105 protein-coding genes and 1 pseudogene (2 of these 106 only partly in view) are annotated in these 114,917 nt (G+C 70.1%); 77 read left to right on the forward strand and 29 right to left on the reverse strand.

What is annotated here, in order from left to right:
* Positions 1–370 carry the 5' portion of a hypothetical protein gene (locus HOW07_RS15740; protein ID WP_079002750.1) on the reverse strand. The gene continues 8 nt to the left of window position 1, outside the view, so the window shows 370 of its 378 coding nt (coding positions 1–370); it begins with the start codon at positions 368–370; its stop codon lies beyond the left edge, outside the window.
* Positions 367–1,863 carry a glycosyltransferase family 2 protein gene (locus tag HOW07_RS15745; protein ID WP_175117788.1) on the reverse strand — a complete coding sequence of 499 codons (1,497 nt, stop codon included), beginning with the start codon at positions 1,861–1,863 and terminating at the stop codon, positions 367–369. Before HOW07_RS15745 ends, HOW07_RS15740 begins: the two co-directional genes overlap by 4 nt.
* Positions 1,864–2,062: 199 nt before the next feature.
* On the opposite strand from HOW07_RS15745, the gene HOW07_RS15750 reads away from it, so the two are divergent.
* Entirely contained in the window at positions 2,063–2,701 is a 639-nt protein-coding gene (locus HOW07_RS15750) for a hypothetical protein (RefSeq protein WP_254628423.1), read from the forward strand.
* Between the two features lie 19 nt (positions 2,702–2,720).
* On the opposite strand, the gene HOW07_RS15755 is transcribed toward HOW07_RS15750, so the two are convergent.
* From HOW07_RS15755 to HOW07_RS15765, 3 genes are all read right to left on the reverse strand, one after another.
* On the reverse strand, positions 2,721–3,893 hold the full coding sequence (locus tag HOW07_RS15755) for a diguanylate cyclase domain-containing protein (RefSeq protein ID WP_064295324.1): 1,173 nt from the start codon (positions 3,891–3,893) through the stop codon (positions 2,721–2,723).
* Positions 3,890–5,626 carry a cell wall metabolism sensor histidine kinase WalK gene (locus tag HOW07_RS15760; protein WP_121291802.1) on the reverse strand — a complete coding sequence of 579 codons (1,737 nt, stop codon included), beginning with the start codon at positions 5,624–5,626 and terminating at the stop codon, positions 3,890–3,892. The genes HOW07_RS15755 and HOW07_RS15760 overlap by 4 nt, the downstream gene beginning before the upstream one ends.
* Positions 5,627–5,702: 76 nt before the next feature.
* Positions 5,703–6,185: an Lrp/AsnC family transcriptional regulator gene (locus HOW07_RS15765; protein ID WP_064295326.1), complete on the reverse strand. Its 483-nt coding sequence runs from the start codon at positions 6,183–6,185 to the stop codon at positions 5,703–5,705.
* 193 nt (positions 6,186–6,378) lie between these two features.
* Between HOW07_RS15765 and HOW07_RS15770 the strand changes: the two genes are divergently transcribed.
* On the forward strand, positions 6,379–7,185 hold the full coding sequence (locus tag HOW07_RS15770) for a PP2C family serine/threonine-protein phosphatase (RefSeq protein ID WP_071262360.1): 807 nt from the start codon (positions 6,379–6,381) through the stop codon (positions 7,183–7,185).
* A 91-nt stretch (positions 7,186–7,276) separates the two neighbouring features.
* A complete protein-coding gene (locus HOW07_RS15775) occupies positions 7,277–10,330 on the forward strand; it encodes an FtsK/SpoIIIE domain-containing protein (RefSeq protein WP_175117789.1) in 3,054 nt (1,017 codons plus the stop codon).
* A gap of 31 nt (positions 10,331–10,361) precedes the next feature.
* Here the strand turns inward: HOW07_RS15775 and HOW07_RS15780 are convergent, their stop codons facing one another.
* Both HOW07_RS15780 and gabT read right to left on the reverse strand, forming a co-directional pair.
* Positions 10,362–11,366 carry an asparaginase gene (locus tag HOW07_RS15780; RefSeq protein ID WP_175117790.1) on the reverse strand — a complete coding sequence of 335 codons (1,005 nt, stop codon included), beginning with the start codon at positions 11,364–11,366 and terminating at the stop codon, positions 10,362–10,364.
* Positions 11,363–12,736: a 4-aminobutyrate--2-oxoglutarate transaminase gene (gene gabT, locus HOW07_RS15785; RefSeq protein ID WP_175117791.1), complete on the reverse strand. Its 1,374-nt coding sequence runs from the start codon at positions 12,734–12,736 to the stop codon at positions 11,363–11,365. The genes HOW07_RS15780 and gabT overlap by 4 nt, the downstream gene beginning before the upstream one ends.
* An 82-nt stretch (positions 12,737–12,818) precedes the next feature.
* On the opposite strand from gabT, the gene HOW07_RS15790 reads away from it, so the two are divergent.
* Entirely contained in the window at positions 12,819–13,301 is a 483-nt protein-coding gene (locus HOW07_RS15790; protein WP_086473942.1) for an OsmC family protein, read from the forward strand.
* Between the two features lie 21 nt (positions 13,302–13,322).
* Here the strand turns inward: HOW07_RS15790 and HOW07_RS15795 are convergent, their stop codons facing one another.
* Entirely contained in the window at positions 13,323–14,135 is an 813-nt protein-coding gene (locus HOW07_RS15795) for a 1-acyl-sn-glycerol-3-phosphate acyltransferase (protein ID WP_121291797.1), read from the reverse strand.
* 146 nt (positions 14,136–14,281) lie between these two features.
* Here HOW07_RS15795 and HOW07_RS19890 point away from each other — a divergent pair, with 146 nt between their 5' ends.
* From HOW07_RS19890 to ispG, 7 genes are all read left to right on the forward strand, one after another.
* The gene (locus tag HOW07_RS19890) at positions 14,282–15,280 is read left to right on the forward strand and encodes an FKBP-type peptidyl-prolyl cis-trans isomerase (RefSeq protein WP_175117792.1); all 999 of its coding nucleotides are present in this window, start codon (positions 14,282–14,284) and stop codon (positions 15,278–15,280) included.
* Between the two features lie 35 nt (positions 15,281–15,315).
* Positions 15,316–16,395 carry a 1-deoxy-D-xylulose-5-phosphate reductoisomerase gene (locus HOW07_RS15805; protein WP_175117793.1) on the forward strand — a complete coding sequence of 360 codons (1,080 nt, stop codon included), beginning with the start codon at positions 15,316–15,318 and terminating at the stop codon, positions 16,393–16,395.
* A gap of 85 nt (positions 16,396–16,480) precedes the next feature.
* Positions 16,481–17,815: a site-2 protease family protein gene (locus tag HOW07_RS15810; protein ID WP_175117794.1), complete on the forward strand. Its 1,335-nt coding sequence runs from the start codon at positions 16,481–16,483 to the stop codon at positions 17,813–17,815.
* A gap of 121 nt (positions 17,816–17,936) precedes the next feature.
* The gene (locus HOW07_RS15815; RefSeq protein WP_175117795.1) at positions 17,937–19,145 is read left to right on the forward strand and encodes a sensor histidine kinase; all 1,209 of its coding nucleotides are present in this window, start codon (positions 17,937–17,939) and stop codon (positions 19,143–19,145) included.
* Positions 19,142–19,801, forward strand: a complete 660-nt coding sequence (locus HOW07_RS15820) for a response regulator transcription factor (protein ID WP_175117796.1) — start codon at positions 19,142–19,144, stop codon at positions 19,799–19,801. The genes HOW07_RS15815 and HOW07_RS15820 overlap by 4 nt, the downstream gene beginning before the upstream one ends.
* 134 nt (positions 19,802–19,935) lie before the next feature.
* On the forward strand, positions 19,936–20,274 hold the full coding sequence (locus HOW07_RS15825) for an SHOCT domain-containing protein (protein WP_175117797.1): 339 nt from the start codon (positions 19,936–19,938) through the stop codon (positions 20,272–20,274).
* Between the two features lie 76 nt (positions 20,275–20,350).
* The gene (gene ispG, locus HOW07_RS15830) at positions 20,351–21,511 is read left to right on the forward strand and encodes a flavodoxin-dependent (E)-4-hydroxy-3-methylbut-2-enyl-diphosphate synthase (RefSeq protein WP_064295337.1); all 1,161 of its coding nucleotides are present in this window, start codon (positions 20,351–20,353) and stop codon (positions 21,509–21,511) included.
* A 44-nt stretch (positions 21,512–21,555) separates the two neighbouring features.
* Here ispG and HOW07_RS15835 read toward each other — a convergent pair whose 3' ends face one another.
* Genes HOW07_RS15835 through HOW07_RS15845 form a run of 3 tightly spaced genes read right to left on the reverse strand, consistent with a single transcriptional unit; the run spans position 21,556 to position 25,095 of the window.
* The gene (locus HOW07_RS15835; RefSeq protein ID WP_175117798.1) at positions 21,556–22,863 is read right to left on the reverse strand and encodes a DUF6716 putative glycosyltransferase; all 1,308 of its coding nucleotides are present in this window, start codon (positions 22,861–22,863) and stop codon (positions 21,556–21,558) included.
* 31 nt (positions 22,864–22,894) lie between these two features.
* Positions 22,895–23,824 (reverse strand): N-acetylneuraminate synthase family protein, encoded by a 930-nt coding sequence (locus HOW07_RS15840; protein WP_175117799.1) that lies wholly within the window; start codon positions 23,822–23,824, stop codon positions 22,895–22,897.
* Positions 23,821–25,095, reverse strand: coding sequence for an acylneuraminate cytidylyltransferase (locus tag HOW07_RS15845; RefSeq protein ID WP_175117800.1), 1,275 nt, complete (start codon positions 25,093–25,095; stop codon positions 23,821–23,823). Before HOW07_RS15845 ends, HOW07_RS15840 begins: the two co-directional genes overlap by 4 nt.
* Positions 25,096–25,293: 198 nt before the next feature.
* Between HOW07_RS15845 and HOW07_RS15850 the strand changes: the two genes are divergently transcribed.
* The 7 genes from HOW07_RS15850 to HOW07_RS15880 are packed head-to-tail and all read left to right on the forward strand — an operon-like array spanning position 25,294 to position 32,524.
* Positions 25,294–26,295, forward strand: coding sequence for a MoxR family ATPase (locus HOW07_RS15850; RefSeq protein WP_064295340.1), 1,002 nt, complete (start codon positions 25,294–25,296; stop codon positions 26,293–26,295).
* 4 nt (positions 26,296–26,299) lie between these two features.
* Positions 26,300–27,190, forward strand: coding sequence for a DUF58 domain-containing protein (locus tag HOW07_RS15855; RefSeq protein ID WP_240555483.1), 891 nt, complete (start codon positions 26,300–26,302; stop codon positions 27,188–27,190).
* Positions 27,177–27,644: a hypothetical protein gene (locus tag HOW07_RS15860; RefSeq protein WP_079002737.1), complete on the forward strand. Its 468-nt coding sequence runs from the start codon at positions 27,177–27,179 to the stop codon at positions 27,642–27,644. The genes HOW07_RS15855 and HOW07_RS15860 overlap by 14 nt, the downstream gene beginning before the upstream one ends.
* Positions 27,635–28,633 carry a VWA domain-containing protein gene (locus tag HOW07_RS15865; protein WP_121291789.1) on the forward strand — a complete coding sequence of 333 codons (999 nt, stop codon included), beginning with the start codon at positions 27,635–27,637 and terminating at the stop codon, positions 28,631–28,633. The genes HOW07_RS15860 and HOW07_RS15865 overlap by 10 nt, the downstream gene beginning before the upstream one ends.
* Positions 28,630–29,670, forward strand: coding sequence for a VWA domain-containing protein (locus tag HOW07_RS15870; RefSeq protein ID WP_175117801.1), 1,041 nt, complete (start codon positions 28,630–28,632; stop codon positions 29,668–29,670). The genes HOW07_RS15865 and HOW07_RS15870 overlap by 4 nt, the downstream gene beginning before the upstream one ends.
* Positions 29,667–30,725: a hypothetical protein gene (locus tag HOW07_RS15875; RefSeq protein WP_158596601.1), complete on the forward strand. Its 1,059-nt coding sequence runs from the start codon at positions 29,667–29,669 to the stop codon at positions 30,723–30,725. The genes HOW07_RS15870 and HOW07_RS15875 overlap by 4 nt, the downstream gene beginning before the upstream one ends.
* Before the next feature lie 41 nt (positions 30,726–30,766).
* Positions 30,767–32,524, forward strand: a complete 1,758-nt coding sequence (locus tag HOW07_RS15880; RefSeq protein WP_175117802.1) for a proline--tRNA ligase — start codon at positions 30,767–30,769, stop codon at positions 32,522–32,524.
* A 47-nt stretch (positions 32,525–32,571) separates the two neighbouring features.
* On the opposite strand, the gene HOW07_RS15885 is transcribed toward HOW07_RS15880, so the two are convergent.
* Positions 32,572–33,252: a response regulator transcription factor gene (locus HOW07_RS15885; RefSeq protein ID WP_064295346.1), complete on the reverse strand. Its 681-nt coding sequence runs from the start codon at positions 33,250–33,252 to the stop codon at positions 32,572–32,574.
* A complete protein-coding gene (locus HOW07_RS15890; protein ID WP_175117803.1) occupies positions 33,249–34,958 on the reverse strand; it encodes a HAMP domain-containing sensor histidine kinase in 1,710 nt (569 codons plus the stop codon). Before HOW07_RS15890 ends, HOW07_RS15885 begins: the two co-directional genes overlap by 4 nt.
* Positions 34,959–35,165: 207 nt before the next feature.
* On the opposite strand from HOW07_RS15890, the gene nusA reads away from it, so the two are divergent.
* The 4 genes from nusA (at position 35,166) to rbfA (ending at position 40,054) form a co-directional block, all read left to right on the forward strand.
* Positions 35,166–36,167: a transcription termination factor NusA gene (gene nusA, locus HOW07_RS15895; RefSeq protein WP_079707160.1), complete on the forward strand. Its 1,002-nt coding sequence runs from the start codon at positions 35,166–35,168 to the stop codon at positions 36,165–36,167.
* A 5-nt stretch (positions 36,168–36,172) separates the two neighbouring features.
* Complete coding sequence (locus tag HOW07_RS15900; RefSeq protein WP_175117804.1) at positions 36,173–36,442, forward strand: YlxR family protein; 270 nt, start codon at positions 36,173–36,175, stop codon at positions 36,440–36,442.
* A gap of 350 nt (positions 36,443–36,792) precedes the next feature.
* Positions 36,793–39,498 (forward strand): translation initiation factor IF-2, encoded by a 2,706-nt coding sequence (infB, locus tag HOW07_RS15905; protein ID WP_254628424.1) that lies wholly within the window; start codon positions 36,793–36,795, stop codon positions 39,496–39,498.
* A gap of 118 nt (positions 39,499–39,616) precedes the next feature.
* Positions 39,617–40,054: a 30S ribosome-binding factor RbfA gene (gene rbfA / locus HOW07_RS15910; RefSeq protein ID WP_079707157.1), complete on the forward strand. Its 438-nt coding sequence runs from the start codon at positions 39,617–39,619 to the stop codon at positions 40,052–40,054.
* Positions 40,055–40,209: 155 nt separating this feature from the next.
* Here rbfA and HOW07_RS15915 read toward each other — a convergent pair whose 3' ends face one another.
* Positions 40,210–41,094, reverse strand: a complete 885-nt coding sequence (locus HOW07_RS15915; RefSeq protein ID WP_285039554.1) for an A/G-specific adenine glycosylase — start codon at positions 41,092–41,094, stop codon at positions 40,210–40,212.
* A 38-nt stretch (positions 41,095–41,132) separates the two neighbouring features.
* On the opposite strand from HOW07_RS15915, the gene HOW07_RS15920 reads away from it, so the two are divergent.
* From HOW07_RS15920 to HOW07_RS16005, 18 genes are all read left to right on the forward strand, one after another.
* Entirely contained in the window at positions 41,133–41,807 is a 675-nt protein-coding gene (locus HOW07_RS15920) for a uridine kinase (protein WP_121291783.1), read from the forward strand.
* Positions 41,808–41,871: 64 nt separating this feature from the next.
* Positions 41,872–42,807: a tRNA pseudouridine(55) synthase TruB gene (gene truB, locus HOW07_RS15925; RefSeq protein WP_175117806.1), complete on the forward strand. Its 936-nt coding sequence runs from the start codon at positions 41,872–41,874 to the stop codon at positions 42,805–42,807.
* Entirely contained in the window at positions 42,804–43,172 is a 369-nt protein-coding gene (locus HOW07_RS15930) for a hypothetical protein (RefSeq protein WP_064294504.1), read from the forward strand. The genes truB and HOW07_RS15930 overlap by 4 nt, the downstream gene beginning before the upstream one ends.
* 102 nt (positions 43,173–43,274) lie before the next feature.
* Positions 43,275–43,694: a hypothetical protein gene (locus tag HOW07_RS15935; RefSeq protein WP_064294503.1), complete on the forward strand. Its 420-nt coding sequence runs from the start codon at positions 43,275–43,277 to the stop codon at positions 43,692–43,694.
* The gene (locus HOW07_RS15940; protein ID WP_064294502.1) at positions 43,691–44,623 is read left to right on the forward strand and encodes a bifunctional riboflavin kinase/FAD synthetase; all 933 of its coding nucleotides are present in this window, start codon (positions 43,691–43,693) and stop codon (positions 44,621–44,623) included. Before HOW07_RS15935 ends, HOW07_RS15940 begins: the two co-directional genes overlap by 4 nt.
* A complete protein-coding gene (locus HOW07_RS15945) occupies positions 44,623–45,852 on the forward strand; it encodes an MFS transporter (protein WP_175117807.1) in 1,230 nt (409 codons plus the stop codon). Before HOW07_RS15940 ends, HOW07_RS15945 begins: the two co-directional genes overlap by 1 nt.
* Before the next feature lie 141 nt (positions 45,853–45,993).
* A complete protein-coding gene (locus HOW07_RS15950; RefSeq protein WP_083397443.1) occupies positions 45,994–46,995 on the forward strand; it encodes a sugar-binding transcriptional regulator in 1,002 nt (333 codons plus the stop codon).
* Positions 46,992–48,014 carry a deoxyribose-phosphate aldolase gene (gene deoC / locus HOW07_RS15955; protein ID WP_121291779.1) on the forward strand — a complete coding sequence of 341 codons (1,023 nt, stop codon included), beginning with the start codon at positions 46,992–46,994 and terminating at the stop codon, positions 48,012–48,014. Before HOW07_RS15950 ends, deoC begins: the two co-directional genes overlap by 4 nt.
* 6 nt (positions 48,015–48,020) lie before the next feature.
* Positions 48,021–49,517: an aldehyde dehydrogenase family protein gene (locus HOW07_RS15960; protein ID WP_175117808.1), complete on the forward strand. Its 1,497-nt coding sequence runs from the start codon at positions 48,021–48,023 to the stop codon at positions 49,515–49,517.
* Entirely contained in the window at positions 49,514–50,374 is an 861-nt protein-coding gene (locus HOW07_RS15965; RefSeq protein ID WP_121291777.1) for an aldehyde dehydrogenase, read from the forward strand. Before HOW07_RS15960 ends, HOW07_RS15965 begins: the two co-directional genes overlap by 4 nt.
* A 90-nt stretch (positions 50,375–50,464) precedes the next feature.
* A complete protein-coding gene (locus tag HOW07_RS15970) occupies positions 50,465–52,063 on the forward strand; it encodes an SDR family oxidoreductase (RefSeq protein WP_175117809.1) in 1,599 nt (532 codons plus the stop codon).
* A 9-nt stretch (positions 52,064–52,072) separates the two neighbouring features.
* Positions 52,073–53,071: a malate dehydrogenase gene (locus HOW07_RS15975; RefSeq protein ID WP_175117810.1), complete on the forward strand. Its 999-nt coding sequence runs from the start codon at positions 52,073–52,075 to the stop codon at positions 53,069–53,071.
* An 82-nt stretch (positions 53,072–53,153) separates the two neighbouring features.
* A complete protein-coding gene (locus tag HOW07_RS15980) occupies positions 53,154–53,378 on the forward strand; it encodes a heavy-metal-associated domain-containing protein (RefSeq protein WP_064294496.1) in 225 nt (74 codons plus the stop codon).
* Positions 53,378–55,672 carry a cation-translocating P-type ATPase gene (locus HOW07_RS15985; protein WP_175117811.1) on the forward strand — a complete coding sequence of 765 codons (2,295 nt, stop codon included), beginning with the start codon at positions 53,378–53,380 and terminating at the stop codon, positions 55,670–55,672. The genes HOW07_RS15980 and HOW07_RS15985 overlap by 1 nt, the downstream gene beginning before the upstream one ends.
* Positions 55,673–55,747: 75 nt before the next feature.
* A complete protein-coding gene (locus tag HOW07_RS15990; RefSeq protein WP_175117812.1) occupies positions 55,748–57,028 on the forward strand; it encodes a GAF domain-containing protein in 1,281 nt (426 codons plus the stop codon).
* 114 nt (positions 57,029–57,142) lie between these two features.
* Positions 57,143–58,666, forward strand: a complete 1,524-nt coding sequence (locus tag HOW07_RS15995) for an aldehyde dehydrogenase family protein (protein WP_121291772.1) — start codon at positions 57,143–57,145, stop codon at positions 58,664–58,666.
* 121 nt (positions 58,667–58,787) lie between these two features.
* Positions 58,788–59,180 carry a DUF779 domain-containing protein gene (locus HOW07_RS16000; protein WP_079707135.1) on the forward strand — a complete coding sequence of 131 codons (393 nt, stop codon included), beginning with the start codon at positions 58,788–58,790 and terminating at the stop codon, positions 59,178–59,180.
* A gap of 165 nt (positions 59,181–59,345) precedes the next feature.
* Positions 59,346–61,529: a DEAD/DEAH box helicase gene (locus HOW07_RS16005; protein ID WP_079002717.1), complete on the forward strand. Its 2,184-nt coding sequence runs from the start codon at positions 59,346–59,348 to the stop codon at positions 61,527–61,529.
* Between the two features lie 57 nt (positions 61,530–61,586).
* Here the strand turns inward: HOW07_RS16005 and HOW07_RS16010 are convergent, their stop codons facing one another.
* Entirely contained in the window at positions 61,587–61,853 is a 267-nt protein-coding gene (locus HOW07_RS16010) for a mycoredoxin (RefSeq protein WP_064294490.1), read from the reverse strand.
* Between the two features lie 146 nt (positions 61,854–61,999).
* Between HOW07_RS16010 and HOW07_RS16015 the strand changes: the two genes are divergently transcribed.
* Positions 62,000–63,028, forward strand: coding sequence for a 6-phosphofructokinase (locus HOW07_RS16015; protein ID WP_064294489.1), 1,029 nt, complete (start codon positions 62,000–62,002; stop codon positions 63,026–63,028).
* A gap of 58 nt (positions 63,029–63,086) precedes the next feature.
* Here HOW07_RS16015 and HOW07_RS16020 read toward each other — a convergent pair whose 3' ends face one another.
* Positions 63,087–65,189 carry a S9 family peptidase gene (locus HOW07_RS16020; protein WP_175117813.1) on the reverse strand — a complete coding sequence of 701 codons (2,103 nt, stop codon included), beginning with the start codon at positions 65,187–65,189 and terminating at the stop codon, positions 63,087–63,089.
* A 76-nt stretch (positions 65,190–65,265) separates the two neighbouring features.
* On the opposite strand from HOW07_RS16020, the gene HOW07_RS16025 reads away from it, so the two are divergent.
* The 4 genes from HOW07_RS16025 (at position 65,266) to HOW07_RS16040 (ending at position 69,658) form a co-directional block, all read left to right on the forward strand.
* Entirely contained in the window at positions 65,266–66,105 is an 840-nt protein-coding gene (locus HOW07_RS16025) for an aldo/keto reductase (protein WP_064294487.1), read from the forward strand.
* Between the two features lie 53 nt (positions 66,106–66,158).
* A complete protein-coding gene (locus tag HOW07_RS16030; protein WP_175117814.1) occupies positions 66,159–68,003 on the forward strand; it encodes a DUF2207 domain-containing protein in 1,845 nt (614 codons plus the stop codon).
* 144 nt (positions 68,004–68,147) lie between these two features.
* A complete protein-coding gene (locus HOW07_RS16035; protein ID WP_064294486.1) occupies positions 68,148–69,326 on the forward strand; it encodes an inorganic phosphate transporter in 1,179 nt (392 codons plus the stop codon).
* Positions 69,323–69,658 (forward strand): peptidase, encoded by a 336-nt coding sequence (locus HOW07_RS16040; protein ID WP_079002713.1) that lies wholly within the window; start codon positions 69,323–69,325, stop codon positions 69,656–69,658. The genes HOW07_RS16035 and HOW07_RS16040 overlap by 4 nt, the downstream gene beginning before the upstream one ends.
* 219 nt (positions 69,659–69,877) lie before the next feature.
* Here the strand turns inward: HOW07_RS16040 and HOW07_RS16045 are convergent, their stop codons facing one another.
* The gene (locus HOW07_RS16045; RefSeq protein ID WP_079002712.1) at positions 69,878–71,155 is read right to left on the reverse strand and encodes a uracil-xanthine permease family protein; all 1,278 of its coding nucleotides are present in this window, start codon (positions 71,153–71,155) and stop codon (positions 69,878–69,880) included.
* 135 nt (positions 71,156–71,290) lie between these two features.
* On the opposite strand from HOW07_RS16045, the gene HOW07_RS16050 reads away from it, so the two are divergent.
* From HOW07_RS16050 to HOW07_RS16060, 3 genes are all read left to right on the forward strand, one after another.
* Entirely contained in the window at positions 71,291–72,742 is a 1,452-nt protein-coding gene (locus HOW07_RS16050; protein WP_064294483.1) for an NCS2 family permease, read from the forward strand.
* 64 nt (positions 72,743–72,806) lie between these two features.
* Entirely contained in the window at positions 72,807–73,709 is a 903-nt protein-coding gene (locus tag HOW07_RS16055; protein ID WP_121291769.1) for a phosphodiesterase, read from the forward strand.
* A 177-nt stretch (positions 73,710–73,886) separates the two neighbouring features.
* Complete coding sequence (locus HOW07_RS16060) at positions 73,887–75,365, forward strand: aspartate ammonia-lyase (RefSeq protein WP_079003955.1); 1,479 nt, start codon at positions 73,887–73,889, stop codon at positions 75,363–75,365.
* Positions 75,366–75,439: 74 nt separating this feature from the next.
* Here HOW07_RS16060 and HOW07_RS16065 read toward each other — a convergent pair whose 3' ends face one another.
* The gene (locus HOW07_RS16065) at positions 75,440–76,342 is read right to left on the reverse strand and encodes a fumarylacetoacetate hydrolase family protein (RefSeq protein WP_371743699.1); all 903 of its coding nucleotides are present in this window, start codon (positions 76,340–76,342) and stop codon (positions 75,440–75,442) included.
* Between the two features lie 329 nt (positions 76,343–76,671).
* Here HOW07_RS16065 and HOW07_RS16070 point away from each other — a divergent pair, with 329 nt between their 5' ends.
* Both HOW07_RS16070 and HOW07_RS16075 read left to right on the forward strand, forming a co-directional pair.
* Entirely contained in the window at positions 76,672–77,046 is a 375-nt protein-coding gene (locus tag HOW07_RS16070; protein WP_121291767.1) for an FKBP-type peptidyl-prolyl cis-trans isomerase, read from the forward strand.
* Positions 77,047–77,134: 88 nt separating this feature from the next.
* Positions 77,135–77,665, forward strand: a complete 531-nt coding sequence (locus tag HOW07_RS16075) for an adenine phosphoribosyltransferase (protein WP_086473902.1) — start codon at positions 77,135–77,137, stop codon at positions 77,663–77,665.
* 3 nt (positions 77,666–77,668) lie between these two features.
* On the opposite strand, the gene HOW07_RS16080 is transcribed toward HOW07_RS16075, so the two are convergent.
* On the reverse strand, positions 77,669–78,985 hold the full coding sequence (locus HOW07_RS16080) for an MFS transporter (RefSeq protein WP_175117815.1): 1,317 nt from the start codon (positions 78,983–78,985) through the stop codon (positions 77,669–77,671).
* A 151-nt stretch (positions 78,986–79,136) separates the two neighbouring features.
* Here HOW07_RS16080 and HOW07_RS16085 point away from each other — a divergent pair, with 151 nt between their 5' ends.
* Both HOW07_RS16085 and HOW07_RS16090 read left to right on the forward strand, forming a co-directional pair.
* The gene (locus HOW07_RS16085) at positions 79,137–79,568 is read left to right on the forward strand and encodes a pyrimidine dimer DNA glycosylase/endonuclease V (protein ID WP_064294478.1); all 432 of its coding nucleotides are present in this window, start codon (positions 79,137–79,139) and stop codon (positions 79,566–79,568) included.
* A gap of 84 nt (positions 79,569–79,652) precedes the next feature.
* Positions 79,653–79,934, forward strand: a complete 282-nt coding sequence (locus HOW07_RS16090) for a YdeI/OmpD-associated family protein (protein ID WP_137243255.1) — start codon at positions 79,653–79,655, stop codon at positions 79,932–79,934.
* A gap of 36 nt (positions 79,935–79,970) precedes the next feature.
* On the opposite strand, the gene HOW07_RS16095 is transcribed toward HOW07_RS16090, so the two are convergent.
* Positions 79,971–80,612 (reverse strand): hypothetical protein, encoded by a 642-nt coding sequence (locus tag HOW07_RS16095; RefSeq protein WP_175117816.1) that lies wholly within the window; start codon positions 80,610–80,612, stop codon positions 79,971–79,973.
* A 168-nt stretch (positions 80,613–80,780) separates the two neighbouring features.
* Between HOW07_RS16095 and HOW07_RS16100 the strand changes: the two genes are divergently transcribed.
* The gene (locus HOW07_RS16100) at positions 80,781–81,821 is read left to right on the forward strand and encodes an LLM class flavin-dependent oxidoreductase (RefSeq protein ID WP_079002707.1); all 1,041 of its coding nucleotides are present in this window, start codon (positions 80,781–80,783) and stop codon (positions 81,819–81,821) included.
* Between the two features lie 33 nt (positions 81,822–81,854).
* Here the strand turns inward: HOW07_RS16100 and HOW07_RS16105 are convergent, their stop codons facing one another.
* Both HOW07_RS16105 and HOW07_RS16110 read right to left on the reverse strand, forming a co-directional pair.
* Entirely contained in the window at positions 81,855–82,127 is a 273-nt protein-coding gene (locus HOW07_RS16105) for a protealysin inhibitor emfourin (protein ID WP_064294474.1), read from the reverse strand.
* A 41-nt stretch (positions 82,128–82,168) separates the two neighbouring features.
* Positions 82,169–83,278 carry a M4 family metallopeptidase gene (locus tag HOW07_RS16110; RefSeq protein WP_175117817.1) on the reverse strand — a complete coding sequence of 370 codons (1,110 nt, stop codon included), beginning with the start codon at positions 83,276–83,278 and terminating at the stop codon, positions 82,169–82,171.
* Positions 83,279–83,429: 151 nt separating this feature from the next.
* On the opposite strand from HOW07_RS16110, the gene HOW07_RS16115 reads away from it, so the two are divergent.
* The 5 genes from HOW07_RS16115 (at position 83,430) to HOW07_RS16135 (ending at position 88,266) form a co-directional block, all read left to right on the forward strand.
* The gene (locus HOW07_RS16115) at positions 83,430–84,593 is read left to right on the forward strand and encodes an LLM class flavin-dependent oxidoreductase (RefSeq protein ID WP_175117874.1); all 1,164 of its coding nucleotides are present in this window, start codon (positions 83,430–83,432) and stop codon (positions 84,591–84,593) included.
* Positions 84,590–85,219, forward strand: coding sequence for an FMN reductase (locus HOW07_RS16120; protein WP_079002705.1), 630 nt, complete (start codon positions 84,590–84,592; stop codon positions 85,217–85,219). Before HOW07_RS16115 ends, HOW07_RS16120 begins: the two co-directional genes overlap by 4 nt.
* A gap of 148 nt (positions 85,220–85,367) precedes the next feature.
* Complete coding sequence (locus tag HOW07_RS16125) at positions 85,368–86,156, forward strand: hypothetical protein (protein WP_139205493.1); 789 nt, start codon at positions 85,368–85,370, stop codon at positions 86,154–86,156.
* A 102-nt stretch (positions 86,157–86,258) separates the two neighbouring features.
* Entirely contained in the window at positions 86,259–86,528 is a 270-nt protein-coding gene (gene rpsO, locus HOW07_RS16130; RefSeq protein WP_056012204.1) for a 30S ribosomal protein S15, read from the forward strand.
* 250 nt (positions 86,529–86,778) lie between these two features.
* The gene (locus HOW07_RS16135; RefSeq protein ID WP_175117818.1) at positions 86,779–88,266 is read left to right on the forward strand and encodes an amino acid permease; all 1,488 of its coding nucleotides are present in this window, start codon (positions 86,779–86,781) and stop codon (positions 88,264–88,266) included.
* 144 nt (positions 88,267–88,410) lie between these two features.
* Here the strand turns inward: HOW07_RS16135 and HOW07_RS16140 are convergent.
* Positions 88,411–88,896 (reverse strand): annotated as a pseudogene (locus HOW07_RS16140) (DedA family protein); the annotation flags it as partial.
* A 117-nt stretch (positions 88,897–89,013) separates the two neighbouring features.
* Here HOW07_RS16140 and HOW07_RS16145 point away from each other — a divergent pair.
* Positions 89,014–89,934 (forward strand): NADP-dependent oxidoreductase, encoded by a 921-nt coding sequence (locus HOW07_RS16145; RefSeq protein ID WP_175117819.1) that lies wholly within the window; start codon positions 89,014–89,016, stop codon positions 89,932–89,934.
* Here HOW07_RS16145 and HOW07_RS16150 read toward each other — a convergent pair.
* Positions 89,924–91,036, reverse strand: coding sequence for an acyltransferase family protein (locus tag HOW07_RS16150; protein WP_071262385.1), 1,113 nt, complete (start codon positions 91,034–91,036; stop codon positions 89,924–89,926). The genes HOW07_RS16145 and HOW07_RS16150 overlap by 11 nt on opposite strands.
* Before the next feature lie 117 nt (positions 91,037–91,153).
* Between HOW07_RS16150 and HOW07_RS16155 the strand changes: the two genes are divergently transcribed.
* From HOW07_RS16155 to HOW07_RS16180, 6 genes are all read left to right on the forward strand, one after another.
* Positions 91,154–92,236 carry an FUSC family protein gene (locus HOW07_RS16155; protein WP_079002701.1) on the forward strand — a complete coding sequence of 361 codons (1,083 nt, stop codon included), beginning with the start codon at positions 91,154–91,156 and terminating at the stop codon, positions 92,234–92,236.
* Positions 92,237–92,537: 301 nt separating this feature from the next.
* Entirely contained in the window at positions 92,538–94,829 is a 2,292-nt protein-coding gene (locus tag HOW07_RS16160) for a polyribonucleotide nucleotidyltransferase (RefSeq protein WP_079002700.1), read from the forward strand.
* A 255-nt stretch (positions 94,830–95,084) separates the two neighbouring features.
* The gene (pdhA, locus tag HOW07_RS16165) at positions 95,085–96,233 is read left to right on the forward strand and encodes a pyruvate dehydrogenase (acetyl-transferring) E1 component subunit alpha (RefSeq protein ID WP_175117820.1); all 1,149 of its coding nucleotides are present in this window, start codon (positions 95,085–95,087) and stop codon (positions 96,231–96,233) included.
* A complete protein-coding gene (locus HOW07_RS16170; protein ID WP_175117821.1) occupies positions 96,230–97,276 on the forward strand; it encodes an alpha-ketoacid dehydrogenase subunit beta in 1,047 nt (348 codons plus the stop codon). The genes pdhA and HOW07_RS16170 overlap by 4 nt, the downstream gene beginning before the upstream one ends.
* Positions 97,273–98,640 (forward strand): dihydrolipoamide acetyltransferase family protein, encoded by a 1,368-nt coding sequence (locus HOW07_RS16175; RefSeq protein ID WP_175117822.1) that lies wholly within the window; start codon positions 97,273–97,275, stop codon positions 98,638–98,640. The genes HOW07_RS16170 and HOW07_RS16175 overlap by 4 nt, the downstream gene beginning before the upstream one ends.
* Before the next feature lie 118 nt (positions 98,641–98,758).
* The gene (locus HOW07_RS16180; protein WP_064294462.1) at positions 98,759–99,136 is read left to right on the forward strand and encodes a VOC family protein; all 378 of its coding nucleotides are present in this window, start codon (positions 98,759–98,761) and stop codon (positions 99,134–99,136) included.
* A gap of 15 nt (positions 99,137–99,151) precedes the next feature.
* Here the strand turns inward: HOW07_RS16180 and HOW07_RS16185 are convergent, their stop codons facing one another.
* Positions 99,152–99,784 (reverse strand): TetR/AcrR family transcriptional regulator, encoded by a 633-nt coding sequence (locus HOW07_RS16185; protein WP_175117823.1) that lies wholly within the window; start codon positions 99,782–99,784, stop codon positions 99,152–99,154.
* A 72-nt stretch (positions 99,785–99,856) separates the two neighbouring features.
* Between HOW07_RS16185 and HOW07_RS16190 the strand changes: the two genes are divergently transcribed.
* The 10 genes from HOW07_RS16190 (at position 99,857) to HOW07_RS16235 (ending at position 110,714) form a co-directional block, all read left to right on the forward strand.
* Positions 99,857–101,497: a carboxyl transferase domain-containing protein gene (locus tag HOW07_RS16190; protein ID WP_079002695.1), complete on the forward strand. Its 1,641-nt coding sequence runs from the start codon at positions 99,857–99,859 to the stop codon at positions 101,495–101,497.
* Positions 101,498–101,501: 4 nt separating this feature from the next.
* The gene (locus HOW07_RS16195; protein ID WP_175117824.1) at positions 101,502–103,613 is read left to right on the forward strand and encodes a biotin carboxylase N-terminal domain-containing protein; all 2,112 of its coding nucleotides are present in this window, start codon (positions 101,502–101,504) and stop codon (positions 103,611–103,613) included.
* Entirely contained in the window at positions 103,610–104,776 is a 1,167-nt protein-coding gene (locus HOW07_RS16200) for an acyl-CoA dehydrogenase family protein (protein ID WP_064294458.1), read from the forward strand. The genes HOW07_RS16195 and HOW07_RS16200 overlap by 4 nt, the downstream gene beginning before the upstream one ends.
* 7 nt (positions 104,777–104,783) lie before the next feature.
* Positions 104,784–105,281, forward strand: a complete 498-nt coding sequence (locus HOW07_RS16205; protein WP_071262384.1) for a MaoC family dehydratase — start codon at positions 104,784–104,786, stop codon at positions 105,279–105,281.
* On the forward strand, positions 105,263–106,123 hold the full coding sequence (locus HOW07_RS16210; RefSeq protein WP_371743700.1) for a CoA ester lyase: 861 nt from the start codon (positions 105,263–105,265) through the stop codon (positions 106,121–106,123). Before HOW07_RS16205 ends, HOW07_RS16210 begins: the two co-directional genes overlap by 19 nt.
* A gap of 171 nt (positions 106,124–106,294) precedes the next feature.
* Positions 106,295–107,374: an aldo/keto reductase gene (locus HOW07_RS16215; RefSeq protein WP_079002693.1), complete on the forward strand. Its 1,080-nt coding sequence runs from the start codon at positions 106,295–106,297 to the stop codon at positions 107,372–107,374.
* Positions 107,375–107,444: 70 nt separating this feature from the next.
* On the forward strand, positions 107,445–108,812 hold the full coding sequence (locus HOW07_RS16220; protein WP_175117825.1) for a pitrilysin family protein: 1,368 nt from the start codon (positions 107,445–107,447) through the stop codon (positions 108,810–108,812).
* Entirely contained in the window at positions 108,813–109,415 is a 603-nt protein-coding gene (locus HOW07_RS16225; RefSeq protein WP_071262315.1) for a histidine phosphatase family protein, read from the forward strand.
* Positions 109,416–109,461: 46 nt separating this feature from the next.
* Positions 109,462–110,280, forward strand: coding sequence for a 4-hydroxy-tetrahydrodipicolinate reductase (dapB, locus tag HOW07_RS16230; RefSeq protein ID WP_175117826.1), 819 nt, complete (start codon positions 109,462–109,464; stop codon positions 110,278–110,280).
* Positions 110,281–110,291: 11 nt separating this feature from the next.
* Positions 110,292–110,714, forward strand: coding sequence for a hypothetical protein (locus tag HOW07_RS16235; RefSeq protein ID WP_217485360.1), 423 nt, complete (start codon positions 110,292–110,294; stop codon positions 110,712–110,714).
* 23 nt (positions 110,715–110,737) lie between these two features.
* Here the strand turns inward: HOW07_RS16235 and HOW07_RS16240 are convergent, their stop codons facing one another.
* The 4 genes from HOW07_RS16240 to HOW07_RS16255 form a co-directional block, all read right to left on the reverse strand.
* A complete protein-coding gene (locus HOW07_RS16240) occupies positions 110,738–111,628 on the reverse strand; it encodes a TIGR01777 family oxidoreductase (protein ID WP_071262312.1) in 891 nt (296 codons plus the stop codon).
* 39 nt (positions 111,629–111,667) lie between these two features.
* On the reverse strand, positions 111,668–112,093 hold the full coding sequence (locus tag HOW07_RS16245) for an OsmC family peroxiredoxin (protein ID WP_064294452.1): 426 nt from the start codon (positions 112,091–112,093) through the stop codon (positions 111,668–111,670).
* A 128-nt stretch (positions 112,094–112,221) separates the two neighbouring features.
* Positions 112,222–112,722, reverse strand: coding sequence for a DUF4395 domain-containing protein (locus HOW07_RS16250; protein WP_121291752.1), 501 nt, complete (start codon positions 112,720–112,722; stop codon positions 112,222–112,224).
* The gene (locus tag HOW07_RS16255; protein WP_254628425.1) at positions 112,719–113,168 is read right to left on the reverse strand and encodes a thioredoxin family protein; all 450 of its coding nucleotides are present in this window, start codon (positions 113,166–113,168) and stop codon (positions 112,719–112,721) included. Before HOW07_RS16255 ends, HOW07_RS16250 begins: the two co-directional genes overlap by 4 nt.
* Positions 113,169–113,261: 93 nt before the next feature.
* On the opposite strand from HOW07_RS16255, the gene dapA reads away from it, so the two are divergent.
* Positions 113,262–114,239, forward strand: a complete 978-nt coding sequence (dapA, locus tag HOW07_RS16260; protein WP_064294450.1) for a 4-hydroxy-tetrahydrodipicolinate synthase — start codon at positions 113,262–113,264, stop codon at positions 114,237–114,239.
* A gap of 20 nt (positions 114,240–114,259) precedes the next feature.
* On the forward strand, positions 114,260–114,917 hold the beginning of the coding sequence (locus tag HOW07_RS16265; protein WP_121291751.1) for a ribonuclease J. 1,019 nt of this gene lie beyond the right edge of the window; 658 of the gene's 1,677 nt are visible here — the first part of the coding sequence; the start codon lies at positions 114,260–114,262; its stop codon lies beyond the right edge, outside the window.

The following is a 114,917-nucleotide window of genomic DNA, read 5'->3' on the forward strand; positions in this document are numbered from 1 at the left end:
CCGCCGCGTCCGCCGCGTCGAGTTCGAGCAGCCGGTCGCAGCTCCGACGGCCGACCTCGTCGAGGGCGCCGTGGATCTCGCGCGCGCGTTCGAACTGCCCCAGCTCGATCGCCCGGAGCCCGGCACTCGCGAGTCCGGACACCCCGATCACGCCGAGCATGACGCTGGAGGAGCGGATGCTCAGGAGCACGACCTTGGCCTCGTCGGCGTCGTCGGCGTCGAGAGCCGCTCGCAGACGCGCCAGACGGACGGGCCACATCTCGACGTAGGTCTGGACGAAGCGACGACGACTGCGCAGGTCGCCCGAGAGTTCTCGGAGCAACCTGCGCAGTTCGTCGGCGTCGACCGTGCCCGGGTCGGGGGAGGTCACACCCGGTAGCCGCGCTGACGACGGATGAGCTTGCCGAACATGCTGAGCGTCTGGAGCACGGTGATGACGCCGAGGACCGGCCAGCCCGCCCAGAGGATCGTGGACTGGACGACGGGGGAGAGCTGGGTCCAGGCGGCGACGATGGCGATGATGGCGGCGAGGACGAACAGGAGCGGCGCGAGGTGCGCGTTGCCCGAGCCTCGCTCGGCCTTCGCCTGCTCGGCCCAGTTGTCGACCTTCTTGTTCGACGCGAACTTCGACCAGGCTCGGATGAAGTGCCCCATGCGGATCCACATGTAGAACTCGGCCGGGAAGACGAGGACCGCGAAGAGGATGTCGCGCACGTTCCGCTTCTTCATCGAGAGCGCGATACGCAGGTTGAGGAGGATCGCGATCAGCGGTGGGATGAGCCACACCGGGCTGAACACGAAGGCGTGGATCGACAGCGAGCCGGCGAGCAGCACGACGAAGAGGATGCGCGTGACCATGTTGAGGAGCATCTCCGCGTTCTCGAGCCACCGCAGTCGGAGGTTCGGGTGGAACGGCTGTCCCTTGGTGTCGCCGCGCTGGCCGGGCCACATGAGCTCGATCGCGCCGTAGTTCCACTTGACCTGCTGGGCGTCGAGCGAGCGGACGGTGGTCATGCCACCGACGTCGGCACGGGCGCGGGCGCTGATCTTCGTGAGGTAGCCCGCGCTCTTGATCTGCAGCGACAGGAGCGAGTCCTCCACCTCGGAGTCCTTGACCCACGGGGTGGACTGGTGGTTCTGCTCCATGGCGTCGCGCAGCGCCTGGACGGAGAAGATCGAGTACTGTCCGCCGAGCACGGCCATGTTGCGGCCCCGGAGCATGTTCTGCATGTTGAACGCGGCGAACTGCGTGCGCTGGCCGGCGATGAGGAACGCCGGGACGATCTGCTTCTTGAACGGCTCGTCGTCGATCGAGAAGATCGCGGAGATGCCGCCGATGCGACTGTCCGAGACGATCTCGGCTTCGAGCGACTCGATCGCGGTCGGGTCGGCGACCGTGTCACCGTCGACGCCGAGCAGGTAGTCGTAGCCCTCGACGAGCGTGAAGCCGTAGTTGAGCGCGCCCACCTTCTTGTCGGGGTTCTTCCCGATGTCGTGGATGAACACCTCGGTGAACTGCTCGTAGCCGTCCTCGTCGACGCGGGAGTGCGGGCCGGCGTAGGGCGCGGCGACGTCGACCGACCGGTCCGTGGTGTTGTTGATGACCACGTGGATCACATCGGGCATCCGCGTCTGCTCGAGGAGGGACGCGAGCACGGCCGGCAGCGACTCCTCCTCGTTGTAGGCGGGGATGATGCACCCGATGGTCGCGCGGTACTCGGGGAGCGAGTTGACCGAGTCGATGAACTCGTTGGCATACGCTTCAAGTTCGGGTGCGAGAAGCGGCTGCGTCTGAATGTACCGAGGGTCAGGCTGCTGGACGTTGGGCCGAGCGTTGTCCGGTCGCGCTTCGAGATCTGACATCAGGGGTCCTGTTCCGAGAGGGTCGAGTGCAGCGGGTCGCGCTGCAGTTGCAACTCTGCCGCGTTCGGCGCGGCTTTCGCGCGTGAATGCGATAGCGTCGCCTCAGGATTTCCTCAAGATTCGCCCTGGCCCCAGTTCGTGGGTCATGCGGACCCGCGAGGACCACTCGATCATCCCTCCGAAACCCGTCAGGAGTCTCATGTCGATCCACCCCAGCCCGGCCCGGAACCGGCGCGTGCAGCACGTGCTCCAGGCTGCGACCGCCGCCGTGCTCGCCCTCGGTCTGAGCGCGTGCGGTACGCCGCCCTGGGAGGAACCGGGTGCGCAGCCCACGACCTCGCCGAGCGCCTCGAAGACGCCGAGGCCCACGGTCAGCGCCATCACGAACGAGCTCGCGAGCGGCAGCGCCAAGCACACGCTGACCGCCGGAGCGGCGACCCTCACGGTCGACTACTGGTCCACCCTGTCGATGGACGCGTGGACCGCCGACGTCAACAAGCCCGTGAGCTTCTCGCTCAGCGGCGTGCTCAACCCCGACGACCTCCAGGCGCTCTACCTGTCGCGTGTGACGCTGACCACGACGGTCCACGGGCCGAAGGGGCAGCTGGAGTCGCCTGCGCCGTTCACCGACCAGTCGACGGTGGCGCCGGGATATCTCATCAAGGCGCCGTACAGCTACAGCCAGACGTTCGTCCTGCCCGAGGTGGACAGCGCGGCGACCGGCGTCACCTTGACGATCACCTACGAGCTGCTGGTGCAGGCGACGCCGACGTCCGCCGAGTATGCGAAGCAGACTGCGGTGGACACCCTCACGATCGCGATCGCCCCGCGCGCCTGACCGAAGTCCCGCGGAGCCGTCAGCGGCCCGTCGGCGACGATGAGGCGAGGACCGTGCGGTTCCCGCCGGCTGCCGCGGCACGCAGGCTGGCGTCGCCGGCGGCGCGCGTGAGGACGGCGACGTCGTATCCGAGGTAGTCGGTCAACGCGATCCCGATGCTCGCCGTCGGGCGCAGGCGCGGTGTGGTCTCGACGGGGTGGTCGAGCAGACCGTCCTGGATGCTCTTGGCCGCCTGGAGCGCGACGTCGGCATCCACCGCGGGGGTCGCGATCAGGAGACACCCGGCGCCGTCCTCGCCGATGTCGGAGAGCGTCGGACCGTATCGACGGACCGAGGAGATGAACCCCTCGGCGACCTCACTGCTGAACGCCGCTCCGAACGCCGTCGTCATCTCATCGAGGTCGTCGAGTCGGACGTGGAGGATCGCGAGCTGCTCGTCGTGGAAGTTGGCCCGCTCCAGCCAGTCCTCGACGATGCGGACGAAGGACTCCTGGAGGAGGACGTCGTCACCCGTGTACGCGACGATGCTCCCGTGCCGTCGGCTCGCCGGCGCGGCCCGCTCCGCACGCAGTACGGAGAGCACCACGGTCGCGACGATCAGGAGCGCGATCAGCAGCAGCGAGGCGGCCACGGTCCCGAAGAGCGTCGTGAACAACGCACCGTCCGGCCCCTCCACGAGGAGTGTGATCAGCCGGGCTGCGAAGAACAGGGACGCGATGCCGAGCACGATGGTGAAGCCACGGGTGGTCGGGTTGTCCCGCATCGCGCCGACGAGCGTCTCCGCGGTGCCGAGGCCCGCGAACAGGGCGATGCACAGGAACGTCGCAGGCGCGCCCGCCCAGGGGCCTCCCGAGGGCCCGGCAGCGAGCGCGGCGACGATCGTGACCGCCGTTCCGACGAGCGAGACCCAGAGCAGACTCGATTTGCCGTTGAAGAGCCGTGCGCCGGACCACAGGGCGGCGATGCTCAGCACGTAGCCACCGTTCCCGGCGGCGGTCGCCCACCAGGCCTCCTGGCTGAGCGCGCTGACGACGTAGGAGAAGCTGGTGAACATCCCGGCCATGTAGGACACGGACCACACCCGCCCGCTCGCGTCGTCCTTCCGCATGAAGGTGTTGACGATGAACGTGGCGCCGCAGACGAAGATCACGAGCGCGTTGATCACCGCGACGGTCTCGCTGTCGAAGGTCATTCGGTGCCGCCTCTCGGAATACGGACGACCGCGGTCGTGCCCTCACCGAGCACGCTGTGGACGGTGAGGTCGCCGCCGTGCAAGCGGACGATGTCCCGACTGATCGCGAGGCCGAGACCGCTGCCGTGCACCGTGGAGTTGCGGACGAGGTCGGAGCGGAAGAACCGCTCGAAGAGCTTCGGCTGATCCTCCTCGGAGATGCCGATGCCGGTGTCGCGCACGATGACCCAGGCGGTGTCGCCCTCCGCGGTGACGCCGACGCTCAGCTCCCCGCCGTCGCGGTTGTACTTGATGCCGTTCGAGAGCAGATTGTCGACGACCTGCCGGAGGCGGAACGGGTCGGCGAAGAGCGGCACGGTCTCCTCGTCGTGGCGCACGATGCTGATGCTCCGTTCTGCGGCCAGGTGCGCCAACGACTCGACCGACCGGTCGACGATCTCCCGGAGCTCGCACTCGGAGCGTTCGAGCACCATGGTCCGGTTCACGTCGCGCGAGGCGGCGAGGATGTCCGCGATGAGTTCGAGGAGTCGATCGCCGTTCGTCTGGGCGATCGTGAGCTGCTTCGCGACCCGCGGGGGGAGCCCGGGGTCGTCGAGGGCGAGGTCGAGGTAGCCGAGGATGGACGTCAGCGGCGTCCGGAGTTCGTGCGAGACGGAGGCGACCAGGTCGTCCCTGGCGCGGATCGCATTGATCTCGCTCGTGACGTTGCGCGAGACGAGCACCGTGCCGTCGTATCCGCCTTCGTGGTCGTAGAGGCGGCGGGAGGTGAGGGCGAGGGCGATCCGCTCGGTGCCGGGGGCGCCGAGCCACACCGTGAGGTTCTCGAACTCCTCACCACGACGTGCGCGGATGTACGGCTTGTCCTGCGGCTGGAGGAGGGTCAGTCCGTCCTCGGCCCACACCGGGAGTGCAGGATTGACGTCGGACAGCTCGCCGACCTCGTCCTGCAGCCGCGTCTGGAACCGGTTCACCATCGCTCTGGCTCCGATGCGGTCGAAGCGGACGACGCCGAAGTTCACGGCGTTCAGGATCTCCGCGAGGCGGCTCTCCTGGTCTTGCGCGCGACCCAGGGCGGTCTCGAGCTGGCCGGCCTGCTTGTTCAGCAGCACGCGCTGCGCCTCCGTCCGCTTCGCCGTCATCGCGGTGGAGACGGCGACGAACGCGAGGACCGTCGGCAGGATGACGAGCGCCGGCAGGTTGGCGATCGTGATCTGCCCCGGTGTCATCGCCAGGGTGGACCAGCTCGACGTGCACACGAGCACGATGGCGGTGACGGCGCCGGCGAGGCCGAAGGCCGTCGCCATCCAGATGGTCGGGAAGACCCAGAGGAGGCCCGCACCGATCAGTGGCTCGCCCTGCCGGATGAGTGCGATGGCGATGATGTCGAGGATAGGAAGCACGATGAGCAGGCGCGGTGCCTGGTGCCAGGGCACGATCGGTGCGAGTGCCGTGGCGATGAACGCCAGGATCACGCCGACGTAGAACAGGACCGAGTTCTCGTCGACGCCTTGGAACAGGAGCGTGGCGAACAGGATCGCGACGACCGCGAGGCCGAAGAGCAGCTGTGGGAAGGCACTGTAGCCGGTCATCCGGCCGACGCGTCGGGGGACCTCGACCGCGTGCGGGCCCGTTCTCGTGGGGCCGGTGTCCGAGCGACCCGGTGCCGAGGCGGTGTCACCCGACGTCGACGGGCCGGACGGGGGAGTCCGTTCTCCGGTCGGCTTCGCGGGCATGGGTCGAGCGTACCTCTGTCGGGGGGTGGCGGAGCGTGATACGAAGGACGGCTTGTGCTGGCGCGGGAGAATCCCCCTAGCGGGTGCCCCAATCGTAGAGCTGCTTGTGCAGGCGCAGATAGACGAAGGTCTCGGTTCCGGAGACGCCGTCGACGGTGCGGATCTCGTCGTTGAGCAGCGCGATCAGTTCCTCGTCGTCCTCGCAGACCACTTCGACCAGCAGATCGAAGGAGCCGGCGGTCAGGACGACGTAGTCGACGGCGGACAACGCGGACAGGCGGTCCGCGACCACTCGCGTATCACCGGTCACACGGACACCGATCATCGCCTGCCGGGTGAAGCCCAGCTGCATCGGGTCGGTCACCGCGACGATCTGGATGACGCCGGACTCCGTGAGTTTCTGCACCCGTTGCCGTACGGCGGCCTCACTGAGCCCGACGGCCTTCCCGATCTCGGCGTAGGAGCGACGTCCGTCGGTCTGGAGCTGCTCGATGATCGCCTTCGACGTGTCGTCGGGCGGCGCCGCCTTCGCCGGTGCATCGGAGCTCGCTCGTGTCATGCGTCGATCATGACAGCGCAGACGGGTCGCGGCAAGCGGATCCGCAGGGCCGACCGATCCCGGCGTCCGGATCCGTCGTCGCCGATCTCCGGACGGAATCCGCCGAGCCGGGTGGGGCGGTCCTGCGGTCGGCCGGTACCGTACTATCGTCGAGGGTGCATCAGCCACCGCCAGCCGTATTAGAGGAGCAGACGTGACCGAGCACGGGCAACGGACCGTCACGCTGCCCGGCGGGCGTCGAGTCTCACTCGCGTGGGCCGGCATGACCGATGTCGGCAAGCGGCGCGAATTGAACGAGGACGCCTTCGTGGCGCTCCCTCCCGTGTTCGCCGTGGCCGACGGCATGGGTGGGCACTCCGCCGGCGAGGTCGCGAGTGCGGCGGTCGCGCACCGCCTGACCAAGGCCACCGAGGGAGCCGAGATCCTCACCGTCGACGGCCTCGTCGACGCGCTGCGCATGGCCGTCGCGGACATGATCGACACCGCGGAGGAGGGCGAACTCGGCATGGGTACGACCGTCACCGGTGTCGTGTTGACGGCGGACGAGGGCGAGGGTCGCGTCGCGGTGTTCAACATCGGCGACTCCCGGGTGTACCGCCTGCAGGAGGGCGAGCTGGTCCAGGTCACCGAGGACCACTCGATCGTCCAGGAGCTGATCCGCGCAGGGGCGATCAGCCCGGAGGAGGCGGAGTTCCACCCGAACAGCAACATGATCACCCGGGCCGTCGGTCCGTCGGACGACCCCGTACCTGACGTCGAGCTCTTCCCGATCGAGACCGGTGCCCGATGGCTCGTCTGCTCGGACGGGCTCACGAAGGAACTCACCGATCACGGGATCTGGTACTTCCTGACGGAGGGGGCCACGCCGGTCGACGCGGCCGAACTCCTCCTACGTGCCGCCCTCGACAACGGCGGACGCGACAACGTCTCGGTCATCGTGCTCGATATCGCGGCGGTCGACGAGGCCGTGGACGAGAGCGTCGAGCAGCCCGCCTCCTGAGCCCGCTCCACAGCCGCTGCTCGCGCGGGCTTCGCGCCCGGTCGGACCGTCCCGTCAGCCGGTCAGGGCCGCTGGGTGCTCCACTGGAGCCATGAGCCCTTCGGACGTGACGCCCTCCGCGACCAACTCGCACCGGCCCGCGACGACGTCGGCCCGCCTCCGTGCCCCCAGCCCGCCGGCAGAGCCGCCCACCGGGTCGCTCCCGATCCTCGCAAGTCTCGCCCCGGTCGTCGGGTCGGTCGCCCTGTTCGCGATCACCGGCTCACCCGTGACCCTCGTCTTCGCCGCGCTCGGGCCCCTCATCGCCGTCGCCGGCTACATCGACGCACGCTGGACCAGACGGCGGCGCGGACGACGGGCGCGTGCGGCGTACGACGCTGCGACGCAGGAGCTGGAACAGGACGTCGCGCGAGCGCATGCCGAGGAACGCGAGGAACTGCGAGCACTCCACCCTGCCGGTCGGCTCCTCGACGTCCTCGACGGACCTGATCGCGCCAGGTGGCGGGTGCCGGAGGCCCGCCGCACGCTCGTCTGCATCGGGCGAGGGGAGACGAAGAGTGCCGTCCGGGTGGATGCCGGGGCCGACGACGACCGGTGGGCGTGGGCGGCACGGCTGTCCGAGGCGCCGGTCGTGGTCGACGCGGTCGAGGGGATCGGCATCGTCGGTGGCAAGGTGTTCGCGCGCGCGGTGGCCCGCAGCATCCTCCTGCAGCTCGCCCGACAGTTTCCGCCGCAGGCAGCGCAGTTCTCCGGGGACCCCGCGGCTCCCGACGACCGCACCTGGGCGTTCCTGGAGGACCTCCCGCACCGCGCGGTCTCGGACCCGGTGGAGCCGGTGCGCGACGGGGGTGCGGCGGACCCGACGACCCTCGTCTCGGTCGTCGAGCGTTGGGAAGCGGTCGGGGCCGCCGCGGGGCGCTCGGGAGGACGCCCACCGACCGGCGGTGTGCTCGTCGCCCTGTCCGACACCGTCGAGCTCATCCCCACCCGCTGCCGACACCTGCTCGTGCTCGGCTCCGACGGGCAGACCGTCCTCGCCGACGGGACCGGCGCCTCTTCGTCCGTGTCGGTGTCGCCGACCCTGCTCGCGGAAGCCGAGGCGGAGCACGTCGTCGGGGCGCTCACCGCAGCCGCACTCACGACGGGGGAGTCCCCGGCCCTCTCGAGTCTGCCGACCGACGTCGCCTTCGCGCAGGTGCATCCGGTGCGGGGCCGTCGCCCGCCGGCGGGATCCGACTGGCGGCCGGATGCGCTCCGGGTCGCCGTCGGCACCGGCGTCGAGGGCGTGCAGCTGCTGGACCTCGGGGCGGACGGGCCCCATGCGCTGGTCGGCGGCACGACCGGGAGCGGGAAGAGCGAGCTGCTCATCACCTGGATCACGGCTCTCGCCGCGCAGTGCTCGCCGCAGGAGCTCTCCCTGCTCCTCGTCGACTGCAAGGGCGGCGCCTCCTTCCAAGCGGTGGAAGCCCTGCCACACGTGGTCGGGATGGTGACCGACCTCGAACCGGGAGCGGCGGACCGGGTCGTGTCGAGTCTGCGTGCCGAGCTCCGCCACCGCGAGCGTGTGCTCGCCGGACACGGGGCGCGGCACCTGCTCGACCCCGTGCTTCTGCCGGAGCATCGCCCGGCACGGCTCGTCGTCGTCGTCGACGAGTTCCAGGCGCTGCTCGACGCCAGCCCGCACCTCCATCAGGTGTTCGCAGACCTCGCGGCCCGCGGGAGATCGCTCGGCCTGCACCTGATCCTCTGCAGTCAGCGTCCGGCGGCGGTCGCCGCCGATGCCATCCTCGCGAACTGCACGCTCCGTCTCTCGCTCCGGGTCACCTCGCGCCCCGACAGCGCCGCGATCCTCGGTGTGCCCGATGCAGCTGCGATCCCGGCCGGAACACCGGGCCGCTGCATCGTCTGGAACGGCGACCGACGACTCGTGTTCCAATCCGCGGTCACGTCGTCCGACGACGTCCTCGCGGTGCGTGAGCGGTGGCGCGAGGCGCCTGCACCTCGGCGACCATGGCTCGACCCCCTGCCGGCACGCCTGGCCTTGGGTGCCGTCTCGGCGATCGAGGCGGGACGTGCCGGAGGGTCGGAGAGCACCGGTGTCGACTGTCCTCCCGGGGAGGGCATCGTGTTCGGCCTCGCGGACCTCCCCGAGGAGCAGGCGCAACGCCCCGCGGTGTGGTGTCCGGAGCACGACGGCTCGCTGCTGGTGCTCGGCACCGGACGTTCCGGTCGAACGACCCTGCTGGACACGCTCGAGGTCGGCGCGCGCGATCGCTTCCGCGTGGAGCGCGTCGGCCAGGATGCCGAGCAGGCCTGGGACACCGTCATGGCGCTGTCGGATCCGCTCCGCCCGACCGAGCGCACCCTCCTCCTCGTCGACGACGTGGAGTCGCTCCTCGCCACCGCCGGGGACGAGCACGCCGCCGCCCTCCGCGACGCACTGCTGGGCCTGCTTCGAGACGGCGGCCGCCGCGGGATCAGCGTCGTCCTCGCCGCCTCCCGGCTCGGCGGTGTGGTCCACCGGTTCTCGGCTCAGCTGAGCAGCACGCTCGTCCTCCGCCTCGCCGATCGGCAGGATCATCTCGTCGCCGGGGCACCCGCCTCCTGCTTCGATCCACGCCGACCCGCCGGCCGCGCGCACTGGCACGACTCGGAGGTGCAGATCGCGCTCGCTCCACCGTCTCCGGCGTCTCCGTCCTCGGCGCCCGGGGTCCACCGCTGGCGGCCGAGCCCGGCACGCGCGACCGTCATCGTCACGCGTGCGACCGGAGCGGTCCGGGCGATGCTGCAGCGCTCGACCGGTACGGAGCAACGCGTGCGGCTCATCGAACCGGCGGCGCACCTGTTCCCGTCCGCACCGCTCGCGGGCGTCGCGGGCATCGAGAGCGACGTCCTGGAGGACGACGCCGCGATCGTCGTCCTCGTCGACCCCGAGACGTGGCTGTCGGGCCGGTTGGTCGTCGGGCGAGACCTTCCGCCGAGCACCGCCGGTGCCGACCTGGTGGTCCACGGCTGCTCCGCCGCCGACTTCCGACAGGTGACCAGGAGCCGTGAACTCCCACCGCTCCTCGGCTACGCGAGCGGCCGTGCCTGGTGGTGGCGAGCCGGACAGGAGGCGATGCGTGTGGACCTGCTCGGTTCCTGACCCGAAGGCACTGAGGCTGTCGGCCGGGTGGTCAGACCGCGGTGACGGCGATCCGCCCGACGACGGCGGCTCCACCGTGGATGGCCAGGTCGAGTTCCGGTTCGAGGGCGTCGACGGCGGCCGCATCGAGCGCTCCGACCGAGACGAGCAGCCGGAGGGCGACGATCGTCGAGGCCCGGAGCGAGCCGTCGAGGACCTTCAGCGCGACGGTCGCGCCGCCGGGTGCCGACATGACCATCACGCCTTCCGCCCCGAGCTTCGCGAACAGGCCGAGGCGCTCGATGACGAGCGTGTTCGCCCGCCCTGGTCCGTCGAGTGCCCAGCCGTTGGCGAGCACCGCCGCCGTGAGCAGGCCGGCATTCCGGTACAGGGCGAACGGCGAGGCGGGGGAGGAGTTGACGACGCGTCCGATGCCGCGTGCGAGTCCGGTCAGGGAGATCGCGTAGACCGGCGCCCCGCAGCCGTCGACCCCGCTGGCGGCGGGCTTCTCGCCGGTGAAGCGCTCGACGGTGTCGCGGACCGCGAGCTGCAGCGGATGGTCGGGCTCGAGGTATGTCGCCTGGTCCCACCCGTTCTGCGCGCAGGCGAGCAGCATGGCCGCGTGCTTCCCGGAGCAGTTCATGTACAGGGGGCTCGTGCCGAGTCCGTCCCGGACCAGCTCGTCGCGGGATGCGCGATCACCGGGCCAATCGGCCGGGCACTGCAACGCCGAGTCTTCGATCCGGGCCCGGCCGAGCATGCTGCGGACGACCTGGACGTGCTTCCGGGTCCCCGCATGGCTCGCGGTGGCGAGCACGGCCTGAGCGCCCTCGAGGGACACCCCGGCGTTCATGATCGTGATGGCCTGGAAGGGCTTGAGGCACGAACGGGGGAAGACCGGTGCGTCCGGTGCTCCGAGACTCGCGAGCACTTCGCCCTCCGGCCCGAGGACGATCGCCGAACCGGCGTGTCGTGACTCGATGAAGCCGCTGCGCTCGACGACGGCCAGCTCCACCGCGTCCGAGACACCGAAGGTCTGGGGGACCGCCGTGCTCACAGTGCTGCGAGCGCCTGATCGATGACCGTCATCGCGTCGGCGATGAGCTCGTCGGAGACCGCGAGGCTCGGGAGGAAGCGGAGGACGTTGCCGTAGGTGCCGGCGGTGAGGACGAGCACGCCCTGCTGCGCGGCGGCCGCGGCGATGGCGCTGACGGCGGCCGGGTTGGGCTCCTTCGTCGTCGAGGCGGTACCCGGCTGGACGAGTTCCATCGCGATCATCGCACCGATGCCGCGGACGTCGCCGATGATGTCGTACTTGCCCTGGAGTTCGAGCAGCGCCGCCGTCAGGGTGGAGCCGATGCGATCCGCTTCGGCCAGCAGGCCACGGGACTCGATCGACTCGAAGACCGCGACCGACGCGGCACACGCGACGGGGTTGCCACCGAAGGTGCCGCCGAGGCCGCCGGGCTGGCTCGCGTCCATGATCTCGGCACGCCCCGTGACCGCCGCGAGCGGCAGACCGCCGGCGATGCCCTTCGCGCTCAGCACGAGGTCGGGGACGAGGGCGAAGTGCGAGCTCGCGAAGTACTCGCCGGTGCGCGCCATGCCGCTCTGGATCTCGTCGGCGATGAACACGACGCCGTTGGCCGTGCACCACTCCTGGAGCGCGGGGAGGTAGCCCTCCGCGGGGACGACGAAGCCGCCCTCGCCCTGGATCGGCTCGACCACGAGGCACGCGAGGTCGGTGGCGCCGATGCGCTTCTCGAGGTAGGCGATGGTGCGGGCAGCAGCCGCCGCTCCGGACAGGCCGTCGTGGTAGGGGTAGGAGTTGGGGGCGTGGTAGACGTCGCCGGCGAACGGGCCGTAGCCGGTCGCGTACGGGGCGGCCTTGTAGTTCATCGCCATGGTCAGGTTGGTGCGACCGTGGTAGCCGTGGTCGAGCACCGCGACAGCCCGCCGACCGGTGTACTTGCGGGCGATCTTCACGCCGTTCTCGACCGCCTCGGCGCCCGAGTTCACGAGCACCGACTTCTTCGCGAAGTCGCCCGGAGTGTGCTCGGCGAGGAGCTCCGCGACGCGCACGTACTCCTCGTAGGGGGTGATCGTGAACAGGGTGTGCAGGACGTCGGCCGCCTGGTCCTGGACGGCGCCGACCACGGAGGACTCCGTGTGGCCGATGGTGGTGACGCCGATGCCGGCACCGAGGTCGATGAACTGGTTGCCGTCGACGTCGACGACGATGGCGCCGTGCGCGCGCTCGATGTACACCGGGAGGACACTCGACACGCCATCGGACACGACTGCGGTCCGGCGGGCGTGCAGCGCCTGTGAGCGCGGGCCCGGGACGGCCGTCACGATGCGACGCTCCTGCGTCACGCTGGGGGCGGAGGCGGTCGTCTGGTCCGTGGTGTCGAGCGTGTCAGTCATAGTCCTCCAGCGTAGCGCGACCTCCCGACAGCGGGGCCGCGAACGCGGGCCGCGGTGGAGAGGCCAGTGGGATACTGGTGGCATGATCACGGGCCACCACGACTACACCATCGGCGTCCGCTGGGACGGGGACCTCGGGACGGGCACGAGCGGGTACCGGGACTACTCCCGGGAGCTCACGGTGACGGCCGCCGGGAAGCACGACCTCGAGGGCTCGGCCGACAAACCGTTCCGCGGCGACCCGGGTCGGTGGAACCCTGAGGAGCTGCTCCTGGCGGCCCTCGCGCAGTGCCATCTGCTGTCCTACCTGCACGTCGCCGTGACCCTCGGTGTCGTGGTGACGGCCTACACGGACGACGCCGTCGGGACCATGGTCGAGGACGGCGCGGGGAGCGGTGCGTTCACGGAGGTGGTCCTGCGTCCGCAGGTCACGGTCGCCGATGCATCGATGGTCGAGGCGGCGCGAGCCGGGCACGCCCGCGCGAACGAGCTGTGCTTCATCGCCAATTCGGTGAACTTCCCGGTCCGTCATGAGCCGACGATCGTGGTCGCGACGACCACCTGAGGAGTGGACCGACGCCGCGGCTCAGAGGCGCTCGGGGCGCAAGGCGCGCTTGATGCGCTCGACGGTGTCGGCGGGCGGCGACTCGTTGTAGGCGTTCGCGAGCTCCTGGCCGGTGAGGGCGTGGATCGCCGCCATGATCTCGTCCGTCGCCTTGCGTCTGGCGCGTCCTGAGGTCGCAGGTCCATGGTGGCTCACGTCGATGGGTTCACCGAAGATCACCGTGACCGGTTTGAACTTCGGGATCGTCGTGCCCACCGGCATGAGGTCGTCGGTGCCGATGAGGCCGACCGGGACGACCCTCGCACCCGTGGTGAGTGCCAGCCAGGCGACACCGGTCCTGCCGCGGTACAACCGTCCGTCGAGCGACCGGGTGCCCTCGGGGTAGATGGCGAAGGCCTCCCCGCTCTCGAGGATCCGGCGTCCCTGGTCGAGGGCTTCCTGCGCTGCCTGCCCGACACCACGTTCGACCCCGACAGCGCCGATCGAGGTGAAGAACGTGCGCGAGACCCAGCCCTTCAGGCCGCGTCCGGTGAAGTAGTCGGACTTCGCCAGGAACTGCACCCGGCGTGGGGCGCTGATGGGGATCGCGATGCTGTCGATGAACGAGAGGTGGTTGCTCGCCAGGATGACCGGCCCACGCTTCGGGACGTTCTTCCGGCCGATGATCTTCGGGCGGTAGAGCAGCTTCGCCGTCGTGTTCAGGACGGCTCGTCCGAAGTAGTAGACGACACCGGGTTTCGAGGGCGTGGCCACCGTGTCGTCCGTCGTCGGCTCGACGGTGGCCTGGTCGGAGGGTTCCTGGGCGCGTCGCTGCGTCTGCTCCTCATCGGCCATGCGCACGACTGTACCCGCCGACGCATGCGCGACCCGGCATACTGACGCGCGCCGGTGCACCGAGGATGTTCGGCGCGCTGTCAGCCAGCATGGAGCCTGGTGGGTGAGACTGGACCGACCCCTCAGCAACGACCGAAAGTTCCCCTGTGCGCAAGAGCCTCTGCCTTCTGGCCGTCATCGCGTCCCTCGTGTCGCTGACCGCGTGCAGTTCGGCGACGTCGCAGTCGCAGGCGCTGGCCAGCCCGGGGGAGTGCGCCGACACGAGCGCAGGCAAGGCGTCCAAGGCGATCAACGTGAGCGGTGACTTCGGCTCGATCCCCGAGGTCACCTTCGCCAAGGGCACGCTCTCCGCGGACACCACAGAACGCACGATCGTGGCGAAGGGCGACGGCGAGCGGGTCGATCCCGGCGACACGACGTTCGTCGAGATGTCCATCTACAACGCCGTGACCGGGTCGATCGTCGCGCAGACCGCCTACGGCGCCAGCCCGGCCACGGCGATCGTCGTCAATGATCAGAAGTACCTGAAGGGCCTCGTGCGAGCCGTCGAGTGCACGACGGTCGGATCCCGCGTCGCGGCCTTCGTCACGGCGGGCGACGGGTTCGGATCCGCGGGGTCGAGCGACGGCACGGTCCAGGCCGACCAGCCGCTCGTCGTCGTGGCCGACGTCCTCAGCACGGTGCACAGCGACGCCAAAGCGGACGGCGTCCCGCAGGAGCCCGTCGCCGGGATGCCTGCGGTCGAGCTCGACACCGCCGGACGACCCACGGTCACCATCCCCGAGGAGCCCGCTCCGGCCGATCTCCAGGTCGCGGTGCTCAAGCAGGGCGACGGCGCGGTGGTGCAGCCCGACGCCGAGGTCATCATCAACTACCAGGGTGTGAACTGGCGGACCGGCGAGGTCTTCGACGAGAGCTGGGGCAACGGGCCGACCAACTTCCAGCTGTCCGCCGTGGTGAAGGGCTTCTCGAGCGCCATCGCCGGCCAGCACATTGGTTCGCAGGTCATCGCCGTCATCCCGCCCGACCTCGGGTACGGGCCGAGTGGCGGCAACAGCCAGGCGGGTATCGAGGCCGACGACACCATCGTGTTCGTCATCGACATCCTCGATGCGAGCAGCACCACGGCTCCCGCCGCGGGCTGAGCGGCCGACTCGGTCGCCGACGTAGACTGACCGCCGTGAGACGCGTCATCATCCTCGGATCAACCGGCTCGATCGGCACGCAGGCACTCGACGTCATCCGGGGTGACCGCGACCGCTTCGAGATCGTCGGCCTGACGGCCGGCTCGAACGCCGAGCTGCTCGCCGAGCAGGCCGCCGCCTTCCACGTCGACGACACGGCCCTGGGCGCGACCGACGCCGAGCGGCTCATCCGCAGTGTCGACGCCGATGTGGTGCTGAACGGCATCACAGGCTCCATCGGGCTCGGCCCGACCCTCGCGGCGCTCGAGACGGGCCGGACGCTCGCGCTCGCGAACAAGGAGTCGCTCATCGTCGGTGGCGACCTCGTGCGGCGGATCGCGGCGCCCGGCCAGATCGTGCCAGTCGACTCCGAGCATTCCGCGATCGCCCAGGCCCTCCGTTCCGGCACCGCGACCGAGGTGCGGCGGCTCGTCCTGACCGCCTCGGGAGGACCGTTCCGCGGACGGGACCGCGCATCGCTCGTCGGCGTCACGCCGGCTGAGGCGCTCGCCCACCCCACCTGGGACATGGGTCTCGTCGTCACGACGAACTCGGCGACCCTCGTCAACAAGGGGCTCGAGGTGATCGAGGCGCACCTGCTGTTCGACGTCCCGTACGACCGCATCGAGGTGACGGTCCACCCGCAGTCGATCGTCCACTCGATGGTCGAGTTCATCGACGGTTCCACCATCGCCCAGGCATCGCCGCCAGACATGCGGCTCCCCATCTCCCTCGGGCTCGACTGGCCCAACCGGGTCGGAGGCGTCGGCGTCCCGCTCGATTGGACCTCGCCCCAGCAGTGGACGTTCGAGCCCCTCGATCACGAGGCCTTCCCGGCCGTGCGACTGGCCAAACTCGTGGGCGGACAGGGGCGCACCTATCCGGCCGTGTTCAACGCCGCGAACGAGGAGGCCGTTGCGGCCTTCCACGCGGGTCGGCTGGGATACCTGGGCATCCTCGACACCGTCCGCGCGGTCGTGGACGACCACGAGGCGCCCGAGGGCGAGCTCACCCGGGAGGCGCTCGCGGAGGCGGAGCGCTGGGCGAGGGCTCGCGCGCAGCAGCGCATCGGCTGACCTGCCCGTTCATCGTCGGAAGCTTCCGAGCGGCCGTACAGCCGGCGTGCAGCCGGTGACCCGACCGCGCGAGTAGGGTTACGCCGTGGAATCCGTCCTCCTCTACCTCCTCGGCATCGTGATCGTGCTCGTGGGCCTCATCGTGTCCATCGGGCTGCACGAGGTCGGTCACCTCGTGCCCGCGAAGCTGTTCGGCGTGCGGGTCACCCAGTACATGATCGGCTTCGGTCGCACCATCTGGTCGCGTCGCAAGGGGGAGACCGAGTACGGCGTCAAGATGATCCCGCTCGGCGGCTACATCTCGATGATCGGCATGTTCCCGCCCAAGCAGCCCGGCGGTGCCGCCCGGAACGCCAGCACCGGCTTCTTCGACACGCTGGTCCAGGACGCGCGTGAGGCGAGTGCCGACACGATCGGCGCCGGCGACGAGGAGCGCACCTTCTACCGGCTGCCCGTCTGGAAACGGATCGTCGTCATGCTCGGCGGCCCGTTCATGAACCTCGTCCTCGCCGTCCTGTTCATCGGTATCGCCGTGTCGGGGTTCGGCGTCCCCCAGCAGAGCAGCACGCTGACCTCGGTGTACGAGTGCGTGTTGCCGTCCACGAGCGACCGTCAGAGCTGTGCAGCGGGGGATCCGCAGGGTCCGGCGGCCGCCGCAGGGCTGAAGCCGGGTGACACGATCCTCTCGATCGACGGAACCCCGATCTCCACCTTCGCCGAGATCTCCGCGGCCGTGCAGGATTCGCCGGGCAAGCCGTTGGCCCTCGAGGTCGCCCGCGGTGAGCAGCGACTCGACCTCACCCTGACGCCGTTGCTGCTCGAACGGGACGTCGTCGACGCCAAGACCGGCAAGATCGAGACGAACGCGGACGGCTCGGCGAAGACCCACGAGGTCGGTTTCGTCGGCATCACCCCGCAGCAGCAGATGGTGGCGCAGCCCGTCACCACGATCCTGCCGACCGTCGGCGACACGATCGCCCGAACCGCCAACATCATCCTGAACCTGCCCCAGCGACTCATCGACGTCGGGCAGGCAGCATTCGGATCCGGTGAGCGCGATCCCAACGGGCCGATGAGCGTCGTGGGCGTCGGACGGGTCGTCGGCGAGGTGGTCAGCCTCGACGAGATCCCCGTCGCGTCGAAGGCGGCGACCGTGTTCGGCATCCTCGGGTCGCTCAACGTCGCGCTCTTCGTCTTCAACCTCATCCCCTTGCTGCCCCTCGACGGCGGGCACGTCGCAGCAGCGCTCTGGGAGGCGATCCGTCGCCGCTTCGCAAAGGTCTTCCGACGTCGCGATCCTGGGCCGGTGGACGCGGCGAAACTCATCCCGCTCACCTTCGGCGTGGTGATCGTCCTCGGCGGCATGAGCGCGCTCCTCGTGTACGCCGACATCGTCAAGCCGGTCAACCTCTTCGGCTAGGCCGACGCCGACAGGGCCCGCGGGAGCCTCCCATCCCGGTACGGTCGTACTCCTCGGGGAGTACGGCGCGAGGCTCCGTGCGGGCGACGCGGCGGCTCCGACCCGCGAGTAGCATGCAGGGATGGCATCGGTCGAGACGGGTTCGGCACCCTGGATGACGCCGGGCGATCGCCGACCCGGGCGCCCCGTCTGGCGCCTCTGGGCACCGGTGGTGGTGTCCTTCCTCGTCCAGGTGCCCGCGACAGCGGTGCTCGCCCTCCACGGTTCCTTCGGCCCGGGTGCCGGTGCCTCGGGGTGGTCACGTACCTCGGCCGTCCTCCTGGCACTCGCCGGCGTGCTCTGCCTGCTCGCCGCCAGGCGGTCGCCCGGGCCGACGGTCGCGGCGGTCGCCGTGTTGTCGAGCGCCTCGATGCTGACGGGTCCCACCTGGGGCCCTCCCGCCGTGGCGCTCGCGTTCGCCGCGGGGTCCGGCATCGTCCGTGGGGCTCGCGGCTGGACCTATCCGTCGCTGGGACTCGGGTGGGCGCTCGCCCTGACCATCGCGCTCGCCGTCGGTTGGAGGGTGTCGGGCTTCCGCGTCGGGGCCACGACCGCCCTCGTCATCGTCGCCGTCCTCCTCGCCGAGGGACTCCGCACCCGGCGCGAACAGCTCGACGCGGATCGCCGGCGTCAAGGCGAACGTCGGGCGTCCGCCGCTCAGGAGGAGCGCGTGCGCATCGCCCGTGAGCTGCACGACGTGGTCGCCCACTCGCTCGCGCAGATCACCGTCCAGGCCGGTATGGGGCTGCACCTCATGGACACCCAGCCCGAACGTGCCAGGGAGGCGCTGACGAACATCAAGGGGTCGAGCAAGGCGTCGCTCGACGAGGTCCGCGGCCTCCTCGACGTCCTCCGTGGTGCCGATGCGGCCCAGGATCCCACGACCGGCGCGCCGAGGCGCCCGGGGCCGGATCTCGAGGCACTGCCCGTCCTCGTCCAGTCCCTCCGAGACCAGGGCGTCGACGCGGTCCTCGAGCAGCGGCTCGTCTCCACGCCCGGCGCGGCCGTGCAGCAGGCGCTGTACCGGATCGCGCAGGAGAGCGTCACGAACGTCCTCCGGCACGCGCAGGCCGGACGGGTCTCCGTCGAGCTCGTCGAGGTCGACGGCACCTACCGCCTGCTCGTGGAGGACGACGGAGTCGGTGCCCCACCCGGACCCGCGGAGCACGGCAACGGCCTCCTCGGCATGACCGAGCGCGCCGAACTCCTCGGCGGCACCCTCGAGACCGGGCGGAGTCCGCTCGGTGGCTTCCGTGTCACGGCCCGGGTGCCGGTCCGAGGCGTCGCATGATCCGCGTGGTCGTCGCCGACGACCAGGCACTCATCCGCGGCGGGTTCCGCGCCCTCCTCGACGCGGAGCCCGACATCGCGGTCGTGGGTGAGGCGGCCGGTGGGGACGAGGCGCTCGTGGTCGTCCGTCGGGAGCAGCCGGACGTGGTCCTCATGGACATCAGGATGCCCGAAGGCGACGGTCTGGCCGCCACCGAAGCCATCGTCGCGGATCCGACGCTCGAGGCCACCCGCATCATCGTCGTCACCACCTTCGAACTCGACGAGTACGTCGCGCAGGCGATCCGGGCGGGCGCGAGCGGCTTCCTCGTCAAGGACACCGAGCCGGCCGAGCTCATCCGGGCCGTCCGCGTGGTCGCGTCGGGTGACGCCCTGCTGTCGCCCGGGGTCACGAGGCGGCTGCTCACCCAGGTCGCCGGAGCGATCGCCGCGCCGCTCGACGACGCCGCGATCGCCGGGCTCACCGAGCGCGAACGCGAGGTGCTGGGTCTCGTCGGACGCGGACTCACCAACGAGGAGATCGGAGCGGCGCTGTTCCTCAGCCCGCTCACCGCGAAGACCCACGTGTCGCGCATCATGTCGAAGCTCGCGGCGCGCGACCGGGTCCGACTCGTCGTCATCGCCTACGAGACGGGGCTCGTCAGTCCCGGCGTCTGAGCGCCGGGTGGTCGTACTCCCGGGGGAGTCCGGTGATCCGTCCCATCGTCGGATGCCCTCGGCCGCCATCCGGAGGAGGCTCGGGGTCGTGATGCGGACGACGGTCGTCGTCCGCCCGACGAACGGAGTCCTCCATGTCCACCTCCCTGATCGTGCTCGCCGCGACCGCCGTGCATCCCGGCGGTCCCGGGCCGGGCTTCCACCTCCTCTGGCTGCTGCTCATCCCCGCGTTCTGGATCGCCGTGATCGTCCTCGTCGTCGCGCTGGTCGGTCGGCGGTGGCGTCGCCGAGCCTGGTCCGGGGCGTCCCCGGACGGCCACCAGGGCCCGCCGTGGGCCTGGCGTCAGGACGGGTCCCGGAGCGCCGAGCAGACGCTCGCCGAGCGCTTCGCCCAGGGCGACATCGACGAGGTCGAGTACCGGGAACGGCTCGGCGTCCTGCGTGCGAATCGCGAGGCACCACCCGCCCGTTGACCGCGGATCGCGACGTCCCAGCAGGCATTCAGCTCACGGGGAGCCTGCGGGGCGTCGCGCGCGTAAGCTGAGGCTCGTGGTAGCTATCAATCTGGGTCTTCCGTCGGTTCCCGAGACGCTCAGCCCGCGGCGCAAGTCGCGACAGATCAAGGTCGGCAAGGTGCTCGTCGGCGGCGACGCCCCGGTGAGCGTCCAGTCGATGACGACGACCCAGACGACCAACATCAACGCGACCCTCCAGCAGATCGCCGAACTCACGGCCTCCGGCTGCGACATCGTCCGCGTGGCCGTCCCGACCCGCGACGACGCCGAGGTGCTGCCGATCATCGCGAAGAAGAGTCAGATCCCGGTGATCGCCGACATCCACTTCCAGCCCGCCTACGTCTACGCCGCGATCGACGCGGGGTGCGCGGCCGTCCGGGTCAATCCCGGCAACATCCGGAAGTTCGACGACCAGGTCGGCGAGATCGCCCGGCGCGCGAAAGCCGCCGGCGTCTCCCTCCGCATCGGCGTCAACGCCGGGTCCCTCGACCCGCGGTTGCTGCAGAAGTACGGCAAGGCGACCCCCGAAGCGCTCGTCGAGAGCGCCGTCTGGGAGGCGAGCCTCTTCGAGGAGCACGACTTCCACGACTTCAAGATCTCCGTCAAGCACAACGACCCGGTCGTCATGGTGAAGGCCTACCGGCTGCTCGCCGAGCGCGGTGACTGGCCCCTGCACCTCGGCGTGACGGAGGCAGGTCCTTCCTTCCAGGGAACCATCAAGAGCGCGACCGCGTTCGGCATCCTGCTCTCCGAGGGCATCGGCGACACCATCCGTGTCTCGCTCTCCGCGCCGCCGGCGGAGGAGATCAAGGTCGGGCTCCAGATCCTGCAGTCGTTGAACCTCCGCGAGCGCAAGCTCGAGATCGTCTCCTGCCCGAGCTGCGGGCGCGCCCAGGTGGACGTCTACAAGCTCGCGAACGACGTGACCGACGGCCTCGAGGGGATGAGCGTCCCCCTGCGCGTCGCCGTCATGGGCTGCGTCGTGAACGGCCCCGGAGAGGCTCGCGAGGCCGACCTCGGCGTCGCGAGCGGCAACGGCAAGGGCCAGATCTTCGTCAAGGGCGAGGTCATCAAGACGGTTCCGGAGTCGGAGATCGTCGCGACGCTCATCCAGGAGGCCAACCGTCTGGCCGCCGAGATGCCCGCGGACGACACCTCCACGGGCGCACCGGTGGTGACGGTCGGCTCCAACTGAGCCGGATCACCGCCCGACCGGTCTCCGGTCGAGCGGTGATCCCGTCAGCGGGCTGTGCGGTGACGAGCCCCGTGCGGCGCGCGCACCGGCGTCTCCGTCTCGATCGGTGCGAGCCGACGGGAGGCGATCGGTTGCCGCTCGGCCGGCTGGACGCCCCGAGCGCGACGGACCAGACGGCGAGCGATCTGCAGTGGCCGCCCGATGACGAAGGCGACCGTGCCCAGCGCGCTCGTGTCGGCCCGCCCGAACGCCCGACGACGCTCCCAACCGGTGCGGAGCATGCCGCCGCGACTCTGTCGTGCACGAGGACGGACCGGCAGGGTCCCGAGGTCGCGCGCGGCGAACGCCTCCTCCGACCGCAGGATCCAGTCGTCCTCCGGGGCGGGGTGGAAGTAGTTCTGCTGCAGCCAATCCGGGTTCGGGAACCGGAAGCGGGCGGCCATGAGGTCATCCTTGGAGGCGAGCAGCCCGCTGCCCTCGAAGACGGTGTTGATGAGCGCCGGGTCAACACCGAAGTCGTCGAGCAGGATGACCGGCACACCGGCGGCGATGGCCTCGATCGCAGCCGTGGAACTCACGGTGACGAGCCCGGCCGCGTGGCCGAGGTGGACCGCCATCGACCCGGTGGCGACCCGGAGGTTGTCGGGTGTGGGACCGGTCAGGAGGGTGTCGAAGGGGTAGTGCTCGTGATGGGTCTGCGGGTCGCCGGCGAGGCCGCGCACCTTGATCACGACGTCGAGGTCGCGGTGCCGGATCGCGAGGGTCCGCAGCCAGGAGAGGATCCGGAGCCGGTCGCCGCGGTCGGCCGGGACGGTGGCCTGGGCGGCGAAGACGACCCGGGTGCGCGGGGCGGGCTCGGCCGGTGGCTCGGTCGCCGGGTCCGTCAGGAACGGCAGGGTCGCGAGCGCGAACGCCGGCTCGACCCCGTGCGTCAGCGCGAGTTCACGGTAGGCGGCGACTTCGCGGTGGCTGTGCAGGACGAAGACGTCTGCCTGCGCACGGAGGAAGATCCCCTTCCACTTCGCCGGGATGGAGATGCCGGGGAGACCGGTGAGGAGGACCGGGCGGGTGGCGCGGCCGAGCGCGAGGAGTTCCGAGATGACGACCTCGGCGACCGGCCCCCGCGTGGAGACGAACACGCCGTCCGGCTGCTCGGTCCGGATGAGGTCGACGAGTCGTCGGAGCGACAGGCGACGGACGGTCCGACCCTCGAACGCCGTGTGGAGCAGGGCGATGTCCACCTGCCGGTCCGTGGCGGACACGTCGCTCTCGATGAGGACGAGGTCGACGTCCCAGCCGGTCGCGCGGGAGAGGGTGGCGGCGCCCCACTTCACGAAGGAGTCGGAGTCCACCACCCCGATCACCCGACGTCGGGGCCCATGATCAGGCATCGACCCTGCGCAGCTTCGCGAGTGGGGCGAGTTCGCCGGGGAAGATGCGCTTGACGCCGTCACCCATGGCGGTCTCGATGACCCGGATGTCGCGGACGAGGTTCGAGAAACCGTGCGGTTCGAGCGACGCGGCGTGGTCCGAGCCCCACATGGCACGGTCGAGCGTGAGGTGGCGCTCCACCATCGTGGCTCCGAGGGCGACCGCGGCGAGGGAGATCTGCAGACCGGTCTCGTGGCCGGAGTACCCGATGGGCACACCGGGGTACCGGGCGGCGAGGCTGTCGATCATCCGGAGGTTCGCCTCTTCGGCGGGCAAGGGGTAGGTGGAGGTCGCGTGGAGGATCACCAGCGGCGAGCCCCGGAGGATCTCGACGGCGCGATCGATCTGCTCGAGCGTCGACATGCCGGTCGAGAGGATGATCGGCTTCCCGGTCGCGGCGAGACGGGTGAGGAGGCCCGAGTCGGTCACCGAGGCGGACGCGACCTTGTGGGCGCTGACGCCCAGGTCCTCGAGGAAGTCGACCGACGGTTCGTCCCACGGGGAGGCGAACCAGCTGAGGCCGCGCAGGGTGGCGTGGTCGCCGATCTCGATGTACTGCTCACGGTCGAACTCGACCCGGTAGCGGTAGTCGAGGTAGCTCATCTCACCCCACGGCGTCTGCCGCGGGACGTCGCGCATGTGCGTCGGCGTCGAGATCTCCGGCGTGCGCTTCTGGAACTTGACGGCTTGTGCGCCGGCGTCGGCGGCCACGTCGATGAGTCGCTTCGCGAGCTCCACGTCGCCGTTGTGGTTGAGACCGATCTCCCCGATGACGTACGCGGGAGCGCCGCCGCCGACGGGGATGCCGTCGATGCGCACGGGAGACGGCTGCGTCCGGCCGTCGAGGTCGGTGGTGTCGTTCGCGTCCTGGTGGATGCTCATGGTCGTGCTCCGTTCGATTGCAGCGTGGACAGCTTCAGGGGGTCGAGGGCCGCGCGTGCGCGTGCGGCGAGGACGAGGTCGGCGAGTTCGCGGACGGCGCCGTCGCCGCCTCGGCGTTCCAGGACGAGCCGGGAGACGGCACGCGCCTCCGGGTGCGCATCGGCGACGACGACCGGCCAGCCGACGATCTCGAGTGCCGGGATGTCGTTGACGTCGTTGCCGAGGTAGGCGATGCGGTCGAGTGGGACGCCCTTCGCCGCGGCCCAGTCGCGGAGCGCGGTCGCCTTGTCGGCGGAGCCGTACACGACGTCGACGCCGAGTTTGGCCGCGCGTGCGGCGACGATCGGGACCCGCTCGGTCGACAGGATCAGGAACGGCAGTCCGGCCTCGCGCAGCAGACGGACGCCGAGGCCGTCACCGCGATGGACGCTCACCCGTTCGACCCCGTCGGCGTCGATACTGGCGCGGTCGTCGGTGTGGACCCCGTCGAAGTCGGTGACGACGGCGTCGACGTCGAGGTGGTGCTCGGAACGCTCCGAGCCCGACGGGATGCCCAGCTGGCGTTCGGCGAGTCCGGCGATCGCCTCGGCGACGAGCAGATCCTCCGGTTCGTCGATGTCGAGCGCGGCGAAGGACCTGGTGACGGCCGGCGCGATCCGGCCGAAGAAGCGGTGCCCGGCTTCGAGGAAGCCGTCCGTGTCGAAGACGTAGAACGAGCCGGTCTCGCGGTACTGCGGGGCGCGGTCCTGCCGCCGGGGACGCTCGCGGTGGTCGTGGCCGATCCCTCGGGCACCCTTCGTCTTCTCCGTCCAGAGGAATCCGTGGTCGAGTACCGCGGCGAAGACGGAGTCCGCCCGCCCGGAGGAGACCAGCGCGACGGCGTCGTCGAGCGCTTCCACGTCGAGGAAGGGCGACGTCGCCTGCGCGAACACCGTCACGGGGGTCAGCTCACCGCGCTCCGCGAGGACACCGAGCGCGTGGAGGAGCGCGGCCTCGGAGGAGGTGCTGTCCTCGGCGAGTTCGGCCGGCCGGTCGATGACCTCGGCACCGGCGGCGACGGCGGCGGCGGCGAGGTCCGGGTGATCGGTCGTGACGACCACGCGCGAGACGCCACCCGACCGCAGCAGTCCTTCGACCGACCGTGCGATGAGGGTGCTCCCGCGGACCGTCCTGAGGTTCTTGCGGTGGATCCCCTTCGAACCGCCCCTGACCGGGACGATCGCCGTCGCGCCGTCGGTCTCCGGGTGCCTCCCGTGCGCTGCAGATGTCATCGATCCACGGTAGGAAGCGGCGGTGGACGCGAGGGGGACGGTGGGCGAACGGCTTCCGACGCCCTGGTGGCCATCCGGTGGCCGAGGAGCCCGGGCTCCGGATCTTCACACGTAGACTGTTCGGACCGCCGGGTTCCACCAGGCGGATCCGCGTTCGACGGTCATCCGTCCGGACCGCCAGCCTCGCCAGGGAGACCAGTGACCGTGACGCCGAGCACCCCCATCGCGCCAGCCGAGCTGCAACGGGCCCGCAGCATCCTCTCCGAGATCGTCGGTGCATACGACGCGAAGGTGGTCGGTCAGCAGGGCCTGCGCACCACCCTGCTCGCGGCACTCGTCTCGGGCGGACACGTCCTGCTCGAGAGTGTCCCAGGACTCGCGAAGACGACCGCGGCGGAATCGATCGCCCAAGCGGTGAACGCGTCGTTCAAACGCATCCAGTGCACCCCCGACCTGTTGCCGAGCGACATCATCGGCACGCAGATCTACGACGCCCGCACCGGTGCGTTCCAGACCCAGCTCGGTCCCGTGCACGCGAACTTCGTGCTCCTCGACGAGGTCAACCGGTCGAGCGCGAAGACCCAGAGCGCGATGCTCGAGGCGATGCAGGAACGCCAGACCTCCATCGGCGGCACGCACTATCCGTTGCCGAAGCCGTTCTTCGTGCTCGCCACGCAGAACCCCATCGAGCAGGAGGGCACGTACCACCTGCCCGAGGCGCAGCTCGACCGCTTCCTCCTCAAGGAGGTGCTCGACTACCCGACGATCGGCGAGGAGGCCGAGATCGTCCGTCGGGTGAACTCCGGGCTCTACGAGACCGACCAGGATCGCCCGGGGGTGAGCCTCGAGGACGTCCTGTTCCTGCAGTCCCTCGCCAAGCGGGTCTACCTCGATGCGTCGATCCTCAACTACATCGTCCAGACGGTCTACGTGACCCGCCATGCGAGCGACTACCTGCCGCCGAAGCTCGCGAGCTACATCGAGTACGGGGCGAGCCCGCGTGCCAGCATCGCGTTCAGCACCGTCGCGCGGGCGCTCGCGATCCTCGCCGGTCGGGACCACGTCATCCCCGAGGACGTCAAGGGCTACCGCCACCAGGTGCTGCGGCACCGCATCATCCTGAACTTCGAAGCCGCGGCCGACGACGTCTCGCCCGAGACGATCATCGACGCCGTCTTCGGAGCGGTCCAGGCACCGTAGGCCCGTGTCAGCCCCGCTGCTCCACCGGGTGAAGTCCAAACTCTTCATCCACGCCCACCGCCGCGTGCGGGGGATGCTCGACGGCGAGTACCGCTCGGTGTTCCAGGGCAGGAGCCTCGACTTCGACGACCTCCGCGAGTACACGCCGGGCGACGAGATCAAGGACATCGACTGGAAGGCGACGGCCCGACACGGCGCTCCACTCGTGAAGCGCTACATCGCCACGCGGAAACACCAGGTGCTGTTCGTCGTCGACACGGGTCGTGATCTCGCGGCGCTCGCCGAGGGCGGGAGCACCAAACGCGAGGTCGCCATCCTCGCGGTCGGCATCCTGGGGTACCTCGCGATCCGGCACGGCGACCTCGTCGGTCTCGTCGCCGGTGACGCCGCCGCACCGGAACTCGTCCGACCCGCCGGCACCGAATCGGCACTCGAGCGCCTGCTGCAGCACATCGACCGGCGTGCATCGCTCGCGGCACCCCAGAGCGATCTCGACGAGCTGCTCGGCTATGCGGCACGGTCCGTCAAGCAGCGCTGTCTGCTCGTGATCGTCTCGGACGACGAGGAGATCACGCCGAAGCGGTCGGAGATCCTCCGTCGACTGCACGTCCAGCACGAGGTGCTCTGGATCTCGGTCGGGGACGCCGACCTCATGCGCGCGGAGTACACCGGTCGGGCGATGGTCGACGTCGCCGACGAGCGGTCCCTGCCGGCCTTCATCCGGTCGGACGTCGCGCTCCGTCGCGAGTTCATCGAGGCCGTCACCAGCGCGACCGCCCGACACCTCGACCAGCTCGAGGAACTCGGCATCAGCGGTCAGCGCGTGACCGGGGCCGACGACGTCGTGCCCGTCCTCTTCCACCTCCTCGAGGCCCACCGACATGCCCGGCGATAACGGCTACTACGCTCCGGTCCAGTACACGCTGCTCTGGCCGGTGCTCGGACTCGTGCTCATCGCGCTCGTGATCGGGTGGTACGTCTGGATGCTCGCCCACGTGCGCCGTCGCGCGCGCGGGAGCGCTCCGCGTCCTGCTCCGCAGCCGTCTCCGACCGTCCTGCGCGATCGCTACCTCGCGCTCATCGGCGAGATCGAGCGCGAGCACGGGGACGGCGCCCTGAGCACGCGGCGCGCCCACCAACGGCTCGGCGCGATCCTCCGGATGTACGCGCACGAGTCCAGCGGCGTCCGTGCCCAGGTCATGACGCTCGCAGACCTCGATCGCGCCGGACTCGCGCCACTCAGTCGTGCCGTTTCGGCCTATTATCCGGTCGAGTTCCGCGAGGCCGAGACGGGCAGTGTCGCCGAGGCCGCCACGCTCGCCCGCCAGGTGGTGACGACGTGGAGCTGATCTACTGGTGGATGCCGCTCGTCTGGCTCCTCGCCGTGGCCGCGGTGGTCGCCGTCGTCGTCCTCGTGGCCCGCACCGGGCGGCGCCGGAAGGCGAACGCCGAGCCGCTGTGGGTCGCGCACTCCGAACGGCTCACCGCGCTCCCCGGATACCGCCGCGCACTGTCGCGGTACCGGCGCCTCATCATCGCGACGCTCGCCGCTCTCGGGGTGCTGCTGCTCGCCGGCACGGCTCTCGGATCCCGCGTGGTGAGCACGACGGTGTTCCAGCCCGAACTGCGCAACCGCGACATCGTGCTCTGCCTCGACGTGTCCGGGTCGATGACGGAGTACGACGCCGCGCTGGTCGGGGTGTTCGAGAAGCTCGTACAGCGGTTCGACGGTGAGCGGATCGCCCTGGTGCTGTTCAACGCGTCCGCGACCACGTACTTCCCGCTGACGAGCGACTACGACTACGTGGCCGCGCAGCTCGACCACCTCGTCGAGGACCTCACCTCGCCGGAGAGCGACTACGAGTACTGGAACGGCACGGATCTCGGGAACGGGTCGTCCCTCATCGGCGACGGTCTCGGGTCCTGCGTCATGCGGTTCGACCAGGTCGGCGAGGAACGGTCGCGCTCGATCGTGCTCGCGACCGACAACTACGTCGCCGGCGAGCCGATCCTCACGCTCAAGGAGGCCGGCGCCTATGCGAAGGCGCAGGACGTGACGGTGTACGGGATCAACCCCGGCGACGTCTCCAGCAAGGACTACCTCGACGACCTCGCCGCGGAGATGGACGAGGTCGTGACGTCCACCGGCGGGGACTACTACGCGCTCGCCGACCCCGGCGCGGTCGGCGGCATCGTCCAGCAGATCACGGCGGAGCAGACGAAGACGCTGAAGGGCGCCAAACAGCTCGTGCAGGTCGACGAGCCGTTCGTGTTCGTGCTGGTGGCGTTCGGCGGCCTCGCGGCGCTCATGCTGCTCGCCTGGAGGTTGCGCCGATGACCATCAACCCCGTTCTGCCGATCTGGGCCATCGCCGTGCTCGGCACCGTCCTCGCGGTCTTCGCCGTCTGGCAGTTCCTCGCCGGGGTGCGGCGGCCAGGAGCCTGGCACTGGATCGCCCGACTGGCCATGGTCGTCGTGCTCGTGATCATCGCCCTCCGACCGACCATTCCCGGCAACCATCGCCCGCCGTCCGCGATGGGCGACCTCGACGTCTACTTCGTCGTGGACACGACGAGCTCGATGGCCGCCGAGGACTGGCCGGACGGGACCGCGTCGGGGACGGACGAGAACGGGGCCCCGAAACCGCCGACCCGACTCGACGGGGCGAAGGCCGACATCACCGGCATCGCCGACCGGCTGGCCGGTGCGCGCTACGCGCTCGTGACGTTCGACGCCGTGGCCGTCCAGCGCATGCCCCTCACGACGGACGCGACGGCGCTCCGGTCGGCCGCGGAGGCGATGACGCAGGAGATCACCACCTACTCCCGCGGCAGCAGCATCGACGCGCCGGTGGAGTTCATGACCACGCTGCTGACCCAGGCCGAGGAGCAGGAACCGGGTCGGAACCGGATCATGTTCTACCTCGGTGACGGCGAGCAGACGAGTGGCGCGGCGCCCGGGTCGTTCGAGAGCATCGCACCGCTCATCGGCGGCGGTGGCGTGCTCGGCTACGGGACCGAGGCCGGCGGGACCATGCGCGAGTTCTCGGGATACCAGGACGGCAGCGTCCGTTACATCCAGGACTACTCGACCGGTGAGCCCGCCGTGTCCCGGCTGGATCCGGGCGCGCTCGAGACGATCGCGTCGCAGCTCGGCGTCGAAGCGGAGATCAGGACCCCGGGTGCGTCGCTCGACGACGCGCTCGACGGCCTCGCCGTCGGCGGCGTCACCGTCGAGGACGAGGTGGACATCCGGCGTACCGATGAGCTGTACTGGGTGTTCGCGCTCGGGTTCGGTGTGCTGCTCCTCACCGAGCTCCCCGGCCTGGTCGGCGCGCTGGGCGAGCTCCGACGGACGAAGGGTGGGCAGGCATGACCCTCTTCGACGACCGGACCCGGACCGACCGGCCCGACGACGCGCCGCGCAGCCCGGAGCCACGGCCACGGTTCGAGGAACCGCGGCGTCCGCCGCTGGCCCCTGCCGAGGTCAGCCGGTTGCGCCGTCGGCTGTTCTGGTGGTCCCTTCCGCTGGTCCTCGTCGCCCTCGTCGTCGGGGTCAAGTTCGTGAGTCTGCCGGTCGTCGCGCAGTCGGCGATCGCCGGGTACCGCGCCGAGGACTACTCCGGGGCGCAGTTGAGCGCGGGGCACCTCTTCACGGCGAACGTCGTCGAGCCGTGGATCGCCTGGTTCGACCGGGGCACCGCAGCCGCGGCCGGACAGGACTGGGTGCAGGGGACCGACGACCTCGGGAAGGCGCTCGAGCTCGCGCCGACGGAGGAGACCGCCTGCATCGTGCGGGTCAACCTGGCGCGCGCGTATGAGACCCAGGCCGACGAGTACGTGAAGGGCCAGTTCTTCCAGGGCGCCATCAACCTCTACGACACCGCGAAGCGCATCGTCGACGAGGGCGAGGGCTGCTTCGAGGGGGAGTCCCAGGAGCAGAACGAGGACCAGCAGGACCAGCAGGACCAGGGTGGCCAGGGGGATGAGGGCGATCAAGGTGGTCAGGACGACCAGGGTGAGCAAGGGGACCAAGGCGGTCAGGGCGACCAGGGCGACCAAGGGGACCAGGGTGACCAAGGCGGCCAGGGCGATCAGGGCGGAACCGGGCAGCAGCCCGACGTGATCGATCCGAAGGGCACGCCCGGAGAGAACCTGCAGGACACCGGCGATCGCATCGACCGCAAACGTCAGGATGCGACCGACCAGCGCGACCGGTCCGGCGGGCAGGGCCAGCAGGATCCTTCGAACGGGGGACAGGGCGACGGCGACTCGAGCGGCTCGAGCGGTACCGGTGACAGCGAGGTCGACGGGAAGGTCGACAAGTTGAAGGACGCCGGCCAGGACGCCCAGCAGGACAAGTCGACCGAGGACGCCAAGAACCGCGGTCGGAACAACGACAACGGGAACTTCGCCGATCGCCCCTGGTAGCGGTTCCGGGCTGCCTGCGTGTGACGGACTAGCATGGACAGGTGGTTACGCGCCTTTCGAATTACTTCCTCCGTACGCTCCGTGAAGACCCTTCCGACGCGGAGGTGACGAGTCACCGCCTGCTGGTGCGGGCGGGGTACATCCGACGCCAGGCGCCGGGTGTCTTCGCCTGGTTGCCGCTCGGGTTGCGGGTGAAGAACAAGATCGAGGCCATCGTCCGCGAGGAGATGGCGAACGCCGGCGCGTTCGAGGTGCACTTCCCCGCGCTCCTGCCGCGCGAGCCCTACGAGGTCACCGGCCGGTGGGAGGAGTACGGCGACGCCCTCTTCCGCCTGCACGACCGCAAGGGTGCCGACTACCTGCTGGCGCCGACACACGAGGAGGTCTTCACCCTGCTCGTGAAAGACCTGTACTCCTCCTACAAGGACCTGCCCCTGTCGATCTACCAGATCCAGGACAAGTACCGCGACGAGGCCCGGCCCCGGGCAGGTCTCCTGCGCGGTCGTGAGTTCACGATGAAGGACGCCTACTCGTTCGACGTGTCCGACGCCGGGCTCGACGCGAGCTACCAGGCGCAGCGCGACGCCTATGAGCGCATCTTCACGCGGCTCGGCCTGGAGTACGAGATCGTGCAGGCCGACGCCGGCGCGATGGGCGGTTCGCGCAGCGAGGAGTTCCTGCACCCCACCGCGGTCGGTGAGGACACCTTCGTGCGTTCGGCCGGCGGGTACGCCGCCAATGTCGAGGCCTACACCACCGAGGTCCCGGAGGCCCGCCCCATCGAGGGTCTGGCACCCGCGACGGTCTTCGATTCGCCGAACACCCCGACGATCTCGACGCTCGTCGACCTCGCCAACGAGCGGCACCCGCGCGACGACGGACGGGCCTGGACGGCCGCCGACACCCTCAAGAACGTCGTGCTGGCGCTGCGGCACCTCGACGGCACGCGCGAGATGGTCGTCATCGGCCTGCCGGGCGACCGCGACGTCGACCTCAAGCGCGTCGAGGTGGCCTTCAGCCCCGCGGAGGTGGAGGCCGCGACCGAAGCGGACTTCGCCGCGAACGCCGGGCTCGTCAAGGGCTACATCGGACCGTGGTCCCCGCAGGGGCCCGTCCTCGGTGAGGAGTCGGCGACGGAGATCCGGTACTTCCTCGACCCCCGGGTCGTCGACGGCACCGAGTGGATCACCGGCGCGAACGTCGATCAGCAGCACGTCTTCGGCCTCGTCGCCGGGCGGGACTTCACCGCCGACGGCTTCGTCGAGGCGGCGGAGGTCCGCGCCGGCGACCCCGCGCCCGACGGCTCCGGACCGGTCGAGCTCGCTCGGGGCATGGAGATCGGGCACGTCTTCCAGCTCGGGCGCAAGTACGCCGAGGCGCTCGGACTGAAGGTGCTCGACGAGAACGGCAAACTCGTCACGGTGACCATGGGCTCCTACGGCATCGGGATCACGCGCATCCTCGCGATCATCGCCGAGGGCAACAACGACGAGCGCGGTCTCATCTGGCCGAAGGCCGTCGCCCCGTTCGATGTGCACGTCGTCGCAGCAGGACGCGACGCGGCGATCTTCGAGGTGGCCGAGGAACTCGTGGCCTCGCTCGAGGCCCGAGGCAAGGACGTCCTCTACGACGACCGCACCGGCAAGGTGTCCCCGGGTGTCAAGTTCGGCGACGCCGAGCTGATCGGCGTGCCCGTCGTGGTGGTCGTCGGTCGCGAGGCCACCGAGGGCTTCGTCGAGCTCTGGGACCGGGCCGCCGGCACGAAGGACCGGGTCGCGATCGCCGACCTCGCCCTCTGAGCCACGAGAGCGCAGTAGCGGTCGTCATCCGGACGGGATGACGACCGTTACTGCGCTCTCGTGCTGAGGCGGTAGCCGGCCCCGCGGACCGTCGCGATGGCGTCCTTGCCGATCTTGTTCCGGAGATACCGCACGTAGACGTCGACGACGTTCGAACCGGGATCGAAGTCGTAGCCCCAGACCCGGCTGAGGAGTTCCTCACGGCTGAGGATCTGGTCCGGGTGGCGGAAGAACTCCTCGGCGAGGGCGAACTCGCGGGTGGACAGCTCGACCGGCACCCCGTCGACGAGGACGCGTCGTTCGCGCAGCTCGAGCTCCAGATGACCGACCGACAACCGTTCCTGGACGGCGGTGGTCGACGCCGGAGCCCGCTCGGCCAGGCGCCGGCGGATCCTGGCCAGGAGCTCCTCGAACCGGAAGGGCTTCGACATGTAGTCGTTCGCTCCGCCGTCGAGGCCCGCCACGAGGTCTCGCGCGGAATCACGGGCGGTCAGGATGATGACGGGGAGCTCGCTGCCGTCGTCGCGGAGCCGTCTGAGCACCTCGAAGCCGTCGACGCCGGGGAGTCCGATGTCGAGGACGAGCAGGTCGAAGTCGCCGCTCTCCGCCAGCTCGACGACCTGCGAGCCGTCGACCGTCACGTCCGCCGTGTGTCCGGCGGCACGCAGGCCCTTGCTCACGAAGGCGGAGATCCGCGTCTCGTCCTCGGCGACCAGGATCCGGCTCATGCGTGGTCCTCCGGCGCACTCCGCCGAGCCGAGGTGTCGACGAGGTCCGGGAAGTCGTCCTCAGGGGACGGTGCTCGCGAGCGTGACGGTTCGTCGTTCGCGGGGCGTGCAACGCCGGGTGTCGGTCCGGCCTGCATCGCCGCGGTCGTCTGTGCCTCAGCGGCATCCTGAGCAGCCTGCGCCTCTCGCAGCGCGATCGCCTGGGCCATCGCGCTGCGGGGGATCGCCGCAGTCTCGTCCGGGTCGAGGTCGAGGTCAGCGTCGGACCCCTCGTCGTCGTCCGCCACCGCGAGCGGCAGTCGGATGCTGAAGAGCGAGCCGGCCTGCTGCGTGTCCTCGACCTCGGCCCATCCGCCGTGTGCCGCGGCGATCGCCTGCACGATCGACAGGCCGAGGCCGGAGCCGGCGACACCCCGTCCACCGCTCACCCGGGTGAACCGGTCGAAGATGCGTTCGCGGAGCGCCTCCGGCACCCCGGGCCCGTCGTCGGCGACGGAGAGCACGAGCGCCGGGTCGTCCGACTCGTCGAACCGGCTCGAGATCACGATCGTCGACCCGGCCGGGGAGTACTTCGCGGCGTTGTCCGCGAGCTGCAGCCAGGCCTGGGCCAGGCGCCCGGCGTCGACGTCCGCGGTGAGTGCGGCCTGCTCGCCCAGGGTCCACTCGTGTTCGGGCGAGATCGCCGTGGCCTTCTCATGGACCGAGGCGGTGAACGCCTCGATGTCGACCGGCTCCCGGTCGAGGGTCGACGCGAGTCCGGCCGTCGAGAGCTCCGTGATGTCGGCGACGAGGGAGCTCATCCGGTCGAGTTCGTCGAGGGCGAGGTCCCGGGTGGCGGCCACCTCCGCAGGGTCGGACGGATCGAGGAGCTCGAGGTGTCCTCGCACGATGGTCAACGGCGTCTTCAGCTCGTGGCCGACGTCGTCGAGCAGCTGGCGTTGACTGGTGAAGGCCTCGTCGAGCCGGTCCAGCATGCCGTTCACGGTCGTGGTGAGCTCCGAGACGTCGTCGCGACCGACGACCGGGATCCGCTCGTCGAGGTCCGACTCGGTGATGCGGGCCGCAGCGTCCCGTAGCAGCCGGATGGGGTGGAGCAGTCCGCCCGCGAGCTGCCAGCCGACGAGGCCGAGCAGGAGCAGGCACACCACGGCGACCACGATCTCGACGGCGAGGATGCCTCGGGACTCCGCGAGTGCCGCGTGCACGTCCGTGGCGATGACGACGTGGGCCGTACTCGGGTCGCCGACGACCTGCACCGGGATGATCGCGTACCGCACGGTGCGGTCACCGGTGGCCTCACCCGTGACGACGCCGCGGGACGCGCGGGCCGTGATGGTGTCGAGCAGCCGCGGGTCGTCGTCCAGCCGGAAGGCGGACGGGGCGCTGGGCGCGACCGTCGAGCCGTCGGTGCGCACGCCGACGGCGGTCTCGTCCTCGGCGAAGATCCAGCGTCGCATCACGGCGTCGACGGCCGCGTCGCTCGTCGCCGGGGCGTCGGCGGAGTCGCCCGAACCGACCACCATGAAGGCGATGAGCTCGGCGCTGTGCTCCAGGCGGGCGTCGATGGTCGCGAGGGTCTGCTGCCGGCCGAGCGTGTAGGTGGAGACGCCCACGAGCGTCATCGCGAGCGTCGTCGCGAGCAGGATCGCGACGAGGATCCTCACCCTCGTGCTCCGCATGACGTTCCGCAGCTCGCCCAAGACCATTGGCCAATCATGTCACCCGCTCCGAGACGCGGTCGAGCCGGGGCGGCACCCCTCGAGGACGCGCGGCCGCTTCCCAGCTGAGTGGATGACGTACCCCTCGGCATCCGGTACCGTAGACAGACGGGTTCGGCAGCACGGCAGCAGCATGCCCGTCGTGCCGCTGCACGTCTTGCCGCGGCACCACCAGTTGAATAGAGGAGGCCATCGATGGACATCGATCTCGGTTTGTTGAAGTCGATCGAACGCGAGAAGGAGATCCCGTTCGAGGAGCTCGTCGTGATCATCGAGCAGGCCATCCTGAGTGCGTACCTGAAGAGCACCGAGGGTACCGACACCACCGCGCGCGGCGACGTCCCGGCGGCCCGCGTCCAGCTCGACCGCAAGACCGGCCACGTCGGGGTGTTCGTGCCCGAGTTCGACGACGAGGGTGTCCTGATCGGGGAGGCTGAGAGCACGCCGGACGACTTCGGTCGCATCGCCGCCTTCGCTGCGAAGCAGGTCATCTTCCAGCGGCTCCGCGACATCCAGGACGACGCCGTCCTCGGTGAGTTCAAGGGCCGCGAGGGCGACATCATCGCGGGCGTCATCCAGCAGGGCCCGAACCCGCGCATGATCCACGTCGACCTCGGCACCATCGAGGCGATCCTTCCGCCCGAGGAGCAGGTGGCCGGTGAGGAGTACCCGCACGGTGCACGCATCCGCGTGTACGTGACGAGCGTGACGAAGGGCCTCAAGGGTCCGCAGATCACCGTCTCGCGCACCCACCCCGGACTCGTACGGAAGCTGTTCGCGTTGGAGGTCCCGGAGATCGCATCCGGCATCGTCGAGATCGTCTCGCTCGCACGCGAGGCCGGACACCGGACCAAGATCGCGGTGAAGGCGAACGACCCGAGCATCAACGCCAAGGGTGCCTGCATCGGTGAGCTCGGGCGTCGTGTGCGCGCGGTCACCGACGAGCTGGGTGCCGAGAAGATCGACATCGTCGACTACTCGCCCGACCTGCCGACGTTCGTCGCGAACGCGCTTTCCCCGGCCAAGGTCACGAGCTCGTACGTCATCGACCAGTCGCTCAAGGCCGTCCGGGCGCTCGTGCCGGACTACCAGCTGTCGCTCGCGATCGGCAAGGAGGGGCAGAACGCCCGTCTCGCCGCCAAGCTCACCGGCGCCAAGATCGACATCCAGCCGGACTCGATCCTCGAATCGGACTGAGCCGGATGGAACCGGTGCGGACCTGCGTCGGCTGTCGCCGTCGCGAGCCGCGCTCGGCACTGCTGCGCGTCGTCGCGGTCGAAGGGGCGCTCGTCCCCGACGCCGCGGCGCGCCTGCCGGGTCGCGGATCCTGGGTGCACCCGACGTCGGCGTGCGTCGACCAGGCGGTGCAGCGTCGGGCGTTCACGAGGGCGCTCAGGTTGTATGCGGGACCCGACGCGTCGGCGGTCCAGGCCTTCGTGTCGACGGAACCGGCCGCGCCGACGGCTGAATGACGTCGTCGGGCTCGAACGACCCGCTCACGACCCGGTGGTGAGCCCGCACCCAGGGTCGGGGTGTACGATGGTGAGTGCACGCGAGAGCGCTCCGGCGCACACCGTGCTTCCCACCGCAGGTATCAGGCCCGGATCCCGGGCCTCCATCCTGCTGCCGCCCCACCCGGGTGCGGCATTCCGAGAGAACAGGCTGAACGGCTAATGGACAACTCATGAGCGGCTCGAAATGAGCACCGTCCACCACTAACGCTTGCCCCTGCCTGGGTGCAAGCTCAGACAGGAGAATTGTGGCTGCAAAACCACGTGTACACGAGATCGCATCCGAACTCGGAGTAGACAGCAAGATCGCCATGGCGAAGCTCAAGGAATTGGGCGAGTTCGTCAAGGGACCGTCTTCCAGTATCGAACCACCGGTGGCCCGCAAGCTGCGCGCCGCCCTCGAGGCCGAGGGCGCGAAGGCGTCAGCCGCCCCCGCCGCCCCCGCGAAGCGTCCGGCCACGCCCGGCGCTCCGACCCCGGGCCCAGCAGCGCCCAAGGCTCCGGCCCCCGCGGCACCCGCCCCCAAGGCTGAGGCGCCCGCTGCGCCTGCGCCGAAGCAGGCATCCCCAGGCCCGAAGGCTCCGGCCGCTCCCGCCCCCGCGGCGGAGGCACCAGCTGCCGCTGCTCCGGCGGCACCGTCCGCACCCGCGGCTCCGGCCGCCGGCGACTCGCCCTCCGGCGACGCCGCGAAGCCGGGCGGCCCCCGTCCCGGTGCTCCGCGTCCGGGGAACAACCCGTTCGCGTCCTCGCAGGGCATGGGCCAACGCCCCACCGGCACGCCGCGTCCGGGGAACAACCCGTTCGCAGCGGCTCAGGGCATGGGTCAGCGTCCGAACCCCAGCAACATCCCGCGTCCGCAGGCTCCGCGCCCCGGCTCGCCCCGTCCGGGCGTCGGCCAGGGTCAGCGTCCCGGTGGCCCCGGTCGTCCGGGTGGCGCAGGTCGTCCCGCCGGCGGCGGCGGCTTCCGTCCCGGTGGTGCCGGTGGTGGCTTCCGTCCCGGCGGTGCCCCCGGTGGTGCACCCGCCGGTGGATTCGCCGGTCGCCCTGGTGGTGGCGGCGGTCGTGGTCGCGGACCCGGCGGTGGTACCGCAGGTGCCTTCGGTCGCGGTGGCGGCAAGAGCAAGGCACGCAAGTCGAAGCGGACGAAGAGGGCCGAATTCGAGCTGCGGGAAGCCCCGTCGCTCGGCGGCGTGAGCGTCCCCCGCGGCGATGGCAACACCATTATCCGTCTGCGTCGTGGCGCGTCCATCTCGGACTTCGCCGACAAGATCGACGCCAGCCCCGGCAACCTCGTCACCGTGCTGTTCCACCTCGGTGAGATGGCGACGGCGACGGAGTCGCTCGACGAGGCGACCTTCGACGTGCTCGGTTCCGAGCTCGGCTACAAGATCCAGATGGTCTCGCCCGAGGACGAGGACCGGGAGCTCCTCGAGGGCTTCGACATCGACCTCGACCAGGAGCTGGAGGACGAGTCCGACGAGGACCTCGCCATCCGTCCTCCCGTGGTCACCGTCATGGGTCACGTCGACCACGGTAAGACGCGCCTCCTCGACGCCATCCGCAACGCGAACGTCGTCGCCGGCGAGGCCGGTGGCATCACGCAGCACATCGGTGCGTACCAGGTCGTCGCGGAGCACGAGGGCGTCGAGCGTCCGATCACCTTCATCGACACCCCGGGTCACGAGGCGTTCACCGCCATGCGTGCTCGTGGTGCGCAGGTCACCGACATCGCGATCCTCGTGGTCGCGGCGGACGACGGCATCATGCCGCAGACGGTCGAGGCCTTGAACCACGCGCAGGCGGCCAACGTGCCGATCGTCGTCGCGGTCAACAAGGTGGACAAGCCCGATGCCAACCCGGCCAAGGTGCGCCAGCAGCTGACCGAGTACGGCCTCGTCGCCGAGGAGTACGGCGGAGACGTCATGTTCGTCGACGTCTCGGCTCGTGCCGGCACCGGCATCAAGGACCTCCTCGACGCCGTGCTGCTCACTGCGGACGCCGGTCTCGACCTGCGAGCCAACCCGAACAAGGACGCACGCGGTGTGGCCATCGAGGCCAAGCTCGACAAGGGCCGCGGTTCCGTCGCGACCGTCCTCATCCAGTCGGGTACCCTCCGCGTCGGTGACGCGATCGTCGCCGGTACGGCGTACGGCCGCGTCCGTGCGATGGTCGACGAGAACGGCGACACCGTCGCCGAGGCGGGTCCCTCGCGTCCCGTCCAGGTGCAGGGCCTCTCGAGCGTTCCTCGGGCAGGCGACACCTTCCTCGTCACCGAGGAGGACCGCACCGCGCGTCAGATCGCCGAGAAGCGTGAAGCCGCGGAGCGCAACGCCGCTCTGGCCAAGGCCCGCAAGCGCATCTCGCTCGAGGACTTCACCCGTGCACTCGAAGAGGGCAAGGTCGAGGCGCTCAACCTCATCATCAAGGGTGACGTCTCCGGTGCCGTCGAGGCACTCGAGGAGTCGCTGCTCAAGATCGACGTCGACGACAGCGTCCAGCTGCGGATCATCCACCGCGGTGTCGGTGCGGTCACCGAGTCCGACGTCAACCTCGCCACGATCGACAACGCGATCATCATCGGGTTCAACGTGCGCCCCGACCCGAAGGCCCGCGAGCGCGCGGCCCGTGAGGGTGTGGACGTCCGCTTCTACTCGGTCATCTACAACGCACTCGAGGACGTCGAGCAGAGCCTCACCGGCATGCTCAAGCCCGAGTACGAAGAGGTCCAGTCCGGTGTCGCCGAGATCCGCGAGGTGTTCCGTTCCTCCAAGTTCGGCAACATCGCGGGTGTCATCGTCCGCTCGGGAACGATCACGAGGAACGCCAAGGCGCGGGTCATCCGCGACGGCGTCGTGGTCGGCGACAGCCTGGCGATCGAATCGCTGCGTCGGTTCAAGGACGACGTCACCGAGGTGCGTACGGACTTCGAGGCCGGTATCGGTCTCGGCAAGTTCAACGACATCCAGATCGGCGACGAGATCGAGACGATCGAAATGAAGGAGAAGCCGCGCGGCTAGTCCGCCCGGCCGGTCCCCGTCGTCCTCCTCAGGGAGGGCGGCGGGGATTCCTGCTTGTATTGTGTGTGCAGCATCCGTCGGGCGGCCCTCCGCCCGGCGGTCATCAGAGGAGGACGAGATGGCAGAGAACCCCAGGGCCCGCAAGTTGGCGGACCGCATCAAGGAAGTCATCGCCAAACGGCTCGACAAGGGCATCCGCGACCCGCGGCTCGGCTTCGTGACGATCACCGACGTACAGGTGACCGGCGACCTCCAACACGCGAACGTGTTCTACACGGTGTACGGCTCCGACGAGGAACGCGCCGACACCTCGGCCGCGCTCGAGTCCGCCAAGGGCCTGTTGCGTGCCGAGATCGGGCGCAACATCAACACCCGGCTGACCCCGAGCCTCGACTTCTTCCTGGACGCGATCCCGGAGAACGCGCAGCACATCGAAGACCTGCTGCGTGAGGCGAAGAACCGCGACACCGAGGTGGCCGGGCTTGCCGCCGGTGCCGCCTACGCCGGCGACGAGGATCCCTACGTCAAGCCGCGCGACGTCGACGCCGAGGACTAGACACCTCGCACGACCCTTCGACAGGCTCAGGGACCGGGTTGCTTCGTCCGGTCGCTGAGCCTGTCGTCGTGCGCCCTTCGACAAGCTCAGGGACCGCAAGTGGGCCCCAGGGCCCGCAGGCGGGGCTCGGGGACCGGGTAGGGCTCAGGGACCGGTCAGTCGTGGGGGAGCGCGTATCCGCCGTCGACGCGCACCGCGAGGCGGTCGGCGACCAGTCCGGCGAGTGCGCGGTCGAACTGCTCGCCGTCGGGCCAGAGCGTCCGGAGTTCCTCGTCCGTCAGGGAGCGGTGGGTCGAGCGGAGCTCGGCCATGATGATGCCCCGGACCTGTCGGTCGCTGCCCGCGAACTGCTTCTGCTTCGTCTTGACCGGTCCGTCGTAGGCCGGGTATCCCGCTGCGCGCCAGGCGCACACCTCGCGGAGCGGACACTCCTCGCACCGAGGTGCCCGAGCGGTGCAGACCACCGCGCCGATCTCCATCATCCCGGCGTTGAAGACGGCTGCCTCCGAGCGGGACTCCGGTAGGAGCGCCTCCATCGCTGGGAGGTCCGCCTTGGCGTTCGGCGGACCGGGTTCGCCTTGGCCGCGGACGGCTCGGGCGATGACCCGTCGGGTGTTCGTGTCCACCACCGGGTGCCGGTCCCCGTAGGCGAAGACGGCGACGGCGCGGGCGGTGTAGTCGCCGATGCCGGTGAGCGCCAGGAGCTGATCCACGTCCGACGGGACGATGCCGTCGTGCCGTTCGGCGATCTGGGTGGCCGCCGCATGGAGCCAGAGCGCTCGGCGCGGATAGCCGAGCCGGCCCCAGGCGCGGACGGCTTCCGCCGGTGGTTCGGCCGCCAGGTCGGCTGGCGTCGGCCAGCGCCCGAGCCACTCCTCGAGCCGCGGGATCACGCGGCTGACCTGCGTCTGCTGGAGCATGAACTCCGACACGAGCGTGCCCCAGGCGGGGAACCCCGGGCGTCGCCATGGGAGGTCGCGCGCATCGGTGCGGAACCAGGCCGTCACGAGCGGGGCGAGGTCGGAGGGTTCGGGCGGCACCGCACCAGCCTACGATCCGCGCGGGTAGGCTCGGCGCCATGAAGCTCGTCACGACACCACGGATCGCGTTGCTCCGGCAGCTGCGAGACCAGTTCCAGCGGGACTACCCACGAGGCCGCACCCTCATCGCGGTGGACGGCGTCAGCGGCTCCGGCACGGCGGCGTTCGCCGACGGACTGGCCGAGGTGTTCGACGAGGCCGGACGCGCGGTGTTCCGTGCCTCGATCGACGACTTCCACCGTCCTCGCGAGGAACGGTACGCGCGGGGGCGGGACTCGGCCGAGGGCTACTGGCTCGACTCGTTCGACTATCCGCTGTTCCGCAGGGTGCTCGTCGAGCCCTTCCGCCTGGCGGGCAGCGCCGGCTTCCAACTCGTCGGGTTCGACGAGCAGCGCGACGTCGGCGCTCCCTTGCGTTGGACGACCGGCCCGCAGGACGCCGTCCTCATCGTCGACGGCGTCTTCCTGAACCGTCCCGAGCTCCGCGGCCTCTGGCATGCGTCGGTCTGGCTCGACGTCCCGATGGCGACGGCCTACGAGCGGCTGCACGAGCGCCTTGGCGTCGACGCCGACCCGACGGCGCCGTCCAACGCACGCTACGTGGGCGGGCAGGCGCTCTACCGCAAGGACGACGACCCGACCGCGCGGGCGACCGCCCTCGTGGACAACACGGACGAGCGGCACCCACGGCGGATCTTCGCCGACTTCTGCTGAGCGCCGCCGCCCAGGGGTGATCCGGCCGCCAGGCGGTGCCGACCGCCGCTGATACCGTTGCAAGGTGGTCGAGAACAGCACAGCAGCACCCGGGTCGGCGTCCGCCCGTCCCGGTATCCTCCTCATCGACAAGCCGCAGGGACACACCTCCCACGATGCGGTCGCCCGGGTGCGACGGCTCGCCGGCACGCGCAAGGTGGGGCATGCGGGAACGCTCGACCCCATGGCCACCGGGCTGCTCGTGCTGGGTACGCGCTCGTCGACCCGTCTGCTGACCTTCATCGTCGGTCTCGACAAGGAGTACACGGCGACCATCCGCCTCGGCGAGGCGACCTCCACCGACGACGCCGAAGGCGAGGTCACCGAGCGCGCCGACCAGGCCGCAGTGGCTGCCGTGGACGACGACGCGATCATCGCCGCGATCCGTCCGCTGACGGGCGACATCGAGCAGGTGCCGAGCACGGTGAGCGCCATCAAGGTGGGCGGGAAGCGCGCCTACGCCCTGGCCCGCGAGGGGATCGAGGTGGTGCTGAAGTCCCGTGCGGTCACGGTCAGCGCGTTCGACGTGCTGGCCATCCGTCGGGATGGCGCGGCGATCGACGTCGACGTCCGGGTCGTCTGCTCCTCCGGCACCTACATCCGCGCCCTCGCCCGCGACCTGGGGGCGGCCCTCGGCGTCGGCGGCCATCTCACCGCGCTTCGCCGGACCCGGATCGGACCCTTCGACGTCACGGACGCATCGACGATCGACGACGTCGACGTTGAGACGGCGCTGTTGCACCCGGCCGACGTTGCGAAGCGCCTGTTCGGTGCCCTCGAGCTCACGGAGCAGGAGGCGGTCGACCTCGGCCACGGGAAGCGGCTCGACCGCGACCTGCCGGCCGGCCACACCGGTCCGATCGCCGCCGTCGCGCCGGACGGCCGACTGGTGGGGCTCGTCGAGCGCCGTGGCGGCTCGCTCAAGTCGGTCGTGAACTTCCCGGCGGAGGAACCGGCATGATCGAGTGGTTCACCCTCGCCCAGATCGCGGTCGCGGTCGTGGCCGGGCTCCTCTGCATCGTGCTCGGGTTCGCCGGGCGCGCGCCGAACGACCTGACGATGGGGGCGACGGCACTCGTCGAGGTCCTCCTCATCGCGCAGCTGGTGGTGGCGATCGCCGCGCCCGCGTTCGGGAACACCGCCACGGGGAGTGTGCCCGAGTTCTACACCTACCTCGTCTCCGCGATGATCCTGCCGATCGCCGGCGGATTCTGGGCGCTCGTCGAACGCACCCGATGGTCGACGGTCGTCCTCGGCGTCGTCTGTCTCGCGATCGCGGTGATGCTCTACCGCATGGAGCAGATCTGGACCGTCCAGCTCGGCTGACCGTCGGCGCACCGACGGCGGTGGAGGACGACGGCACCGCAGCTCGCGTGACGGTCGTGAAGTGCCGGGGCGAGGGCCCGCGTCGCATAGAATCGTCGGGTCATGCCTCTCCCCACCACCGCTCCAGCCCGTCCACGCGTCCGTGGTGTCGGGGTCGTCCTCGTCGCCGTCTACGGCATCCTGGCGCTCGCCGCCACCGGCCGGTCCGTGGTGCAGATCACGACCAAGTTCGACGAGGCGCCCCTGGCCTATCTGCTCTCGGCCGTCGCCGCGGTGGTGTACATCCTGGCGACCGTCTCGCTCGTCGCTCCAGGCGCCGTCTGGCGGCGGATCGCATGGGCCACGATCTCCTTCGAACTCGCCGGGGTCCTGATCGTCGGCTTGCTGAGCCTGCTCGACCCCGAACTCTTCCCCCACGACACGGTCTGGTCCGGTTTCGGCCGCGGTTATGTCTACATCCCGCTCGTCCTCCCGGTCCTCGGACTGTGGTGGTTGGCCGGACATCGGCGTACCGGCAAATGATCACGTTCACCGAGCTCGACCAGGTCCCTGACGCCTTCGGACCGTCGGCCGTCACCATCGGCAAGTTCGACGGCGTCCACACGGGTCACCGCGCGGTCGTCGCCGCGCTCCTCGAGGAGGCCGCGGCAGCCGGTCTCAGCTCCGTCGCCGTCACCTTCGACCGCAACCCGCTGAGCCTCATCAACCCAGACCGCTGCCCGGCGTCGCTCGTGAGCAACGAGCAGAAGCTCGGTCTCCTGGCGGACGCCGGGGTCGACGCGGCCCTGCTGCTGCGCTTCGACCAGACACTGGCCCAGCTCACGCCAGAGGAGTTCGTCACCTCGATCCTCGTCGGAGCGTTGCATGCCAAGACGGTCCTCGTCGGCGAGGACTTCCGCTTCGGCCATCGCGGCCTCGGAACGGTCGCCACGCTGGAGTCGTTCGGTGAGGTCTACGGCTTCTCCGTGCGCGTCGTGGACGACGTCCGTCCCGGCGGCGGGCGTCGGGTGTCGTCCACCTGGATCCGCGAACTCCTCGAGGAGGGTGACGTCCGCGAGGCGTCGCGGCTCCTCGGTCGTCCGCCCGGCGTGCGGGGTGTCGTCGTCCACGGCGCCAAGCGTGGCCGGGAACTCGGCTTCCCGACCGCCAACCTGTCTCCCGATTCGCAGGGGCTCATCCCCGCGGACGGCGTGTATGCAGGGTGGCTGTTCTGGCGAGGACGTCGGTATCCGGCGGCGATCTCGGTCGGGAACAACCCGACCTTCGACGGTGTCCCGCAGAAGCAGGTCGAGGCCTACGTCCTCGACGAGACCGATCTCGACCTCTACGACGACGAGGTCGAGGTGCAGTTCGTCGAGCGCATCCGCGGCATGGTCGCGTTCACCGGGATCGAGCCGCTCATCGTGCAGATGACCGACGACGTCGAGCGCGCGCGCCGGATGCTGTCCTAGTGGGTCCGCGTCCCCTGTGGCGGGGGAGGGCCCTCGCGCTCGTCGGTATCGTGCTCGTCGCGGCGAACCTCCGCACGGCCGTCACCTCACTCTCACCGATCTTCGCCGAGATCGACGGCGACATCGGCGTGGGTGCGGTCGGCTTGGGGCTCCTCGGGATGCTGCCGCCCCTCTGCTTCGCGCTCTTCGGCGTCTTCACCCCGCGGCTCGTGCGTCGGCTGCACCTCGAGCCGGTGCTGCTCATCGCGCTCGGGGCGATCGTGGCCGGACACCTGCTGCGTTCGCTCGCCCCCGACTTCGCCGTCCTCGCGATCGGCAGTGCGCTCTGCTTCGCCGGCATCGGCATCGGCAACGTCGTGCTCCCACCGCTCGTCAAGAAGTACTTCCCTGACCGCATCGGCCTCGTCACCTCGCTCTACGCGACGGTCCTGTCGGTCAGCACGTTCATCCCGCCACTGATCGCCGTGCCGGTCGCCGACGCCGCCGGGTGGCACGTGTCACTCGGCGTGTGGTCCATCGTCGCCATGCTCGCGGTCCTGCCTTGGATCACGCTCATCGTGCGGGAGCGTCGGGACGCCCGGGCCGCCGCAGCGACCGACCCCGAGATCGAGGAGGTGCCCCGCACCGGGCGCGTCCTCGTCCACCGCTCACCGATCGCGTGGGCCATCGCGGCGGTGTTCGCCACCTCCTCACTGAACGCCTACGCGATGTTCACCTGGCTTCCCGCGATCGTCGGTGACGTCGCCGGCGTCACCCCGGCCCAGGGCGGCCTGCTGCTCTCGCTCTTCTCCGCGATGGGCGTCCCGGCGAGCCTGATCGTCCCGATGCTCGTCGCGAGGCTGCGGAACGTCGCCGTCCTCGTCTACGTCGCGAGCGGGTGTTTCGTGCTCGGCTATCTCGGGCTGCTCCTGTGGCCGGCGACGCTGACGTGGCTGTGGGTGTTGCTGGCCGGCCTCGGCCCGCTGCTGTTCCCGCTCGCCCTCGTCCTCATCAACCTGCGGACGGCGACCCACGAGGGCGCGGTCGCCCTGAGCGGTTTCGTGCAGAGTGTCGGCTACACCCTCGGCGCACTCGGCCCCCTGGTCGTGAGCCTGGTGCACGCCGTGACCGGATCGTGGACCGTCCCGTTGCTGCTCCTGCTGGCCACGGGCGCGCTGTGCGCCATCGCCGGCCGCATCACCGGCCGACCGACGACGATCGAGGCGGACCTCGCAGCTCGCGGTCGCTGACCGGTCTGGTCCTCCCGACGGCGCCCCGGCGGCGATGCGCATCCGCGCACCGGCCGCTGCTCATCTGAGCATGGGTACCAACAGGCGTTGTCCGGGTGGTGGTGGCGTCCTAGGCTGGAGACGATCCGGAGGAGGCCCGAGGTGATCGAAAGCGACGAGCTGCTCGCGGTGCGCGCCGCGGAGCTGTACTACGACGAGACGAAGACCCAGGACGAGATCGGCGCGCTGCTCGGCATCACGCGGTGGAAGGTCGGTCGGCTCCTCGCCCAGGCCCGTGAACTCGGCTACATCCGCATCGAGATCGTGCACCCGCGCGCACGCCGCCTCCCGCTCGAACGGGCGCTCCGCGAGCGCTTCGGACTCGCGGACGCGGTCGTCGTGCCGAGCCCGAGCGACAGTGCCGACCTCCATGAACGCGTCGCGCGCGCGGCGGCCGACTACCTCGGCGCCATGCGACCGGTGCCGCGGACGCTCGGTGTGAGCTGGGGGAGGACGCTGCGTGACATCGCCGACCACCTGTCCGACGGCTGGGCGACGGGGCTCTCCGTCGTGCAGATCAACGGCGGCGTGAGTCTCAACCAGCGTGTCGGCACTGCGGCCGCCACGGCTGCACGGATCGCCGAGAAGGGCCGTGGTGACGTCACCCTGCTCCCGAGCCCGGCGATCTTCGAGCGCCTGGAGACGAAGCTGAGCATCGAGTCGGACCGCACGGTCGCGGAGGTGCTCCGCACGGCCGCAGCGGCCGACACCTACCTGTACGGCGCCGGAGTGGCCGGGCCGGACTCCGCTCTCGTCCACAGCGGGTACCTCACGGCCGCAGACGTCGACGTCCTGGTCGCACGCGGTGCCGTCGGCGACGTCGTCGGGCGCTACATCGACGCCGAGGGCATGATCGTCGACCCCACACTCGACGAGCGCACGGTCGGGCTCGGACTCGAAGCGCTCCGACGTGCCGGTCGCAGCATCGCGGTCATCGCCGGAGCCCAGAAGCACGCCGTCGCGAGGGCCGTCGTCAGCAGCGGCCTCTGCACCGTGCTCGTCACCGACGAGGCGACCGCGACGGCACTCCTCGCCGACCACGAACCATCATCCGCGAAGCAGCACACCCCGGAGCAGGAACTGCTCGGAAGGAACGCACCATGACCACTCCACCAGGCGACCTCGTGGCGAAGCCGACGGCGCTCGAACTCGTCGACGGCCCCGTCACCGACGCCAGCCTCAGACGCTACCTCGACGGCCTCGCGGGCGTCGACGCCGTCGGGCTCGAACAGCGCGCAGCGGACCTCGGTACGCGCTCGATCAAGACGACGTCGAAGGCCTGGGCCCTCGACCGCATCATCGAACTCATCGACCTCACCACCCTCGAGGGCGCCGACACCCCCGGCAAGGTGCGCTCCCTCGTGGCCAAGGCCATCACCCCGGACGCCGGGGATCCGTCCACTCCGCGCGTCGCCGCGGTCTGCGTGTACGGCGACATGGTGCCGTACGCCGTCGAGGCGCTCGGCGCGGCGCACACCCAGCCGGGTGCGGGACCAGACGCCGGCGGGATCAACGTCGCGGCGGTCGCCACGGCCTTCCCGAGCGGACGCGCCTCCCTCGCGGTCAAGCTGGCGGACACGGCCGACGCCGTCGACGCCGGAGCGGACGAGATCGACATGGTCATCGACCGGGGTGCGTTCCTCTCCGGCCGGTACGGCCAGGTCTTCGACGAGATCGTCGCGGTCAAGGAGGCCTGCCGACGCAGCGACGGCTCCTCGGCCCACCTCAAGGTCATCCTCGAGACCGGCGAGCTGAACACTTACGACAACGTGAAGCGCGCCTCGTGGCTCGCCATCCTCGCGGGCGGCGACTTCATCAAGACGTCCACCGGCAAGGTCGCGCCCGCCGCGACCCTCCCGGTCACCCTCCTCATGCTCGAGGTCGTCCGGGACTGGTACCGCCTCACCGGAGAGCAGATCGGTGTGAAGCCCGCCGGCGGCATCCGTTCCTCGAAGGACGCGATCAAGTACCTCGTGACCGTCGCCGAGACGGTCGGCGAGGAGTGGCTCCAGCCGCACCTGTTCCGCTTCGGTGCCTCGAGCCTCCTCAACGACGTGCTCCTGCAGCGTCAGAAACTCACCACCGGCCACTACTCCGGCCCCGACTACGTCACCATTGACTAGGACATCATGAGCTTCCTCGAATACGCACCAGCCCCGGAGTCGACCTCCGTCCTCCACCTCCGTTCCGAATACGGCCTCTTCATCGACGGCGAGTTCACCGAGGGCACGGGTGGCTCCTTCCAGACGATCTCGCCGAGCACCGAGCAGTCGATCGCGACGATCTCCGCGGCGAGTGACGCCGACGTCGATCGCGCCGTCACCGCCGCGCGGCGTGCCTACGACCGGGTGTGGTCGAAGCTGTCGGGCGCCGACCGCGGCAAGTACCTCTTCCGCATCGCGCGCCTCGTGCAGGAGCGCGCCCGCGAGCTCGCCGTGGCGGAGAGCCTCGACAACGGCAAGCCGATCAAGGAGTCCCGCGACGTCGACGTCCCACTCGTCGCCGCCTGGTTCTTCTACTACGCGGGTTGGGCCGACAAGCTCGACTACGCGGGCCTCGGTGCGAACCCGCGCGCCCTCGGCGTGGCCGGGCAGGTCATCCCGTGGAACTTCCCGCTCCTCATGCTCGCGTGGAAGGTCGCACCGGCGCTCGCCGCCGGCAACACGGTCGTCATCAAGCCGGCCGAGACCACGCCGCTCACGGCGCTCATCTTCGCCGAGATCCTCCAGCAGGCCGAGCTGCCGGCCGGTGTCGTGAACATCGTCACGGGTGCCGGAGCGACCGGGGCGGCGATCGTGCGCCACCCCGACGTCGACAAGGTCGCCTTCACCGGGTCGACCGCCGTCGGGCGCGAGATCGCGAAGACCATCGCCGGCAGCGATAAGCGCCTGACACTCGAGCTCGGTGGCAAGGCCGCGAACATCGTGTTCGACGACGCCCCGATCGACCAGGCCATCGAAGGCATCGTCAACGGCATCTTCTTCAACCAGGGTCACGTCTGCTGCGCCGGATCCCGGCTCCTCGTCCAGGAGAGCATCCACGACGAGGTCATCGACCGCTTGAAGAGCCGTCTGCAGACGCTGCGCGTCGGCGACCCGCTCGACAAGAACACGGACGTCGGCGCGATCAACTCGGCCGAGCAGCTCGCCCGCATCCGCGAACTCTCGGACATCGGCGAGCTCGAAGGCGCCGAACGGTGGAGCCCGGACTGCGAGCTGCCCGAGAACGGGTTCTGGTTCGCGCCGACGATCTTCACGAACGTGTCCACCAGTCACCGGATCGCCCGCGAGGAGATCTTCGGTCCGGTCCTCTCGGTCATGTCCTTCCGGACACCCGCGGAGGCCATCGCGAAGGCGAACAACACCCCGTACGGACTCTCCGCGGGTATCTGGAGCGACAAGGGCAGCCGGATCCTCGCGGTTGCGGACAAGCTCCGCGCCGGCGTCATCTGGGCGAACACCTTCAACCGGTTCGATCCGGCCAGCCCGTTCGGCGGGTACCAGGAGTCGGGGTACGGCCGCGAGGGTGGTCGCCACGGGCTCGGTGCCTACCTCGCGCCGGCCGGATCATCGGCCGCCGCCACCGTCGCGCCGTCCACGAGCACCACGAAGGAGGAGCAGCGATGAGCCGGCTCACCATCCCGAAGACCTACAAGCTCGCCATCGGCGGCAAGTTCCCACGCAGCGAATCCGGAAGGACGTACGAGGTGACGAACGCCAAGGGGGAGTTCCTCGCGAACGCATCGCTCGCCTCGCGGAAGGACGCCCGCGACGCGGTCGTCGCCGCACGATCGGCACTCGCCGGTTGGTCGGGTGCCACCGCCTACAACCGCGGCCAGGTGCTCTACCGCATCGCCGAGCTGCTCGAGGGTCGGCGGGCGCAGTTCATCGAAGAGATCGTCCAGGCCGAAGGCGTCTCGCAGGCGAAGGCCGCGGCACAGGTCGACGAGGCCATCGACCTCTGGGTCTGGTACGCGGGCTGGGCGGACAAGTACGTCCAGGTGGTCGGGGGAGCGAACCCCGTCTCGGGTCCGTACTTCAACCTCTCGGTTCCGGAGCCGACGGGCGTCGTCGCGCTCATCGCGCCGCAGGACTCGTCGCTCCTCGGATTCGTGAGCGTCGTCGCTCCAGCGCTGGTCGCGGGGAACACGGTCGTCGTGATCGCGAGCGAGCGCCTGCCGCTCTCGTCGATCAGCCTCGCCGAGGTGCTCGCCACGAGTGACGTCCCCGGCGGCGTCGTGAACGTGCTGACCGGATCGCCGGCCGAGATGGCTCCATGGCTCGCCTCGCACGCCGACGTCAACGCGATCGACCTCGCCGGCGCCGGAGCACTCGACTGGGTCGAGCTCGAGGTCCTCGCGGCCGAGACGCTCAAGCGCGTGGTCCGTCCGAGCGGTGCCAGCGGTCCGGTTCCGGCGAGCCTCGACCGTATCACCGCGTTCACCGAGGTGAAGACCGTCTGGCACACGAAAGCGCTCCTCTAGCGGCCTGCAGCACCCGCGTGGTGCTTGCACAGCGGCGCCCGGCTGTACAGCCGGGCGCCGCTGTCGTCGACGGGTCGTAACGTTGCATCCATGACCGAATCATCGACTCCGAAGCGCGTACTCGTCACGGGTGCCACCGGCTACATCGGCGGGCGGCTCGTGCCGCGGTTGCTGGAGGCCGGGTACACGGTGCGGGTGCTCGTGCGCTCGCCGCAGAAGCTCACCGACGTACCCTGGCGCGAGCAGGTGGAGGTCGTCGAGGGTGATCTCGGGGACGCCGCGCGGGTCGCGTCGGCCTGCGTGGACGTCGACGTCGTCTACTACCTCGTGCACTCCATGGGCGGCAAGGGCGACTTCGAGCAGACGGAGCTCGCCGCCGCCGAGCACGTCGCCGCCTGCGCTGCGGCGGCCGGGGTCTCGCGCATCGTCTACCTCGGTGGCCTGCACCCCGAGGACGTCGAACTGTCGAAGCACCTGCGGTCCCGAACCGAGGTCGGGCGGATCCTGCTCGCCTCGGGCGTTCCGACGATCGTCCTGCAGGCCGGTGTGGTCATCGGCTCCGGATCGACCTCCTTCGAGATGATCCGCCATCTCACGGACATCCTGCCGTACATGCCGGCGCCGCGCTGGGTCCGGAACTTCATCCAGCCGATCGCGGTCCGCGACGTCCTGCACTACCTGCTCGCGGGCGCCGAGGTCGACCGCGACGTGAACCGTGCCTTCGACATCGGTGGCCCCGACGTCCTCCGATACGGACAGATGATGAACGGCTACGCGGTCGAGGCGGGCCTCCCGCAGCGCCCGATCGCGCCGCTCCCGGTCCTCACCCCGTGGTTGGCCTCGCAGTGGGTGAACCTCGTGACGCCGATCCCGCGCCGGCTCGCGTCGCCGATCATCGAGTCGCTGCTCGTCGACTGCGTCATGAGCGACCACGACATCGATGCGGTCATCCCGCCGCCGGAGGGCGGTCTGACGGGGTACCGACGCGCGGTGCGCCTCGCACTGCAGCGCATGCGGGACGGTGAGGTCGAGACCTCCTGGCGGAACGCGACCGTCGACGGCGCGCCGAGCGACCCGCTGCCGAGCGACCCCGACTGGGCCGGACACACCGTCTACATCGATCTCAAGGAACGGAAGACCTCCGCGAGCGCCGACCGCCTCTTCTCGGTGATCGAGTCCATCGGCGGCGAGAACGGGTGGTACTCCTTCCCGCTCGCGTGGGCGATCCGCGGCTGGATGGACAAGCTCGTCGGTGGTGTCGGCCTCCGACGTGGTCGCGACGATCCGCAGCACCTCAGCGTGGGGGACGCCCTCGACTTCTGGCGGGTGGAGTACCTCGAACGCGGTCGGATGCTTCGCCTGCGCGCCGAGATGCGCGTGCCCGGTCTCGCCTGGCTGGAGATGAGCGCGACCCCGGTCGGCGACGGCTCGGTGTACCGGCAGCGCGCGGTCTTCTTCCCGAAGGGGCTCGGCGGACGCCTCTACTGGTTCGCGATCCTGCCGTTCCACGGGATCATCTTCAACGGGATGGCGAACCGTATCACGGAGGCGGCGGTCGCGTTGCCGTCCGAGACCTCGGCGCAGCGGAAGAGCCGGGTGGGGCCGGTCTCCCCGGAGGAGCACGAGGCGGTCGACTCCGCCGAGGCGGACATGCAGGCCTCACGACCCACGCCGGAGGTCGCGGAGTAGCGTGGCCGTATGAGCGAACCCACCGTCGTCACCGTCACCGGAGCCGGAGGCCAGATCGGCTACTCCCTGCTCTTCCGCATCGCGTCAGGTCAGCTGCTGGGGCCCGACCGGCCCGTCGTCCTGCGCCTGCTCGAGATCCCGCAGGGTCTCGGAGCGGCCGAGGGGACGGCATTGGAACTGCAGGACTGCGCGTTCCCGCTCCTGGCCGGGGTGGAGGCGACGACCGAGCTGTCGCGCGCCTTCGACGGGGTGGACGTCGCCCTGCTCGTCGGTGCCCGTCCCCGTGGTCCGGGCATGGAGCGAGCCGACCTCCTCGCGGCCAACGGCGGGATCTTCGCACCGCAGGGCGCGGCGATCGGAGCCGGTGCGTCCGACGACGTGCGCGTGCTGGTGGTCGGCAACCCGGCCAACACGAACGCACTCATCGCGCAGTCGGCCGCCGCCGGGGTGCCGGCCGAACGGTTCACCGCCCTGACCCGACTCGACCACAACCGCGCCGTCGCGCAGTTGGCCGCCAAGACCGGCGCGCCCGTGTCCGAGATCGACGGCGTCGTGATCTGGGGCAACCACTCGGCGACCCAGGTGCCGGACCTCTCCCACGCGACGGTCGGTGGTCGTCCGGCCCTCGAACTCGTCGGGGAGGAGTGGATCGCCGACGAGTTCATCCCACGGGTGGCGAAGCGCGGAGCGGAGATCATCGCGGTCCGGGGCTCGTCATCCGCCGCCTCGGCCGCTGCCGCCGCCATCGACCACCTGCGCGACTGGGTGGACGGCACGGCGGCCCCGGGCCGGCCGGAGCGCTGGACCTCCGTGGCGCTCCCATCGGAGGGCTGGTACGGCGTACCGGAGGGGCTCGTGAGTTCGTTCCCGGCCCGCTCGGTCGACGGACGCTGGGAGGTGGTCGAGGGGCTCGACATCGCGCCCGTCTGGCAGCGGCGCATCGACGCTTCCGTGGTGGAACTCGAGGAGGAACGGGCGGCGGTGCGCGCGCTCGGCCTGCTCGGCTGATCAGGCGATCGCGTCCCGCGGACGGTTGCAGGGGGTACCCCCTGGGGGTATTGTGAAGGCTCCGATCCACTGAGGAGGACGCATGTCCGAGACCACCGCAACCACCACCTACCGCGTCGACGGCATGACCTGCGCGCACTGCGTGTCCGCTGTCACGACCGAGCTCTCCGCGCTCTCCGGCGTGGACGGGGTCGCCGTGGATCTCGACGCGGGGACGGTCACGGTCTCGGGTGCCTCCTCGACGGACGAGGCCGCCATCGGTGCCGGCGTCCAGGAAGCCGGCTACACGCTCGTGGGTCGTCGCTGATGAGCGCGCCATTCATCCAGCTCGACCTCGACATCGAGGGCATGACCTGCGCGAGTTGCGTGGCACGCGTCGAGAAGCGGCTGACCGCGCTCGACGGTGTCGAGGCGCAGGTCAACCTCGCGACCGAACGGGCGACGGTGACCGCACCCTCCACCGTCACCGCGGACGAGCTGATCGCGGCCGTCTCGAAGGCCGGCTACACGGCGACGGTGCGTCCGCCCGCTGACGAACGCGCCGCAGTGAACCGGGAGCAGACTCCGACGTCGGGAACGACGCCCGACCCCTCGGCGACCATGACGACGCTCCGCACCCGCCTCGTCGTCAGCGCGGTGCTGGCGGTGCCCGTCGTGCTGCTCGCGATGATCCCCGCCTGGCAGTTCGACCACTGGCAGTGGCTCTCGCTGACCCTCGCGACGCCGGTCGTCTTCTGGGGCGGGTACCCGTTCCACCGGGCGACGTTCGCGACGCTGCGACACGGCTCGGTGACGATGGACACCCTCATCACGCTCGGGACGGGGGCCGCGTACCTGTGGTCCGTCTGGGCGCTCTTCTTCGGCATGGCCGGGATGACGGGCATGCGGCACGAGTTCACCTTCTTCGCACCCGACGCCGACCCGTCGAGCGCGCTGTACCTCGAGGTGGCCGCCGGCGTGACCGTCTTCCTGCTCGCCGGTCGCCTCATCGAGCAGCGGTCGAAGCGTGCCGCCGGCGAGGCACTCCGCGACCTCATGACGCTGGGCGCCTCGGAGGTCTCCGTGCTCCGGCACCGTGCGCCGGACCCCACCGACCTCATGGCGCCCACCCGTACCGAGGAACGGATCCCGATCGGGCAGCTGCTCGTCGGAGACCACTTCCTCGTGCGTCCCGGTGAGTCCGTCGCCACCGACGGGGTCGTCGTCGAGGGGGCGGCGAGTGTCGACGAGAGTCTCGTGACGGGGGAGTCCGTCCCGGTCGAGCTCGTAGCCGGCTCGCGGGTCATCGGTGGCACGATCGCGCGCGGCGGCAGTCTCGTGGTGCGGGCGACGGCCGTCGGCGCCGAGACGCAGCTGGCGCGTATGGCTCAGGCGGTCGAGGCGGCGCAGCTCGGGAAGAGCCGGGTCCAACGGCTCGCCGACCGCGTCTCGAGCGTGTTCGTCCCGGTCGTGCTGGTGATCGCCCTCGGCACCGCCATCGTGTGGGCGCTCACCGGCTCGACCATGGAAGCGGCGTTCACCGCCGCGGTCGCCGTCCTCATCATCGCCTGCCCGTGCGCGCTGGGGCTCGCGACCCCGGTGGCCCTCCTCGTCGGGACGGGACGCGGTGCGCAGCTCGGCATCCTCATCGCCGGACCGGAGGCGCTCGAGCGGGCGAGCGGGATCGACCGCATCCTGCTCGACAAGACGGGGACCGTCACGTCCGGGCGGATGAGCGTCACGGAGGTCTGGGCGGCCGGTGCGACGGACGAGGTGCTCGCCCTCGGCGCGGCGCTCGAGGCGGCCTCCGAGCACCCCATCGCCGAGGCGATCGTCGCGGAAGCGACCCGCCGCGACGCACCGCGTCCGGTGGTCTCGGACTTCGCGAGCCTCGAGGGTCTCGGCGTCACCGGCACGATCGACGGCGGAACCGTGCTGGCCGGACGTCCCGCCTTCGCGGAGGACCAGGGCTTCCGCATCGGACCGGACGCGGCGAGCGCCCTGGCTGCAGCCGCGGAGCGTGCGAGTACCGTGGTGGTCGTCGCCTGGGACGGCGAGGTCCGCGGCGTCGTCGAGGTCGCCGACACGGTGAAGCCGGAGGCCCGCGCCGCCATCGGACGCGCCGTGTCCCTGGGTATGACACCCGTGCTCCTCACCGGCGACAACGCGGCCGTCGCAGCGCGGGTCGCGGCCGAGGTCGGGATCGCCGAGGTGATCGCCGACGCGAGCCCCGCCGACAAGGTCGCCGCCGTCGAACGGCTCCAGGCGGCCGGTCACCGCGTCGCCATGGTCGGCGACGGGGTGAACGACGCCGCGGCGATCGCCACGGCCGATCTCGGGATCGCCATGGGGACGGGCACGGATGCGGCCAAGGGTGCAGCCGACCTCAGCATCGTCTCCGGTTCCCTCGCCACGGCGATCGACGCCGTGCGGCTCTCCCGACGGACGCTCGGGATCATCCGCGGCAATCTGTTCTGGGCGTTCGCGTACAACGTGGCGGCGATCCCGCTCGCCGCCCTCGGCCTCCTCAACCCGATGATCGCGGGTGCGGCGATGGCGTTCTCCAGCGTGTTCGTCGTGCTCAACAGCCTGCGTCTCCGCCGGTTCCGTCCGGCCGCCTGAGGTTACCCGTCGACCGACGGGCTGCGGCGGATACACTGTCCGCAGAACCGGTCGACGTGGATGGGTGGTGGTGAGGTGTCCAGTCCGTGGCTGGCGGCCCCGGCGCGTGCCGAAGCGCAGCGCGGACTCGTCCGACGGCTCGTCCGCGAGTCGTGGGAACGGTCGATGGGCCGTCACCTCGACCCGGACAACCTCATGCCGGAGCTCGCCTTCGACGAGGACGAGTTGCGCGACCACCGGCTCGGGCACCCGCTCGCCGGCGTCCTCCCGGTCATCACCAAGCTGCTGGTCAACGACGCGGACGACGACTCCGGCATGCTCGTCGCGGTGGGCGACGCCATGGGCAGACTGCTCTGGGTGGACGGCGACCGTCATCTGCGGCGACGGGCGGAGGGCATGCTCTTCGTCGAGGGTGCCGGATGGTCCGAGCGGGAGGTGGGGACGAGCGCGCCGGGCACCGCACTCGAACTCGACCACGGCATCCAGATCCACGCGGCCGAGCACTTCAACCGGCTCGTGCACCCGTGGAGCTGCACGGCGGTCCCGGTGCACGATCCCGAGACCCGGCAGATCATCGGTGTGATCGACATCACCGGTGGCCCGCAGGCGGTCGCCTCGCATGCGCTGCCACTGATGGAGGCCACCGCGGCCGCCGTCGAGTCCGAGATCATGGTGCAGCGGCTTCGCGCGATCGCCGACCGTCGGTTCGCCGGTCGCGCACACACGGACACACCCCGCCGGACGACCGCGGTGCGGCCCGGCCTGCAGGTGCTCGGTCGTGACACCGGCCTGCTGATCGGACACGGGGCGAGCCGCCCGACCGAGCTCAGCCGACGGCACGCCGAGATCCTGACGCTGCTGGCCTGGCACCACCAGGGCCTCAGCGCCGACGCGCTCGCCGGGCTGCTCTACGACGGGGACGAGGCGGCGGTCACCCTCCGGGCGGAGCTCGTCCGGCTGCGGAAGGTGCTCGGCGGGACCGCGCCGACACTCGTGCCGGTCTCGCGGCCGTACCGGCTCACCACCCCGCTCCAGCTCGACGCCCACCAGGTGTTGTCCCTCCTCGACCGCGGCGCCCACCGCGCAGCACTCGCCGCGTACCCGGGTCCGCTCCTGCCGGACTCCACCGCCCCCGGTGTCGTCGACCTCCGCGAGCGGGTCGCGACGCGCCTTCGCGAGGCGATGCTGACCGACGCCTCGGCGGACCTGCTGCACGACTACATCCGGACCGCGGCCGCGCCCGACGACGTCGAGGTCCTGCACGCCTGCCTCCGACTGCTGCCGCCGCGGTCACCGAAGCGCGCCGGCCTCGTCGCCCGCATCGAGGCGATCGACGCCGAGCTCTCGGCGTCCTGACGGCCGATCCGGTCCACGGACCTCGTCGCAACCTCCTGCAACCTCCCGCCGACTAGCGTCGACGGCACGCACCTGAGCGGTGCGACACCGACAACGTCGTCGACAAGGAGTGACATGACCGTCTACGCCAACCCGGGTACCGAAGGTGCCGTGTTCAGCTACGCCCCCCGCTACGACCACTTCATCGGGGGCGAGTACGTCCCGCCCGCGAACGGCCAGTACTTCGAGAACCCGACCCCGGTCACCGGTGCCGTGTTCACCGAGATCGCCCGAGGCACCGCGGCCGACGTGGACCGAGCGGTCGAGGCGGGATGGAAGGCGTTCCCCGCCTGGTCGAAGACGAGCGTCGCCGAGCGCGCGGTGATCCTGGGCCGCATCGCCGACCGCATGGAGGAACACCTCGAGGAGATCGCCGTCGCCGAGAGCTGGGAGAACGGCAAGCCGGTCCGCGAGACCCTGGCCGCCGACATCCCCTTGGCCATCGATCACTTCCGCTACTTCGCGGGGGCGATCCGCGCCCAGGAGGGCGGCATCTCGGAACTCGACCACGACACCGTCGCCTATCACTTCCACGAACCGCTCGGCGTCGTCGGACAGATCATCCCCTGGAACTTCCCGATCCTCATGGCCGTGTGGAAGCTCGCACCGGCGCTCGCCGCAGGCAACTGCGTCGTGCTGAAGCCGGCCGAGCAGACCCCGGCGTCGATCCACCTCATCGTCGACCTCGTGAAGGATCTGCTGCCGGCCGGCGTGCTCAACGTCGTCAACGGCTTCGGCATCGAGGCCGGGGCCCCACTGGCCTCCCACCCGCGGATCCGGAAGATCGCGTTCACCGGCGAGACGACGACCGGGCGCCTGATCATGCAGTACGCGAGCGAGAACCTCATCCCGGTGACGTTGGAGCTCGGCGGCAAGAGCCCGAACGTGTTCTTCGAGGATGTGGCGCGCGAGCACGACCAGTACTACGAGAAGGCGCAGGAGGGATTCAGCATGTTCGCCCTGAACCAGGGCGAGGTCTGCACCTGCCCGAGTCGGGCGCTCGTCCAACGGTCCATCTACGACGGCTTCGTGGGCGACGCGCTGACCCGCATCGGCAGGATCAAGCAGGGCAACCCGCTCGACACGGACACGATGATCGGTGCCCAGGCGTCGAACGACCAGCTCGAGAAGATCCTCTCCTACATGGACATCGGCAGACAGGGCGGAGCGAAGCTGCTCATCGGCGGCGAGCGCGCCGACCTCGGCGGTGAGTTGAGCGGCGGGTTCTACGTCCAGCCGACCGTCTTCGAGGGGACGAACGACATGCGGATCTTCCAGGAGGAGATCTTCGGGCCCGTGCTCGCGCTCACGAGCTTCGCGGACTACGACGAGGCGATCTCCATCGCGAACGACACCCTCTACGGTCTCGGCGCCGGGGTGTGGAGCCGTGAGGCGACGACGCTGTACCGGGCCGGGCGGGCGATCGAGGCGGGACGCGTCTGGTCGAACACCTACCACCAGTACCCGGCGCACGCGGCGTTCGGCGGGTACAAGCAGTCGGGCATCGGCCGGGAGAACCACAAGATGATGCTCGACCACTACCAGCAGACGAAGAACCTGCTCGTGAGCTACGCGGAGGGGCCGATGGGCTTCTTCTGATCGACGTCCCCGGTCCCTGAGCCCCATCCGGTCCCTGAGCTTGTCGAAGGGCGCCCATCGACAGGCTCGGGGACCGGCGGAGGGGCAGGGCCGGGCACACGACACGACGAAGGAGGACACCATGACCGGACGGGTCGACGTCACCGACGCTGCGGCCGCACTGGTGCGGGAGATGACCGCGCTGCACGGACCGCTCATGTTCCATCAGTCCGGCGGCTGCTGCGACGGGAGTTCGCCCATGTGCTACCCCGTCGGGATGTTCCGTACGGGCGCGGTCGACGTCCTGCTCGACACGCTCGACGTGCCCGGGCTCGACGCGCCCGTCGAGGTCTACATGTCGCGTTCCCAGTTCGAGTACTGGAAGTACACGCACCTGACGATCGACGTCGTCCAGGGGCGGGGGAGCGGGTTCAGCGTCGAAGCCCCGACGGGACAGCGCTTCCTCATCCGCTCGCGCATGCTCGACGACGCCGAACTGGAGCGGTTCGGGCTCGTCGACAGCGCGCCGGACTGAGCGCTCGCGACCGAAGCGGCCGATGGCGTAGACTGGGCACACGCCCGTCGGGCGCCCGTGTCCGTCTCGTGCAACGCTCTGTTGCTCCACGACGACCAGTCGGGCCCGGCGCCCGTCTCTTCCGGCCCCTCGGCCGATGAGGCTCTTCGACTGCTCAGGAGGAGCATGCCGCACACCGGCCAGCAACGCCGTTCCCAGGGGCGTTCCAGCACCCGTTCATCTGGCCGCTCGAACCCCAGAGGATCCTCGTCGCGTCACGACGACGACGCGCCGATCATCCCCATCCTCGCCCGCAAGGTGCGCGAGGTCGAGGCGAAGGCGCAGAAGGGCAAGGTCGGGCCGACCAACCGGACCAAGTACCAGGTCATCGCCTTCCTCGTCCGCGAGGAACGTGCCAGGGTCAAAGCCGACACGACCTACAGTGACGCCACGCGGGCCGAGCTCCTGAAGCGCCTCGACGGTGTGGCGACCATCCTCGCCAAGACGGCGGCGCGCGACACCTCGCTCATCCAGCTCCTCGAGGCCGACGCAGCGACGAGCCCTGTCGCGCAGCGGCTCCGACGCGACTGGCTCCTCGAGTCGGGCGCCGAACTCAGCGCCGACGAACTCATCATCACCGTCGAGAAGCCCGTCGTGGAATCCGTCGTCCCGGCCGAGCTCGCCGAGAAGCAGGTCATCCCGCAGTCGGTCAAGGCACGTCAGTTGGCCAATCCGTTCCTCGCCCCGGACTTCAGCCAGGCGGCACCGCAGCCGACCGTGCGTCGACGACTCGACAGCTGGGAGCTCATGGGCCCCCTCTACAAGGCGTTCGAGCTCGGTTCCGGCGGGGGAGCGGCCTCGATGGACCTGCCAGAGGCCCCGAAGCTCGACCGGCTCTCGCCGCGCGGCCTCGAGATCATGAAGCACCAGGCGCGCTTCGTCGAGAGCGTCCGTGAAGGACACCGTTCGTTCCTGCTCGCCGACGAGCCTGGCCTCGGCAAGACCGCACAGTCGGTCCTCGCCGCCTCGGTCGCCGAGGCGTACCCGCTCCTCGTCATCGTCCCGAACGTCGTCAAGATGAACTGGGCGCGCGAGGTCGAGCGCTGGACGCCGCACCGGCGCGCCACGGTCATCCACGGCGACGGCCAGGCGCTCGACGCCTTCGCCGACGTCATCATCGTGAACTACGAGGTCCTCGACCGCCACCTCGCCTGGCTCGGGACGCTCGGCTTCCGCGGCATGGTGGTCGACGAGGCGCACTTCATCAAGAACCTCCACTCCCAGCGCTCGCAGCACGTGCTGTCACTCGCGAACCGGATCCGGAAGGCGACGCCCGGCCAGGACCCGCTGCTGCTCGCGCTCACCGGCACGCCGCTGATCAACGACGTCGAGGACTTCAACGCCATCTGGCAGTTCCTCGGCTGGATCAAGGACGGCAAGCCGACCGCCGAACTCATGGAGCGGCTCGAGGACACCGGCCTGACCCCCGCCGAGCACGCCTTCTACGCCGCCGCGCGGTCCGCCGTCATCGACATGGGCATCGTGCGCCGCAAGAAGCTCGACGTCGCCAAGGACCTGCCCGCCAAGCGCGTCGCCGACCTCCCGGTCGAGCTTGACGACGAGGCGATCCGGTCCATCCGCGACGCCGAGGCCGAGCTCGGGCAACGGCTCAAGTCCCGCTACGTGCGGGTCCTGGAGTCGCGTGGTGAGCGCGTCGACGCGCTGCACGAGCCGAACACCGACCTCATGCGCATGGTCGCCCAGGCCGAGCTCGACGAGTCCAAGGCCGCCGGTGGCACGGAGAACGTGTTCACCATGATCCGCAAGATCGGTCAGGCCAAGGCCGTCCTCGCCGCCGACTACACGGCGCAGCTCGCGAGGTCCGTGGGCAAGGTCGTGTTCTTCGCGAAGCACATCGACGTCATGAACGCGGCCGAACAGTTGTTCGCGGGTCGCGGCTTGAAGACGGTGTCGCTCCGCGGCGACCAGACCGCGCAGGCGCGTCAGGCCGCGATCGACGCCTTCAACACCGATCCGGAGGTCGCGGTCGCAGTCTGTTCGCTCACCGCCGCCGGCGTCGGCGTCAACCTGCAGGCCGCGTCGAACGTCGTGCTCGCCGAGTTGTCCTGGACGGCCGCCGAGCAGACCCAGGCGATCGACCGCGTGCACCGCATCGGTCAGGAGGAGCCGGTCACCGCCTGGCGGATCATCGCCGCGCACACGATCGACGCGAAGGTCGCGGAACTCATCGACAGCAAGCAGGGCCTGGCCGCTCGCGCGCTCGACGGCAGCGACCAGGACGTCGCATCGGTCGACTCGGTGCAGCTGAACGCCCTCGTCCACCTGCTCCGCGAGGCGCTGGGGGCCTGACGACCGATACGTCCGACCGGATGACCACGGGTCGCCCGGCCGGACGTCGTCGGCGGGTCAGACGCCGAGAGCCGCCTTCACCTGCGCGAGCGACGGGTTCGTCGCGGTCGAGCGGTCGGGGAAGATCACCGTCGGGACCGTCTGGTTGCCGCCGTTCAGCGAGGCGACGAGGTCGGCGGTGCCCGGGACCTGCTCGATGTCGACCTCGGTGAACGGGATGCCGGCTGCGGACAGCTGGTGCTTCAGTCGGGCGCAGTACCCGCACCAGGTCGTGGAGAACATCGTGATGCCGCCATCGGCGGGCAGGTAGTCGTCGGCACTCATCCCAGCAGCCTAACCCCGGTGGACGAGGCACCGACCCTCTGGGCCGGAGGACCACCGGCGCCGGATGAAGCACCGTCGGCGAGACGGTATTGTCGGGGATGACTCCCGGCACCTGAGGTGCCCCGATCCCCATGAGGACTGTTGATATGAGAATTGGTGTGCTCACGAGCGGCGGCGACTGCCCCGGCCTGAACGCGGTCATCCGAGGAGCGGTCCTCAAGGGGACGAAGATCCACAACCAGGAGTTCATCGGCATCCGCGACGGGTGGCGAGGAGTCGTCGAGGGCCTGACGATGCCGCTCGACCGCCACAGTGTGCGCGGTCTCGCCAAGCAGGGTGGCACCATCCTCGGCACGAGCCGGACCAACCCGTTCGAAGGACCCCACGGCGGCCCGGAGAACGTCCAGCACACCATGGACCGGCTCGGCATCGACGCGCTCATCGCCATCGGCGGCGAGGGCACGCTCGCCGCGGCGAAGCGTCTGACCGACGCCGGCCTCAAGATCGTCGGCGTCCCCAAGACGATCGACAACGACCTCGACGCCACCGATTACTCCTTCGGCTTCGACACCGCCGTCGAGATCGCGACCGAGGCCATCGACCGCCTCCGGACGACCGGTGAATCGCACAAGCGGTGCATGGTCATCGAGGTCATGGGCCGGCACGTCGGCTGGATCGCCCTGCACGCCGGCATGGCGGCGGGTGCCCACGCCATCCTCATCCCGGAACAGCCGCAGTCGATCGAGCAGATCTGCGAGTGGGCGGACAGCGTCTACCAGCGCGGTCGCGCCCCGATCATCGTCGTGTCCGAGGGCTTCACGCTCGACACCATGGAGACCGCGCACTCCGAGAAGGGACTCGACGCGTTCAACCGTCCCCGTCTCGGCGGCATCGCCGACGTGCTGGCACCCGAGATCGAGCGCCGGACGGGCATCGAGTCGCGCGCGACCGTGCTCGGCCACCTGCAGCGCGGTGGCGTTCCGAGTGCCTACGACCGCGTGCTCGCCACCCGCCTCGGCATGGCCGCCATCGACTCCGTCATGGCCGGCGATTGGGGCACGATGATCGCCCTCCGAGGCACCGAACTCGTCAACTGCCGCTTCGAAGAGGCGCTCGGCAAGCTGAAGACCGTGCCGCAGGAGCGCTACGACGAAGCGGCGATCCTCTTCGGCTAGACACCCGCCGCACCGACGACGCCCTGCTCCCGACGGAGCAGGGCGTCGTCGCTTCGGATCAGGCCGGATCGGTGTCCGTGAGTTCGAGCACGTCGAGTAGCCAGGCGAGCTCCTCGGCGCGCTCACGCCACGCGTTGTACCGACCGCTCACCCCACCGTGCCCGGCGCTCATCTCGATCTTCATCAGTGCCGGCGCTCCGGCGTCCCGCAGGCGGGCCACCCACTTCGCGGGTTCCACGTACAGGACGCGGGTGTCGTTGAGACTCGTCGTCGCGAGGATGCGCGGGTAGCGCTTCTCCGGGTCGACGTTCTCGTAAGGACTGTAGGCCTTCATGTACGCGTAGACCTCGGGGTCGTGGAGCGGATCGCCCCACTCGTCCCATTCGATGACCGTCAGGGGGAGCGACGGGTCGAGGATGCTCGTCAGCGCGTCGACGAACGGGACGCCGGCGAGGATGCCCGCGAAGCGGTCGGGAGCACGGTTCGCCACGGCGCCCATGAGGAGGCCGCCTGCGCTGCCGCCCTCGGCGACGAGGCGGGCAGGCGTCGTCCAGCCCTCGCGGATGAGGTGGTCGGCCACGTCGACGAAGTCGCTGAAGCTGTTCTGCTTGTGGAGCTTCTTGCCGTCCTCGTACCAGCGGCGCCCGAGTTCACCGCCGCCGCGCACATGGGCGATCGCGAAGGTCACGCCGCGGTCGAGCATCGACAGTCTCGCGATCGAGAAGGACGGGTCCATGCTGGCCTCGTACGAGCCGTACCCGTAGAGGTGGAGCGGCCCGGGCCCCTCGACACCGACCCGGCGCACGATGGAGATCGGTACCCGGGTCCCGTCCACGGCCGTCGCCCACTCCCGGAACTGCTCGTAATCCGCCGGGTCGTAATCGCCGAGGACCGGCTGCTGCTTGCGCACGAAGCGTTCGCCGGACCGGAGGTCGAGTTCGAGCACGGTGGACGGCGTCACGAGGGACCCGTATCCGAACCGGAGCATCGGTTGAGCCCATTCACCGTTGCCGTGCCAGCCGACGGTGGACAGCGGTTCGTCGAAGACGATCTCGTCGATGTCGCCACTCGTCGGATCGAGCAGGCCGATGCGGGTCAGGCCGTCGCGCCGGTAGGAGACGGTGGTCACGGCCTCGAACGCCTCGACGTCCTCGAGCCGGCGCTCGCTGCTGTGCGCGACGACGACCCGCGCCGTGCCGAGCGGATCCGACAGCGGCACCTCCACGAGCTCGAAGTCCGGCGCGTCCCGGTTGTGCAGGATGAGCAACCGGTCTGCGCCGTCGGCCACCCGGTGTTCGACGCTGTACTCGACGCCGTCGGTCCGCGGCCAGACGATCCGCGCCTCCTCGGACAGTGCGTCGGCGGAGACGAGACGGGTCTCGCTCGTGACCGAGGAGCCTGCCTCGATCAGGAGCAGCGCGCGGCTGCGGGTGAATCCGGCGCCGACCCAGAACCGCTCGTCGGGCTCGTGGAAGAGGACGGTGTCGTCGTCCTGGGACGTCCCCACCCGGTGCAGGTGCACGGTGTCGGGGCGCCAGCTCTCGTCGACCGTCGTGTAGACGATGGCGGTGCCGTCGGGGGAGAACTCCGCCCCGCCCGCGGTCCCGAGGAGCTCGTCATCGAGGTCGACGCCACTCGCGAGGTCCCGGACACGGACGGTGTACCGCTCGTCGCCTTCGACGTCGACGCCGTAGAGCAGTCGCGTGCCGTCGTCCGACACGTCGAAGCTGCCGAGGGAGAAGAACTCGTGGCCCTCCGCCTCGACGTTGGCGTCGAGGATGATCTGCTCGCCGGGGGCCGCGCCGCCCTCGGGCAGGGTCGGCGGCGTCCAGTCCTCCGGGTCGGCGACCGGGATGCGGCACTGGATGCCGTACTGGCGGCCTTCGACACTGCGGCCGTAGTACCACCATGCACCGGACCGGGTCGGGACCGAGAGGTCGGTCTCGAGCGTGCGACGCTTGATCTCCTGGAAGATGCGCTCGCGCAGTCCGGCCAGATGCGCCGTCTCCTGTTCGGTGTAGGCGTTCTCCGCCTCCAGGTGCGCGATCACCTCCGGCGACTCCTTCTCGCGGAGCCACTCGTACGGGTCGATCACGGTGTCGCCGTGGTGGGTGCGTTCGGTCGGTCGGGTCTGGGCACGGGGGGCAGAGAGCTTCGCCATGGTCCAACGCTAGTCGAGGCGCGCCCTCCCAGCCCGCTCGGAGCCATCCGAGGGCCGCCGGGTCTAGCGTGGGGTGATGACGACCATCCCAACATTCGCGCTCAACGACGGTTCGAGCGTCCCCGCGATCGGTTTCGGCACGTACCCCCTGCGGGGCCGCGAGGGCACCGACGCCACGCTGTCCGCCATCGACGCGGGCTATCGACTGATCGACACCGCCGTGAACTACCGCAACGAGGACGCCGTCGGCGCAGCGGTCCGCGAGACCGACGTGTCCCGTGACGAACTCGTCGTCGCGACGAAGCTGCCCGGCCGCGACCACGGTTTCGAGGAGACCATCACCTCGTGCCGCGGATCCCTGGCCTCGCTCGGCCTCGACCACATCGACCTGTACCTCATCCACTGGCCGAACCCCTCCGTCGGCCGCTTCGTCGAGTCGTGGAAGGCCATGATCCAGCTGCAGCGCGAGGGCCTCGTCCGCAGCATCGGCGTCTCGAACTTCACCGAGGAGTTCCTGACCCGCCTCGCCGACGAGACGGGTGTGCTGCCGGCCGTCAACCAGGTCGAGTTGCACCCGTACTTCCCCCAGGAGGAACTCCTCGCGTTCCACCGCGAACACGGTGTCCTCACCGAGGCCTGGAGCCCGCTCGGCAAGGCGCAGGCACCGTTCGCCGAGGAGCCCGTCGCAGCGGCCGCCGCGGCGCACGACGTCTCGCCGGCGCAGGTCGTCCTCCGCTGGCACCACCAGCGCGGCGTGCTCCCCATCCCGAAGTCCGCGTCCCCGGAACGCCAGCGCACGAACATCGACGTCTTCGACTTCGCACTCAGCGACACCGAGGTGCAGGCGATCACCGCACTCGGGCGGACGGACGGCAGGCTCTTCGACGGCGACCCCAACACCCACGAGGAGATGTGAGTGCCGGCGGGCGCGTCCGCGCGCCCGCCGGCACCCCTCCTAGACTTGGCCGGGTGAAGCCCAGACGTCGTCGCCTGTCCCCGGTCCGTGCCCGCTCGTCACGGGTGCTCCTCGTCGCCCTCGCCCTGGCGGTCGGTGCACCACTCGTCGCGACCCTCGCGAGCACGCCGCCCGCCGCGGCCGACGCTCGGACCGACGTCTCCGACTTCACCTTCTCGTCCTTCGACGGCGACTACACCCTGAGCCGTGGCGGCGACGGTCAGGCCGAGCTGCGCGCGGTCGAGACCTTCGTCGCGGAGTTCCCCCAGTCCGACCAGAACAAGGGCATCATCCGAGCGATCCCCGACGAGTTCGACCGGGCACCGCTGCACACGGAGATCGTCTCGGTGACCGACGCCGACGGTGCGCCCGTGGAGTGGGAGACCGACCGCGACGGCGACTTCCTCGAGCTGTCGCTCGGAACGGACGACTACGTGCGCGGCACGCAGAGCTACGTGATCACCTACACGCAGCGCGGCGTCGTCGGCGCCTATCGCGACACACGCTCCGACGAGTTCTACTGGGACGCGCCCGGGACCGGTTGGGACCAGCCGTTCGCCGACGCCAGCATGACGGTGCGGGTCGCCCCCGACATCGCTGACGCGCTCACCGGTGACGGTGCCTGCTACCGGGGGGATCCGGACGACAGCTCGCCGTGCGATCTCGCCCAGGCGGAGGACGCCGACGGAGACGTCTTCACGACCGCATCCGTCCCGCTGCAGGCCCACCAGACGCTGACGGTCGCGATCGGGTTCGAACCGGGCACCTTCGTCCAACCGGCCCGCCCCGGCGAGGCACCGGTGTTCTCCATCGTCCCGATCGTCCTCGGCGCGCTGTCGGCCGCGGGGCTCGGGGCGCTCCTGTGGATCCGACTGCGCTTCTGGCGGGACCACCCCGGTCGTGGCGTCATCGTGCCGCAGTACTCCGTCCCGAAGCGGATGAACCTCCTCCTGGCGGGCGACCTCGCCGGACGCGCCTCTTCGTCGATGGCAGCCGAGATCGTCAGCCTCGCCGTCCGCGGCAAGCTCCGGATCGTGGACGGACCGGGCAAGAAGGACTACTCCCTGCAGTACCTCGACGACAGCGCGACCGATGAGCAGGAACGACGCGTGCTCGCCGCGCTCTTCCCCGACCGGAACCGACCGCGGGAGATGAAGCAGGTCGACCCGGAGCTCGGCAAGGCGGTCACCGCGGAACTCGCGGCCGCCAAGCGGAACGCCCTCGACCTCGGCCTCCGACGCTCGGTCTCCTCCGGGCGGGCGTGGATCATCGTGGGGGCGCTCGCCGTCCTGGGCGTCGCCGGGATCGTCTTCTTCGGGGTCGCCTACTCCCAGCGAGCGGACAACGGCTGGTCGGTCGCCGCGCTCTTCGTGACCGGGATCGCGCTGCTCGCCGGGATCGTGTTGGCCATCGCGCCGAAACCGCTCACCGCCACCGGTGCCGATGCGCGGGACGAGTTGCTCGGCCTCCGCGACTACCTCGCGCTGGCGGAGCAGGACCGCTTCCGCATGTTGCAGAGCCCCGACGGTGCCGAACGGGTGGACCTCGGCGACCCCGGCCAGCTCGTCCGGGTCACCGAACGACTCCTGCCCTTCGCCGTGCTCTGGGGCGTGGAGCGCGAGTGGGCGAAGGAGCTGGGCATCCGCTACGAGCAGGCCGGGAGCGCGCCGTCGTGGTACGCCTCGGACACCCCGTTCCAGGCGGCGATGTTCGCGAACGCGTTCTCCGGCTTCTCCGGATCGGCCTCGAGTACGTCGGCGTCCTGGTCCACCAGTGGGGGAGCGAGCTCGTCCGGCGGCTCGACGGGCGGCGGCTTCGCGGGCGGCGGCGGAGGCGGCGGAGGCGGCGGCGGGCGCTGATCGGCGTCGAGTTGACCTCGACCGGGCAGGGTGTAAGGATCGTGTACGGCGGGTGAACCGCCCGTATCCAGCACGTGAATTCCCCCCAAACATCTCGTCGGGGAGCACTGTGTCCGTATTCGCTCCGCCTCGAGAAAGACACCAGTGGAACTCGTTACCCTGACTGTCGTGCTGGTCATCGCACTGGCACTGTTCTTCGACTTCACGAACGGGTTCCACGACACGGCGAACGCCATGGCGACCCCGATCGCCACGGGCGCCCTCAAGCCGAAGACCGCCGTCCTGCTCGCCGCGATCCTCAACCTCGTCGGTGCGTTCCTGTCCACGGAGGTCGCGAAGACCATCTCGGGCGGGCTCATCCGGGAGGGCGAGGGCGGCATCCGGATCGGACCGGAGCTGATCTTCGCCGGACTCATCGGCGCGATCGTCTGGAACATGCTGACCTGGCTGCTCGGTCTGCCGTCGTCATCCAGTCACGCCCTGTTCGGTGGACTCATCGGCGCGGCGATCGTCGGCGCCGGCTTCGGCTCGATCGACTTCGGTGTGGTCCTCTCCAAGGTCATCCTCCCGGCGTTGATCGCCCCCGTCACGGCCGGCGTGGTCGCCTATTCGGCGACGAAGCTCGCCTACCGGATCACGCGGCGGTACGACGGCAAGCCCGACGGTCGCGACGGGTTCCGATACGCGCAGATCTTCTCCTCGTCCCTCGTCGCCCTCGCGCACGGCACGAACGACGCACAGAAGACCATGGGCGTCATCACCCTCACCTTCATCGCGGTCGGCGTGCAGGCGGTCGGCACCGGCCCCGAACTCTGGGTCATCGTCGTCTGCGCCCTCGCCATCGCGCTCGGCACCTACATGGGCGGCTGGCGGATCATCAAGACCATCGGCACCGGGCTCACCGACGTCAAGCCGGCACAGGGCTTCGCGGCCGAGACGAGCACCGCCGCCACGATCCTCGCCTCGAGCCACCTCGGCTTCGCCCTCTCCACCACGCAGGTCGCCTCCGGGTCCGTCATCGGCTCCGGCCTCGGGCGACGCGGATCGAAGGTCCGCTGGGGGACCGCCGGGCGGATCGCGCTCGGTTGGTTGATGACCCTTCCCGCGGCCGGCATCGTCGGGGCGCTCGCCGCCGCCGTCGCCCACCTCGGTCTCGTCGGCATCATCATCGACGCCGTGGTGGGGGTCGGCGTCATCCTCACCATCTTCCTCATCTCGCGCCGGAACCAGGTCGACCACAGCAACGTCGTCAGTGAGGTCGCCGACTCCGGTCGCGCGGTCAAGATCAAGCGCAACCCCAAGCCCAAGAAGGTGAAGAAGTGATCGACTGGGCAGCATTCCTGATCGTCTTCGCGACGTCGCTCGTCGGCGCGACCGCGATCGTCAGCCTGTACTCCCTCGGGCTCCGGCTCCTGACCACCGCCGGGCGCGTGCCCGTGGTGGCGCCGGCCGAGTTCACCGACGCGATCACGGTCATCACGCCGGAGGAGGCCGCGAAGGCGGCGAAGCGCGCTGCGAAGGCCGCTCGGAAGAACCCGTTGACCCCAGCCCAGCAGAACCTGGCCCGCGCCGGTGCCTACGTCTGCTTCGCCCTGTGTGCGGGGGCCGTCCTCTTCGGCATCTACCTGATCGTGCCCTTCTTCCACCAGGGCTGACCCCTGGGGTTCGCCAGCGCACCGCGCTGACGCGAGCGCGGGCCACCGGTCCGGGCCCGGTGCGTGTGGGCGCGCCGGCGCGGTGCGCTGGCGTGAAACGCATCTACCCGGCGTGACCGCTGGTCACACACGTGAGCGCGGGGCTCCAGAGACCCGCGCTCACGCGTACGACCCGCGCTGGCGCCGGCGCACCGCGCTGACGCACCCGCACCGGACGGGTCAGGCGGTCTTCCGCCAGCGACCGATGGTCGACATCACGTGGTAGATGACGATCGCGGCGATCGTGCCGAGCGCGATCCCGTTGAAGCTGACGTCACCACCCGCCACCCAGGTGAAGTCGGCGATGCCGATGATGAGGGCCGTCGCCGCGGTGAACTGGTTGACGGGCTTCGAGAAGTCGACCTTGTTGTCGAGCCAGATCTTCACGCCGATGATGCCGATCAGTCCGTACAGGGCCGTCGTGACGCCGCCGAGGACGCCCGCCGGGATGGTGTTGATGACCGCACCGACCTTGGGGGAGAGGCCGAGGAGGACCGCGAACAGACCGGCGACCCAGTAGGCCGCCGTGGAGTAGACCCGTGTCGCCGCCATGACGCCGATGTTCTCGCCGTAGGTCGTCGTGCCCGAACCGCCGCCGAAGCCGGCCAGCATCGTCGCCAGGCCGTCGGACAGGAGTGCGCGACCGGTCTGCTTGTTCACGGAGGCGTCGGTCATCTGTGCGACGCCCCGGATGTGGCCGACGTTCTCGGCGATGAGGACGAGCACGACGGGGAGGAACGCCGGGAGGACCGCCCAGACCGCCGGGTTCGAGATCGGGTTGTCCGCGAGGTGGAACTCGGGGAGCCCGACCCATGCGGCGTCCGCGATCTTCGAGAAGTCGATCTCCTGGCGGATCGCCGCGACGATGTACCCGACCACGACACCGATGACGATCGACAGTCGACCGAGGATCCCTCGGAACACCACGGTCGAGAGGATGACGGCCGCGAGCGTCACGAGGGCGGTGATCGGAGCCGCCACGAAGTTGTTCTTCGCGGCGGGGGCGAGGTTGAACCCGATGAGTGCGACGATGGCACCGGCGACGACCGGCGGCATGAGTGCATCGATCCACCCGGTTCCCGTGACCTGCACGACGACGCCGACGAGCGCCAGGAGGAGGCCCACCGCGAGGATGCCGAAGAGGGCGCTGCCCATGCCCTGGCTCGCGACCGCAGCGGAGATGGGGGCGATGAAGGCGAACGACGAGCCCAGGTAGCTCGGCACGCGGTTCTTGGTGATGACGAGGAACAGGAGAGTGCCGACGCCCGAGAAGAACAGCGTCGTGGTGGGCGGGAACCCGGTCAGCACCGGGACGAGGAACGTGGCACCGAACATCGCGACGACGTGCTGCATGCCGAGGCCGATGGTCCGCGGCCAGGTGAGGCGTTCACCGGGGCCGACGATCGCGTGGGTCGGGACGTGCTTGCCGTCGCCGTGCAGAGTCCAGGGCAGCGCCATGTGAGCTCGATTCCGTGAGGAGGGTGCCGATTAAGGGGTCCAGCCGATCGTAGCGGCACCCTCGCATCCCGGTCGTCGCGGGGCGGTCCGCCGTGCCGGTACGCTGGTTGCTTCGATGCAGACCCAGGAGGTCCAGTGACCACGACGCCCACCGCTCCGCGCTCGTTCCGAGAGCGTCTCGACGGTTTCTTCGAGATCAGCAAGCGCGGCTCGACCGTCGGAGGCGAGGTGCGCGGCGGGCTCGTGACCTTCGTCGCGATGGCCTACATCGTCATCCTCAACCCGATCATCCTGAGCGGCTCGGCCGACGTCACCGGTGGCGAACTCGGCTTCGCCCAGGTCGCGGCCGTGACCGCGCTGACCGCCGGTGTCATGACGATCCTCTTCGGACTCGTCGCACGCCTGCCGTTCGCCTTCGCGGCGGGTCTCGGCATCAACTCGTTCCTCGCCGTGAGCGTCGTCGGTCAGGTCACCTGGGCCGAGGCGATGGGGCTCGTCGTCATCAACGGTCTGATCATCGTCCTCCTCGCGGCGACCGGCCTCCGCGCCATGATCTTCAATGCAGTGCCCATCCAGCTGAAGATCGCGATCACCGTGGGCATCGGTCTCTTCATCGCGTTCATCGGCTTCGTCGACGCCGGTTTCGTCCGGTCGACGGGCGCCGGTTCGCCGCCGGTCGGGCTCGGGATCGAGGGCTCGGTCGCCACGGTGCCGACCGCCGTCTTCGTGATCTCCCTGCTGCTCACGGGCGTGCTCGTCGCCCGCAAGATCAAGGGGGCGCTGCTCATCGGGATCGTCGCCTCGACGATCATCGCCATCATCGCGGAGGCGATCTTCAAGGTCGGTGCCTCGAACGGCGGCGAGAACGCCGGTGGCTGGAACCTGAGCGTCCCGACCCTGCCCACGCAGGTCGTCGGGGTCCCGGACCTCAGCCTGCTCGGCCAGGTGAGCTTCGGCGGCTTCGAGCGCATCGGCGTCCTCGCCGCGCTCATGCTTGTGTTCACCCTCGTGTTCACGAACTTCTTCGACGCCATGGGCACGATGACCGGGCTCTCGAAGGAGGCCGGTGTGGCGGACGCCAAGGGCGACTTCCCGCGACTCCGCTCGGCGCTCATCGTCGAGGGTGTCGGCGCGGTCGCCGGTGGCGCGACCTCGTCCTCCTCCTCGACCGTCTTCATCGAATCCGGCGCGGGCATCGGTGAAGGGGCACGGACCGGCCTCGCGAACCTCGTGACCGGCGCGCTGTTCCTGCTCGCCATGTTCTTCACGCCGCTCACGCAGATCGTGCCCTCCGAGGTCGCCGCCGCCGCGCTCGTCATCGTCGGGACGCTCATGATGTCACAGATCAAGGACATCGTCTGGACCGAGTTCTCGGTCGCGCTCCCGGTGTTCCTGACGGTCGTCGTCATGCCGCTGACGTACTCGATCGCCAACGGCATCGGCGCCGGCTTCATCGCCTGGGTCGTGCTCCGCTCCCTGTCCGGGAAGGCGCGCGAGATCAGCCCGCTGCTGTGGGTCGTCGCGGCCGGGTTCCTCGTCTTCTTCGCCCGCGGACCCATCGAGCAGCTTCTCGGCGTCGCGTCCTGACCGGACCGTCGGCCGTCCGCGGACGGCCGACGGCTCCGTCGGGGGTGCGTCCTAGACTCGTGCCATGACTTCCGACGTCCGATTCGGTCAGTACCCGGCTCCCGAGAGGGTCATCGTCCATCTGAGCGATCCGCACCTCCTGGCCGACGGCCGACGCCTCTACGACGCGGTCGACGTGCAGGCCAACCTGGAGCAGGCCCTCCGTCAGATCGAGCGGATGCAGCTCCGGCCCGACGCGATGGTGTTCACGGGCGACCTGGCCGACCTCGGCGAGGCCGACGCGTACCGTCGCCTGCGCGAGCGCGTCGAGCCCGTCGCCGCACGCCTCGGCACCACGATCGTCTGGCTCATGGGCAATCACGACGAGCGCTCGGTCATGCGGACGGAGCTGCTCGACCTCCCGGCGGGGGAGCAGCCGCTCGACGCCGTCTGGGACTTCGGCGGACTGCGCGTCATCGGTCTCGACTCGACCGTCCCGGGCTGGCATCACGGCGAGCTGGAGGACAGCCAGCTGGAGTGGCTGCAGACGGTCCTGGCCACCCCGGCGCCCCTCGGAAGCATCCTGGCCATGCACCACCCGCCGGTGCCCTCGAGCGTCCCGTTCTTCGACATCCTCGAACTCCGCGATCAGCACCGGCTCGAGGCCGTGCTGCGGGGGAGCGACGTGCGCGCCATCCTGGGCGGCCACCTGCACTACTCCACCTCGAGCACCTTCGCGGGCATCCCCGTCCAGGTCGCGAGCGCGAGCTGCTATTCGATGAACCTCTCACGCCCGTCGTCGGAGGTGAACGGCATGTTCGGCGGGCAGTCGTTCAACCTCGTCCACGTGTACGACGACCGCATCACCCATTCGACGGTGCCGCTGGGCGACTACACCACCGCCGACACCTTCAGCGCGGCGTTCGTCGACCGCATGGCCGCCCTGAGCCCGGCCGAGCGGCTCGAGGCGTTCTCGCGCAAGCGGTGACCCACGGGAGCTGAACCGCAGGCACGGAACCGTCTCGTGTCCGAGACACCGCAGCGGCATCGGGGATCGCGCCCGGCTACGCTGGAGGGGACATCCACCCACCAGGCAACGGAGCCACGAGTGACGATCAGCACCACCAGCAGCAGCATCCCCACCACCCTTGGAGCAGACGACGACATGGCGGACAGGACGAACAGCGACGAGACCCGGACGGAGTCGGATTCCCTCGGTTCGATGGAGATCCCGGCCGACGCGTACTGGGGCATCCACACGGCACGCGCGCTCGAGAACTTCCCCATCACGAAGCGTCCGATCTCCGTCTACCCCGACCTCGTCGTCGCCATCGCGAGCGTCAAGCAGGCCGCCGCCCGCGCGAACGCCGAGATCGGGGTCCTCGACCCGGCGAAGGCGAACCTCATCGATCGCGCGTGCCAGATCATCATCGACGGTGACTTCCACGAGGAGTTCCTCGTCGGCGTGATCCAGGGCGGTGCGGGCACGTCGACGAACATGAACGCGAACGAGGTGATCACGAACATCGCGCTCGAGCTCGCCGGCCACGCCAAGGGCGAATACCAGTACCTGCACCCGCTCGACGACACCAACCGGTCGCAGTCCACCAACGACGTCTACCCGACCTCGATCAAGATCGCGCTCGCGTTCTCGCTGCAGTTCCTCCTGACGGAGCTCGGCCTGCTGCGCGACTCGTGCAGTGCCAAGTCCGCCGAGTTCTCCCACGTCCTCAAGGTCGGACGCACGCAGCTCCAGGACGCAGTCCCGATGACCCTCGGACAGGAGTTCCACGGCTTCGCGACGACGCTCACCGAGGACTACGACCGTCTGCACGAGACCCTCTGGCTGCTCGCCGAGGTCAACCTCGGCGCCACCGCGATCGGGACGGGGATCACCGCCGACCCGCGCTACGCGGAAGCCGTCGTCCGTCACCTCAACCAGATCACGGGCCTCACGCTCACGACGGCGCCCGACCTCATCGAATCGACGAGCGACGCCGGCGGGTTCATGTCGTTCAGCGGCACCCTGAAGCGGAGCGCCATCAAGCTCTCCAAGATCTGCAACGACCTCCGTCTGCTGTCGAGCGGTCCGCAGGCCGGGCTCGGCGAGATCAACCTGCCGCCACGGCAGGCCGGATCGAGCATCATGCCGGGCAAGGTCAACCCGGTCATCCCGGAGGTCGTGAACCAGGTGGCGTTCAGCGTCGTCGGCGCAGACATGACGGTCACGATGGCGGCCGAGGCCGGGCAGTTGCAGCTCAACGCCTTCGAACCGGTCATCGCCCACTCGCTGCTGCAGAGCATCGTCTGGATGGCGCAGGCGTGCAAGACGCTGCGGGTGAACTGCATCGACGGCATCACGGCGAACGAGGAACGACTCGAGGTGATGGTCGGCGCGTCCGTCGGTGTCATCACCGCCCTGACCCCGTTCATCGGGTACCAGTCGGCTGCGGCGCTCGCGAAGACCGCGCTGCTCACGGGCCGCAACGTCGCGGACCTCGTGGTCGAGGCCAACCTCATGACGCGCGACGAGGTGACGAAGCAGCTCTCGCCCGCGCGGCTCTCGGGGATCGAGGCCGTCACCTCGGCCATCCCGATCATCGATCTGCCGATCCCGGGCGCGGACTCCGACCCGAGTCGCTGACCGACGCGGCTGCACACGACGAAGCCGTCCGGACCCTGGTCCGGACGGCTTCGTCGTGTGCTGTGAGGGACTGACTACCCGGCGGTGACCGCGCAGTGCGTCGTGAGCGATCCGACGCCTTCGACGGACACGGTCACCGTCGCGCCGTCGGTCAGGAAGACCTGCGGGTCGCGCGAGTATCCCGCGCCGCCCGGGCTGCCCGTCGAGATGAGTGTTCCGGGCAGGAGGGTCGCGGAGCCCGACAAGTGTTCGATGAGCGTCGCGACGCTGCGGACCATGTGGCTGGTCGAGGAGTCCTGGAGCGTCACGCCGTCGAGGACGGTCGAGATGTGGAGGTCCTGCGGGTCGGGGATCTCGTCCGCGGTCACGACCACCGGGCCGGTCGGGGTGAACCCGTCGAAGGACTTGCAGCGCGACCACTGCGCCTCGGAGTATTGGATGTTGCGGGCCGTGATGTCGTTGACGACGGTGTACCCGAACACGTAGCCGAGCGCATCCGCCGCATCGACGTCGCGAGCGGCCCGGCCGATGACGACACCGAGCTCCGCCTCGTAGTCCACCTGCTCGCTGATCGCCGCGGGCCAGCTTGTGGTGCCCTCGTGCCCGGTGAGCGAGTTCGCCCACAGGCCGAAGATGGTGGGGGCGTTGTCGGTCTTGAGGTTGAGCTCCTGCGAGTGCGCCGAGTAGTTGAGCCCGACCGCGAGAATCGTCGGCGGACGGAGGACCGCGGACGCGTGGACGAGCCCGTCGAGGGGTTCTCCGCTGACACCGTGGGCGAGCGACGTCTCGACGAAGCTCCGTACACGGTCCAGCTCGGCCGGGCCGCGCTCGATGAGCTCCTGGAGGTCGCGCGGGGCGTCCTCGAGGATCTCGTCGAGGAACACCGCCCCGGTGTCGCTGATGACGGCGAGTCGGACCCGCGGCTCTGCGGGGGTACTCGGCTGGTGGTCTGTGGCGACGAAATGGGCGAACTTCACCCGTCTACGGTATCGCAGGCGCGTCGGGCGCGGGCGTTGTGGACATACCGGTCCGAGCTGCGGGTGCCCGGACACGACGCAACGGGATGCGAGGCGGATCCTCGGGCGACGGCCCCGGACAGACTCATCGCCCGGTGCTGCGGCACTGCCTGCGAGTCGCCCGGGCGATGAGTTGGTCTGTCCCTCCAGCATGCACCTGGGTGCCACGGCCCGCAACCCCCAAGTACCGGGTGTGACGCGACGACCACACCACCCGCCGTCGGCCCGGGGCGTCACGCGCTCAGCGAAATCCGCGTGAACCGATCGGGCGGAACTGCTTGGATGGAGTCATGACCGATTCAGCACGCACCAAGCCCGAGGTCGACGCCCCCACGGGCCCGGCCCCCACCGAACTCGTCGTCGAGGACATCTTCCTCGGCGAGGGCGACGAGGCGCAGGCCTCTTCGACCGTCGACGTCCACTACCTCGGCGTCGGCTACGACTCCGGCGAGGAGTTCGACTCCTCCTGGAGCCGCGGGCAGTCCATCAACTTCCCGTTGCGCAACCTCATCCAGGGCTGGCAGCACGGCATCCCCGGCATGAAGGTCGGCGGCCGTCGCAAGCTCACGGTCCCTCCGGAGCTCGCCTACGGCCCTGCCGGCAGCGGCCACCAGCTCTCGGGCCAGACGCTCGTCTTCGTGATCGACCTCCTGGGCGTCAAGTAACCATCCGCAGGTCACCCCTCGTCTCTCTCGACCGACGCGTCGTGGAGGCGAGGGGTGTCGCATGTCTCCCAGACCGAACGAGGACCACATGACCACCGCAACCCAGTACGTCGACCGCCTGACGGCGACCATTCCGGACTTCCCGACGCCCGGCATCCTGTTCCGCGACCTGACCCCGGTCTTCGCCGACGCCGACGCCTTCCGCGCGATCATCGACGAGCTGGCGTCGCGCTTCGAGGGTCGCTTCGACGCGGTCGCCGGTGTCGAGGCCCGCGGGTTCCTGCTCGCCGCGGCGGTCGCGTACGCGACCCACACGCGACTCGTCCCCATCCGCAAGGCGGGCAAGCTGCCGGGTGAGGTGCTCCGCGAGGACTACGGACTCGAGTACGGCGCCGCCGCCCTGGAACTGCGCACCGAGCAGCTGCCGGCCGGGACGCGCGTGCTCATCCTCGACGACGTGCTCGCGACGGGCGGCAGCTGCGGCGCTGCGGTCAACCTCATCGAGCGCGCCGGATACGAGGTGGCAGGGCTCGGGCTGGTGCTCGAGCTCGAGGGGCTGCCCGGCCGAGCCTCGCTCAGCGGTCGCGACGTCTTCTCGATCGCCACGGCTCCCGCCTAGACGCTACGGCGTCGGCGTCCGGGCGTCGTAGCGGCGGAAGGCCCCCTGGACGCGGACGAGGGTCCAGACGAGCACGACGACCAGGAGTCCGCCGGCGAGAGCCGGTACCCAGAGCGCGAAGGCCGAAGCCGCGAGACCGATGTAGAGGTCGCCGACGCGGGGTCCGCCGGTCACGACGACGGTGAAGACGCCCTGCAACCGGCCTCGGACGGCATCCGGCACGGCCGCCTGGAGGATCGTCATCCGGAAGATCGAGCTGATGTTGTCGGCCGCTCCGGCGACGGCGAGGGCGATCGCCGCGATCACGATGGCGGGCAGGTTCGCGTCGGCGGGATCGCGCGTCGCCGTTCCGGAGAACGTGACCCACGCGAGGACCGCGCCGAAGGAGGCGATGGCGAGCCCGTAGACGATGATGGCCCGCTCGATGGCGCGGCCCTGACGGTCGATCCGGCCGAGTCGTCCGGAGACGAGGCTCGACAGCAGGGTGCCGACCGCGCCGGCCGCGGTCAGGACCCCGACGGTGATCGCCCCGCCGCCGAGCAGCAGGGTGCCGACGGCAGGGTAGAGCACCCGGGGATTGCCGAACGTCATCGCGACGATGTCGACGATGAACGTCATCCGGACGTTGGGGGCCGTCCGGAGGAAGGTCCAGCCGTCGACCAGGCTCGCGAGGCCCGGAAGTCGACTGACGCCCCCTTCGGGCAGGATCTTCGGCAGCGACGCGATTCCGAGGAAGGCGGCGACGAACAGCACGACGTCGATCGTGTAGGTCCAGCGGAATCCGACGCCGGCCACGAGGACGCCTGCGAGTGCTGGTCCGACCGTCACCATGACCCCCGCGGCGATGCCGGACAACGCCGCGGCGGACGGTAGGAGGCGGGCCGGCAGCAGCCGGGGGAGGATCGCCTGCCGCGTCGTCCCGACGATGGTCGTCGACACGGCGTTGATCGTCGTGAGGAGGTACAGCGGCCAGACCACCTCGGAGCCGCTCCAGGCGAGCACCGCGATGATCGCCGTGGACACCCACGTGACCACGGCGGCCGTCAGGGCGACCGTGCGTCGGTCGAACGCGTCTGCGAGCATGCCGCCGTAGAGCCCGAAGCAGATCATCGGGATGAGGGCGATGACGCCCACGAGCGAGACGGCGAACGTCGACGCGGTGAGGTCGTAGATCTGGAGGCCGACGGCGACGATGGTCATCTGGCCGCCGATCCCGGTGATCGCCCCGCCGATCCACAGGCGGGCGAAGGCGGGACTCTCCCGGAGCGGACTCAGATCGACGAGGAGCCCGCGCCGGCCGGATCCGGGTGCAGCGCTCACCGGCGCATCGGGCGACGGGATGTGGCGCGCTCAGACATGCACCTCAGCCTACGCGCGTCGCGGCAGGGCTCCACGGCGAGGGTCATGCGCTGCGGCGAGGGGCAGGGGCTGCCCGGAGTCGGTTGTCAGCGCCCTCGGGCAGGATGGAGTCATGCGTCTCTGGTCGATCCATCCCCGGTACTTCGACGCCCAGGCGCTGACGTCGTCCTGGCGTGAAGGGCTGATCGCCCAACGGGTCCTGCAGGAGCCAGGATCAAGTCTCCGTGCACACCCGCAGCTCCAGCGCTTCCTCGAGGCCGACGAACCGTTGGAGGCGATCGCGGCCTATCTCAACGGTGTCGCCGACGAGGCGCAGGAGCGCGACATCGTCTTCGACCGCGCGCGGGTCGTCGCCTCCGGCGTCCTCCGGGACCCCCTCGTCGTGACCGACGGTCAGCTCGACTACGAATGGGGCAACCTGCGGCGGCACCTGCTCGGACGCAGCCCGGACGTCGCGTCCCGATGGGCGAAGGTCTGGCGACCGCAGCCGCACCCGGTGTTCGTCGTCGTCGGCGGTGGCGTCGCCTCGTGGGAACTCGCCTGAGGTCCCGACGGCCCGACGACCCGGCCGAGGTCGGTCAGGACCGAGCCGCTCGACGGTTGCCGCCTGACCCACTACCGTTGCCGCATGGGCAGACACGCTGATGTGGGAGCCGCGCCGCTCTCGGCGACCGGCACGGTGGTGCGGCTGCGGCCTGACCTCGAGGAGGCGATCGACGACGCCGGTCGATTGTCGTTCTTCCGCGGCCTGCCGAACAGCGCACAGCGGGAACTCGCGACGTGGGTGGAGCGATCCGACGACGCGCACCGGGATGCACGGATCGAAGCGGTCATCGAGTTGCTCGCCCAGCGGGCCGTGGAGCTCCGGACGGCCGCTCCGGCGCGAACCGCGGGTGGTCAGCGGCGCTGACGGACGCATGGTGCCGCGACCGGGCGTCGGCAGGGCTCAGAACCCGAAGTCGCCGCCGCCACCGAAGTCGCCGCCGCCTCCGAAGTCGCCGAATCCACCGTCACCCCAGCCACCGCCGTCGGCGGACGTGTCGGCTGCGGAGGCGTCGGTCGTCTCGCCGTCTCCTGCCCCGGCCTCGGCACCACCCTGATCGGCACCGGCATCGGCTGCTGCTTCGGTTCCGACGGTGTCCGGAATGAACGCCTGCGCGATGGCCGAACCGACCACGACCCCGGCGATGGTGCCGAGCATCGAGCTGGCCAGCATCCCTCCGAAGCCCATCCCGCCGCCCTGCGGACCGAGGTTCCGCTCGAGGGTCCCGGGCTGCCGCACTTCGGCCCTGGTGGCCGAACGCGCGAGGGCCTTGGGGGAGTCGTCGGCCGGTGCCTCACCGGTCGGAGCGCCCTCCGACAGCTGTCGGTACAGGGTGCCCCGCTGCTCGGGGGTGAGCTTCGTGAAGGCCTCTTCGTGGACCTGTTCGATGGTCTCCGGCGGCGCGGTCCGCAGGAGGTAGCGGTACCGTTCGACGGCGATCTCGTCCTCCGTCCGCGCACTGGTCGGGGCGGGGCTCCCACCACCCGTCGCCTGGACAGGTCCATCGGACTCAGGGCGTCCGAGCAGTCGATCGAGGAATCCCATGCTGTGCTCCTTCAGGGTCGCGGGCATCCAGCGTACGCGTCAGGTGTGGCATCCGGCTTGGATCGCCCTGGGAATCCACTGCGGTGGCCGAGGCGGAATATGTCGGGCCGTCCGAGCGCTGCACCCTGATGCGTCTGTCGCCGTTCGGCAGCGCGACGAAAGGTGACCATGCGACTCTCGATACTGGATCTCATCCCCGTCCGCACCGACCAGGACACCGCGGCTGCCCTCGCAGCGACGATCGCCCTGGCGAAGCGCGCCGACGAGCTGGGGTACCACCGGTATTGGGTGGCCGAACACCACAACATGCCGTCCGTCGCATCGACGAACCCCGCGGTCGTCATCGGCATCCTGGCCGCCGCCACGCAGCGGATCCGGGTCGGCTCCGGCGGCGTGATGCTCCCGAACCACGCTCCGCTCGTCGTCGCCGAGCAGTTCGCGCTCCTCGAGGCCTCCGCGCCCGGCCGCATCGATCTCGGCCTCGGCCGGGCACCGGGCAGCGACCCGGTCATCTCCGCCGTGCTCCGCCAGTCCGGCAACACGAGCGACGTCGACCGGTTCCCGAACAACGTGCAGGACATCGTCGCCCTCCTCGGCGTCGACGGCGCGAGCGTGCGGATGACCTCCGGCGAGGAGTACGCCCTGCGGGGGACGCCGAAGGCCGGCAGCGTGCCGGACGTGTGGTTGCTCGGATCGAGCGACTACTCGGCGGCGCTCGCCGCGGCACTCGGGTTGCCCTACGTCTTCGCGCACCACTTCTCCGGCCAGGGGACGGCTCGGGCCCTCGAGCTCTACCGGTCCAGTTTCCAGCCGTCCGCACATCTCGACGCGCCGCGCACCTTCCTGACCGCGAACGCCGTGGTCGCCGACACGGCCGCCGAGGCAGAAGCGTTGGCGCTCCCGAACCTGCAGCAGATGGCGCGACTGCGCTCCGGCAAGCCGCTCGGACCCATCGCGACCGTCGAAGAGGCTGCCGCCACCGAGCAGAGCGATCTCGAGCTCGGCTTCGTCGAGCAGATGCGCGCTGCCTGGATCATCGGCGACGCCGACCAGGCTGCGGCAGAGCTGCAGGGTCTCGCCGACCGCTTCGGTGTCGACGAGGTCATGGTGTCGCCCGTCGGGTCGGCACGGGAGGGCACGCCGTCGAACTCGGCGCCCGCACGTGAGCGGACGATCGAACTGCTGGCGGAGCGCTTCCCGCAGCGCTGACGCCGTCGGGGTCATGCGACCGGCGAGGAATCGTCAGTCGCGTGGCGGCTGGACGGCGCGCACCCGTTCGACGAGTTCCTGCCAGGGACCGGTGAGCTGCTGCTCGCCGAGGGTGGCCTCCTTGGGGGCGCATCGGATGCGGTAGACGTACCGATCCGGGACCGGTGGTCCTTGTGGGGTGTCGTCCCACGGGAGGCGGTCGAGCAGGACGATCCACCGGTCGACGTCGGGCTGCTCGTCGACGACGACCTCCCAGCGTCGGGTGAGACCGGCGACACCGCCGCTCCTCGTCACCGTGACCTTCATGCCGCGATGCTACTCCGCGAGCCCGGGCGCTGCCACGACGCTCAGGCGGACGGCTCGATACCGACGAGCGCCCACGCCTGCCCGACCGCGATGTGCTCTTCCGAATCCACACCGAACCTGGCGGAGGCCGCCGCGATCGTCGCCGCGGCGAAGGTCGCGAAGTCGGCGCGCTCCGACAGACCGCCGACGAGGGTGTCGTACCAGATGAGCCCCGCGCGCTCCCAGGCATTGCCGCCGAGGGCGACGGCGAGCGTCGCGAACGCCCGGTTGGGGATGCCGGAGTTGAGGTGGACGCCTCCGTTGTCGTCGGTCGTCTCGATGTAGTCGTCGAAGTGCGCCGGCTGCGGGTCTTTGCCGAGGACGTCGTCGTCGTAGGCCGTGCCCGGGGCGAGCATGGAACGCAGAGCGTTGCCCTCGACCTCGTCCGTGAAGAGGCCTTCGCCGATGAGCCAGGACGCCGATGCCGCGTCCTCGCCGCGCGCGTGTTGTTCGACGAGGGCGCCGAAGACATCGGACACGTGTTCGTTGAGCGCTCCGGGCTGCCCCTCGTAGACGAGGTTCGCCGTGTACTGCGTCACGCCGTGGGCCAGCTCGTGGCCGATGACGCTGAGGGAGCTCGTGAAGCTGCGGAAGACCTCCCCGTCGCCGTCGCCGAAGACCATCTGCTCGCCGTTCCAGAACGCGTTGTCGTAGTCGTCGCCGTAGTGCACCGTGGCGAGCAGGGGCAGCCCGCGGCCGTCGATGGAGTCGCGCGCGAAGGCCTCGGCGAAGAGGGCGTGGGTGTCGCCGAGGCCGTCGTAGGCGGCGGAGACCGCAGCGTCGGTGGTGGCGGGCTCGCCCTCCGAGCGGACGAGCGTGCCCGGGAGGGTCTCGGTCCCCTCGGCGTCGTGGATGCTGCGCTCCGGGGTGCCGACCGGACGCTTGCCGGCCGTGGCGCCGCGCACGGGATCGGCGGCCCGCTCCGACCCGGGCTCGGGGAAGCGGTATGGTCGCGTGGCGAGCAGCGAGTACCGCGCGGCACTGGCGGCGCGAGCGAGCTGCGGAGCGTCGAGTCCGGCGATGCGCTCGAGCAACCAGGGTGGGACGATGCCGCACACGTGTCGAGAGGCGGGTGTCGGCGTGCTGGGCGAAGGGTTCGGTGAGCCGTTCATGCGGTGATCCTGCCATAGCCCGCCGACACGGCGTCCGGCTCGCGCGGCGCGCTGTGGACAGGATGCCGAACGGGCCGGGAATAGCGCGGGTGTGAACGCCGTTGTCCTTGATATCCATGCAAATGCATGAAAGAACGAGTGGGAGCGCATGATGCAATTCGGAATCTTCACGGTGGGGGATGTCACCACCGACCCGACCACCGGGATCACGCCCACCGAGCACGAGCGCATCGAGGCGATGGTCGCGATCGCCGTGAAGGCGGAGGAGGTCGGTCTCGACGTCTTCGCGACCGGCGAGCACCACAACCCGCCCTTCGTCCCGTCGAGTCCCACGACCATGCTCGGCTACATCGCTGCGAAGACCACGGACCTCATCCTCTCGACGAGCACGACGCTCATCACCACGAACGACCCGGTGAAGATCGCCGAGGACTACGCCATGCTGCAGCACCTGGCCGGCGGCCGGGTCGACCTCATCATGGGCCGTGGCAACACGGGGCCCGTCTACCCCTGGTTCGGCAAGGACATCCGCGAGGGCATCAACCTCGCCATCGAGAACTACGCGTTGCTCCACCGCCTGTGGCGAGAGGACTACGTCGACTGGCAGGGCCAGTTCCGCACCCCCCTGCAGGGCTTCCAGTCCACACCGCGACCGCTCGACGGCGTTCCGCCCTTCGTGTGGCACGGCTCCATCCGGAGTCCCGAGATCGCCGAGCAGGCGGCCTACTACGGCGACGGCTTCTTCGCGAACAACATCTTCTGGCCGAAGGAGCACTACATGCGGCTCATCCAGCTGTACCGTCAGCGGTTCGAGCACTACGGACACGGCACGGCCGCGCAGGCGATCGTCGGACTCGGCGGTCAGGCGTTCATGGCGAAGAACTCGCAGGACGCCGTCGCCCAGTTCCGGCCGTACTTCGACAACGCCCCGGTCTACGGTCACGGGCCCACGCTCGAGGACTTCACCGAGCAGACGCCGCTCACCGTCGGCAGCCCGCAGCAGGTCATCGACCGGTACGCCGGGATGCGCGAACACTTCGGCGACTACCAGCGTCAGCTGTTCCTCATGGATCACGCCGGGCTCCCGCTCGCGACGGTGCTCGACCAGCTCGAGATCCTCGGCGGCGAGGTCGTGCCGGTGCTGCGCAAGGAGTTCGCGAAGGACCGTCCGGCCGACGTTCCGGAGGCGCCGACGCACGCGTCGATGGTCGCAGCCGCTGAGGCGGAACTCGCTTCGCGCTCCGGTGCGGTCGAGACGAGCCGGGTCGCATCCGGTTCGGCGTTCGGCGCGGCGGCGGTCGGGGGGACGCGATGACCGCGAAGCGCACGCTCGCCGTCGTGTCGGCCGGCCTCAGCCAGCCGTCGTCGACGCGCCTCCTCGCCGACCGCCTCCGCGACGCCACCGTGGCTCACCTCGAGCAGGACGGCTATGACGTCGAGACGACGTCGATCGAGCTGCGCGACCTGGCTCAGGACATCACGAACAACCTGCTGACCGGGTTCCCCAGTCCACGGTTGTCCGAGGCGATCGAAGCCATGACCGGCGCAGACGGCGTCATCGCCGTGACGCCGATCTTCTCCTCCAGCTACTCCGGCTTGTTCAAGTCGTTCTTCGACGTGGTGGAGCCGACCGCTCTGACCGGGGTGCCCATCGTCCTCGGTGCGACGGGTGGGTCGGCCAGACACTCGCTCGCCCTCGAATACGCCGTGCGTCCCCTGTTCGCCTACCTGCGGGCGGTGACCGTGCCGACCGCCGTGTTCGCGGCCTCCGAGGACTGGGGGACGGGCGACGCGCAGCTCGGCGCCCTGCCGGCGCGGATCGACCGTGCGGCCGGTGAGTTGAGCGCACTCGTGGCGGCCTCGGACCGTTCCGGGCGCCTGAACGACCCGTTCGCGCTCGACCGCCCGTTCTCCGAGCTGCTCGGTGGTCGCGGGGCCTGATCGGACGACTCCGCCCGACCGCCCCGATGCGGGCGGGGACCGCCGGGTGCGGTCCCCGCCTCCGTCGTTCCCAGGCTCGGCACCCCGGACTTTGGGATACTGGAGGCGTGCGTCGCCGTCCGGCGTCGCCGGAGGGAGTGGTGGCCAGGTGATCCCCGGAGTGCGTCGACTCGGTCCGCTGCTGCAGCGTGCCGCTCGTGCCGCGGCGCTCGCCGTGGTGGCGGTGTCGCTCGGCGCCGGATCCGTCGTCCTGCCGCTCGCCGCATCCGCTCCCGCGTCGGCCGCCGGCACCGGCACGATCGAGAGCCCGACCGATGGCGACACCGTCTACCGCGTCGACTACACCCTGGACGGCGAGCAGGTGAGCGGATTCGACGTCACCGGCACCGCCGACGCGGGTGCCGACGTCGTGCTGTCCTACTGGCGCTCGATCGACCTCTACGACTCGGCGAAGGCCTGCTTCAGCAGCTCGACGGCAGACGACGCCTCGTGCGACCTGCAGTCCACCGGCGGGACGGGGGCGACCGAGTTCCGCTTCGACGGGCAGCCGATCGAGATCGGCAGCGACGGCGGATGGTCCACCAGGATCAACATGACCCAGTGGCTTCGCGGAGCGGACGCGGGGGAGTACGACATCACCCTCGCCCTCGTGTCGACGAACGCCGACGGCGGGGCCACGCTCGGCGACCCGGTCCGGCTCGTCTACGATTCCACGACGACGGCCGAGGCGGCGGAGGCCGCGGCCGAGCCTGCGCCGAGCGCCGGTGCCGGACCTCCGCTCTGGGTCTGGCTACTCCTCGCCTTCCTGGTTCTGGACCTCATCGCGCTCGCCCTCATCCTCGTACTGCGTCGTCGGCGCCGGGTCGCAGCCACCGAGGCGGAGGAGCGGGCGAACGCGAAGCGGCGCTCGACGCACCGCGAACCTCCTTCGCTCTGAACCTGCTAGAATCACAAGGTTGCCGTCGAACGGCCGCGGATCAAGAGAGCCCACGCATCAGGCGACGGGCACCGCGCAACGAACAGAGAGGGGATCACCACTATGGCGCTTGAAGGAGACCGTAAGAAGGCGATCATCGAAGAGTACGCAACCCACCCAGGTGACACCGGATCCCCCGAGGTCCAGGTGGCGGTCATGACCCGCCGCATCAAGGACCTCACCGAGCACCTCAAGGAGCACAAGCACGACCACCACTCGCGTCGTGGCCTGCTGCTCCTGGTCGGACAGCGTCGCCGCCTCCTCGGCTACCTCCAGGCCGTCGACATCGAGCGCTACCGCTCGCTGATCGAGCGCCTCGGACTCCGCCGCTAGGCAAGCAGCTCTGAACCCTCCGGCGACTCACCGGACCCACGGTCCCTGAGCCTGTCGAAGGGCGCTGACACCGCGAGCTTCTTCGTGACGGGCCGTCATCCACTCGGATGACGGCCCGTTCGTGTTCCACGGGGAACCCCACAGCTGCAGAAAAACTCGTCCGTGACTCGACCATGGGCCACGCATCTGGCAAGGTCGAGAGTCGGCTTCGCGCGAGGCCACGAGGTACCGCACCACGGCAAGGAGCACCATGAGCATCTGGCGGACGAAGAGCATCGAGGACTCCCTCGCGGATTCCAGCGTCGAAGGGCGCAGCCTGAAGCGCACGCTCGGCACCTGGGACCTCATGATCATGGGTGTCGCGGTCGCGGTCGGCGCGGGCATCTTCTCCGTCGGAGCCAAGGCCGCGGGCAACTACGCGGGCCCGTCTGTGTCGCTCGCGTTCATCCTCGCGGCCGTCACCTGTGCCCTCGCCATCATGTGCTACGCGGAGTTCGCCTCCACGGTGCCCGTCGCCGGCTCCGCCTACACCTTCACCTACGCCACCCTCGGTGAGCTCCTCGCGTGGATCATCGGATGGGACCTCATCCTGGAGATGCTCACGGCGGCCGCCGTCATCGCCAAGTACTGGGGCATCTACCTCAGCAACGTCTTCCTGCTCTGGGGCTGGGACGTGCCGAGCGAGCTCGACGTCTTCGGGCTCAAGGTCAGCTGGGGCGCGTTCGTCATCGTCGCGATCTTCACCACCCTGCTCGTCCTCGGTACGAAGCTGTCCTCGCGTGTCGCGAGCGTCTTCACGATCATCAAGGTCGCGATCGTCATCTTCGTCATCGTCGTCGGCGCCTTCTTCGTCAAGGCGGCGAACTACACGCCGTTCATCCCCGACGAGGTCCCGACGAAGGGCGGGGCGTCCGATGCCTGGTCGCAGTCGCTGTTCTCCTTCATGACGGGGGCCGCGCCCGCGCAGTACGGCGTCTTCGGTCTGCTCGCCGGTGCCTCACTCGTCTTCTTCGCCTTCATCGGGTTCGACGTCGTCGCCACGAGCGCGGAGGAGGTCGAGAACCCGCAGCGTAACCTGCCGCGCGGCATCTTCGGTGGCCTCGCCATCGTGACCGTCCTCTACGTCGGCGTGAGCCTCGTCCTCACCGGCATGGTGCCGTACACGACGCTCGCCGAGGCTGAGGACCCCTCGCTCGCGACGGCGTTCATCGCGGTCGGCGCGGACTGGGCCGCGCAGGTGATCTCGATCGGCATCCTCGCCGGCCTGACGACCGTCATCATGGTGCTCCTGCTCGGCCTCGCCCGCGTGGTCTTCGCCATGAGCCGCGACGGCCTGCTCCCGCGCTCACTCAGTGTCACCTCCGAGAAGCGCAAGACACCTGTGCGGGTGCAGCTCATCGTCGGCGCGCTCGTCGCGCTGATCGCCGGCCTGACCGACGTGGGCATCCTCGAGGAGATGATCAACATCGGCACGCTCTCCGCGTTCGTGCTCGTCAGCATCGCCGTGATCGTGCTGCGGAAGAAGTACCCGAAGCTGCCGCGCGCGTTCCGCGTCCCGTGGTCGCCGTTCCTCCCGATCCTCTCAGCGGTGCTCTGCGTCTGGCTCATGCTCAACCTGACGACCCTCACCTGGGTGCGGTTTTTCGTCTGGCTGGCGCTCGGCTTCATCATCTACTTCGCCTACAGCCGCCGGCACTCCATCGTCGGCAAGAAGGCGCGGGGCGAGCTCGTCGAGTGAGGCCCGTGTCCGTCGCCGTCGTGCGGCCAGGGCGGCGCTGATCCGGTCGACGGCCACGCCCAGGCCGACCGCGATGACGATCGACACGGCGGTCGCGAGTACCGGCTGATCCGGGAGGAAGCGGCCGACGACGGCTCCGACGCCCACGTTCCACAGTGCCCAGGCGAGCCCTGCGAGGACCGTGATCGGAAGGTACCGACGGGGGCGGAGACCACTCGCCCCGGCGACGAGGTTGACCGCGATGCGCGCGAACGGGATGTAGCGCGCGGTGAGGATGGCTGCCGCGGCGCGGCGCTCGAGGGCGACGCCCGCACGTCCGATCGCGCCCGCGACCCGCGGGCGCCGCATCCAGGCGAACCGCGTCGTCCCGATCCGCCGACCGAGGAGGTAGCAGGACACGTCGCCGGTCACGGCGCCCGCCCAGGCCACGCCGATGAGGAGGGCGAGGTCCGGCGAGCCGCTCGACGCCGAGATCGCTCCGAGCGCCGTCACCGCGGTCTCGCTCGGTAGGACGACCAGGAAGGCGTCGGCGACCGTCAGCAGGTACAGCGCAGGGAACACCCAGCCCGACGCGGCGATCTCGAGCAACCACGCCGTGATCGCCGTCTGCAGCTCATCGACCCATGCCATGCGCGTGATTCTCGCTCGGCCGGGTGAACGGCGCGTGACGTCCGCTGCGGCCAGGGTGGTCCTCGCCCGGGAAGCGTGTGAGCATGGAGGTCGGCGGAAGCCGGCGGAGGAGGCATCATGGCGAGGTTCGTGCGGTTCGACCGGTTCGGTGGCCCCGAGGTGTTCCACCTCGTCGAGGGCGACATCCCGGTGCCCGGCCACGACGAGGTCCGAGTCCGTGTCCTCGTCGCAGGGCTCAACCCCGTCGACCACAAGCTCGCGTCATCACCCGAAGCGCTCGCCTCCTTTGGACGGGACGTGCCGAGCGGGAACGGCAACGACTTCGCCGGGGTGGTGGACGGCGTGGGGAGCGGTGTCCAGGGATTCACGACGGGCGACCACGTGTACGGCGGACACCGGTTCCACGCGCAGGCGGACTTCCTCATCGCTCCGGCCGGCATCCTCCACCACGTGCCGCACGGGCTCACCATCGAGCAGGCCGGCGCCCTCGACATCGCGGGACGCGCGGCGATCGCATCGGTGGCCGCCGTCGGCGTCCAGCAGTCGGACACGGTGCTCGTGAGTGCTGCGGCCGGCGGGGTCGGCGTGCTCGCGGCGCAGCTCGCCAGGCGGACCGGCGCGGTCGTGCTCGGCACCGCCGGTGCGGCCAATCAGGAGTTCCTCCGCGGTCTCGGCGTCATCCCCGTCCAGTACGGCGACGGCCTGCGCGAGCGTGTCCTCGAGGCGGCCCCCGGCGGGATCACCGCCGTCATCGACACGCACGGCCGGCCGACCCTCGAGCTGGCGCGCGATCTCGGCGTCGCGCCGGAGCGGGTCAACACGATCGCGGACCGACCCTTCGCCGCCGAGCACGGGTTCCGCGGCGTCGGCGGACAGGACGCGACGCTTGACGAGCTGGCAGCGCTCGGCGAGTCGATCGCGCGGGGTGAGATCGTCCTCCCGATCGACAGCGTGTGGCCCATCGAGCGGGTCGTCGACGCCTACCGCCACCTCATCGACGGTCACGTCCGCGGGAAGGTCGTCCTCGTCACCTCGTGACGTCGCGGCGGGATCCGGTCGGGTCGCTCCGAGGGGGCTCCGGGTCGAAGGCCCGCTTGCGACTGAAGATGAACGCCGCGCGGGGTTCGATGAGCGGTCTCGTGATGCGGCGCACGGGTCCGCTGGAGAGCACGATGACGATCAGGACCGACAGCACCAGCAGGCCGACGAGCACGAGGTCCGGGTTGCCCGTGTCGGTGAGGACGCCCGATTCTCGCAGGGGATAGAGCACGAAGGAGTGCAGCAGGTAGACGTACATCGTCGACTGTCCGTACCGGGTGATCCACGACTGGCCGCGGGGGACGAGCACGAAGAACGCCGCGGTGAGGACGACGGCCAGCAGGATGGCCGCGAGTCGCACCAGGCCGCCCGTCCCGTCCTCGTTCCCGAGCGCGGTGTACCCCCGGTCGTAGAAGAACCAGTAGCGCAGGTCGATGCGGCGCCACAGGTCGATCCCGAGGACGAGGACGACCGCCCACGCGATGAGGACGACGGCGGCGGCGATCCGGATCCACCAGGCCCTCGTACGGACGAGACGCCAGCGGTCCACGAGCCGCCACCGGTTGATCTGCCACCCGAGTACGAAGAACGGCAGGATCCCGAGCGCGCGCGAGAGCGAGAACGTGCTGTCGACGTTGTCGAGGTAGCCGACGCCGATCGAGATCACCACGCTCCAGAGCAATGGCCAGCGCAGGAGGGCGAGATAGGGCAGGACGAGGCGGAAGATGCCGAGCGCGAGGAGGAACCAGAGGGTCCACGACGGTTGGGTCGGGTTGAACGCGCGTTTGCCCTCGACGAGGAACTGCACGAGGGACCAGATCCCCTCCATGATCAGGTAGGGCACGAGGATGTCCGTGATCACCCGACGCATCTGTCGTCGTCCGGGAGGGGCCGACTTCGAGAAGTACCCGCTGATGATCGCGAACGCCGGCATGTGGAAGGCGTAGAGGAACAGGTACACGACGAGCGCGGGGTCGGACTCGGAGGTCAGACGCTGGATCGCGTGGCCCATGACCACGAGCGTGATGCACGCGAAACGGGCGTTGTCCCAGAACGGGACGCGCTGCTTCGGGCGAGCGGCTGCCGGCGCGGGATGCGTCAACGTCACCTCCTGGGGTCCGCACCAGCGTAGCCCGGGGCGGCCCGCGCGACGACGGGGCCCGGGCACCCGGCTCAGGATGGCGTAGCGTTGGATGGTTGCACGAGAGCGGAGGACCGGATGGCTGAACGCGGTCTGAAGACCTCGCTGATCAGCTTCGCGCCATCGCCCAAGCGCTGGCCGGCCGCCCTCACTGCCGCGATAGCGATGGCCGTGCCGGTCGCGGTCGCGACGTTCTTCGGACTCACGCCGCTCGGCCTGCTCACCGGCCTCGGGGCGTTCACCGCGCTCTACTGCGCGCCGCTCAGCCGCCGGGACCGTCTGCGGGTGCTGCCGCTCATCGGAGCAGGACTCGTCACGGCCGCGGCGCTGGGTGTCGCGATGTCGGGTTCTCGGCCGCTGACCGCGGTCGGTCTCATCGTCGTCGGGTCGGTGGTGATCTGGCTGGTGCAGGGCATCGTCCTCGGCCCTCCGGGCGCGCTGTTCTTCATCCTCGTGTTCGGCATCGCCGGCCACCTGACCGCGCCCGTCCCGATCGGCGGCGCCGGGCTCGACGGCGGGCTGGTCATCCTGCTCGTGGCGGCCGGTTCGGCCTTCGCCTTCCTGGTGGTCGTCGCGCCGTTGCTCGTGCCGGCGGTCCGCCGCGGCGCGGGGAAGCCGACGCCGATGCGCGTGCTGTTCCCCGAGTACCGGCTGAGCGCGACCGACCGCCGGATCGCGACACGCCTCACCGTCGCGCTCGCGATCAGCGCGGTCCTCGGAGCGGTCCTCGGCCTCGGTCACGGGTACTGGATCGCCGGGTCCGCCGTCGCGATCCTCAGCGTCGGGCACTCGCGCACCCTGAGCGCGACACGCGGCGTGCACCGCGTGCTCGGGACGGTCGTCGGCGCCGGGATCTTCCTCACCGTGGCCTCGCTCCAGCCGCACGGCTACGTCCTCGCCCTCGTGCTGGCCGCCCTGCAGTTCACGATCGAGCTCGTCGTCATCCGGCACTACGCGTTGGCGCTCGTCTTCATCACGCCGCTCGTGCTCATCATCAGCACGTCCTCGTCGAAGCAGCCGGTGCTCGCGATCGTGGGGGAGCGGGTGCTCGACACCCTCCTCGGAGCGGCCGTCGCGATGCTCCTCCTGCTCGTGTCCTGGGGACGCGATCGCCGCCGCGCGGCGTCTCCGGCCGCTCCCGGCACCCCGCCCATCACCTGAGGATCCGTGTCGTTCCGGGGATCGCCGAACCCCCCTCTGCTAGGCTGGCCGACGGCGGACCGTGATGGTCCGCTCCGCGCACAGCCAGCCGACAGGAAGCTGGTCCTCGGTGGTGTATCCCTCGCGATCCGCGGGTGGTGTTCTACTGGTGGCCAGCCAAGTCCCGGAAGACCGGGCGGCTTGAGCAAGTACTGCGGCTGTGTTGCGCGCTGCATCATGCACGACCGCGCTCGACGGCGCGTCCATTCGGGACGCGCGGCCCGTCACTCGACGGGAGCGCACACGTACGAAGGAGAGACCTGTGGAAGGTCCAGAAATCAAGTTCGCCGAGGCCGTTCTCGACAACGGCAAGTTCGGCAAGCGCACGGTCCGGTTCGAAGCCGGCCGCCTCGCGCAGCAGGCCCAGGGCGCGATCGCCGCGTACCTCGACGAGGAGACCATGCTCCTCTCGGCCACCTCGGCCGGAAAGCACCCCAAGGACAACTTCGACTTCTTCCCCCTCACGGTGGACGTCGAGGAGCGCTCCTACGCCGCCGGCAAGATCCCCGGTTCGTTCTTCCGTCGTGAGGGCCGCCCCTCGACCGAGGCGATCCTCGTCTGCCGCCTCATCGACCGGCCGCTGCGCCCGTCGTTCGTCACCGGCCTCCGCAACGAGGTCCAGATCGTCATCACCGTCCTCTCGATCGCTCCGGGTGAGTTCTACGACGCCCTCGCGATCAACGCGGCGTCGATGTCCACCCAGATCTCGGGTCTGCCGTTCTCCGGTCCGATCGGCGCCGTCCGTCTCGCGCTGATCCCCGGGCAGGCCGGCGAGGCCGACCAGTGGGTCGCCTTCCCGAAGGTCGACCAGCTCGAGGAGGCCGTCTTCGACATCATCGTCGCCGGTCGCATCGTGACCGACGCCAACGGCAACGAAGACGTCGCGATCATGATGGTCGAGGCCGAGGCCACCGAGAACAGCTGGAACCTCATCAAGGGCGGCGCCACGAAGCCCGACGAGGCGGTCGTCGCGGCCGGTCTCGAGGCCTCCAAGCCGTTCCTCAAGCAGCTCGTCAAGGCGCAGAGCGAACTCGCCGCTCAGGCGGCCAAGGAGATCGCGGCCTACCCCGTGTTCCTCCCGTACACGCAGGAGACCTACGACACCGTCGCCGGTCTCGCGCACGACGAACTGGTGAACGTCTACCAGATCGCCGACAAGATCGAGCGCCAGAACGCCGACGACGCCCTCAAGGACCGCGTCAAGGCGGAGATCACCGAGCGCGTCGAGGCCGGTTCGCTCGACGCCGAGGTGCTCACGCAGTTCTCGGCGGCGTACAAGTCCGTCTCGAAGGTCGTCATGCGCGGCCGTGTCCTCCGCGAGGGCATCCGCATCGACGGCCGTGGCCTGACCGACATCCGTCCGCTCGACGCGGAGGTGCAGGTCATCCCGCGCGTCCACGGTTCCGCGATCTTCCAGCGCGGCGAGACCCAGATCCTGGGTGTCACCACGCTGAACATGCTCAAGATGGAGCAGCAGATCGACTCGCTGTCGCCCGTCACGAAGAAGCGCTACCTGCACCACTACAACTTCCCGCCCTACTCGACCGGTGAGACCGGCCGGGTCGGTTCGCCGAAGCGTCGCGAGATCGGGCACGGCTTCCTCGCCGAGCGCGCCCTCGTGCCGGTGCTGCCGAGCCGCGAGGAGTTCCCCTACGCGATCCGTCAGGTCTCCGAGGCCCTCGGGTCCAACGGTTCGACCTCGATGGGTTCCGTCTGCGCCTCGACCCTGTCGCTGCTGAACGCCGGTGTGCCGCTCCGCGCACCCGTCGCCGGTATCGCCATGGGCCTCATCTCCGACGTCGTCGACGGTGAGACCCGCTACGCGGCGCTCACCGACATCCTCGGCGCCGAAGACGCCCTGGGCGACATGGACTTCAAGGTCGCCGGTACCTCCGAGTTCGTCACGGCCATCCAGCTCGACACGAAGCTCGACGGCATCCCGACCTCGGTCCTGACCGGTGCGCTCCAGCAGGCCAAGGACGCCCGCACGACGATCCTCTCCGTGCTGAACGCGGCGATCGACGCTCCCGACGAGATGGCGCCGACCGCACCTCGCGTCATCAGCGTCCAGATCCCCGTCGACAAGATCGGCGAGCTGATCGGCCCGAAGGGCAAGACGATCAACTCGATCCAGGACGAGACCGGCGCCGACATCTCCATCGAGGAGGACGGCACCGTCTACATCGGCGCCGTCGACGGCCCGTCGGCCGAGGCCGCTCGTGCCCAGGTCAACGCGATCGCGAACCCCACCAACCCGGAGGTCGGCGAGCAGTTCCTCGGAACCGTCGTCAAGATCGCCGCGTTCGGTGCGTTCGTCTCGCTGCTCCCGGGCAAGGACGGCCTGCTGCACATCTCCGAGGTCCGCAAGCTCGCCGGTGGCAAGCGTGTGGAGAACGTCGAAGACGTGCTCGGCGTCGGCCAGAAGATCCTCGTCGAGATCACGAAGATCGACGACCGCGGCAAGCTCTCGCTCGCTCCGGTCGTCGCCGATGAGGCAGACACGCACGGCAGCGACGCTGCCAGCGAGGGCCCTGAGGCCCCGGCCGAAGGCTAGATCTCGGTCGAACGGTCGTTTGCTCGGGAGGGGACTCCAGAGCAGGCCCCGGCCGAGGGCTAAGCCGCAGGCTGCATCCGAACGCCCGTCCCGCTTCCGCGGGGCGGGCGTTCGCCGTTGCGCGGAGTGTCGACGGTTGAACGCAAGGGTGATCCGGCGTAGCCTCGGACCACCTCGCGACGACGCGAGGGCACGGCATCGCTCACGAGGCACCGCCGTGAGGTCACCGAACTCAAGGCGGCGTGCATCGTGTCGATGGAGACTCACACCCAATTCCCGCAGGATTCCGACGAGCGGGGCGGTGATGCACGCGAACCGGTCCCGGTCGACCACGGGTGCGTCCAGCTCCTCGATCCGGACGGCGTCCGCCAGGAGGACGCCCTGTACGACCTCTTCGTCGCCGACCTCGGTCACGCCGAGCTGCTCGCGCTCTACGAGGACATGGTCGTCGCACGACGCATCGACACGGAGGCGACGGCTCTGCAACGGCAGGGCGAGATCGGTCTGTGGCCGCCGTCGCTCGGGCAGGAGGCCGCCCAGGTGGGGTCGGCGCGGGTCCTGCGGCGCGGGGACTTCGTCTTCACGAGCTACCGCGAACAGGCCGTGGCGTACTGCCGTGGCGTCGAACTCGACCAACTGATGGCGATGTGGCGGGGGACCGCGCTGTCGGGCTGGGACCCGTTCGCGGTCGGCATGGCGACGCCGGCGGTCATCATCGGTGCCCAGACGCTCCATGCGACGGGCTACGCGATGGGCTGTCAGCGCGACGGGTCCGACGCGGTGGCCGTGGCCTACTTCGGCGATGGGGCGACGAGTCAGGGCGACGTGAACGAGGCGCTGGTGCTGGCCGCGAGTTTCCAGGCACCCGTGGTCTTCTTCTGCCAGAACAACCAGTACGCGATCTCCGAGCCCGTCGGGCTGCAGGCTCAGCGCCCGATCGCGGACCGGGCACCGGGCTTCGGGGTGCCGAGCATGCGGGTCGACGGCAACGACGTGCTCGCCGTGACGGCGGCGATGCGGATCGCCGTCGACCGCGCACGGTCCGGTGGTGGGCCGACCTTCATCGAGGCCGTCACCTACCGCATGGGGCCGCACACCACCTCGGACGATCCGACGCGGTACCGGGACGAGAGCGAGGTCGTGTCGTGGCGTGCGAAGGATCCGATCGCCCGGCTCGAGCGTCTGCTGGAGTCCGAGGGGGCCCTCGACGAGACCGCCCGAGCCCACGTCGCGTCCGTCGCCGACGCCGCGGCCGCCCGGGTCCGTGCGGGGTGCCTCGCCTTGCCTGCCCCTGACCCGCTCTCACTCTTCGACGAGGTCTACGCCACCGCCCATCCCGGGCTCGAACGGCAACGCGAGGAGTACCGCTCGTACCTCGCGATGTTCGACGGTGGTGCCCGATGACCACGCTCACCCTCAGCAAGGCGATCAACGCCGGACTGCACCACGCCCTCGCCGACGACGACCGGGTCCTGCTGCTCGGCGAGGACATCGGCCGACTCGGTGGGGTGTTCCGGGTGACCGACGGCCTCCAGGCTGAGTTCGGTGCCGATCGCGTCGTCGACATGCCGCTGGCGGAGTCCGCGATCATCGGAGCGGCGATCGGCCTGGCCTTCCGAGGCTTCCGCCCGGTGTGCGAGATCCAGTTCGACGGGTTCATCTATCCGGGCTTCGACCAGATCGTCGCGCAGTTGGCGAAGCTGCACTACCGGACGAAGGGGGCCGTCCGCATGCCGGTCACCATCCGCGTGCCGTACGGCGGGGGCATCGGCGCCGTCGAGCACCACTCCGAGTCCCCGGAGGCGTACTTCGCGCACACCGCGGGACTGCGCGTGGTGACGTGCTCCGACCCCCAGGACGCGCACACGATGATCCGTCAGGCGATCGCGTGCGACGACCCGGTGCTGTTCTTCGAACCGAAGCGGCGGTACTGGACGAAGGGCGAGGTGCTCGACGACCTCCCAGCCGATCCGCTCGCGTTCACCCGTGCGCGGACGGTTCGCGCCGGCACGGACGCGACGTTGGTCGCCTACGGTCCGCTCGTCCAGACGGCGCACGAGGCTGCGGAGGCCGCGGCCGACGAGGGTGTCGACCTGGAGGTGATCGACCTCCGATCCCTCGCACCTCTCGACGTCGACGCCATCGCCGCCTCGGTCGAGAAGACCGGGCGACTCGTCATCACGCACGAGGCGCAGCGTTCCGGAGGGATCGGCGCCGAGTTGGCGGCCTCGATCACCGAACGCTGCTTCGACCTCCTCGAAGAGGCCCCGGTGCGGGTGACGGGGTTCGACACGCCCTATCCCGCGTCGGCGCTCGAGGACCATTTCCTGCCGGACCTCGACCGGATCCTGGACGGGGTCGATCGCGCACTGGGGCGTCGGTCCTCCGCCTCGGCCGCGGGCAGGGCCGAGGCCCGGCCGGTGACCGGTGGGGAGGGACGGCGATGAAGCGGTTCTCCCTGCCCGATCTCGGTGAAGGTCTGACCGAGAGCGAACTCGTGTCCTGGCGCGTCGCCGTCGGCGACCACGTCGAGCTCAACCAGGTGATCGCCGAGGTCGAGACCGCGAAGGCGCTCGTCGAACTGCCCGCGCCGACCGCCGGCGTGGTCACGAGGCTCCACGTCGAACCGGGGACGACGGTCCTCGTCGGCGAGGCGCTCGTCGATTTCGCGCCCGATGGGGAGACCGCTCCGTCCCCGTCGGTCCCCGAGGCTGACCGGGCGGAGGTCGACCGCCCGAGTGGGGCGGCGGACCGCGAGCCGGTCCTCGTCGGCTACGGCCCTCGCACGGCGAGCGGTGAACGGCCACGGCGCCGTGCGCGGTCCGGCGACGATGACACACCTGCCCCGGCGCACACCGTACCGGCGCACACCGCCCCGGTGCCGGAGCGTTCCCGGCCTCGCGCGACACCACCGGTCCGGCGACTCGCCCGTGATCTCGGCGTCGACCTCGGAACGCTCGTCGGCACCGGCGTCTGTGGTCGGATCGCGCGTGAGGAGGTCGAGCGCGCTGCGACCGGCCCGAGTGGGCGGCTGCCGGAGCGTGCTCGCGGAGCGGGAGCGGCGCCGGCCGGGACCCCAGCGACGCCGGCCACGGCGGCCACGGCGGCCGACGGGTCGGTGCGTCGGCCGATCACGGGGGTCAGGCGCCGCACCGCCGAGGCGATGGTGAGCAGTGCGTTCACGGCTCCCCACGTGACGGAGTTCCTGACGGTCGACGTGACGCCGACGATGTCGCTGCTGGACGCGCTCGCCCGCTCGCCTCGGACCGGGGACCACCGGGTCAACATCCTGACCGTCCTCGCCAAGGCGGTGTGCATCGCCGTGAGACGCACCCCCGCGGTCAACGCGAGCTGGGACGAGGCTGCCGGGGAGATCGTCGAGTACGGGCACGTCGGACTCGGGATCGCCGCAGCGACGCCGCGGGGACTCCTCGTCCCGAACATCGCACGGGCGGAGGAGCTCAGCCTGTTCGAACTCGCGGACGCCGTGGCGGACCTCGTCCGCACGGCCCGCGAGGGACGCACCGCTCCGGCGGAACTGCGAGGGGGGACGATCACGATCTCCAACGTCGGCGTCTTCGGCGTCGACGCGGGGACGCCCATCCTCAACCCCGGTGAGGCGGCGATCATCGCGCTCGGTGCCGTCCGTCGCCGGCCGTGGGAGTTCGAGGGGCAGGTCGCGCTGCGACACGTCGTGACGCTGTCGCTGTCGTTCGACCATCGACTCATCGACGGAGAGCAGGGGTCCCGGTTCCTCGTCGATCTCGGGACGATGCTGTCGGATCCGGCGATGGTCCTGACGATGGTGTGATCGTCGAGTCCAGGCCCTCGCGCTCACCCGCCCCGGCGGCCGTTCGGGCCTGGACGCGACGACCGCGACGTGGCATCGTGCATCGTGTACGCATCGGGAATCAGCGAGGGAGCGGCTCATGGTCACGTACACGGATGTCTTCAGCGGGTTCTCGGTCGACGACATCGACGCGGCGAGGACGTTCTACCGGGACGTCCTCGGTCTCACGGTCACCGACAACGCCATGGGATTCCTGGACGTGGCGCTGCCCGCCGGCGGGTCGGTGCTCGTCTACGGCAAGCCGGACCACACGCCGGCCTCGTTCACGGTGCTGAACCTCGTGGTCGACGACATCGACACGGCGGTCGACGAGCTGCAGGCGCGCGGTGTGGTGACGAAGCTCTACCCCGACGACGTCCTGCCGACGGACGCGAAGGGGATCATGCGCGGGAACGGCCCGGACATCGCCTGGTTCACCGATCCAGCGGGGAACGTCCTGTCCGTGCTCGTCGACTGAACCCGTCCCGCATCCTCACTCGGCGAGCAGGGCGGCCAGTGCCATCCGCTCGAGCGTCGAGCGCACCGCCTCGCGGTCGGGTGTCCCGGCCTCGTTCCTGCCGCGGGAGGTGCTGTGGGACGTGGAGTTGATCAGTCCGAAACCCGCGAGCGCGCGGACCCGCAGTTCCGCCGTGGGGATCGTGGGATGCAGCGTCGTGAGGACGTCCACCCACCGCTCGACGTACCGCCGCTGCAGGGTGCGGACCGCGCGGCGGTCGTCCGGTGCCAGGCTGTCGAGGTCGTGGTCCTGGATGCGGATCACGTCGGGGTCGTCGAGGGCGAAGGCCACGTGGAAGGTGACCAGCGAACGCAGCGCCCGGTCGCTGTCCGGAGCCTGCTCGACCTCGCGGGTCCCGCCGTCCAGCAGATCCTGACTGACGCCGACGAGGAGTGCTGCGAGGACGGCCTGCTTGCTCGGGAAGTGGCGGTAGACGGCGGGCCCGCTCATGCCGACGGCCGTTCCGAGGTCCTCCATCGACACCCCGGCGAAGCCGCGCTCGGCGAACAGTCCGGCCGCTGACCGCAGGAGGGCCGAGCGACGTGCCGCTTTCGCCTCCGAGCGCCCGAGGTGCGGTGGGTTCGGGGACGGTGTGTCACGACCGGTCATCGGATCTCCTCGGGGTGGACTTTTTCAGTTAATGAACTGTAACCTCTCTTTCAGTGAGTGATGAGTAACTGAATGCACTCACGGTCGACGACGACAGGAGCCCGAGTGCCCACCCTCACGAGCGGTGCCGATCCCACCTCAGCCCGATTCCGCGAGCAGGAGGCTGCGCAGCGGGCGCTCGTGACGGTGCTCGAGCAGACGATGGCGACCGCGGCCAAGGGCGGACCGGAAGCGTCGCGGGTGCGGCACGTCGCCCGGGGGAAGCTGCTGCCACGCGATCGGGTCGACCGCGTGCTCGACGAGGGGAGCCCCTTCCTGGAGATCGCGCCCCTGGCCGCGCACGGCATGTACGACGACGCGACCCCCGGCGCCGGGGTCATCGCCGGGATCGGCCTCGTCCACGGACGACACGTGCTCGTCGTGTCGAACGACGCGACCGCGAAGGGTGGCTCGTACTTCCCGATGACGGTGAAGAAGCACCTCCGGGCCCAGGAGATCGCGGCCGCGAACCGGCTGCCCTGCCTGTACCTCGTCGACTCCGGGGGAGCGAACCTCCCGACGCAGGACGAGGTCTTCCCCGATCGGGACCACTTCGGCCGGATCTTCTTCAACCAGGCCAGGATGTCGGCGGCCGGCATCCCGCAACTCGCCGCCGTGCTCGGGTCCTGCACCGCCGGCGGCGCGTACGTCCCCGCCATGAGCGACGAGAACGTCATCGTGCGCGGTCAGGGCACGATCTTCCTGGGCGGTCCACCCCTCGTGAAGGCCGCGATCGGCGAGGTCGTGACGCCGGAGCAGCTCGGCGGCGGCGACCTCCACGCCCGGGTGTCGGGGGTCACCGACCATCTCGCCGACGACGACGCGCACGCGCTCGACATCCTCCGGGATGCGGTCGCGACGCTGCCGGCGCCCCACTCGCGCGCGTGGGAGGTGCATCCGAGCGTGCCGCCGGTCGTCCCGGAGGCGGAGCTGTACGGCGTCGTCCCGGCGGAGCTGCAGACGGCCTACGACGTCCGTGAGGTGATCGCGCGGCTCGTCGACGGCAGCGACTTCTCGGAGTTCAAGCGGGAGTACGGCGACACCCTCGTGACCGGGTTCGCGAGGCTGCACGGGCACCCCGTCGGCATCATCGCGAACAACGGCGTCCTCTTCAGCGAGTCGGCCCTGAAGGGCGCCCACTTCATCGAGCTCGCCGACCAGCGCGGCATCCCGTTGCTGTTCCTCCAGAACATCTCGGGCTTCATGGTCGGCAGTGACGCCGAGGCCGGAGGCATCGCCAAGCACGGCGCGAAGATGGTCACCGCGGTCGCGACCACCCGGGTGCCGAAGCTGACGGTCGTGATCGGCGGTTCGTTCGGCGCCGGCAACTACTCCATGTGCGGCCGGGCCTACGACCCCCGCTTCCTCTGGATGTGGCCGGGCGCGCGCATCTCCGTCATGGGGGGACAGCAGGCGGCGAGTGTCCTCGCGACCGTCAAGCGCGACCAGCTCGAGGCCCGAGGTGAGGCGTGGACCGCCCAGGCTGAGGATGACTTCCGGGCGCCGATCCTCGCCGACTTCGAGGAGCAGGGCAATCCGTACTACTCGACCGCGCGGCTCTGGGACGACGGCATCATCGATCCCGCCCGGACCCGCACGGTCCTCGGACTCGCGCTCGAGGTGTGCTCCCGCGCGCCACTGCCGGAACCCGGCTTCGGCCTCTTCAGGATGTGACGGCATGACGATCCAGACACCGAACCGGCCGGGCCAGGCATCCGCGCGTCCCTTCCGCTCCGTCCTCGTCGCGAACCGCGGCGAGATCGCCTGTCGCGTCATCCGCACGCTCACAGCGATGGACATCGAGAGCATCGCGGTCTTCAGCGACGCCGACCGCGACGCCCCGCATGTCCGGCTCGCGGACCGCGCCGTCCGCCTGGGACCCGCGCCGGCCTCGGACAGCTATCTCGATGTCGACGCCGTCGTCCGGGCCGCCGTCACGACCGGGGCCGAGGCGGTGCACCCGGGCTACGGCTTCCTGTCCGAACAACCCGCGCTCGCGGGGGCGCTCGCCGCTGCCGGGATCGTCTTCATCGGACCGGACGAGCGCGCCCTGGTCCTCATGGGCGACAAGATCCGGGCGAAGGAGCACGTCGCGGCTCGAGGCGTCCCGATCATCGAGGGCGTCGCCGACGCCTCGCTCGACGACGACGCGCTCGTCCGTGCCGGCGTCGCCATGGGCTTCCCGCTCATCGTCAAGCCGGCGGGCGGAGGCGGCGGCAAGGGGATGCAGGTGGTGGAACGCGCCGAGGAGCTCCCATCGGCCATCGCCTCCGCGCACCGGGTGGCCGAGGCGGCCTTCGGCGACGCCACGCTCCTCCTCGAGCGGTTCGTCACGAGACCCCGGCACATCGAGGTGCAGGTGCTCGCGGACGCCCACGGTGCGGTCGTGCACCTCGGGGAGCGCGAGTGCTCGCTCCAGCGTCGGCACCAGAAGGTGATTGAGGAGTCCCCGTCGCCGCTCATCGACGACCGGCAGCGGGCGCGACTCGGCGAGGCGGCCTGCACGGTCGCCCGGAGCGTCGGCTACCGAGGGGTGGGGACCGTCGAGTTCCTCGTCGCCGACGACCGACCCGACGAGTTCGCCTTCCTCGAGATGAACACGCGATTGCAGGTGGAGCATCCGGTCACCGAGCTCGTCACGGGGCTCGACCTCGTGGAGTGGCAGGTGCGCGTCGCCGCCGGTGAACCGCTGACGATGACGCAGGAGGAGGTCGTCCTGCGTGGTCACGCGGTGGAGGCGCGGCTGTACGCGGAGGACCCGTCGAGCGGCTTCCTGCCTCAGACCGGGGTGCTCGAACGGGTGTGTCTGCCGCAGGGGCCGGGGGTCCGCGTCGACGGCGGCATCGTCGCCGGGCAGTTCGTCGGCCCGTGGTACGACCCGATGCTCGCGAAGATCGTGTGCTGGGCCGAGGATCGCGGGACCGCGCTCCGGCGACTCGACGCCGCGCTCGCGGCGACGGTGGTCTTCGGTGTCCGCACGAACCTCGGCTTCCTCCGGCGGCTCCTCGCCGACGAGGACGTCGTCGCGGGACGGCTGCACACCGGTCTCATCGCCGAACTGCTCGACGACCGTCCGTCCGACTCGATGTCCGAGCGGATCTTGACCGCCGCGGCGCTCGCCGAAACGGAGGACCGGCGATGCACGGCCGAAGCGCGGACCGCCGGACTCGGGACGCCGTGGTCGGATCCGGGTGGGTGGCGCCTCGGCGCGGCAGCACCGACGCGACAGCACCTGCGACTGGAGGACGGACGCATCGTCCGCATCGAGGTGCGCGGCTCGAGCGACGACGCGAGCGTCTCCGTCGACGACGCGGCACCGACGCGGGCCGCGGTCCTCAGCCGGTCGGACGGCACCCTGCGGTTCGAGCACGGCGGTGTCAGCACCCTCCTGGAGACCGTCCGTGTGGGGGACGAACGATGGATCGCACTCGACGGTGCCATCAGTGTGGTCGAGGTGGTCCCGCGTGAGGCGCTCCCAGCCGGCGGGGATCCGACTGCGGCCGGTGCGGTCGATCCGGAGGTGCGGACGCCGATGCCCGGCACCGTCACTGCGGTGCACGTCACGAGCGGCGACGCCGTCACCGCCGGTCAGCCGCTCGTCACCGTCGAAGCGATGAAGATGGAGCACCTCCTCACCGCCACGACCGACGGCACGGTCACCCTCCACGTCTCCACGGGTGGCACGGTCGCAACCCGTCAGTCGGTCGCGACGATCGCCGCAGACCACGTCGCAGCCCACCTGAACGCAGCCCCAACCGATGCAGCACCCACGAACGGAGCATCAGCATGAACACCGAGCTCAGCCCCGAGCACCAGCGGATCGTCGACACGGTCAAGGCGTTCGCCGACGAGGTCGTCGCGCCCGCCGCCTACCAGTACGACACGGAACGGCGTCTGCCGTACGACATCATCGCGCAGATGGGGGAGCTGGGACTCTTCGGGCTGCCGTTCCCGAAGGAACTCGGCGGCGGGGGGATGGACTACTTCGCGCTCTGCCTCGCCGTCGAGCAGCTCGGACGCGTCGACCAGAGCATCGGCGTCACCCTCGAGGCCGGCGTCGGCCTCGGAGCCATGCCGATCTACCTGTACGGCACCGACGCCCAGCGCGAGGAATGGATCCCGCAGCTCGCGAGCGGGCAGGCGCTCGCCGCCTTCGGTCTCACCGAGGCGCGTGCCGGCAGTGATGCAGGCGCGACGGAGACCACCGCCGAGCTCGTCGACGGTGAGTGGGTGATCAACGGCACGAAGCAGTTCATCACCAACTCCGGGAGCGAGATCACCCGCCTCGTGACGGTCACGGCCGTCACGGGGGAGCGGGTCCGATCCGACGGCCGGGTGACGAAGGAGCTGTCGTCGATCCTCGTGCCGGTCCCGACGCCGGGCTTCACCGCGCTACCGCCCTACGACAAGGTCGGCTGGCACACCTCCGACACCCACCCGCTGCGGTTCGAGGACGTCCGTGTACCGGAGGGCAACCTGCTCGGCGAACGCGGGCGCGGATACGCCAACTTCCTCACCGCGCTCGACGGTGGACGGATCGCCGTGGCCGCGCTCGCCGTCGGAGCAGCCCAGGGCTGCCTCGAGGAGGCGATCCGCTACGCCAAGGAGCGGGTCGTGTTCGGTCGGGCGATCGGCGACAACCAGTGGATCGCCTTCCGGATCGCGAAGATGCAGGCGCGGGTCCACACCGCCAGGCAGGCATACTACGACGCCGCGTCGCGCATGCTCCGGGGAGCGCCCTACAAGATGGAGGCCTCCATCGCGAAGATGGTCGCCGGGGAGGCCGCGATGGACAACGCCCGCGACGCGACCCAGATCTTCGGCGGCTACGGGTTCCTCAACGAGAACCCGGTGGCGCGGCACTACCGGGACTCGAAGATCCTCGAGATCGGTGAGGGCACCACCGAGGTGCAGCTCATGATCATCGCCCGCGAACTCGGCTTCGCGTCGTGAGGTCATGATGACCGACTCGTCCGAGACGTCGTCCGGCCCCGTGATCGAGCAGCGAGGTCTGTACTTCGAGGAGTTCGTGGTGGGTGCGACCTACCGCCATCGCCCCGGGCGCACCCTCACAGAAGCCGACAACGTCCTGTTCTCGACCCTCACGATGAACGGGCAATCACTGCACGTGGATGCCGCCTGGTCTGCGACCGGGCCCTTCGGGGAACGGCTCGTGAACTCGATGCTGACCCTCTCGACGCTCGTGGGGCTGTCGGTTGCGCAGCTCACCGAGCAGACGATCGTCGCGAACCTGGGCTTCGCCGACGTCGCCTTCCCGAATCCGATGCACCACGGCGACACGCTGTACGCCGAGACGCTCGTGACGGCCAAACGGCTGTCGTCGTCGAGGCCGGGCGAGGGTGTCGTCACCCTGCTCCACACGGGTCGGAACCAGGACGGCGTCGTCGTCGCGACCGCGACCAGGAGCACACTCGTCCAGTGCTCGGGTGCATCGTGACCGGCGCCGCGGCGTTCGACCTGGGGCCGGCGATCCTCTTCGTCCCGGCGGACCGCCCCGACCGCTTCGCGAAAGCGGCCGCGCGCGCGGACGCCGTCATCCTCGACCTCGAGGACGCCGTGGCCCCGGCCGACAAGCCGGCCGCCCGCCGGGCGATCATCGACCATCCGCTCGATCCCTCACGCACGGTCGTCCGGGTCGACCCGGCTGGCACCGTCGACTTCGACGATGATGTCGCGGCACTCGCGGACACCGCCTATCGCACGGTGATGCTGGCGAAGACGGAGACGACCGCGGCGCTCGACCGGCTCGTGGACGCGATCCCGGACGTCCGGATCATCGCGCTGTGCGAGACCGCTGCCGGTGTCGTGCAGGCACCCGCGTTGGCCGCCCATCCTGCGGTCCTCGCGCTCATGTGGGGCTCTGAGGACCTCATCGCGTCCCTGGGCGGCACGAGTAGCAGACTGGCCGACGGGCGATACCGGGACGTCGTCCGACAGGCTCGCTCCTCGGTGCTGCTCGCCGCGGGAGCCGCCGGGGTGGCCGCGATCGACGCGGTCCACCTCGACATCGACGATCTCGACGGGCTCGCGGACGAGGCGGCGGACGCGGCCGCCGTCGGCTGCATCGCCTCCGCTTGCATCCACCCGGGACAGGTCCCGACCGTTCGCGCCGCCTACCGCCCGGACCCCCGATCGGTGGCAGCGGCGCAGGCCCTGCTCGACGCCGCAGCGGGAGCGGCCGGCGTGTTCCGGCACGAGGGACGCATGGTCGACGAGCCGCTCCTGCGGCACGCGAGACTCGTGCTCGCCCGTGCCGAGGTGGCCGTCGATCCGAGGTGATCGACCGACTCCAGCAATCGTTACGAATCAGTTGCCACCCGGTCGTGATGTCGTCCAGCCGAAGTCGCCGGTCTCCTCTAGCCTGGTGAGCAAGCACCGGCCCGTCGCTCCACGCACGGATCCCGACGGTGCAGCGCGTCACCGGTCGGCGGACCGAGAGAGGGGCAGGGGATGCCACACCTCTGGCGCTCGTCGAGCACCCGTGGCAGTTCTCTCGTCGGTGGAGCAGCGGACGGCGTCGACGACGACGCGAGTCGGCGTCCCGAGCAGCTCGTCCCGCACCCGTCCTTCCCGACGCCCGTCCAGGACCCCGAGCCGTCGGAGGCACCGAGGCGCACGATCGGCGACTCCGAGTTGTCGGTCTTCCCGGTCGTGCTCGGCGGCAGCGTGTTCGGTTGGACCGTCGACCCCGACACGACGTCGGACATCCTCGACCGGTTCCACGACTCCGGCGGCAACATGGTCGACACCGCCGACAGCTACGCTGGCGGACGCAGCGAGATCCTCATCGGCAACTGGATGCGGAAGCGCCGCAACCGGGACGACATGGTCGTCGCGACGAAGATCGGCCGGCACCCCGACTACCCGGGTCTCGGCTCGGTGAGCATCATCCGTGCGGTCGAGGCGGCGCTCGAACGGTTGCAGACCGACCACATCGACCTGCTGTCCTTCCACGACGACGACCCGAGCATCCCGTTGGCCGACAGCCTCGGGACGGTCGACTGGCTGATCGAGACCGGCAAGGTCCGCTACCTCGGCACCTCGAACACGACCCCTGAGCGGCTGATGGAGGCGCGGATCCTCTCGGCGAGCGGCTTCACCCAGTTCGTCGCGCTCGAGACGCACTACAGCCTCATGCACCGGGAGCCGTACGAGAGCACCCTCGCGCTCGTCGCGACGGCCCAGCACCTCGGTGTCCTGCCCTACTTCGCCCTCGCGAACGGGTTCCTGACGGGCCGCTACCGCACCCGCTCCGACCTCGACCCGAGCACCCGCGGCAGTCGCGCCGCGACCCATCTCCACCGCCGTGGGCTGCGGGTCCTGCACGTCCTCGACGAGATCGCGGAGGAGAACCGTTGCACGGTCGCCTCGGCCGCGCTCGCCTGGGCCATGTCACGTCCCGGCGTCGTCGCGCCCATCGCGAGCGCGTCCCAGCCGGCTCACGTCGACTCGCTCATCGCGGCGGCCGACGTGCGGCTGAGTCGTGGGCAGATCCTCGAGCTCGACCGCGTCTCGGGTCGCTTGCGCTGAGTCGACCGGCGGGCGCCCGTGCACCGACGCTCGCGCGCGACGCCCGGGAACCTGACGTATGGTTGGGGTGATGAACGCCGCCGTCGACCTTCCGCTCACTCGTCCCGAGCTCGCGTTCACCGCATCCGGGGACGCGCTCGTCCGCCGGACGGTCCTGCCCAACGGGCTGCGCATCCTGAGTGAACACATGCCGGGCAGCCGCAGCGCCACGATCGGCTACTGGGTGGCCGTCGGTTCCCGCGACGAACGACCGGCGACCGCTGATCGACCGGCGACCTTCGGCTCGACGCACTTCCTGGAGCACCTCCTGTTCAAGGGCACGCCGTCGCGTTCCGCCCTCGACATCGCGGTCGCCTTCGACGCCGTCGGCGGCGAGCACAACGCGCTCACGGCCAAGGAGCACACCTGCTACTACGCCAAGGTGCGCGATCGCGACCTGCCGATGGCGGTGGACGTCATCACCGACATGCTCACCTCCTCGCTGCTCGACCCGGAGGAGTTCGAGAACGAACGCGGCGTCATCCTCGAAGAGCTCGCGATGATGGACGACGATCCGGGGGACGTCGCCAACGAACGGTTCTTCGAGCGCGTGCTCGGCGAGCACCCGCTCGGGCGTCCGATCGGCGGTCACCCGCAGTCGATCATCGAGGTCGGCCGGGACGCCGTCGTGGCGCACTACCGGGCCAACTACCGCGCGAACGACGTCATCGTGACGGCGGCCGGCGCGGTCGACCACGACGCGCTCGTCGTCCAGGTGTCCGAGGCGCTCGTGCAAGCGGGCTGGCCGGCGGACGCGGTGGCCGCACCGGTCGCGCGTCGGACGCTCGCTCCTGCTGCCATCGTCGGAGGCTCGCCCCTCTCGGTCGTGCACCGTCCCACCGAGCAGGTCCACCTGCAGATCGGCGGAGCGGGCCTCATCGCAGGCGATGAGCGACGATTCGCCATGAGCATGCTCAACTCCATCCTCGGCGGCGGCATGTCCAGCCGCCTGTTCCAGGAGATCCGCGAACGACGCGGGCTCGCCTACTCGGTGTACTCGTTCGCCGGCAGCTACTCGGACGCCGGCGTCTTCGGCCTCGCTGCAGCCTGCTCCACGGCGAAGGCGGCGACCGTCGCCGAACTCATGCTCGCCGAGCTCCACCGGCTCGCCGAGCACGGCGTGACGGACGAGGAGTTGTCGCGCGCGCTCGGGCAGCTGAGCGGCGCCTCGGCGCTGGCGCTGGAGGATTCGGACTCGCGTATGAGCCGCCTCGGTCGAGCGGAGCTGACCCTCGGCGAGTTCATCGACCTCGACGAGAGCATCCGTCGCCTGCAGTCGGTCGGTCAGGACGACGTCCAGCAGCTCGCGCAGCACCTCGCCGCGCAGCCCATCACGGTGTCGGCGGTCGGAGCCGTCGACGAGGACACCTTCGCTCCGATCATCGCGGGGGTGCGTTGAATGTCCCATTACCTGTATCTCGTCAGACACGGCGAGCAGCAACACGCTGAGCACGGCTTGCCCGACGGACCGCTGTCGGCACGCGGTCGGCGCCAGGCGCAGCTGCTCGCGGAGCGCCTCGGCGGTGTCCCGATGACCGCGGCGTGGCACTCGCCGTTGCAGCGTGCCGCGGAGACCGCCCAGATCATCGCCGAGCGGATGCCGGCCGTCACACCGGAGCCGTCGTCGCTGCTCTTCGACTGTGTCCCGAGCGGTCGCACACCTGAGACGCCGTCGGCGTTCGACCCCTTCTTCGGTTCGATCACCGAGGCGGAGATCGAGGCGGGCGAAGCGCAGATGGCCGACGCCGCGGCCGAGTTCCTCTCGCCGAAGCGCGGTGACCATCACGAGCTGCTCATCACGCACAACTTCGTCATCGGGTGGCTCGTCCGCGAGGCGCTCCAGGCGCCCGCATGGCGCTGGGTGAGCATCAACCAGGCCAACGGCGGACTGACGGTGCTGCACCAGCGCGCCGGGCGTCCGTGGAGCCTCATCACCCACAACGACCTCGCGCACCTCCCCATGGAACTCCGCACGGGACTTCCCGAGCCGCACATCGTCTAGTCGGCGGCCCGCCTCCTCCCGGACGGGCAGCACGTAAGCTGAGGGCATGACGACACGAGTGGCGCTGGCCGGCGCGAGCGGCAAGATGGGCCGACTGTTCACCAGCATCATCGGTTCACTCGACGACTTCGAGCTGGTCGCATCGCTCGGTTCCTCGAGCGAGCTGAGCGAGATGGACGAGGCGGACCTCGTCGTCGACGTCACGGTCCCGGGTGTCAGCCAGCGGATCGTCGACCACGCCGTCGCTCAGGGGATCAACGTGCTCGTCGGGACGAGCGGCTGGTCGGCCGAGCGTATCCAGCGACTCGACCGCCGGCTCGCCGAGCTGCCCGAGCAGGGCGTCGTCATCATCCCCAACTTCTCGCTGGGGTCCGTCCTGTCGACGAGTCTCGCGACCGTCGCGGCCCGCTTCTTCGACTCGATCGAGATCATCGAGTCCCACCGCGACACGAAGGTGGACTCGCCCTCCGGGACCGCCGTGCGCACCGCCGAGTTGATGATGGCCGCTCGTGGCGACCGTGGGCCCGTCGCCGCTCTGCACACCGACCAGCGGGCGAGGGGACAGCAGGTCTCGAGCATCCCGATCCACAGCCTGCGGCTCCAGGGCGTCGTCGCCCGCCAGGAGGTCGTGTTCGGTGGCGTCGACGAACTCGTCACGATCACGCACGACACGATCTCGCCAGCATCCTACGAGCGGGGCATCCGGCTCGCCCTCGTCGCCGCCCGCGACGCCCGGGGGGTCACCGTCGGTCTCGACAGCCTGCTCGACCTCGGACTCGATCGCCCAGGGCCGGCGGGTCGGCGGCCCGCCCAGGGGGCGCCCGAGCACGTCTCCGGCCAGGCCGCGGCGGCCAGCGCCCTGTGAAGACCCGCGTCATGGTCGCGGTCATCGCGGCCCTGCTCGTCCTCTACATCGTCCTCGTCGGGTACCGTGCCGTCGTCCTCCTCGGCACGGGTGAGCCTGTCGGCATCGCCATGGGTGCGGCGCTCATCGTCCTGCCGATCCTCGGCGTCTGGGCGCTCTGGCGCGAGATCGCCTTCGGGCTGGGCGCCGAGCGACTCGGAGTCCGCCTCGAGGCCGAGGGCGGCCTTCCGCCCGAGCAGGTCGAGACCCGCGAGAGCGGCCGGCCGATGCGTGATGCCGCAGACGAGTTGTTCCCGAAGTACCGCGACGCGGCCGAGGCCGCTCCCGACGACTGGCGATCCTGGTACCGCCTCGGACTCGTCTACGACGGTGCCGGAGACCGCCGCCGCGCACGGCAGGCCATCCGACAGGCGATCCGGCTCTCGCGGAGCTGACCGGAGCGGCGGCGTCCCGTCGTTCAGTCGCGGGCGAGTGCTTCGGCCAACGCCTGCTCGACGGTCGGCGTGCTGAACGTGAAGCCGTCGTCCAAGAGCCGACGAGGTTCGACGCGCTGATCACTCAGTAGCAGTCCGTCGGCGGCGTCGCCGAGGAGCGCCTTCAAGGCGAACGTCGGGACGCGCAGCAGATAGGGCCGGTTCATCCGTCTGGCGAGCTCGAACATGAGGTCGTCGGCGCGGGCGGCCTGCGGGCCGCACAGGTTCACCGGTCCGGAGAGCGTCGAGGTCAGCAGGTGGGTGATCGCCCGGACCTCGTCCTGCAGCCCGATCCACGGCCAGAACTGGCGGCCCGAACCGAGCGGCCCGGCGACCCCGAACCGGGTGAGCGGTGCCAGCGGCTTGAGCACGCCTGCCAGGTCGACGACGATGCCGTTGCGGAGCAGCACGGTGCGGACGGCGTCGGGCGCCGCGAGCGCCGAGTCCTCCCAGGCGACGACGACGTCGGCGAGGAATCCGGCCCCTCTGGAGGAGTCCTCCGTGAGGGTCTCTCCGGGACGGTCGCCGTAGTACCCGACCGCCGAACCACTGAGGAAGGCGGCCGGTGGCTGCTCCGCCCGATTCATGGCGTCGACGAGGGTCCGGGTGGCGCTGAGTCGTGACCAGAGGATCGTGGATCGGTAGGCCGCCGTCCACGGCAGCTTGCCCAGGGAGGCGCCGGAGAGGTTGACGACCGCGTCGGCGCCGCTCAGGACTCGCGGGTCCAGCGTTCCTGCCAGCGGATCCCACTCCGCTTCTCCGGCACCGCGCGCCGGACGTCGTACGAGCCGGACGACCTCATGGCCGTCGGTCTCGAGGGAGCGCCCGAGCGCCGTTCCGATGAGCCCGGAGGCCCCGCCGATCACGATGCGCATGCGCGTCGCCTTCCTGGTCGTGCTGCTGGACGGTGGTGGTTACGCGAGGCTGGCTTCGAGGGTGATCGGGATGCCGGCGAGCGCCTGCGAGACCGGGCAGCCGTCCTTCGCCGCCGTGGCGATGCGCTCGAAGTCGGCCTCGGAGATGCCGGGGACGACCGCGCTGACGAGCAGGTGGCTGCCGGTGATGCCGGTGCCGGGGGTGAAGGAGACCGCTGCGGTCGCCTGGATGCGCTCCGGCGGGAATCCGGCGCTCGTGAGTTCGTTGGCGAACGCCATCGAGTAGCAGGAGGCGTGCGCAGCCCCGAGCAGTTCCTCCGGGGTCGTCGTCGTGTTGGATCCCTCGGAGCGTGCCTTCCAGTCGACCGCGAACTCGGCCGCCTCGGAGGTGTCGAGGCTCGTGTGCCCCGATCCCTCGAAGAGCGTGCCGTTCCAAACCGTCGTGGCTTCGCTTGTTACCGCCATGGTGCAACCTCCATCGTCGGGCCGTGCAGGAGCGCATCGGCGCTGGTGTTCGTGGGGTCAGCCTAACCGGATCGACCTGGACGGTCACCCCGTCGACAAACGGTGTCGTCAGGTGCTTCGGGCCGCCGTCATGCCTGTCGCCCGACGACACGGGCGCGGAGGAGGAGCACATACAGGCGGCAGCCGAGGCAGAACCCGAACGCCGCGTTGAGGAAGGCGGCGACGAACGCGGCACCGGCGGAGACGGCGAGGGATCCCGGCACCCCGATGAGGTGCAGCACGAGTCCGATCGCGACCACCACCAGGCCGACGCCCTGGGCGAAGGTCGGTGGTTCAGGTACCTCGAGTTCGGTGGGCGGGCCGAGCCTCGGGCGGATGAGGTGTCGGAAGACGACGCCGTACGGATGGCGTCGGATCCCGGCGAACGCGCCCCACGCGAACAGGGCTGCGATGACGGCGACGAGGACGAAGGCCGGTTGGCCCGCCCGCGCTGGCGGCGTGTCGGCGAGCGGCGCCGTCAGCGCGAGGAAGACGGCGACGAGGAGGAGCACGGCGGTCACGGTCGCGCCGAACCGCGGGCTGCGCGGGTCGATGCCGGTCGGCTGTGCTGCTGGAGGGTTCGAGGTCATGCCGGTCTCCCGAGGACGGATCGCAGCTCGCCGGCGAGCACCGCACGGCGTGCGGCCCCGGAGAACCGACCGCGCACGACCCCGGCGCGGTCGAGGAGGAGGACAGTGGGCGTCTGCAGGACGGCGAAGCGGTCCGCGAGGTCGGGACGGTGGGTCAGGTCGACGTCGAGGACGCCCACGCCCGCCTCCCCGTCGGCCAGCTCGTGCAGCAGTCGTCTGGTGCCGGGGCACAGGGCACAGAACTCGGTGCTGAACTGCACCAGGGTGGCCGATCGGCCGAGCGGAGTGGTCGTCCCGAGTGCCGCCGGCGAGAGGCGGTCGCCGTCGGTGCGGTGCGTCGCACGCCCGCTCCGTGCACGCACGATCAGACCCACCGCCGTCGTGAACAGGACGAGGACGAGGATCAGCGAGAGGGCGGCCGGCGGGTGCATGGTGTCCGTCAGCATAGGGTCCGGGTACCGGTCCCTGAGCCTCTGTGACGCGAGGTGACGCCTGTGCGGATGGTGACCCGCACGGGGGAAACCCGATAGCCTGAGAGCGTGTCGCGTGCAGAGAACCCCTTCGGTCAAGTCCTCGTCGCCCTGGTGACGCCGTTCACCGCCGACGGCGAGGTCGACTGGAAGGCCGTCGAGCGACACATCGACGACGTCGTGACCGCGGGGGCCGACGGCATCGTCGTCACCGGCACCACGGGTGAGACGTCGACGCTGACGGACCCGGAGAAGGTGAAGCTCGTCGAGGTCGGCAAGGCCGTCGCGGGCGGGCGCGCGAAGATCATCACCGGTGGTGGCTCCAACGAGACGGCCCACGCGATCGAGCTCGCGAAGAAGAGCGAGCAGGCGGGCGCCGACGGCAACATGATCGTCACCCCGTACTACAACAAGCCCACCCAGGCCGGCGTGCTCACCCACTTCCGCATGATCGCCGACTCCACGGATCTGCCCGTCATCCTCTACGACATCCCGGGGCGGACCGGCATCCCCATCACCTACGAGACGATCCTGCGCGCGGCCAAACACCCGAACATCCTCGCGGTGAAGGACGCCAAGGGCGACCTCAGTGAGGTGAGCCGGGTCATGAACCAGACGGACCTCATGTACTTCGCGGGCGACGACGCCAACGCGCTGCCGACGCTCGCCATCGGCGGCACCGGCCTCATCGGCGTCACGGCCAACATCGCGCCCACGCCCTACCGACACATGGTCGACGCGGTGAACTCCGGTGACCTCGTCGCGGCGACCGCCGCGCACCGGCAGCTCGAGCCGCTCGTGCGCGCGGTCATGACCCACGTCCCCGGCACCGTCGCCGCCAAATACATCTTGCACGGCCTCGGCCGGATCCAGAGCCCGCGGGTGCGTCTTCCGCTGGTCGGTCCGGAGGAGTGGGAGGCCGCGCAGATCGAGGATGAGATCGACCTGGTGAAGGACATCCCAGGCGTCGACTTCCGCAACTTCCGGCCAGACCGCAACGCCGCCGCCGGTGGCGCGCTGCCCAAGGTCGCCGGTACGACTCGCTAGACAAACCAGAGGGGGGCTACATGCCCAATACCATCATCGATCCGCCAGTCCTCGAACCGGGGACGCTCCGCGTCATCCCCATCGGAGGACTCGGCGAGATCGGCAGGAACATGACCTGCTTCGAGATCGACGGCAAGATCCTGATCGTCGACTGCGGCGTGCTCTTCCCCGAAGAACACCAGCCGGGCGTCGACCTGATCCTTCCCGATTTCACCTCCATCAAGGACCGGCTCGACGACATCGTCGGGGTCGTGCTCACGCACGGTCACGAGGACCACATCGGCGCCGTGCCCTACCTCCTGAAGCTCCGCAAGGACATCCCGCTGATCGGTTCCGGCCTGACGCTCGCGCTCATCGAAGCGAAGCTCAAGGAACACCGCATCGTCCCCTACACCCTGCCGGTGAAGGAGGGCCAGATCGAGGCGCTGGGGCCGTTCGACCTCGAGTTCGTCGCGGTCAACCACTCGATCCCGGACGCGCTCGCGGTGTTCATCGACACCGACGCCGGCACGGTCCTCGTGACCGGTGACTTCAAGATGGACCAGTTGCCGCTGGACGGCCGCCTGACGGACCTCCGCGCCTTCGCCCGCCTCGGTGAAGAAGGCGTCGACCTCTTCCTCGTCGACTCGACGAACGCCGACGTTCCGGGATTCACGCCGCTCGAGCGGTCCATCGGGC

Source organism: Plantibacter sp. MCCC 1A11337 (assembly GCF_013349365.1).
GTDB classification, from domain to species: domain Bacteria; phylum Actinomycetota; class Actinomycetes; order Actinomycetales; family Microbacteriaceae; genus Plantibacter; species Plantibacter flavus_A.

Bases quoted from the DNA above. Each gene is read 5' to 3' on its own strand.
- HOW07_RS15745 (WP_175117788.1), bottom strand. From the start codon at position 1,863: ATGTCAGATCTCGAAGCGCGACCGGACAACGCTCGGCCCAACGTCCAG.
- HOW07_RS15750 (WP_254628423.1), top strand. From the start codon at position 2,063: ATGTCGATCCACCCCAGCCCGGCCCGGAACCGGCGCGTGCAGCACGTG.
- HOW07_RS15755 (WP_064295324.1), bottom strand. From the start codon at position 3,893: ATGACCTTCGACAGCGAGACCGTCGCGGTGATCAACGCGCTCGTGATC.
- HOW07_RS15760 (WP_121291802.1), bottom strand. From the start codon at position 5,626: ATGCCCGCGAAGCCGACCGGAGAACGGACTCCCCCGTCCGGCCCGTCG.
- HOW07_RS15765 (WP_064295326.1), bottom strand. From the start codon at position 6,185: ATGACACGAGCGAGCTCCGATGCACCGGCGAAGGCGGCGCCGCCCGAC.
- HOW07_RS15775 (WP_175117789.1), top strand. From the start codon at position 7,277: ATGAGCCCTTCGGACGTGACGCCCTCCGCGACCAACTCGCACCGGCCC.
- gabT (WP_175117791.1), bottom strand. From the start codon at position 12,736: ATGACTGACACGCTCGACACCACGGACCAGACGACCGCCTCCGCCCCC.
- HOW07_RS15790 (WP_086473942.1), top strand. From the start codon at position 12,819: ATGATCACGGGCCACCACGACTACACCATCGGCGTCCGCTGGGACGGG.
- HOW07_RS15795 (WP_121291797.1), bottom strand. From the start codon at position 14,135: ATGGCCGATGAGGAGCAGACGCAGCGACGCGCCCAGGAACCCTCCGAC.
- HOW07_RS15815 (WP_175117795.1), top strand. From the start codon at position 17,937: ATGGCATCGGTCGAGACGGGTTCGGCACCCTGGATGACGCCGGGCGAT.
- HOW07_RS15820 (WP_175117796.1), top strand. From the start codon at position 19,142: ATGATCCGCGTGGTCGTCGCCGACGACCAGGCACTCATCCGCGGCGGG.
- HOW07_RS15825 (WP_175117797.1), top strand. From the start codon at position 19,936: ATGTCCACCTCCCTGATCGTGCTCGCCGCGACCGCCGTGCATCCCGGC.
- HOW07_RS15840 (WP_175117799.1), bottom strand. From the start codon at position 23,824: ATGAGCATCCACCAGGACGCGAACGACACCACCGACCTCGACGGCCGG.
- HOW07_RS15845 (WP_175117800.1), bottom strand. From the start codon at position 25,095: ATGACATCTGCAGCGCACGGGAGGCACCCGGAGACCGACGGCGCGACG.
- HOW07_RS15860 (WP_079002737.1), top strand. From the start codon at position 27,177: ATGCCCGGCGATAACGGCTACTACGCTCCGGTCCAGTACACGCTGCTC.
- HOW07_RS15870 (WP_175117801.1), top strand. From the start codon at position 28,630: ATGACCATCAACCCCGTTCTGCCGATCTGGGCCATCGCCGTGCTCGGC.
- HOW07_RS15875 (WP_158596601.1), top strand. From the start codon at position 29,667: ATGACCCTCTTCGACGACCGGACCCGGACCGACCGGCCCGACGACGCG.
- HOW07_RS15885 (WP_064295346.1), bottom strand. From the start codon at position 33,252: ATGAGCCGGATCCTGGTCGCCGAGGACGAGACGCGGATCTCCGCCTTC.
- HOW07_RS15890 (WP_175117803.1), bottom strand. From the start codon at position 34,958: ATGGTCTTGGGCGAGCTGCGGAACGTCATGCGGAGCACGAGGGTGAGG.
- nusA (WP_079707160.1), top strand. From the start codon at position 35,166: ATGGACATCGATCTCGGTTTGTTGAAGTCGATCGAACGCGAGAAGGAG.
- HOW07_RS15900 (WP_175117804.1), top strand. From the start codon at position 36,173: ATGGAACCGGTGCGGACCTGCGTCGGCTGTCGCCGTCGCGAGCCGCGC.
- infB (WP_254628424.1), top strand. From the start codon at position 36,793: ATGGCGAAGCTCAAGGAATTGGGCGAGTTCGTCAAGGGACCGTCTTCC.
- rbfA (WP_079707157.1), top strand. From the start codon at position 39,617: ATGGCAGAGAACCCCAGGGCCCGCAAGTTGGCGGACCGCATCAAGGAA.
- HOW07_RS15920 (WP_121291783.1), top strand. From the start codon at position 41,133: ATGAAGCTCGTCACGACACCACGGATCGCGTTGCTCCGGCAGCTGCGA.
- HOW07_RS15930 (WP_064294504.1), top strand. From the start codon at position 42,804: ATGATCGAGTGGTTCACCCTCGCCCAGATCGCGGTCGCGGTCGTGGCC.
- HOW07_RS15935 (WP_064294503.1), top strand. From the start codon at position 43,275: ATGCCTCTCCCCACCACCGCTCCAGCCCGTCCACGCGTCCGTGGTGTC.
- HOW07_RS15940 (WP_064294502.1), top strand. From the start codon at position 43,691: ATGATCACGTTCACCGAGCTCGACCAGGTCCCTGACGCCTTCGGACCG.
- deoC (WP_121291779.1), top strand. From the start codon at position 46,992: ATGACCACTCCACCAGGCGACCTCGTGGCGAAGCCGACGGCGCTCGAA.
- HOW07_RS15960 (WP_175117808.1), top strand. From the start codon at position 48,021: ATGAGCTTCCTCGAATACGCACCAGCCCCGGAGTCGACCTCCGTCCTC.
- HOW07_RS15965 (WP_121291777.1), top strand. From the start codon at position 49,514: ATGAGCCGGCTCACCATCCCGAAGACCTACAAGCTCGCCATCGGCGGC.
- HOW07_RS15970 (WP_175117809.1), top strand. From the start codon at position 50,465: ATGACCGAATCATCGACTCCGAAGCGCGTACTCGTCACGGGTGCCACC.
- HOW07_RS15975 (WP_175117810.1), top strand. From the start codon at position 52,073: ATGAGCGAACCCACCGTCGTCACCGTCACCGGAGCCGGAGGCCAGATC.
- HOW07_RS15980 (WP_064294496.1), top strand. From the start codon at position 53,154: ATGTCCGAGACCACCGCAACCACCACCTACCGCGTCGACGGCATGACC.
- HOW07_RS15985 (WP_175117811.1), top strand. From the start codon at position 53,378: ATGAGCGCGCCATTCATCCAGCTCGACCTCGACATCGAGGGCATGACC.
- HOW07_RS15995 (WP_121291772.1), top strand. From the start codon at position 57,143: ATGACCGTCTACGCCAACCCGGGTACCGAAGGTGCCGTGTTCAGCTAC.
- HOW07_RS16000 (WP_079707135.1), top strand. From the start codon at position 58,788: ATGACCGGACGGGTCGACGTCACCGACGCTGCGGCCGCACTGGTGCGG.
- HOW07_RS16005 (WP_079002717.1), top strand. From the start codon at position 59,346: ATGCCGCACACCGGCCAGCAACGCCGTTCCCAGGGGCGTTCCAGCACC.
- HOW07_RS16010 (WP_064294490.1), bottom strand. From the start codon at position 61,853: ATGAGTGCCGACGACTACCTGCCCGCCGATGGCGGCATCACGATGTTC.
- HOW07_RS16015 (WP_064294489.1), top strand. From the start codon at position 62,000: ATGAGAATTGGTGTGCTCACGAGCGGCGGCGACTGCCCCGGCCTGAAC.
- HOW07_RS16020 (WP_175117813.1), bottom strand. From the start codon at position 65,189: ATGGCGAAGCTCTCTGCCCCCCGTGCCCAGACCCGACCGACCGAACGC.
- HOW07_RS16025 (WP_064294487.1), top strand. From the start codon at position 65,266: ATGACGACCATCCCAACATTCGCGCTCAACGACGGTTCGAGCGTCCCC.
- HOW07_RS16045 (WP_079002712.1), bottom strand. From the start codon at position 71,155: ATGGCGCTGCCCTGGACTCTGCACGGCGACGGCAAGCACGTCCCGACC.
- HOW07_RS16055 (WP_121291769.1), top strand. From the start codon at position 72,807: ATGACTTCCGACGTCCGATTCGGTCAGTACCCGGCTCCCGAGAGGGTC.
- HOW07_RS16060 (WP_079003955.1), top strand. From the start codon at position 73,887: ATGGCGGACAGGACGAACAGCGACGAGACCCGGACGGAGTCGGATTCC.
- HOW07_RS16070 (WP_121291767.1), top strand. From the start codon at position 76,672: ATGACCGATTCAGCACGCACCAAGCCCGAGGTCGACGCCCCCACGGGC.
- HOW07_RS16075 (WP_086473902.1), top strand. From the start codon at position 77,135: ATGACCACCGCAACCCAGTACGTCGACCGCCTGACGGCGACCATTCCG.
- HOW07_RS16085 (WP_064294478.1), top strand. From the start codon at position 79,137: ATGCGTCTCTGGTCGATCCATCCCCGGTACTTCGACGCCCAGGCGCTG.
- HOW07_RS16090 (WP_137243255.1), top strand. From the start codon at position 79,653: ATGGGCAGACACGCTGATGTGGGAGCCGCGCCGCTCTCGGCGACCGGC.
- HOW07_RS16095 (WP_175117816.1), bottom strand. From the start codon at position 80,612: ATGGGATTCCTCGATCGACTGCTCGGACGCCCTGAGTCCGATGGACCT.
- HOW07_RS16100 (WP_079002707.1), top strand. From the start codon at position 80,781: ATGCGACTCTCGATACTGGATCTCATCCCCGTCCGCACCGACCAGGAC.
- HOW07_RS16105 (WP_064294474.1), bottom strand. From the start codon at position 82,127: ATGAAGGTCACGGTGACGAGGAGCGGCGGTGTCGCCGGTCTCACCCGA.
- HOW07_RS16110 (WP_175117817.1), bottom strand. From the start codon at position 83,278: ATGAACGGCTCACCGAACCCTTCGCCCAGCACGCCGACACCCGCCTCT.
- HOW07_RS16115 (WP_175117874.1), top strand. From the start codon at position 83,430: ATGCAATTCGGAATCTTCACGGTGGGGGATGTCACCACCGACCCGACC.
- HOW07_RS16120 (WP_079002705.1), top strand. From the start codon at position 84,590: ATGACCGCGAAGCGCACGCTCGCCGTCGTGTCGGCCGGCCTCAGCCAG.
- rpsO (WP_056012204.1), top strand. From the start codon at position 86,259: ATGGCGCTTGAAGGAGACCGTAAGAAGGCGATCATCGAAGAGTACGCA.
- HOW07_RS16135 (WP_175117818.1), top strand. From the start codon at position 86,779: ATGAGCATCTGGCGGACGAAGAGCATCGAGGACTCCCTCGCGGATTCC.
- HOW07_RS16145 (WP_175117819.1), top strand. From the start codon at position 89,014: ATGGCGAGGTTCGTGCGGTTCGACCGGTTCGGTGGCCCCGAGGTGTTC.
- HOW07_RS16155 (WP_079002701.1), top strand. From the start codon at position 91,154: ATGGCTGAACGCGGTCTGAAGACCTCGCTGATCAGCTTCGCGCCATCG.
- pdhA (WP_175117820.1), top strand. From the start codon at position 95,085: ATGGAGACTCACACCCAATTCCCGCAGGATTCCGACGAGCGGGGCGGT.
- HOW07_RS16170 (WP_175117821.1), top strand. From the start codon at position 96,230: ATGACCACGCTCACCCTCAGCAAGGCGATCAACGCCGGACTGCACCAC.
- HOW07_RS16175 (WP_175117822.1), top strand. From the start codon at position 97,273: ATGAAGCGGTTCTCCCTGCCCGATCTCGGTGAAGGTCTGACCGAGAGC.
- HOW07_RS16180 (WP_064294462.1), top strand. From the start codon at position 98,759: ATGGTCACGTACACGGATGTCTTCAGCGGGTTCTCGGTCGACGACATC.
- HOW07_RS16185 (WP_175117823.1), bottom strand. From the start codon at position 99,784: ATGACCGGTCGTGACACACCGTCCCCGAACCCACCGCACCTCGGGCGC.
- HOW07_RS16190 (WP_079002695.1), top strand. From the start codon at position 99,857: ATGCACTCACGGTCGACGACGACAGGAGCCCGAGTGCCCACCCTCACG.
- HOW07_RS16195 (WP_175117824.1), top strand. From the start codon at position 101,502: ATGACGATCCAGACACCGAACCGGCCGGGCCAGGCATCCGCGCGTCCC.
- HOW07_RS16200 (WP_064294458.1), top strand. From the start codon at position 103,610: ATGAACACCGAGCTCAGCCCCGAGCACCAGCGGATCGTCGACACGGTC.
- HOW07_RS16205 (WP_071262384.1), top strand. From the start codon at position 104,784: ATGACCGACTCGTCCGAGACGTCGTCCGGCCCCGTGATCGAGCAGCGA.
- HOW07_RS16215 (WP_079002693.1), top strand. From the start codon at position 106,295: ATGCCACACCTCTGGCGCTCGTCGAGCACCCGTGGCAGTTCTCTCGTC.
- HOW07_RS16220 (WP_175117825.1), top strand. From the start codon at position 107,445: ATGAACGCCGCCGTCGACCTTCCGCTCACTCGTCCCGAGCTCGCGTTC.
- HOW07_RS16225 (WP_071262315.1), top strand. From the start codon at position 108,813: ATGTCCCATTACCTGTATCTCGTCAGACACGGCGAGCAGCAACACGCT.
- dapB (WP_175117826.1), top strand. From the start codon at position 109,462: ATGACGACACGAGTGGCGCTGGCCGGCGCGAGCGGCAAGATGGGCCGA.
- HOW07_RS16235 (WP_217485360.1), top strand. From the start codon at position 110,292: ATGGTCGCGGTCATCGCGGCCCTGCTCGTCCTCTACATCGTCCTCGTC.
- HOW07_RS16240 (WP_071262312.1), bottom strand. From the start codon at position 111,628: ATGCGCATCGTGATCGGCGGGGCCTCCGGGCTCATCGGAACGGCGCTC.
- HOW07_RS16245 (WP_064294452.1), bottom strand. From the start codon at position 112,093: ATGGCGGTAACAAGCGAAGCCACGACGGTTTGGAACGGCACGCTCTTC.
- HOW07_RS16250 (WP_121291752.1), bottom strand. From the start codon at position 112,722: ATGACCTCGAACCCTCCAGCAGCACAGCCGACCGGCATCGACCCGCGC.
- HOW07_RS16255 (WP_254628425.1), bottom strand. From the start codon at position 113,168: ATGCTGACGGACACCATGCACCCGCCGGCCGCCCTCTCGCTGATCCTC.